This is a genomic window from Hyalangium gracile (assembly GCF_020103725.1).
In the GTDB taxonomy this organism is placed as follows: Bacteria; Myxococcota; Myxococcia; order Myxococcales; family Myxococcaceae; genus Hyalangium; species Hyalangium gracile.
Map to the genome: position 1 here is coordinate 57,672 of NZ_JAHXBG010000011.1, position 115,343 is coordinate 173,014.

At 69.6% G+C, this 115,343-nt stretch carries 87 protein-coding genes (2 of these 87 cut by a window edge); 43 read left to right on the forward strand and 44 right to left on the reverse strand.

What is annotated here, in order from left to right; genetic code table 11:
• Positions 1-383, reverse strand: the 5' portion of a protein-coding gene (locus tag KY572_RS22935) for an eCIS core domain-containing protein (RefSeq protein ID WP_224245074.1). It extends 1,891 nt beyond the left edge of the window; the window shows 383 of its 2,274 coding nt (coding positions 1-383); it begins with the start codon at positions 381-383; the stop codon falls past the left edge of the window.
• A gap of 331 nt (positions 384-714) precedes the next feature.
• Between KY572_RS22935 and KY572_RS22940 the strand changes: the two genes are divergently transcribed.
• Positions 715-2,730: an ATP-binding protein gene (locus KY572_RS22940; protein ID WP_224245075.1), complete on the forward strand. Its 2,016-nt coding sequence runs from the start codon at positions 715-717 to the stop codon at positions 2,728-2,730.
• Between the two features lie 21 nt (positions 2,731-2,751).
• Here KY572_RS22940 and KY572_RS22945 read toward each other — a convergent pair whose 3' ends face one another.
• The 19 genes from KY572_RS22945 to fusA form a co-directional block, all read right to left on the reverse strand.
• On the reverse strand, positions 2,752-4,623 hold the full coding sequence (locus tag KY572_RS22945; protein WP_224245076.1) for a hypothetical protein: 1,872 nt from the start codon (positions 4,621-4,623) through the stop codon (positions 2,752-2,754).
• Positions 4,624-4,635: 12 nt separating this feature from the next.
• On the reverse strand, positions 4,636-5,277 hold the full coding sequence (locus tag KY572_RS22950) for a phage tail protein (RefSeq protein WP_224245077.1): 642 nt from the start codon (positions 5,275-5,277) through the stop codon (positions 4,636-4,638).
• Positions 5,256-6,929: a LamG-like jellyroll fold domain-containing protein gene (locus tag KY572_RS22955; RefSeq protein ID WP_224245078.1), complete on the reverse strand. Its 1,674-nt coding sequence runs from the start codon at positions 6,927-6,929 to the stop codon at positions 5,256-5,258. The genes KY572_RS22950 and KY572_RS22955 overlap by 22 nt, the downstream gene beginning before the upstream one ends.
• Before the next feature lie 3 nt (positions 6,930-6,932).
• A complete protein-coding gene (locus KY572_RS22960) occupies positions 6,933-9,998 on the reverse strand; it encodes a putative baseplate assembly protein (protein ID WP_224245079.1) in 3,066 nt (1,021 codons plus the stop codon).
• 6 nt (positions 9,999-10,004) lie between these two features.
• Positions 10,005-10,391 carry a GPW/gp25 family protein gene (locus KY572_RS22965; protein WP_224245080.1) on the reverse strand — a complete coding sequence of 129 codons (387 nt, stop codon included), beginning with the start codon at positions 10,389-10,391 and terminating at the stop codon, positions 10,005-10,007.
• A 10-nt stretch (positions 10,392-10,401) separates the two neighbouring features.
• The gene (locus tag KY572_RS22970) at positions 10,402-10,740 is read right to left on the reverse strand and encodes a hypothetical protein (protein WP_224245081.1); all 339 of its coding nucleotides are present in this window, start codon (positions 10,738-10,740) and stop codon (positions 10,402-10,404) included.
• Positions 10,740-12,482: a VgrG-related protein gene (locus KY572_RS22975; protein WP_224245082.1), complete on the reverse strand. Its 1,743-nt coding sequence runs from the start codon at positions 12,480-12,482 to the stop codon at positions 10,740-10,742. Before KY572_RS22975 ends, KY572_RS22970 begins: the two co-directional genes overlap by 1 nt.
• Before the next feature lie 10 nt (positions 12,483-12,492).
• On the reverse strand, positions 12,493-13,269 hold the full coding sequence (locus KY572_RS22980) for a CIS tube protein (protein WP_224245083.1): 777 nt from the start codon (positions 13,267-13,269) through the stop codon (positions 12,493-12,495).
• Positions 13,266-14,543, reverse strand: coding sequence for a hypothetical protein (locus KY572_RS22985; protein WP_224245084.1), 1,278 nt, complete (start codon positions 14,541-14,543; stop codon positions 13,266-13,268). Before KY572_RS22985 ends, KY572_RS22980 begins: the two co-directional genes overlap by 4 nt.
• 27 nt (positions 14,544-14,570) lie before the next feature.
• Positions 14,571-15,104, reverse strand: coding sequence for a phage tail protein (locus tag KY572_RS22990; RefSeq protein WP_224245085.1), 534 nt, complete (start codon positions 15,102-15,104; stop codon positions 14,571-14,573).
• 16 nt (positions 15,105-15,120) lie between these two features.
• Positions 15,121-15,291, reverse strand: coding sequence for a DUF6760 family protein (locus KY572_RS22995; protein ID WP_224245086.1), 171 nt, complete (start codon positions 15,289-15,291; stop codon positions 15,121-15,123).
• A complete protein-coding gene (locus KY572_RS23000) occupies positions 15,288-15,656 on the reverse strand; it encodes a phage tail assembly protein (RefSeq protein ID WP_224245087.1) in 369 nt (122 codons plus the stop codon). Before KY572_RS23000 ends, KY572_RS22995 begins: the two co-directional genes overlap by 4 nt.
• A gap of 7 nt (positions 15,657-15,663) precedes the next feature.
• Positions 15,664-16,104 (reverse strand): phage tail protein, encoded by a 441-nt coding sequence (locus KY572_RS23005; RefSeq protein ID WP_224245088.1) that lies wholly within the window; start codon positions 16,102-16,104, stop codon positions 15,664-15,666.
• A gap of 31 nt (positions 16,105-16,135) precedes the next feature.
• Positions 16,136-17,302, reverse strand: a complete 1,167-nt coding sequence (locus tag KY572_RS23010; RefSeq protein ID WP_224245089.1) for a phage tail sheath family protein — start codon at positions 17,300-17,302, stop codon at positions 16,136-16,138.
• A gap of 42 nt (positions 17,303-17,344) precedes the next feature.
• Entirely contained in the window at positions 17,345-18,484 is a 1,140-nt protein-coding gene (locus KY572_RS23015) for a phage tail sheath family protein (RefSeq protein WP_224245090.1), read from the reverse strand.
• Positions 18,485-18,524: 40 nt separating this feature from the next.
• Positions 18,525-19,409, reverse strand: coding sequence for a carboxypeptidase regulatory-like domain-containing protein (locus KY572_RS23020; protein ID WP_224245091.1), 885 nt, complete (start codon positions 19,407-19,409; stop codon positions 18,525-18,527).
• Positions 19,406-19,990 (reverse strand): DUF4255 domain-containing protein, encoded by a 585-nt coding sequence (locus KY572_RS23025; RefSeq protein WP_224245298.1) that lies wholly within the window; start codon positions 19,988-19,990, stop codon positions 19,406-19,408. Before KY572_RS23025 ends, KY572_RS23020 begins: the two co-directional genes overlap by 4 nt.
• A gap of 186 nt (positions 19,991-20,176) precedes the next feature.
• Entirely contained in the window at positions 20,177-21,127 is a 951-nt protein-coding gene (locus KY572_RS23030) for a sigma-70 family RNA polymerase sigma factor (RefSeq protein WP_224245092.1), read from the reverse strand.
• Between the two features lie 88 nt (positions 21,128-21,215).
• Complete coding sequence (gene fusA / locus KY572_RS23035) at positions 21,216-23,324, reverse strand: elongation factor G (RefSeq protein WP_224245093.1); 2,109 nt, start codon at positions 23,322-23,324, stop codon at positions 21,216-21,218.
• 524 nt (positions 23,325-23,848) lie between these two features.
• On the opposite strand from fusA, the gene KY572_RS23040 reads away from it, so the two are divergent.
• The gene (locus KY572_RS23040; RefSeq protein WP_224245094.1) at positions 23,849-24,181 is read left to right on the forward strand and encodes a hypothetical protein; all 333 of its coding nucleotides are present in this window, start codon (positions 23,849-23,851) and stop codon (positions 24,179-24,181) included.
• Positions 24,182-24,279: 98 nt separating this feature from the next.
• Positions 24,280-25,419, forward strand: coding sequence for a type IV pilus twitching motility protein PilT (locus KY572_RS23045; RefSeq protein ID WP_224245095.1), 1,140 nt, complete (start codon positions 24,280-24,282; stop codon positions 25,417-25,419).
• 1 nt (position 25,420) lies between these two features.
• On the opposite strand, the gene KY572_RS23050 is transcribed toward KY572_RS23045, so the two are convergent.
• Positions 25,421-26,299, reverse strand: a complete 879-nt coding sequence (locus KY572_RS23050) for a LysR substrate-binding domain-containing protein (RefSeq protein WP_224245096.1) — start codon at positions 26,297-26,299, stop codon at positions 25,421-25,423.
• Between the two features lie 99 nt (positions 26,300-26,398).
• On the opposite strand from KY572_RS23050, the gene KY572_RS23055 reads away from it, so the two are divergent.
• The 7 genes from KY572_RS23055 (at position 26,399) to KY572_RS23085 (ending at position 36,957) form a co-directional block, all read left to right on the forward strand.
• Complete coding sequence (locus KY572_RS23055) at positions 26,399-28,036, forward strand: acetolactate synthase large subunit (RefSeq protein WP_224245097.1); 1,638 nt, start codon at positions 26,399-26,401, stop codon at positions 28,034-28,036.
• Between the two features lie 33 nt (positions 28,037-28,069).
• Positions 28,070-29,509, forward strand: coding sequence for an aldehyde dehydrogenase family protein (locus KY572_RS23060; protein WP_224245098.1), 1,440 nt, complete (start codon positions 28,070-28,072; stop codon positions 29,507-29,509).
• Positions 29,510-29,782: 273 nt separating this feature from the next.
• Positions 29,783-29,980, forward strand: a complete 198-nt coding sequence (locus KY572_RS23065) for a hypothetical protein (RefSeq protein WP_224245099.1) — start codon at positions 29,783-29,785, stop codon at positions 29,978-29,980.
• Between the two features lie 180 nt (positions 29,981-30,160).
• The gene (locus KY572_RS23070; RefSeq protein WP_224245100.1) at positions 30,161-32,965 is read left to right on the forward strand and encodes a DEAD/DEAH box helicase; all 2,805 of its coding nucleotides are present in this window, start codon (positions 30,161-30,163) and stop codon (positions 32,963-32,965) included.
• 59 nt (positions 32,966-33,024) lie between these two features.
• Positions 33,025-34,509, forward strand: coding sequence for a tetratricopeptide repeat protein (locus tag KY572_RS23075; protein ID WP_224245101.1), 1,485 nt, complete (start codon positions 33,025-33,027; stop codon positions 34,507-34,509).
• 85 nt (positions 34,510-34,594) lie between these two features.
• Positions 34,595-35,938 carry an LbetaH domain-containing protein gene (locus tag KY572_RS23080; protein ID WP_224245102.1) on the forward strand — a complete coding sequence of 448 codons (1,344 nt, stop codon included), beginning with the start codon at positions 34,595-34,597 and terminating at the stop codon, positions 35,936-35,938.
• 50 nt (positions 35,939-35,988) lie between these two features.
• The gene (locus tag KY572_RS23085) at positions 35,989-36,957 is read left to right on the forward strand and encodes a quinone oxidoreductase family protein (protein WP_224245103.1); all 969 of its coding nucleotides are present in this window, start codon (positions 35,989-35,991) and stop codon (positions 36,955-36,957) included.
• Between the two features lie 8 nt (positions 36,958-36,965).
• On the opposite strand, the gene KY572_RS23090 is transcribed toward KY572_RS23085, so the two are convergent.
• Both KY572_RS23090 and KY572_RS23095 read right to left on the reverse strand, forming a co-directional pair.
• Entirely contained in the window at positions 36,966-38,804 is a 1,839-nt protein-coding gene (locus KY572_RS23090; protein ID WP_224245104.1) for a hypothetical protein, read from the reverse strand.
• Between the two features lie 108 nt (positions 38,805-38,912).
• Positions 38,913-40,898 carry an alkaline phosphatase PhoX gene (locus KY572_RS23095; protein ID WP_263451918.1) on the reverse strand — a complete coding sequence of 662 codons (1,986 nt, stop codon included), beginning with the start codon at positions 40,896-40,898 and terminating at the stop codon, positions 38,913-38,915.
• Positions 40,899-41,151: 253 nt separating this feature from the next.
• Between KY572_RS23095 and KY572_RS23105 the strand changes: the two genes are divergently transcribed.
• The gene (locus tag KY572_RS23105; protein ID WP_224245105.1) at positions 41,152-41,874 is read left to right on the forward strand and encodes a YebC/PmpR family DNA-binding transcriptional regulator; all 723 of its coding nucleotides are present in this window, start codon (positions 41,152-41,154) and stop codon (positions 41,872-41,874) included.
• A 60-nt stretch (positions 41,875-41,934) separates the two neighbouring features.
• On the opposite strand, the gene KY572_RS23110 is transcribed toward KY572_RS23105, so the two are convergent.
• Genes KY572_RS23110 through KY572_RS23125 form a run of 4 tightly spaced genes read right to left on the reverse strand, consistent with a single transcriptional unit; the run spans position 41,935 to position 47,295 of the window.
• The gene (locus KY572_RS23110; protein ID WP_224245106.1) at positions 41,935-42,291 is read right to left on the reverse strand and encodes a hypothetical protein; all 357 of its coding nucleotides are present in this window, start codon (positions 42,289-42,291) and stop codon (positions 41,935-41,937) included.
• Positions 42,292-42,330: 39 nt separating this feature from the next.
• Positions 42,331-44,382, reverse strand: coding sequence for a hypothetical protein (locus tag KY572_RS23115; RefSeq protein WP_224245107.1), 2,052 nt, complete (start codon positions 44,380-44,382; stop codon positions 42,331-42,333).
• Positions 44,383-44,404: 22 nt separating this feature from the next.
• On the reverse strand, positions 44,405-45,283 hold the full coding sequence (locus KY572_RS23120; RefSeq protein WP_224245108.1) for a hypothetical protein: 879 nt from the start codon (positions 45,281-45,283) through the stop codon (positions 44,405-44,407).
• Between the two features lie 14 nt (positions 45,284-45,297).
• Positions 45,298-47,295, reverse strand: a complete 1,998-nt coding sequence (locus KY572_RS23125; RefSeq protein WP_224245109.1) for a serine/threonine-protein kinase — start codon at positions 47,293-47,295, stop codon at positions 45,298-45,300.
• 803 nt (positions 47,296-48,098) lie between these two features.
• Between KY572_RS23125 and KY572_RS23130 the strand changes: the two genes are divergently transcribed.
• From KY572_RS23130 to KY572_RS23150, 5 genes are all read left to right on the forward strand, one after another.
• A complete protein-coding gene (locus tag KY572_RS23130; protein WP_224245110.1) occupies positions 48,099-48,347 on the forward strand; it encodes a hypothetical protein in 249 nt (82 codons plus the stop codon).
• Positions 48,348-48,544: 197 nt separating this feature from the next.
• Positions 48,545-49,597, forward strand: coding sequence for a type III polyketide synthase (locus tag KY572_RS23135; protein ID WP_224245111.1), 1,053 nt, complete (start codon positions 48,545-48,547; stop codon positions 49,595-49,597).
• Between the two features lie 15 nt (positions 49,598-49,612).
• Positions 49,613-51,415 (forward strand): AMP-binding protein, encoded by a 1,803-nt coding sequence (locus KY572_RS23140; RefSeq protein ID WP_224245112.1) that lies wholly within the window; start codon positions 49,613-49,615, stop codon positions 51,413-51,415.
• A gap of 8 nt (positions 51,416-51,423) precedes the next feature.
• Positions 51,424-52,989 (forward strand): bifunctional 3-(3-hydroxy-phenyl)propionate/3-hydroxycinnamic acid hydroxylase, encoded by a 1,566-nt coding sequence (locus KY572_RS23145; protein ID WP_224245113.1) that lies wholly within the window; start codon positions 51,424-51,426, stop codon positions 52,987-52,989.
• Positions 52,990-53,041: 52 nt separating this feature from the next.
• The gene (locus KY572_RS23150; RefSeq protein WP_224245114.1) at positions 53,042-54,127 is read left to right on the forward strand and encodes an acyl-CoA dehydrogenase family protein; all 1,086 of its coding nucleotides are present in this window, start codon (positions 53,042-53,044) and stop codon (positions 54,125-54,127) included.
• 4 nt (positions 54,128-54,131) lie between these two features.
• On the opposite strand, the gene KY572_RS23155 is transcribed toward KY572_RS23150, so the two are convergent.
• From KY572_RS23155 to KY572_RS23165, 3 genes are all read right to left on the reverse strand, one after another.
• Entirely contained in the window at positions 54,132-55,487 is a 1,356-nt protein-coding gene (locus tag KY572_RS23155; RefSeq protein WP_224245115.1) for a sensor histidine kinase, read from the reverse strand.
• An 80-nt stretch (positions 55,488-55,567) separates the two neighbouring features.
• Positions 55,568-55,861 (reverse strand): hypothetical protein, encoded by a 294-nt coding sequence (locus KY572_RS23160; RefSeq protein WP_224245116.1) that lies wholly within the window; start codon positions 55,859-55,861, stop codon positions 55,568-55,570.
• 269 nt (positions 55,862-56,130) lie between these two features.
• Positions 56,131-56,424, reverse strand: coding sequence for a hypothetical protein (locus KY572_RS23165; RefSeq protein ID WP_224245117.1), 294 nt, complete (start codon positions 56,422-56,424; stop codon positions 56,131-56,133).
• 344 nt (positions 56,425-56,768) lie between these two features.
• On the opposite strand from KY572_RS23165, the gene KY572_RS23170 reads away from it, so the two are divergent.
• Positions 56,769-57,569 (forward strand): hypothetical protein, encoded by an 801-nt coding sequence (locus KY572_RS23170; protein ID WP_224245118.1) that lies wholly within the window; start codon positions 56,769-56,771, stop codon positions 57,567-57,569.
• 117 nt (positions 57,570-57,686) lie between these two features.
• Positions 57,687-58,829 (forward strand): PKD domain-containing protein, encoded by a 1,143-nt coding sequence (locus tag KY572_RS23175; RefSeq protein ID WP_224245119.1) that lies wholly within the window; start codon positions 57,687-57,689, stop codon positions 58,827-58,829.
• A 13-nt stretch (positions 58,830-58,842) separates the two neighbouring features.
• Here the strand turns inward: KY572_RS23175 and KY572_RS23180 are convergent, their stop codons facing one another.
• A complete protein-coding gene (locus KY572_RS23180) occupies positions 58,843-60,777 on the reverse strand; it encodes a CocE/NonD family hydrolase (RefSeq protein ID WP_224245120.1) in 1,935 nt (644 codons plus the stop codon).
• A gap of 201 nt (positions 60,778-60,978) precedes the next feature.
• On the opposite strand from KY572_RS23180, the gene KY572_RS23185 reads away from it, so the two are divergent.
• From KY572_RS23185 to KY572_RS23195, 3 genes are all read left to right on the forward strand, one after another.
• Entirely contained in the window at positions 60,979-63,204 is a 2,226-nt protein-coding gene (locus tag KY572_RS23185) for an MltF family protein (RefSeq protein ID WP_317987888.1), read from the forward strand.
• Positions 63,205-64,062, forward strand: a complete 858-nt coding sequence (locus tag KY572_RS23190; protein WP_224245121.1) for a hypothetical protein — start codon at positions 63,205-63,207, stop codon at positions 64,060-64,062.
• 102 nt (positions 64,063-64,164) lie between these two features.
• Complete coding sequence (locus tag KY572_RS23195) at positions 64,165-64,533, forward strand: VOC family protein (RefSeq protein WP_317987889.1); 369 nt, start codon at positions 64,165-64,167, stop codon at positions 64,531-64,533.
• A 30-nt stretch (positions 64,534-64,563) separates the two neighbouring features.
• Here the strand turns inward: KY572_RS23195 and KY572_RS23200 are convergent, their stop codons facing one another.
• The 3 genes from KY572_RS23200 to KY572_RS23210 form a co-directional block, all read right to left on the reverse strand.
• Entirely contained in the window at positions 64,564-66,582 is a 2,019-nt protein-coding gene (locus KY572_RS23200; RefSeq protein WP_224245123.1) for an ATP-binding protein, read from the reverse strand.
• A gap of 319 nt (positions 66,583-66,901) precedes the next feature.
• Positions 66,902-70,492 carry an endopeptidase gene (locus KY572_RS23205; protein WP_224245124.1) on the reverse strand — a complete coding sequence of 1,197 codons (3,591 nt, stop codon included), beginning with the start codon at positions 70,490-70,492 and terminating at the stop codon, positions 66,902-66,904.
• 184 nt (positions 70,493-70,676) lie between these two features.
• Positions 70,677-72,179, reverse strand: coding sequence for an ArnT family glycosyltransferase (locus tag KY572_RS23210; protein ID WP_224245125.1), 1,503 nt, complete (start codon positions 72,177-72,179; stop codon positions 70,677-70,679).
• Between the two features lie 54 nt (positions 72,180-72,233).
• On the opposite strand from KY572_RS23210, the gene KY572_RS23215 reads away from it, so the two are divergent.
• Positions 72,234-73,742 carry an FAD-binding oxidoreductase gene (locus KY572_RS23215; protein WP_224245126.1) on the forward strand — a complete coding sequence of 503 codons (1,509 nt, stop codon included), beginning with the start codon at positions 72,234-72,236 and terminating at the stop codon, positions 73,740-73,742.
• Positions 73,743-73,766: 24 nt separating this feature from the next.
• Here the strand turns inward: KY572_RS23215 and KY572_RS23220 are convergent, their stop codons facing one another.
• Positions 73,767-76,283: a choice-of-anchor A family protein gene (locus tag KY572_RS23220; protein WP_224245127.1), complete on the reverse strand. Its 2,517-nt coding sequence runs from the start codon at positions 76,281-76,283 to the stop codon at positions 73,767-73,769.
• Positions 76,284-76,539: 256 nt separating this feature from the next.
• On the opposite strand from KY572_RS23220, the gene KY572_RS23225 reads away from it, so the two are divergent.
• From KY572_RS23225 to deoD, 3 genes are all read left to right on the forward strand, one after another.
• Positions 76,540-76,941 carry an MGMT family protein gene (locus tag KY572_RS23225; RefSeq protein ID WP_224245128.1) on the forward strand — a complete coding sequence of 134 codons (402 nt, stop codon included), beginning with the start codon at positions 76,540-76,542 and terminating at the stop codon, positions 76,939-76,941.
• A 47-nt stretch (positions 76,942-76,988) separates the two neighbouring features.
• Positions 76,989-78,143, forward strand: coding sequence for an LOG family protein (locus tag KY572_RS23230; protein ID WP_224245129.1), 1,155 nt, complete (start codon positions 76,989-76,991; stop codon positions 78,141-78,143).
• 148 nt (positions 78,144-78,291) lie between these two features.
• Positions 78,292-79,017, forward strand: a complete 726-nt coding sequence (gene deoD / locus KY572_RS23235; RefSeq protein ID WP_224245130.1) for a purine-nucleoside phosphorylase — start codon at positions 78,292-78,294, stop codon at positions 79,015-79,017.
• A gap of 6 nt (positions 79,018-79,023) precedes the next feature.
• Here deoD and KY572_RS23240 read toward each other — a convergent pair whose 3' ends face one another.
• Together KY572_RS23240 and KY572_RS23245 are read right to left on the reverse strand one after the other, a co-directional pair.
• Complete coding sequence (locus KY572_RS23240; protein WP_224245131.1) at positions 79,024-80,304, reverse strand: DNA polymerase beta superfamily protein; 1,281 nt, start codon at positions 80,302-80,304, stop codon at positions 79,024-79,026.
• Entirely contained in the window at positions 80,301-81,905 is a 1,605-nt protein-coding gene (locus KY572_RS23245) for a right-handed parallel beta-helix repeat-containing protein (protein WP_224245132.1), read from the reverse strand. Before KY572_RS23245 ends, KY572_RS23240 begins: the two co-directional genes overlap by 4 nt.
• 151 nt (positions 81,906-82,056) lie before the next feature.
• On the opposite strand from KY572_RS23245, the gene KY572_RS23250 reads away from it, so the two are divergent.
• Positions 82,057-84,495 (forward strand): RCC1 domain-containing protein, encoded by a 2,439-nt coding sequence (locus KY572_RS23250; protein WP_224245133.1) that lies wholly within the window; start codon positions 82,057-82,059, stop codon positions 84,493-84,495.
• A gap of 204 nt (positions 84,496-84,699) precedes the next feature.
• Here the strand turns inward: KY572_RS23250 and KY572_RS23255 are convergent, their stop codons facing one another.
• A complete protein-coding gene (locus tag KY572_RS23255) occupies positions 84,700-87,324 on the reverse strand; it encodes a PKD domain-containing protein (RefSeq protein ID WP_407659988.1) in 2,625 nt (874 codons plus the stop codon).
• A gap of 23 nt (positions 87,325-87,347) precedes the next feature.
• Here KY572_RS23255 and KY572_RS23260 point away from each other — a divergent pair, with 23 nt between their 5' ends.
• From KY572_RS23260 to KY572_RS23270, 3 genes are all read left to right on the forward strand, one after another.
• Positions 87,348-87,533: a hypothetical protein gene (locus KY572_RS23260; RefSeq protein WP_224245135.1), complete on the forward strand. Its 186-nt coding sequence runs from the start codon at positions 87,348-87,350 to the stop codon at positions 87,531-87,533.
• Positions 87,534-87,601: 68 nt separating this feature from the next.
• The gene (locus KY572_RS23265; protein ID WP_224245136.1) at positions 87,602-88,474 is read left to right on the forward strand and encodes a creatininase family protein; all 873 of its coding nucleotides are present in this window, start codon (positions 87,602-87,604) and stop codon (positions 88,472-88,474) included.
• A gap of 79 nt (positions 88,475-88,553) precedes the next feature.
• On the forward strand, positions 88,554-89,474 hold the full coding sequence (locus KY572_RS23270) for a ribose-phosphate diphosphokinase (RefSeq protein ID WP_224245137.1): 921 nt from the start codon (positions 88,554-88,556) through the stop codon (positions 89,472-89,474).
• A 9-nt stretch (positions 89,475-89,483) separates the two neighbouring features.
• Here KY572_RS23270 and KY572_RS23275 read toward each other — a convergent pair whose 3' ends face one another.
• Entirely contained in the window at positions 89,484-90,053 is a 570-nt protein-coding gene (locus KY572_RS23275; protein WP_224245138.1) for a hypothetical protein, read from the reverse strand.
• 455 nt (positions 90,054-90,508) lie between these two features.
• On the opposite strand from KY572_RS23275, the gene KY572_RS23280 reads away from it, so the two are divergent.
• Both KY572_RS23280 and eutB read left to right on the forward strand, forming a co-directional pair.
• A complete protein-coding gene (locus tag KY572_RS23280) occupies positions 90,509-91,597 on the forward strand; it encodes a serine/threonine protein kinase (RefSeq protein WP_224245139.1) in 1,089 nt (362 codons plus the stop codon).
• A gap of 118 nt (positions 91,598-91,715) precedes the next feature.
• Complete coding sequence (eutB, locus tag KY572_RS23285) at positions 91,716-94,031, forward strand: ethanolamine ammonia-lyase subunit EutB (protein ID WP_224245140.1); 2,316 nt, start codon at positions 91,716-91,718, stop codon at positions 94,029-94,031.
• A 15-nt stretch (positions 94,032-94,046) separates the two neighbouring features.
• Here the strand turns inward: eutB and KY572_RS23290 are convergent, their stop codons facing one another.
• Positions 94,047-94,745 (reverse strand): hypothetical protein, encoded by a 699-nt coding sequence (locus KY572_RS23290; protein ID WP_224245141.1) that lies wholly within the window; start codon positions 94,743-94,745, stop codon positions 94,047-94,049.
• Positions 94,746-94,959: 214 nt separating this feature from the next.
• Between KY572_RS23290 and KY572_RS23295 the strand changes: the two genes are divergently transcribed.
• Positions 94,960-95,532: a YqgE/AlgH family protein gene (locus KY572_RS23295; protein ID WP_224245142.1), complete on the forward strand. Its 573-nt coding sequence runs from the start codon at positions 94,960-94,962 to the stop codon at positions 95,530-95,532.
• An 86-nt stretch (positions 95,533-95,618) separates the two neighbouring features.
• On the opposite strand, the gene KY572_RS23300 is transcribed toward KY572_RS23295, so the two are convergent.
• A complete protein-coding gene (locus tag KY572_RS23300; RefSeq protein ID WP_224245143.1) occupies positions 95,619-96,878 on the reverse strand; it encodes an Ig-like domain-containing protein in 1,260 nt (419 codons plus the stop codon).
• A 132-nt stretch (positions 96,879-97,010) separates the two neighbouring features.
• On the opposite strand from KY572_RS23300, the gene KY572_RS23305 reads away from it, so the two are divergent.
• A complete protein-coding gene (locus tag KY572_RS23305) occupies positions 97,011-97,268 on the forward strand; it encodes a hypothetical protein (protein WP_224245144.1) in 258 nt (85 codons plus the stop codon).
• A gap of 367 nt (positions 97,269-97,635) precedes the next feature.
• Here the strand turns inward: KY572_RS23305 and KY572_RS23310 are convergent, their stop codons facing one another.
• From KY572_RS23310 to KY572_RS23320, 3 genes are all read right to left on the reverse strand, one after another.
• Entirely contained in the window at positions 97,636-98,628 is a 993-nt protein-coding gene (locus tag KY572_RS23310; RefSeq protein ID WP_224245145.1) for an NAD-dependent epimerase/dehydratase family protein, read from the reverse strand.
• Entirely contained in the window at positions 98,625-99,476 is an 852-nt protein-coding gene (locus KY572_RS23315) for a lysophospholipid acyltransferase family protein (RefSeq protein ID WP_224245146.1), read from the reverse strand. The genes KY572_RS23310 and KY572_RS23315 overlap by 4 nt, the downstream gene beginning before the upstream one ends.
• A 130-nt stretch (positions 99,477-99,606) precedes the next feature.
• The gene (locus tag KY572_RS23320; protein WP_224245147.1) at positions 99,607-99,852 is read right to left on the reverse strand and encodes a hypothetical protein; all 246 of its coding nucleotides are present in this window, start codon (positions 99,850-99,852) and stop codon (positions 99,607-99,609) included.
• A gap of 161 nt (positions 99,853-100,013) precedes the next feature.
• Between KY572_RS23320 and pssA the strand changes: the two genes are divergently transcribed.
• The 10 genes from pssA to purD all read left to right on the forward strand — a co-directional run.
• Complete coding sequence (pssA, locus tag KY572_RS23325) at positions 100,014-100,661, forward strand: CDP-diacylglycerol--serine O-phosphatidyltransferase (RefSeq protein ID WP_224245148.1); 648 nt, start codon at positions 100,014-100,016, stop codon at positions 100,659-100,661.
• 205 nt (positions 100,662-100,866) lie between these two features.
• Complete coding sequence (locus KY572_RS23330) at positions 100,867-103,809, forward strand: choice-of-anchor D domain-containing protein (RefSeq protein ID WP_224245149.1); 2,943 nt, start codon at positions 100,867-100,869, stop codon at positions 103,807-103,809.
• 166 nt (positions 103,810-103,975) lie between these two features.
• Entirely contained in the window at positions 103,976-104,329 is a 354-nt protein-coding gene (locus KY572_RS23335; protein ID WP_224245150.1) for a hypothetical protein, read from the forward strand.
• A 134-nt stretch (positions 104,330-104,463) separates the two neighbouring features.
• Positions 104,464-106,719 carry a protein kinase domain-containing protein gene (locus tag KY572_RS23340; protein ID WP_224245151.1) on the forward strand — a complete coding sequence of 752 codons (2,256 nt, stop codon included), beginning with the start codon at positions 104,464-104,466 and terminating at the stop codon, positions 106,717-106,719.
• A 19-nt stretch (positions 106,720-106,738) separates the two neighbouring features.
• Positions 106,739-108,613, forward strand: a complete 1,875-nt coding sequence (locus KY572_RS23345; protein WP_224245152.1) for a serine/threonine protein kinase — start codon at positions 106,739-106,741, stop codon at positions 108,611-108,613.
• 181 nt (positions 108,614-108,794) lie between these two features.
• Positions 108,795-109,319, forward strand: a complete 525-nt coding sequence (locus KY572_RS23350) for a MerR family transcriptional regulator (RefSeq protein WP_224245153.1) — start codon at positions 108,795-108,797, stop codon at positions 109,317-109,319.
• Between the two features lie 51 nt (positions 109,320-109,370).
• The gene (locus KY572_RS23355) at positions 109,371-109,862 is read left to right on the forward strand and encodes a sigma factor-like helix-turn-helix DNA-binding protein (protein ID WP_224245154.1); all 492 of its coding nucleotides are present in this window, start codon (positions 109,371-109,373) and stop codon (positions 109,860-109,862) included.
• A gap of 97 nt (positions 109,863-109,959) precedes the next feature.
• Entirely contained in the window at positions 109,960-111,501 is a 1,542-nt protein-coding gene (gene purH / locus KY572_RS23360) for a bifunctional phosphoribosylaminoimidazolecarboxamide formyltransferase/IMP cyclohydrolase (RefSeq protein ID WP_224245155.1), read from the forward strand.
• Between the two features lie 3 nt (positions 111,502-111,504).
• Positions 111,505-114,252, forward strand: coding sequence for a tetratricopeptide repeat protein (locus tag KY572_RS23365; protein ID WP_224245156.1), 2,748 nt, complete (start codon positions 111,505-111,507; stop codon positions 114,250-114,252).
• Between the two features lies 1 nt (position 114,253).
• Positions 114,254-115,343, forward strand: partial view of a phosphoribosylamine--glycine ligase gene (gene purD, locus KY572_RS23370; protein ID WP_224245157.1) — the 5' portion only. 170 nt of this gene lie beyond the right edge of the window; only the first 1,090 of its 1,260 coding nucleotides appear in the window; the start codon lies at positions 114,254-114,256; the stop codon falls past the right edge of the window.

Below are 115,343 nucleotides of genomic sequence, written 5' to 3' on the forward strand. Positions count from 1 at the left end.
GAGCGCTGTACGGCCATGCCTTGCACCGGTGCGCCGGAGACGGGACCCTGGCCGGCGAACGGGTCCAGCAGGGACTCCACGGAGAGCCCCGCCACCACGCGTTCGGCCACCGCATCGGCATGGCGCTCGTAGGCATCTCCCTCCGCTCCGACTCCGCCCGCGAGCCGCACCCCCGCGCGCTGCTGCACCACATGGGCCGCCTCGTGCGCGGCGGTATGGAGGCTGGGCCTGCCCGCGAAGACCACGTGGTTGCCCTGCGTGTAGGCCTGGGCGTTCATCTCCACGGCGCTCTCCGCGGCTGTTCCTCCCACGTGTGCTCGAACGGAGCGGAGATCATGCCGGCCGAACGCCTTCTGGAGCTGCTCGGCGTAGGGAAGCGCCATCGAGGGCGTCTGCACGCCCCGCCTGGCGGACTGATGGATGAGCGAAGCAGGGACGTCTGCTTCCGCTTCCGCCTCGGAACGAGAGGGAGGCCGAGACACAGGAATGTGTTCCAGCCGATGACCGAACCGGCTCGCGCGTTCGAGCCCCACCAGCGGGGGCGCCACCCCTTCGTGCCGTGCTCCCTCCTCCCGCGAGGAGCCCTCGGAGGGCTTGCGCTGCAAGGCCTGCTGTCCTGACTGCTGCCGGGCATGCACGGTCGGGCTCCTCCGGGACGGGCGGGGGGCGCATCGAGAGAGCCATTCTACCGTCGCGGCGTGGTATGGACGATGTGTGAGCTGGGAGCAGCACAACCGGGCCTTTCTCTCCGCCTGCCTCCAGCGGGTGCGGCTCCTGTTGGAGCGCCATGCGGACTCGCCCGAGGGCGCGAGCCCACCGGCGAAGGAAGACGCGGAGGGCTGGCCCGAGTGGTCGGAAGAGGCAGAGCGTCCTCCCGCGCTGCGCACACTGTGTGAGGCCTTCAGGCTCTCTCCCTTCGAGCGGGACGTGCTCCTGCTGTGCGCCGGACTGGAGCTGGACGCACGCTTCCCCGCGCTCTTCGCTCGAGCCCAGGGGGACGCCCAGCGTCCGTATCCCACCTTCTCCCTGGCGCTCGCCGCCTTGCCGGGCTCCCACTGGGACGCGCTCGCCCCTCAGGCTCCGCTGCGGCGCTGGGGGCTCGTGGGCGTAGGGGCTGGCGCCGCGCTCGCCCTGGCACCCCTGAAGGCGGACGAGCGCATCTGGCAGTTCCTCCTCGGCATCGACGGGCTGGACGAGCGGCTGGCCCGGCTCCTCCATGCTCCTCCGGAGGCGGGCCCGCTGGTGCCTTCGCACGAGGAGCTCGCCCGACAGGTGGCTGCCACCTGCATCAGCGCGTCGCGTGACGCACGGCTGCCGGTCCTCCAGCTCTGTGGCCGCAGCCGGCATGATCAGGCCGCCATCGCCGCGCGTGCCTCCGAGCTGCTCGATCTGGAGCTCCACGTCCTGCCGGCGGAGAACCTCCCGAGCGAGCCAGAGGAGCTGGAGCGGCTGGCCCGGCTCTGGAGCCGCGAGGCGCTCCTGGACCGTCGGGCGCTGCTGCTGGACTGCCACGATCTCGAGACGGGGGAGGGGACACGCTCCCTCACGATCCCGCGGCTGGCTGGCTCCATCCAGGGGCTGCTCTTCCTGGCCAGCCCGGAGCGGAGGCCCACTGGCGCTCGGCTCTCCGTGCTCCAGGACGTCCCCCTGCCGCGCCCCGATGAGCAGCGCGCCCTGTGGGCCGACGCCCTGGGCCGGCGCCTCGATGCGAAGACCGCCCGGGCGCTCGAGCCCCAGGCCGCCATCGACGCGCTGGTGAACCAGTTCGATCTGGATCAGGCCGCCATCACCTCGGCCACCACCCAGGGGCTGGGCCACCTCATGCTGCGGCAGAAGCCCAAGCCCGAGCAGCTCGCCGAGGCGCTCTGGACGAGCGCCCTGGGCCAGTCCCGCCACCGGCTGGAGGCGCTGGCGCAGCGCCTGGAGGTCCGCGCGGACTGGGAGGACCTGATGCTGCCCGACTCCCTGCGCCAGCAGCTCCGCGAGGTGGAGCTGCACCTGCGCCACCGGGGGCTCGTCCACCACACCTGGGGCTTCTCGCCAGCGGGCTGGCGCGGCACCGGCACCAGCGTGCTTTTCTCCGGCCCCAGCGGCACCGGCAAGACGCTGGCCGCCGAGGTGCTGGCGAAGCGGCTGCGGCTGGAGCTCTACCGCATCGATCTGAGCGGGGTGGTGAGCAAGTACATCGGCGAGACGGAAAAGAACCTGCGCCGGGTGTTCGACGCGGCCGAGTCCGGCGGCGCCGTGCTGCTCTTCGACGAGGCGGACGCGCTCTTCGGCAAGCGCAGCGAGGTGAAGGACAGCCACGATCGCTACGCCAACCTCGAGGTGAGCTACCTGCTGCAGCGCATGGAGTCCTTCCACGGGCTGGCCATCCTCACCACCAACCGCCGCTCCGCCCTGGATCAGGCCTTCCTGCGCCGCTTGCGCTTCATCGTGGACTTCCCCATGCCCGGCCCGCGTCAGCGCCGGGCGCTCTGGCAGCGCGCCTTCCCACCGGGAACGCCCACCGAGGGGCTGGATCCATCGCGCCTGGCCCTGCTCGAGGTCTCCGGGGCCGTCATCCGCGGCATCGCCCTGCACGCCGCCTTCCTGGCGGCCCAGGAGGCTCGGGAGGGCAACAAGAAGCCCGCCGTCCGGCCCCGCCACGTGCTGGCCGCGGCCCGCCGCGAGCTGGAGAAGCTGCAGCTGCCCTTTCCCAACCTGCCGGAGCTGGAGGGCTGGGAGTGAGCACGCCCGCTCGCGGGGCTCCTACGTGCCGATGGCGATGAAGTGGAAGTAGCGGTTGTCCGGCTTGCCGTCCCCGTCGCCTGTCTTGACGCGGAACTTCTCCTTCGTGTTGAAGACGACCACCACGTTGTCCCTCGTGTCTCCACCCTGGTTGTTGCTGCCGGTGTACTGCTGGGTCGCAATGATGGTGGGCACGCCGCCGAAGGCATGGGTGAAGTTGACGTCGTAGAGGCCGGTGCCCGCCTTGGAGACCGTGAAGCCCGTTCCGACGTTGATCGCACCATCGCCGTGGACGGAGCCGCGGATCATCCGGACTCGCTCCGGGAACCCGGACACGAAGGCATCGCCCTGGTTGCGGGAGTCGATCTTGACGGCGCCATCGCTCTGCCAGGAGAGCGCGATGCGCTCCCCCCCATTCAGAGTGCCGAGCGCGCCTCCGAGATTGCCGAAGAGCACCGGCCCGTCGGGCTTCTGATTGGCGAAAGTCCCGGCACTGCCGTACCAGGCGAGGCCGTGGTTCTTGTCGGCCGGGCCGCGCAGGTAGAGCGGCTTGTCGTTGAGGGCCACGAGGCTGAAGAAGGAGGTGTGGTTCGTGGGCCGTAGCTGCAGCTCGGCGCCCGCGATCTTGATGATGGAGTCCACACTCATCGTGAGCATCTCGTTGCCGGCGAAGTTCATCACCTTCAGCGGCCCCACGTTGGACGCCGTGGCCTGGATCTCGACCTGCGCGACGGGGGCCCGGGCGATGCCAATGCCGATGCGGCCCTGCTCGTTCCAGAAGAGCGCGGCGCGCTCCCCCCCGCTCGTCGTGCCGAGGGCTCCTCCGGTCCAGCCAAAGAGGAACGGGCCATCCACCCCGCGATCCTGGAGCAGCTTGTTTCCTCCATACCAGCCGAGGCCTTGGTTGGTATCGCTGTCGCGCAGGTAGAGGAGCTTGTTGGACAGGCGGACGGGGCCCTTGAAGGTGGTACCTCCCTCGGCGAACACGCTCAGCTTCCGATCGTCAGACGTCTTGCCCGCGCCGACGATCTCCAGCGAGTCCGTCCACTGCTGGTAGGTGATCTTGCCGGCATCGACCTGCTTGTCGGTGCCCACGCCCAGCTCCAGGGTGGCTGCCCTGCCCCCCACGGCCACCCGTCCCACCCGATCCGCCGCGCCGACCGTGAGGATGCCGTCGTTGCCCAGCAGGAGCAGATCCTTGCCGGTGGCGTCCGACACCCGCAGCGGTGGGCGGTCGGCCACGCCCTTGATCTCGAGCTGCGCTCGGGCCGCGTTCGTCGTGCCGATCGTCAGCGGCTCGGAGAGCGCCAGGGCTCCGTCCAGCATCGCCCGCGCGCCGTCGCTGCTCGAGCGCAGCGAGAACGCCTTGCCGGAAGGGCCCCCGAGCCGCACGCCCGAGAACCGGCGCTTGTCCAGCTTCACGTTCGTCACCCTGCCGTCCGCCGCCACCGTCAGCTCGGCCAGCAGGATGCGGCCGTCGTCCGCCGTGCCTCCCGGGGCCTCGTGGAACACGAGCGCTGTCTCGGTGAAGCGGGTGTAGCCGCGGACGCCCTGGTCGCCCACCACCTCGTTGGTGGCCACCTCCTGGTAGCGGAGCAACAGCCACCGGGTGCCCTGGTGCTCGCTGGTCAGCGTCCGGGCCTGGGCCGTGTCCAGCAGCAGGTGCCGGCCCTGATCGTCGATGGCCGTCCCGGGCGCCACGGTGACCACGGCGCCGCTGCTCGTCACCTCCAGCCCCCAGGCGATGCCCGACACGTGGAGCAGCCGGTCATGCCGGCGCTGCCGGTCGATGTGGTACTTCTGCTCGTCGATGAAGTCCTGCTCGGACAGGTACTGGTTGTTGAAGTAGCGCGGCCGCTGGGTGACGTAGTCTGGCTGGTTGTAGTCCGCCATGGTGCAGCTCCTCTAGAGCTTGACGTTCAGGGTGCCCGAGCCGAGCACCGTGTTCTTCCCCACCGTCAGGCGGTTCGGGCCTTCGGTGACGATCTGCATCTGTGGATACCGGATCGCGAGCCCATAGAAGGTGTGCGCCGGCTTCTCCTGCTCGATGATGGCCTGGGCGATGCGGAACCTGCGCGCCAGCAGCGTCGCGTCGCGCTCGGCCACCGAGAACGACACCCGGAAGTAGTAGGGGGTGTTGTCGTCCTCGTGGATCTCGATGTCCGTCTCCGAGCCCAGGTAGATGCGCAGCATCTCCTTGAGCCCCGCGGGGGTGCCGCGCAGCCGGTACAGCGCGGGGATGCGGCGGATGAACCGGCGGCGCGTCTCCTCGTCCCAGTCGTCCCGCAGGCTGGTGGCGACCCAGCCCGCCAGCCAGGGCAGGAACTCCGCGGGGGCGCGCTCGTCCTCGCGCTCTCCGTCCCCTCCGGGCTGGAAGTAGGTGTGGATGCGATCCAGGATCTGCTCGACGGCTTGCGGCTCCTGGGCCAGGTCCAACCCGCCCAGGATGCGCTCGAAGGCGAGCAGGAAGCGCCCCAGGAACGGCTCGGCCTGGAAGACCGCGGGCAGGTGCTGGAGGTAGCGGCTCACGGGTTCGTTCGAAGCCATTGGCCCCCCACGAAGTCGAAGGTCTTGAAGGTCAGCGTCCCCAGCGCGGGCAGCTCGTGCGAGAACAGGCGGAGGGAGCCATCGGCCAGGCGCCGTGTGGTGTCGTTCGTGACGCCGAGCACCACGCCGTGAGCTGTCCCGCCTCCCTCCACGGACTCGCCGTCGGTGCCCACGAAGTCGACGCCGGGCACGCCGCTCAGCACCTCATACACCTCGGAGAGGTAGATGCTGCGTCCGAAGGGCCAGCCCTTGCCGTCCCTGCCACCCGTCAGGGGGTGCAGGTAGCGCTGCAGGGCAAAGGACGCATCCTGGATGACGGTCTGGGGCAGGGCGTCCGAGCGCAGGTAGAGCTCCGCGCTGAGGTTCACCTGCACGGAGGCCGGCGCCAGGACGTGGTGCTTCGTGGTGAGAAGGCGGCGCTCATCGAGGAAGGCGTGGAGCGCGTTCAGCAGGGCGCTCGGGGCCGCGAGCGGCAGGGTGGCATCACGCCACGAGGTGCCCTGGCCCTGGCCGTCCTGTCCCCCGGACTTGAGGTTGCGCACGACGTTGCCGGGAGGGCCGTCGTCGCAGGGGAAGCAGGCGACGAGGGCGTCATCGTCTCCGCGCGGCAGGCGCTTGAGATCGTCGGCGAGCTGCCCCACCGTCCGCGCCATGCGCCACAGGCACACGTCGCTGATGAAGCCGCTGAAGGAGTACACCTTGCCATCCCGAGCGTCGGTGCTGGGGCCGCCGAGCCGCAGGGGCAGAGGCGCCGCGCTCAGGGGGATGGCGCCCTGCAGGGCCGCCTCGCCGACCACCCGCCCGCTGAGGTGGAGGCGGAAGGTGGCGCCGTCCTCCATGTGGGTGCGGGTGATGGAGATGTGGGTCCAGGTTCCCTCCTGGATCAGGCCCGGCTGCGAGGACAGCTGCCGGACTCCGGCCAGGGAGAAGGACAGGCTCCCATCCGGCTCCAGCACCAGCGCGCTCCCCTCCAGGCCGCCCCGGGAGAACAGCATCTGGCGCCCCTTGCCCAGGTCCAGCGGGTGGATCCACGCGGAGAAGGTGGTGTCCTCCGAGAACTCATCCCCGTAGAGGCCGAGCGCGACGAAGGCCGTCTCTCCGCCAAACGTGAGCAGGAAGGCGGGCTCGGGAGGCGCGGGCACCAGGCCGGCTCGTCCCCAGGCCCAGCGCGCGGGCCAGGGCGCATCCGGCACCACCACCAGGCTCATGTGGCCGAGGGCCGTGTCCGAGGCGGACTTCAGCAGGTTGCGCTCCGCCACGCAGTGCGCCCGGCGGACGCGGACTCCGGCCCCCTTCCAGTCCTCGAGGACCAGGTGCTCGAAGTCCTCGCACGTGACGGCGCGGTAGCGCTCCCGCAGCTCCCGCACGGTGTCGCGCATGGCCGTCTCCAGCGCGTCCGCCCCCGTGTTCACCGGGCGCTCCCAGCCGGGCCCGTTGAGCAGCTCCAGGAAGGTCCAGTAGCTGCGCTCGGGCACCTGATCCAGTCGGTACACCGTCATCTCCGTCAGCCAGGCGAACATCTCCAGGAGCGAGATGCCCGGGTCGGAGGGGTTGTGGTCCGTCCACCCAGGGGACAGCATGGGGATGAGGGCGCGGGCCTCCTCCACCAGCTGGGCATAGGTGAGATCATCGAGCTGCGGCAGCTTGAGCACCGGTCAGTCCTCCCGGTTCTTCAGGGTTACGGAGATGTTCTCGGCCCGCGAGTAGATGAGCACGGCCTGTGGGAGCGTCCCCTGGGGCGCGTTCACGGACACGGAGAGTGAGTCGATCCGATCCACGCCCTCCTGCTTCATGAGCAGCGCGTACAGATCCGAGCGGTGCGGCCAGCGGCCGAAGTCCCAGCCCTCGCCGGAGTCGCCTCCGTGGAGCGGGTGGAGATAGCGCGCGAGCGCCTGCTGGATCTGCTCGCGGACGGCCTCCGAGGCCTCGAGCGACTCGGGGATCACGGAGACGGTCACGTGGACCTCGGCCCAGGCCGGGCCGCACACCTCGAGCCGGGCCGCTGGCGGGCACCGGTCGCGCACGTAGGTCTCCACTCGATCCAGCAGCTCCCGGCTCGGGACGGGCTGGGGGTCGGCGCTGGAGGGGATGATCACCACCAGCACCTGCCCCTCGCGCTCCACCATGTTCCTGTCGGGAGCGATCTGATCGGCGGGCTGGAACGAGGGGGTGATGACCTGGACGCGCGCCACGTCGGGCGAGGCCTCCCGGGCCAGATCCGCGAAGTCATCCACCGTCACGGCTAGGCCCCGGTGGCGCAGGGTGCGGGAGCTGCGCTCCTTGAGGCGCTCCAGCTCCTCCAGGTCCGCGCCGCCCGAGGCGGCGTCCGGGTTGATGGCCCCGTCCACGTACGGCACCGTGCTCTTCATCTGGGTGAGGGCCCTGGCCGGCACGTTGCCGCGTGCCCCGCCTCCGGAGCGGTACCAGGCCAGGCGGATGCCGTCGCGCCCCACGGGGGGAATCCGCCCCTGCCGGCCGTTGCCGAAGCGCACCTCCCCGGTCTGGTGATCGATGACGTAGTGGCGATCCCTGGGCTGCGAGGCTCGCAGATCGGGCACGGCATGCCAGCGCACCCACACCTCGTGAGTCTCGCCCCGCTCGTCCAGCGTCGTGGTGACGGCGTCAGGGCCCTCGAGCGCCTCGAGCTCCGCCTGCTCCTGGGGCTCCGGCAGGGAGGGCTCGCGTACCTCTAGGCGGGGGCCGGGAAGCACGGGCGTCCGCGTGGCGGTGAACACCTGATCCGGCTCGCCGTTGCTCGAGCCCAGCACCTCGCGCGTGGCCGTGGTGGCATGGCTGGCCCAGACGGTGTTGGTCAGCACGCGACGCAGGCGCACGCGCTCGCGGAGGCCTCCCTTCAGCCAGCGGACGCGCAGCCAGCAGCGCACCTGGCCGAACTCTCGGCTGGCCGTGAAGTCCGCCGGGCCGATGAAGCGCAGCTGCCCGCTGCGACTGAGCGCCTGCGTCTCGTCCTCGGCTCGGAGCGCGGCCCAGCCGTTCGCACCCCGGTACTCCCACTCGAGCTGGAGCGGCTCCTCGGCCTCGGGCGGCTCCACTCCCTGGGTGAGCGCGGGCGCGAGCACCTCCTCCGGGCGAGGCAGCGCCACCTCCAGGTGGAGCAGCGTCGGGCGGTTCGCGAAGGCCTGGTCGAAACCCAGATAGAGCGACGGCCCCGGATCCGCGCTGAGGACGAAGGGCGTGACGGGGGAGCCCATCGTCACGAGCCGGGCCGTGCAGTCCTCGTAGGTGCCGTCGTTCAGCAGGAAGCACGCCTCGAGGGCGCGGCTCACCGTGGATGTGTAGCTGAGCTTCAGCGATTGGATCGAGGGCGGCTGGTAGGTGGCGGGCAACACCTTCGGCACCTGGCCGTCGGTGTAGACGACCTTCTGGTCCTCTCCGTAGTGGCCCCCCACGAGCCGCACGCGCAGCCAGCGGTTGCGTCGGCCGCCCACCTCCGTCTCGCCGAGCTGCTGGGGCAGGTTGAACTCGATCTCCTTGCCCACGTTCGTGCCGGTCGGCTGCACCGTGAAGGCCTGGCTGCGATCCACGAAGCTGGCTCCGGCGTCCGTGCTGCCGCTCTTGGTGGACTCGCCGAGCTTCTGCCAGGTGCTGCCGTTCCAGAGCTCCCAGACGAGCTTAAGCGTGTCGGGGGGCGTCGGGTTCATCGGCAGCAGGGAGGGCGTCAGCGTCAGGGAGACGGTGACCTTGCGCCCGGGCTGGGAGAACACGTCGCTGCTGGCCACGGCGAACGTGTCGTTGAAGCGGGGCCGCTCGCCCAGCGGATAGAAGTCCTTGCTGATGTCCAGCGGGGCGGTGTTGAAGAGCGCCACGTCCGGTGCCACGCCGTCGCGCTTCAGCTCGACGCTCGCGGAGACGGACGTGAGGATGGGCAGGGCCGCGGGTGTGTCTCCGCTCAGCGGTATCCGAGTCAGCTGGCCTCGGACCCAGCGGGCGGAGCGACCGTTGATCTCCCGGACGGCCGGGGCCGCCGGGAGGTTCAGCTGCCACGAGGCGCCATTCTTCTGGGGGGTGAGCGCCTGCCACGTCGCCCCATCCCAGAAGGACCAGACCATGTCCACCGTGGGCGCCGTCTGCCACTGCAGCGTCAGCCACCGCCGCTGGACGCCGAGCCTCGTGAAGAGGGAGTCGCAGGCCAGGAACAGGGAGTGCTCCACGGCGTCGTGGGCGACGAACGCCTGGAACTCCGTGGCGGTGCCGCCGGGGAGGGGCGTGCGGTCGCTGGCGCGATCGATCAGGAAGGCGGCGGGGGGAGTCGCCGAGTCCCACTCGCGCCGCCGCTCGCGGACGATGAGCGAAGTCAGCCTGGCCCGCGTCAGGACGAGCGCACGCTCCGTCGCGAAGACGATCTCCTCGCCACCGTCGGGCGCCGACGTCGCCGCCACCTGGGTGCCCGCCGGCACGCTGGCCTCGGCCTTGGCGCCCTCCGCCAGCTGGAAGGACAGCGCGGCCCGGGCGGGGCGGGGCGGCAGCCGCTGCGCGCCCAGCAGATCCAGGAACGCCAGGTGGTGCTTCTCGGGCACCTGGTTGAGGCGACCGATCACGTGGCTCATCATCCGCGCGAAGATGCGGATCAGCGCCGAGCCGGGGTCCTGCCCGTTGGGAGCGGGGCGCCAGCCCGAGTAGGTGCCAGCGAGCTCCTCGAGCTGGGCGACGAGGTCGCCGTAGGTTCGCGAGTCGAGCTTGGGCGGGGTGAGGGGGGCCATCGCGCGTCAGCTCACGTAGAAGGGGTAGACGAAGTTGAAGCGGCTGTTGGTGCTGCGCACCGCGTAGGTGATGGTGATGAGGAGCCGGCCGGGCTCTTCCTCGTCGGGCTGCACGTCCACGCCGAGCAGATCGATGCGGGGCTCCCACAGGGTCAGCGCCTGGGTCACCTCGCTGGCCACCCGGCCCATCGTCCCCGCGCCGATGTTCTCGAAGACGAGCGCGTGGATGCCGCAGCCGAAGTCCGGGCGCATCACCCGCTCGCCGGGCGCGGTGGAGAGGATGAGCCAGAGCGACTGGCGGATCTTCGCCTCCTCCTGGCTCGTCGCGACCTGTCCCGAGGCGTCGAGGCCTACCGGGAAGCTCCAGCCTGATCCAAGGAAGTCTCCAGCCATGGGCATCCTCCTATTGGGCCTTCACGCGCTGCTGCGTGGGCGCGATCTGGAGCGGGGTTCCGGTGGGGGTGCACGTCGCCTGACTGTTCTCCAGGAGCACCGCCTGTCCCATCACCTTGACCCGCTGGGTGGCGGTGGGGGGCGTGAACATGCCCGTCACGCAGGGGAAGGGCGTGGGCGAGGGCGCTGTCGGGAGCTGGTTGGTGCAGCCAGCGACGGAGTAGGGCGCGGCCGCGGCCACCACCGCCATGCCCTGCACCTTGACGCGCGGCAGCGGCGAGGTGGGCTGGGCGGTGCCACCATGGACGCACTTCACCTGCGCGCTCTGCACGAGCAGATAGCCGGGCATCACACCACCTCCAGGGCGCCATCGTTGACGGTGACCTTCGAGCCCTTGATCGACACCTCACCGGCCGGGCTCTCGAGCGCCACGGACTGTCGGGCCTTGATCGAGAGGTTGGCGCAGTCCACGGCCAGATCCCCCTGGCTCTTCAAGGTCATGTTCCCCTGGCTCTGCACGGAGATCTCCCCCTGGGCCTGGATGGTGAGGTCCTTGTCCACCTGGATGCTCATGGAGTTGTTCTTCGAGTCGATGAGGATGAGGTTCTTGCCCGTCTTGTCGCTGAGGATGACCTTCTCCTCGCCCTGGGTGTCGTCCAGGGTGAAGGTGTGGCCGCTGCGGGACTTGAGGACGCGCAGGTTGTTCTTGCCGTCGTCGTTGGGGGCTGGCGGCTTGTTCTGGCCGTTCCAGACCGAGCCGACGACGTAGGGAGCGGTGACGTCGCCGTGCTCGAACATGACGAGCACCTCGTCCTCCACCTCGGGGGGCAGGTAGAAGCCCCGCTCGCCGCCGGCCATGGGCGTGGCCACCCGGGCCCAGCCGCTCTCGAACTTCTCGTCCAGCCACGGGAGCGCGAGCTTGACGCGTCCCAGGCCGTCCGGATCCTGGGTGTTCGTCACCCGGCCGGTGACGACGCCATGGATGCGGCTGGAGCTCCCGGGGGACGCGGCCAGCTCCTCCGTCGTCTCCGGATCCTCGGTGCCTCGCGTACCGCCCTGCACGCTGAAGTTCGTGCGGTAGCCTCCCTTGCGCGAGAACGCGTGCGTGGCCGAGGTGACCTGGTAGAGGCCGCTGAAGCGCTTGCCCACGCCCTCGATGCGGACGACCTCGCCGGCCTGCACGCCAGGAGTGCCGAAGCAGCTCCCCGAGCCGGTGACGGCGCTGGAGAAGAGGCGCTCCAGCTCCGCCTGGGCGAAGGCGTCCGCCTCGGACTTCTGGCTCACGGCCTGGTGGGTGATGACGCGCACCTGACTGCCGTACAGCTTGTCGCTGCTCAGCGTCCCCACGCTCTTCCCCAGGCTGTTGGCCTTGGCCATCCCCACCACCTCCTTGGCCTGGGTCACGTCCATGCCGCGCACCTCCACCGAGCTGACGAGGGAGGCCGCGGAGATGCGGGGGGTGAACTCGAGCAGCCCCGAGTCCAGCGCGAGCGTCAGGGTGGAGGAGGCCGAGCTCTCCCGGTGCCGGAAGTGGAGCTTCTTGCCGTTGATGGACAGCTCGCAGCCGCTCTCGCGGGCCAGCAGGTGGAGGAAGGCCAGATCCGACTGGTTGTTCTGCACCACCATCGGCCGCTTGAAGGTGACGCCCTTCACCTCGGCCTTGAGCCCGTTCTCCTGGGCGATCAGCTTGGCGATGTCCGCGTGGGACTTGTCCTGGAAGGTCCGGGTCTTCTGTCCTCGCGCCATGGCGTGGCGGGCATCCAGCCCCGTCACCACCAGGCTCGGCGGCTGCCCGGCGGAGGCCGTCAGCTCCAGGTCGGTGATCTCTCCGAAGAGCAGCGAGGTGAGCGCGCCGGAGTAGCCCATCTTGATCTCCACCTTGTTGCCCACGGCGAAGAGATCGTCGTCCACCCAGGTGTGCTCGAGCCGATCCATGTCCCAGGTGAGCAGGCGCAGCGTGAAGCGGCCGGACTTGCCCAGGGTCTGCTCGACGGTGACCTCGAGCAGATCCTCGTCGGCCTCCGAGGGCAGGAGGGCGTTGTTGATGGTCACCTGCAGCGCGGGAATCGAGGACGGGTCTAGCAGGGGCATGGGTCGCCTCTCACTTGCGCAGCGGGGGGATGGTGAGGACGCGGCCGGGCTCCAGCCGGCGGGGATCCTCGATGCCGTTGGCGCGGGCGATGGCGCGCCACTGCGAGGTGTCGCTGTACTCCTCGTGGGCGATGCTGCTCAGGGTGTCTCCGCGGCGCACGATGCGCTTCTTGGCCACGTCCGCCGAGTGCAGCTCGCGCGCCCGCATCTCCTGGGCGGTGGGGACGTGCTGGAAGGTGCAGGACAGGGTGGCCCGTACCGGCGTCCCATCCGCCATGAAGTGGGTGAAGGTCTGGTTCAGGTGGGTGAGCACGCCCCGCAGCAGCAGGTACTGGCCCCACATGAGCTTGCAGAAGGGCGGCCGGTGCAGCTCGCGGTTCACCCGCGCCAGCTCCACCACCTGGTCCGTGTACTTGACGACGTCCGTTGCGCTGGGGGCCCGGGGCAGCCCCACGGGGACCAGCGCCGAGGTCAGTGCCTTGCCGAGGCCACCCAGGGCTCCGCTCGAGGGCGCTCCCTCGTAGGTGTCGAAGAAGAGATCGAGGCTCAGCGTCGCCGGCTCGCTGGTCTCGAACTCGAAGACGTGCCGCAGGCCGGCCTGCGCGAGGATGGGGGAGACCTTCCACGCGACGTTCTGCTCGTAGCGCAGCTCGCTGGGGTTGAAGAGGGCGTGGATCTCCCCCGCGTAGACGTCGGACTGCCGCGTCTCGTGGAGGATCTTCAGCTTCTGCAGGGAGCCACTGCTGAGCAGGGACGCGGCGGGAGACGAGAGGCGTTGGATGGTCATCGCGGCAGTCCTCTCCGGATCCGATCCTCCGCGAGCTGACGCATCAGCTTGCGCTGGACCTTGTCGACCAGATCATCGATGTCGATCTCCCTCCGAGTGGCGCCCTGGCTCGCTCCCTGCTCGTCACCCACGCCGCGCGCCACGGGACGCCGCGTCACGGTGGGCGATGGAGAAGGGCCCTGGAGCTGCGCTCCCGGGACGATGGGAGCAGGGCTGATGCCAGGCGACGCGCTCGGAGGTCGTGGCATGAAAGTGGGCCCCGGTGCCGAGGGGAGCGTGTGGCCTGGGCTGGCCGGAGAGCCGCCCGCGGGACTTGCCGCGTGCACCAGCGGAGCCCCCGTGCCTGTCCAGCCCGCTCCACCGCCCCCCGCCGGCTGAGGTGGCACTCGGGGCATCTGGCGCGCGGGCTCGGAGCGAGCCGCCTCGGGCCGTGCCTCCTGCGTGTGTGGGAGCGCCGGCTCGGCCCTGGGCGCGGAGGCGTGCGTTCCACCCGTCGAAGGAGACGGAGCCCCGGTGGGGGCCGCGTGCACTCTCGGGGCAGGCGAGGGACTCGGGCTCTGGAGGGGCTGGACGGTCGGAAGCGGTGCTCCTCTTCGCATGGGCTCCGGGCGGCTCGGCGTGGGGCCATCGTCCACGGGCCGCACCACGGGCCGCGAGCTGGAGGCGGAGGGGCTCGAGAGCTGGACGGACGGTGGGGGCTCGCGCTGCTGGCGCATCTCCGGCACGGCAGGGGACGCTGCTGCTGGGATGGGGGAGGGGGCGGGTGGACGAGCCGTCGGGGCTCGGGGCGCTTCTGGCGCGGGAGGAGGCGCTGTGCCGAGCTGCTGCACGAGGGGCGTGGACACCGAGGCCCGAGGCGCCTGCGGCCTCGCATCACCTTCGGCACGCGCGCCGCCCTCCGCAGGTGCCTGGGCTCGCCTGGCCTGGACGAGTGGCAGGGCCTGGGCGGGGTTGGGACGTGAGGCCCGCGGTGGGGCCTCGTGAGGTTGCGACTCTTCAGCCGACGCCGAGCCTGTCTCCTCCGCGGGCGCGGCCCACACGGCGTGCACCACGGGCACCTGGCCCTGCCGGAAACCCTCGCGGATGCCATGGCGCTGCGCCAGATAGCCCAGCAGCGGCAGGCGGCCTCCCATGGCCTCCACTCCCGCCACGATGCGCCGCGACAGCCACAGCGGCACGAGCCCCGGCTGATCCCGACGGCTCAGCAGCCGGCGGAGCAGCTTCGGGTCCAGCACCTGTTGCCAGGGGCTCTTGGGCGCGGGAGGCGGTTGCATGGGGAGTGGCTCGGCCATCGCTCCGGCTCACTTCAGGAGGTTGTAGGCGCCGTGCCCCGCGGACAGGAGCGCGCTCAGCAGGGGCCGCGAGATGCCACGGTGGATCAGCTCGACCCGCTCGATGGCCACCTGTGAGTCCTCGGCCGCGTTGAAGGCCGGCCCGGACCACTTCACCGGCAGGGCGTCCCGGAAGTCCCACCACATGACGGGGATCCGCTGCGCGTCCAGCAGCATGAGGGTGCCGCTCTTGCGCTGGATGACGCCGCGGCTCGTCTGGTCGTACCACCGCCACAGCGTGTCGATGGACGTCAGCCCGTGGGTGAGGACCAGGTTGGGGTACGACGTCCGCTTCAGCACCTTGTGCGTGTAGCCGTTGACGCCTCCCTCGGCTCGCTCCTCCACCTCGATGCTGCTCTCCAGCCCCTCCACCTGGCTGAAGCCTCCCGTCAGCAGTCCATCCAGCTCCACCAGGAAGTTGCAGCCCAGGTATGGGTCCAGCCGCTTGCCCATCGCGCCGGTGGTCAGCGCGAAGGCGGCATTCATGCCGACGGGAATCCTCATGCCGTGCTCCTCAGCTCTACCGGCCGCGCCCGGCCAGCTCGTTGATCCGCTCGTTCATGCGAGACACCTGCGCGACCCAGCGCTGGCGCTCGCGGTGGTCCAGCGCCATCACCTGTTCGTAGGGCCAGCCCAGGTAGTGGGACAGGTACGCTACCTCCTCGAACAACCTCTCCGAGGGGTAGCTCACGATTCCCCCACGGGGCTTGCCTCCACCTCGAACTCCCCCTGACAGTGCGGGCATGCCACCCGCAGCCGGGCGTGGCCGCTCTCGTTGATGCGCCGGTAGAAGTCCTGCAGGTAGAGCAGGTCCCCCGAGAGCAGGTTCTCGATCGTCTTCGGGTTGATGAACTCCAGGCTCCCCAGTCGGGTGATCACCCGGGCCAGCAGGATGATGACCAGGTAGCCGGGGTTGGACTGGACGCGCGGATCCTTGAGCGGGGCGATCTCGTCCAGCGCCGTGGACAGGCGCATGGTGCCCTCTCGGTGGACGGTGCCCGTCTCATCCCGGAAGCCGAACGGCAAGGTGAAGGGAAACTCGGTCGTGGCGGTCATGAGGCCTCTACCACTTCTGCACTTCAATGCCCTCGTGGGTCAGCTCGAGTGTCTCGATGGCGAACTCGTCCGCGACCGCGTCCAGGCCGGGGCCGGACCACTTGCTGGGCCAGGCGTTGCGCACGTTCCAGCGGATCATCTCCGCGCCCGTGTCGTCCCTCAGGATGATGGAGATGGTGCGGCGCACCGGCGTGCCCTTCATCACCCCCTCGCGCCAGTCCCACAGCGCCCGGTCATCGGTGACGCCGCGCTTGAGGGTGATGGTGGAGAACGAGAGCAGGCCGGGGATCTGTCGGTGGGCGAGCGTCGGATCCGTGCCCTCGCGGTACTTGCCGACGCCGGTGCTGCTGTCCAGGCCCGCGCACTCCTTGAAGCCCATGCGGGTGATGCCGTCGAGCTCCACGGCGAAGTTGTAGCTGCCAAAGGGATCCTTGCGCTCCATTGCCATGCGTGTGCTCCTTGAAGAGAGGTGAGGGCGGTCAGCCCGGCGTCACCACCGCCGTGCCGGTCGCGTCGTGGATGAGGTGGACGACGATGAACTCGCGGGGCGTGGCCGGCGCCAGCCCGATCTCGACGACGAGCCGCCCCTGGTCCCGGACCTCGGGCGGGTTGTTCTCGGCGTCGCACTTCACGTAGAAGGCCTCCTCCGGCGTGGCGCCCTGCAGGGCCCCCGAGCGGAAGAGCTCCTCGAGGTGCCCGCTCAGCTCGCGCCGCACCCGCACCCACAGCTGCAGATCGTTGGACTCGAACGCGGCCCACGACAGGGCGTGCACCAGCCAGCGGCGCAGGGTGAGGAACAGCCGCCGCACGTTGATGTAGCGCCAGTCCTTCTCCGCGCTCAGGGTGCGCGCGCCGAAGGCCCGGAGGCCCCGGCCGGGCAGGGCGCGCAGGCCGTTGATGCCCTGCGTGTTGAGCTCGCCGGGGCGGACCAGGGAGCGCTCCACGTCGAGCGCGCCCTCGATCAGCTCGTTGGCCGGTGCCTTGAAGACGCCAGCGCGCCGGTCGGTCCGCGCGTACGTGCCGGCCAGGTGGCCGCAGGGGGGGACGAAGGCCTGGCCCGGCCCGTCGCTCCGGGCCACCTGGATCCAGGGGTAGTACAGGGCGCCCATGCCGTGGAGCTCCGGCTCGCCCCCGAGCCAGGAGAGGATGGCGGCCTTGTGGGAGAGCAGCGGATCTCCCGTGAGCGACTCGCCCTCGTACACGCGCGCCGGCGAGTCGAGGAGGGCGAAGCAGTCCCCGCGCTCGCCGCAGAACCGCAGCAGCTGGGCCTGGGCGGCGGCGAGCTCGGCCGGGGTGGCCGCGGGGGGCAGCAGGCCTGGGCCGCAGAGCAGGTCCACCTCCTCCACGTCCTTCAGCGAGGCGAGTCCCTGCTCCAGCGTCCTGCCTTCTCCCAGCGGCACCACCCAGCACTGCTCGCCGCCGTTCTCGAAGAAGCCTCGTACCGCGCAGGCGAGGAAGAGCGGAGGCGTGCCGGTGCCCCACTTCACCTCGAGCTGGCCCGGGCGGATGAGGACCATCGGCTCGGGCAGCGGGGCGTCCGCCGTGTAGGCCAGGAAGGCGGGCACACCGGTGCGCAGGAGCTCGGGCGGAAGTCGCTCCTCGACCGGGCCGATGTGCACTCCGGGTGTTGAGTCTTGCATCGACATGCCTCGCACCTGCCGACGTGGGGATGACCGGGCGTCCGCGTGCTAGCTCGTCGGCCCCGACCACTGGCCGATGCGGAAGATGACGAACTCGGCGGGCTTGGTGATGGCGACGCCGATCTCGGTGATGACGCGGCCCACGTCCCGCTCCGCGGGCGGGTTGTTCTCGGCGTCGCACTTCACGTAGAAGGCCTCCTCCGGCGTGGCGCCGAACAGCGCCCCGGTGCTCCACACCTGGTTGAGGAAGGCCGTCGTGTTGCGGGTGATGCGCGCCCAGAGATCGTGGTTGTTGGGCTCGAAGACGGCCCACTGCAGGCCGACATCGATCGAGTCCCGCAGGTAGCAGAAGAGGCGGCGGACGTTGATGTAGCGGAAGTCCGCCTCGGTGCTGCCGGCACGGGTGCGCGCGCCCCACACCTTGATGGTGCCGTCCAGGTTCCGGATGCAGTTGATGCCCTCCGGGTTCAGGCCGTCCTGCAGGCTGGTGCTGATGGCCCACCGCAGGCCCACCGCGCCGCGCACCGCCTCGTTGGCGGGCGCCTTGTGGACTCCGCGCGAGCCGTCCACGCGGGCGTAGATGCCGGCGATGTGGCCGGAGGGGGGCATGTACGCGAGCCCCTTGGAGGCCGGATCGAAGACCTGGATCCACGGGTAGTAGCAGGCGGCGTAGCTCGACTTGCCGGGGAGGGTGTCTCCCTTCGTCGGCAGCTCGGACGGGGGCACGTCCAGGGGCCCGTCGAACAAGGCGATCCGGTCGTTCATCCTCGCGGCGTGAGAGATGAGCTTGTCCAGGGTGGCCTTGTCGGTGATGCCAGGCGCGGCCACCATGGAGATCTCTCCAATGGCCTCGAAGAGCAGGAGCGCCGCGTCCACGTCCGCCGTGGTCGCGGCGTGGGCCACGTAGCAGCGGGTGCCGCCGTTGTTGAAGAACCCGTAGACGGCGTGCGCCAGCTGGTTGTGCTCCACCACGTCGGAGAAGTCGCCGAACCGGGTCTTGAACTCCGTGAAGTTGGTGCAGAGCACCGCGCCGGTGGGAGTGACGAGGTTCGTCCCGTCCGGATTCTTCAGGGTGGCATCGTTGTAGACGCCGATGAAGCCGGCGGTACTGGTGCCGGCGCCTTCGATGGGCATCGCGCCCGAAGGCACCTGCTCCACGTAGACTCCTGGCGACTTGTAGTCGGGCATGCGTGCTCCTCCGTGTGCTCCTCAGGTTCTCGTTCCGCGCTCAGGGGGTGGTCCCCCCGCTGGGCAGCGGACGCTCCAGCAGGACATCCAGTCTCTTCACTCCACCTTGCTCCAGGCCGGCCGAGAGCTGCGCCGGCGAGAATCCTCGGGCGGACACCTGGAGCGTGCGTGTCCCCGTCTCGATGCCATGCAGCAGGAAGCGGCCCTCCGCGTCCGTGAGGGCGCTCTCCCCGCTGCCCATCACGCGCACCCGCGCCATGGCCACGGGGGCCGAGCCGTCCGCCTCATCCGCTCCGCTGATCACTCCCTCGATGGCCGTGGGCGGCAGGGCGAGGGTGGCGAGCGGGAAGGGACTGCGCTGCGAGGAGGCCTCAAGCTGCAGCGACACCGTGCCATAGCGGGTGCCGGAGCCGGGCAGTCGCGCGGCCAGCGTGTACGAGCCATCGGGCAGGTCCACGAAGCGGAAGGTGCCGTCGGCGGAGGAGCGCGTGAGCTCTGGCCGCTGGGCGCTGGAGGTGCGCTGGGAGGCCGCCAGCCACGAGCGCCATGCCTCGGGCCCGTCCGTGAGGACAATCTCGGCGCCCGCCACGGCCTTGCGTGTCCGAGCATCGATCACGCGCCCGGCGATGCTCAGGCGGTGGGTGCGTGTGGCGACTCGCACGAAGCCCGCCGTCCCGGTCCGCGCCTGCTGGGGCAGCGCTCCCGCCGAAGTGGGGGCGCTCTCATTGGCGGGAGCGCTCACGCTGGTCGCTACGCTCTTTCGAGTGCCCGGAGAGGCCGGCTCGGGGCTCGGCTCGGCCGGTGGGGCGGCCAGCGTGGCCTGAGCGCTCTTCGACGACTTCTTGGTGGTGCTCTTCGTGGACTTCTCGGTGGTGCTCTTCGTGGATCCGCTCGATGACGAGGACTTCTTGGTCTTGGTCGTCATGAGGACTGGACCTGTCTGACGACGTTGCCCAGCTCCTCGGGGGAACGGACGTCGACGCTGAGGGTCAGTACGTAATGGAGCGCGGCGCGGGGCTTGCCTTTCAGCGCGTGCCACATCTCGAAGCCGTGCTGGCGACCCGGGGGCTGCAGGGTCAAGGCGCGCACGGGTGGCTCCTGGTCCTTCAGGCTCCCCTGGAGGACCTCCGTGGGCAGGCGGCGGTAGCGCAGCAGCACCTGGAGGACGGCGCCCAGCAGCCGGTGCTCGTACAGCTCGGGGTTCTGCACCCCATCTCGCGCGCACACGGTGACCAGGTAGTGGCAGTCCACCCGGGCTGGCGCGTAGCGCTTGATGACGGAGCCGTCGTCCTGTCGCTCCAGCTGCGGCTCGAAGCTGCGCAGCTCCCGGTTCTCGGCCAGCTCGAAGAGGAACAGGTTGACCGCTGGCAGCAGCAGCGACTGCGGTGGGAATGACTCGTCCGGCGTCAGGAAGCTCACGGAGACGGGGTACTCACCGCTGACGAACTCCTCGGGGAGCTCTCGCTTGAGCAAAGTCTCGAGCGTCCTGTCCAGGTCGTGAAGAATGGCCGCACCCCGTTGTCCCCGACTGGGCCCTGCTTGCTGCCACGACGAATGCTTGAGCGCTCATGGTCCGTGCGACCGAGCGCTGTTGTCAATGTGACAGTTTGGCGGTCGAGTAGGAGGGACTCATCAGGTCGCCTCTCCGCGCAGCGAAGAGGTGACGTCGCGAGACAGGCGCGAGACCGAGCCCTAGGGGGCGAACTCCGCGGGAAGTCCGAAGCGCGGAAAGAGCGTCTGGGTGTCGAGGAAGGAGTTCACGGCGGTGATGCGGTCGTCCGACAGCTCGAGCACGATCAGCGCCCACGGCTGGTGGCTTCCCCCCGGTCCACCAGGCCGGTACTGCCCGAACGCGGGGGTGCCGCAGGCCGAGGTCGGCACCAGCCGGGACCCCCGGCAGCCCGAGCCCTTCCCCGACATCCATGCGCGGATCGACTCGTGACCGCGGAGCCACAGCGAGAAGGGTGGCATCGAGAGGGTCGCGTCCTGGTGGAGCAGCTGGGTGAGCGCGTCCAAGTCGTACCGCTCGAAGGCATGGACGTAGCGGTTGAGCAGCGTGGACTGGGTGTCGGACAGCGGCGCGCGGGGCTGGCTGAGATCGTGCGTGGCGAGCGTCGCGCGGGCCCGCTGAAGCGCGCTGTTGACGGCGGCCACCGACGTGTCGAGGCTGTCCGCGACCTCGGCGGCGGACCAGCCGAGGACCTCGGTCAGGATCAGCACCGCGCGCTGCCGGGGAGGCAGGTGCTGGAGGGCCGCCACGAACGCGAGGCGGATGCTCTGGCGCAGGATCAGCAGCTCGGACGGATCGGAGTCCGAGGGCAGGGCGTGCGCGTCGGGGATGGGCTCGATCCAGTGCGAGTGCGGCAGCTGGGTGAGCGGGTCATCGACCGAGCCGACAGGCCCCATCTCCATGGGACGTGCTCGGCGCGAGCGCTCGCTCAGCATGTCGAGGCACACCCGGGTGGCGATGCGATAGAGCCAGGTGCGCATGGACGCCCGCTCCTCGAAGCGGTCCATGCTCCTCCACGCACGCACCATCGTCTCCTGGACGGCGTCGTCAGCCTCGGCGGCCGAGCCCAGCATGCGGTAGCAGTGGCCGGTCAGCGCGGTGCGGTGTTCCTCGAGGTTGTAGTCGGTGGCCATCGCAGCCCCATGTATCAACTCCCCTACCCATTGCGAAGGGTAGGGGCGAGGGCCCCGGGACACGGCTGGCTCCCGGGGCCCTGTTCTTCTACTGCTGTGCCGCCACCACCACTGACTCCTGCATCGCGTCAGGCACCGGCTCGTAGGTGGCCAGCCGCAGGGTGGCCATGGCGCGGCCCTGCGTGCGGCCTCGCAGGCTGGTCACGTAGCCGAAGAGGTGGGCCATGGGCACCTGCGCGGAGACGTTCCGCACCGCTCCATGTCCCTCCATTCCCCGCACACGCCCCCGCCGGGAGGACAGATCCCCGAGCACGTCCCCGAGGAACTCCTCCGGCGTGGTGACCTCCACGTCCATCACGGGCTCCAGCAACCGCACGCCCGCGCGCCGCGCCGCCTCCTGGAAGGCCAGGGAGCCGGCCATGGTGAACGCCTGGGGAGAGGAGTCCCGCACGTGCGTGCTCCCATCCACCAGTCGCACCTCCACGTCCACCACCGGGTAGCCCGCCAGCACGCCCCGCTGCATGGCGCCCGCCACGCCCTTCTCGATGGCGGGGATGAACTCCTTCGGGATGACGCCGCTGTGCGTGTCATCCACGAAGACGAGCCCCGAGCCTCGCGGCCCGGGCCCCACCTCCATCACCACGTGGGCGTACTGCCCCGGCCCCCCGGTCTGTCGCACGTGGCGGTACTCCTGGCGGACCTTCTGGCGCAGCGTCTCGCGGTAGGCCACCTTGGGCTGGCCCACGCGCGCCTCCACGCCGTACTCGGTCCTCAGGCGATCCACCACGATCTCCAGGTGCAGCTCTCCCATGCCGGACAGCAGCTGCTGCCCGGTCTCCGGGTCCACCTCCACGCGCAGCGAGGGGTCCTCCGCCGCCAGCCGCGTCAGTCCGTCCTCCATCTTCTGCTGCTCTCCTCGAGAGCGCGCCTCGACGGCCAGCTGGATGACCGGCTCGGGGAAGTGCAGCGACTCCAGCACCACGGGCGCCTCCAGCGAGCACAGGGTGTCGCCGGTGCGCACGCCGCGCAGGTTCAGCGCCGCGCAGATGTCGCCGGCGTGCACCTCGTCCACCTCCTCGCGCTTGTTGGCATGCATGAACATCAGTCGCCCCACGCGCTCGCGGCGCTGTTGGCGGGTGTTGAGCAGGGCCATGCCCGTGCGCAACGTGCCCGAGTACACACGCAGGAAGACGACGCTCCCCACGTTCTTGTCGTGCATCAGCTTGAAGACGAGCGCGCACACGGCTTCCTCATCGTTCGCCGGACGGGTGACGAGCACCTGGGTGTCCGGAGTCACGCCCTCCACCGCCGGCAGGTCCGACGGCGCGGGCAGGTAGTTGACCACTGCGTCCAACAGCATCTGCACACCCTTCTTCTTGAAGGCCGCCCCGCAGAGCACCGGCACCAGCTTGCGCTGGAGGGTGCCCGAGCGGAGCGCGTGCTCCAGCTCCTCCTCCGTGATGTCCGCCACCTGTCCGTCCACGTACTTTTGCAGCACGGTGCCATCCACCTCCGCGCACGCCTCGATGAGGCGCTGGCGCAGGGCCTCCGCCTCCGCCCGCAGCGGCTCGGGGATCTCCCGCGCCTGGGAGGGCTCTCCCGACGCCTCGTCGAAGAAGAAGGCCCTCATGCGCGGCAGGTCCACGACGCCGCTGAACTCCGTGCCGGCCCCGATGGGCAGCTGCACCGGCACCGGGTTCGCATCCAGCCGCTCGCGGATGGACCGCACGCTCATGGCGAAGTCCGCGCCCACCTTGTCCATCTTGTTGAGGAAGGCGATGCGCGGCACGCCGTGCCGGTTGGCCTGGTGCCACACCGTCTCGGACTGAGGCTCCACGCCCTGGCTGGCGTCGAACACCGCCACCGCCCCATCCAGCACGCGCAGGGAGCGCTCCACCTCGATGGTGAAGTCCACGTGTCCCGGCGTGTCCAGGATGTTGATGCGGTGCGGGGTGCCCGCGAAGGGCCCGCGCATCGGCTTCCAGAAGGCGGTGGTGGCCGCCGAGGTGATGGTGATGCCGCGCTGCTTCTCCTGCACCATCCAGTCCATCTCGGTGGAGCCCGCGTGCACCTCGCCCATGGCGTGGATGCGACCGGTGAAGAAGAGGATGCGCTCGGTGAGCGTGGTCTTGCCCGCGTCGATGTGGGCCATGATGCCGATGTTGCGGTAGCGGTCGATGCGTGTCGTGCGAGACATAAAGACTTCCCATTCCCGTCGGGTGAGCCCACCCGCGGGTCGAAAGACAGACACTGGTTGATGAGGAATGAAGCCGCGGCGGCTCGCGGGGACACACGCATGCCCGGGAGCGACCCCTGGGGATGCTCAGGTCAGCGCGAGGACACACGAAGGCCGGGGATGATCAGGGCGGAACCAGGCCCGCTCGGCGCACGGGAACCAGCCAACCCGCGCGCCAGGGACCTCGGTCCGCCTGATCAAATGTCGAGCAGCACCTTGTTGCGGGAGCCCAGACGCACGTCCGCCATCGGCGCGAGCACGCGCACGGAAGGCACACCGAGAATGGTGGAGACGGGCCTCATGACCCGGGCAATCTACGACAAGGGCTTGCTTTGTCAACCCCATGTCTGTGATTGCCGCGAATGTGTCACGAAGGGCGCGGGCCCGGCTGCGCGGCTCCCCGCGCGTCACAAACCGGTCCTCCGGCCTCCACCCGCAGGCACCGCGAGGCGTCGAGCTCCTCGCCCCTGACCGAGGAGGGCCTCATGAAGCGCCTGAAGCCGCTCGTTGCCTGCTGCCTGCTGGGACTCGTGAGCCTCGCTGGCTGCGGCGGGAAGGACACCGAGCAGGGCACCGGGCCTCAGCAATCCCCGTCGCCCCAGACCGAGCAGGCGGTGGGGCCTGGGGGGCTTCCCGGGACGGCGCCCTCAACCCGTCAGCAGCCCATCTGCCGCAACCTGAAGGAGGGAGACCCCGGGTACCCGGGCTGGACCTACTGCTGTGACAACGAGGACATGACCCGGAGCTACTGGACGGGGGCCAACGCCAACCGGAGTGGCACCTGGGACGGGAGCTGCTCCTCCTGGGGTATCCGGTAGCACGTCGCGGGGGTGGCGGGCGGGGGGCCTTCTCCGGGTGTTCGGGCACCCAGGCCAGGCGTCTGGCCCGCGAGGGACACCGGGTGAACCCCCGAGGCATGCCCAGAACCTTCTGGAACGGGGGGCGGGGTGCTAGGGTCCTGACCTCTCGTGAGGTCAGGGTCCTGGACAAAGCAACACTCGACAAGCTGCTGACGGTGGGCGTGCAGAACGGCGCCTCGGACATCCACTTCCGCCCCGGCGATCCGCCCATCTACCGCGTCAACGGCGTCCTGCGCCCGTTGCGCATGGAGAAGCTGGCGCCGGAGCACACGCGTGAGGTGGCGCTCCACCTCATGCACGATCCGGTGGCTCGGAGCCAGATCGAGTCCATCCAGGAGCACGACACCTCGTACGGCCTGGCCGGGGTGGCCCGCTTCCGCGTGAACATCTACCGGCAGCGCGGCACGCTGGCGATCATCCTCCGCATCATCCCGGCCAACGTGCCCACCATCGAAGGGCTGGGCCTGCCGGAGGTCCTCAAGACGATTGCCAGCCAGGACCGCGGCCTGGTGCTGGTGACGGGGGCCACGGGCTCGGGCAAGAGCTCCACGCTGGCGGCGATGATCGACCACATCAACCGCAACGAGAGCCTGCACATCCTCACCATCGAGGACCCGATCGAGTTCATCTACAAGAACGTCAAGTCCTCCATCTCCCAGCGGGAGATCGGTCCGGACACGAGCAGCTTCGCCATGGCGCTGCGCGCGGCGCTCCGGCAGGACCCGGACGTCATCCTCGTGGGCGAGATGCGCGACACGGAGACGATCGACATCGCGCTCAAGGCCTCGGAGACGGGCCACCTGGTGCTCTCCACCGTGCACACGACGGACGCCTCGCGCACCATCAACCGCCTCGTCTCGGTGTTCAACGCCGAGGAGCAGACGATGGTGCGGATGCGTCTGGCCGACAGCCTCAAGGCCACCATCTCCCAGCGCCTGCTGCCCCGCGGCGACAACAAGGGGCGCGCGGTGGCGCTGGAGATCATGGTCCAGACGAAGACCATCCAGGAGTACATCCGCGAGGACCGCGCCAACGAGCTGAAGGACGTCATCGAGAAGGGCCGCGACACCTACGGCATGCAGTCCTTCGATCAGCACCTGAGCCAGCTGTACAAGTCGGGCGTCATCACCCTGGAGACGGCTCAGGGCGCGGCCACCAACCCGGCGGACTTCGCGCGCGCGCTCGAGTTCGAGTGACTCAGGTCTCCTGGGCCCGTGCTCGCACTTCCGCCGCGAACAGCTCCGCGGCGGGCGTGCGTGGCGCGCCCTTGCGCCACAGCAGCGCCGCGAGCTCCGACCGGGGAGCAGGGGAGAGCCGCTTCACCACGAGCCGCTCGGCGTCGGCCAGCCGCGGCTCGGGCAGCATCGTGACGGCGAGCCCCGCGCGCACGATGGCCAGCACGGTGCCGACCGCGTTCGACTCGAGCGCGATGCGGGGTGCCAGCCTCATCGCGGAGAACCAGGCATCCACGCGCGCTCGCACCCGTAGGCCGCGCGAGAGCAGCGCGAACGGCTCGTCCGTGAGCTGTCGCGTCCCCACGGACTCCGCTCCCGCCAGGGGGTGACCCCGCGCGACGACGAGGGCCAGCCTGCTGTCGAAGACGGGCTCCGCGTCCAGGTCCGGCAGGCGTGCCGGTGCGTACGCCAGCCCCACGTCCAGCTTGCCGTCCGTCAGCCGCCGCTCCACCCGGCGCACGATCGCCTCCTCGGCGCTCAGCGCCAGGCCCGGGTGCCTGCGCAGCACGGCGGCGAGCGCTGGCACCACGACGCCGCGCATGCTGGGGGGATAGCCCACCCGCAGCGCTCCCGAGGTGAGCCCGCGCAGCGCGCCCACCGCCACCCGTCCCGCATCCACGTCCTCCAGCGCGCGCGAGGCGTACGTGCGGAACAGCTCTCCCGCCTGCGTCAGGCGCACGCCGCCGCGGGCGCGCTCGAAGAGCGGCGCTCCGAGCTCCTCCTCGAGCTGGCGGATCTGCTGCGACAGCGTGGGCTGCGAGACGTGGAGGCGCCGCGCGGCGCGGCCGAAGTGCAGCGCGTCGGCGACGGCGGAGAAGTAGCGGAGGTGGCGCAGTTCCATCCCGCCATCATAGGCAATGCCTATCGAGTCGATGGGAACAAACGAATGTACGAATCGATGCCCGCGCGTACATCTTGTCCCATCCCCGAGGAGGGACTCATGAAGGCAGCGGACCTGTTCGTCAAAGCGCTCGAGGCAGAGGGTGTGCGTTGCGTCTTCGGACTTCCAGGCGAGGAGAACCTGGACCTGCTCGAGTCGATGCGGGCCGCGGGCATGCGCCTCGTCGTCACCCGCCACGAGCAGGCCGCGGGCTTCATGGCCGCCACGTGGGGGCGGCTCACCGGACGCGCGGGCGTGTGCCTCTCGACGCTGGGGCCGGGCGCCACCAACCTCGTCACGGCCGCGGCGTACGCGCAGCTCGGCGGCATGCCCATGGTGATGCTCACCGGGCAGAAGCCCATCAAGGCCAGCAAGCAGGGCCACTTCCAGATCGTCGACGTCGTGGGGATGATGCGGCCGCTCACCAAGTCCACCCGCACGCTCGTCTCCGCGGAGCATGTGCCCTCGGCGGTGCGCGAGGCCTTCCGCCGCGCCGAGGAGGAGCGCCCCGGCGCCACGCACCTGGAGCTGCCCGAGGACGTGGCGCGGGAGTCCACCGAAGCGCCCCCCATCTCGCCAGGCCCCGCGCGTCGACCCGTGGCGGACGAGGCGTCCATCGCCCAGGCTGTCGAGGCCATCGCCTCCGCCCGGCGCCCGCTGCTCATGATTGGCGCGGGCGCCAACCGCAAGCTCACCTCGGAGATGCTCCGCGTCCTCGTGGACCGGGTGGGGATTCCCTTCTTCAGCACCCAGATGGGCAAGGGGGTGGTGGATGAGACGCACCCACTCTGGATGGGCACCGCCGCGCTCTCCGACGGGGACTTCGTCCACCGCGCCATCGAGGCCTCGGACTGCATCGTCAACGTGGGCCATGACGTCATCGAGAAGCCGCCCTTCGTCATGCGGGATGGCCGCCGCACGGTGGTCCACCTGAACTTCTCGTCGGCCGAGGTGGATCCCGTGTACTTCCCCCAGGTGCAGGTGATCGGCGACATCGCCAACGCCGTGTGGCGCATCTCGGAGGGAGTCGCTCCCCGGGCGCACTGGGACTTCGCGCCCTTCGAGCGGGCGCGCGCGGGGCTGGACGCGCAGCTGGCCCGAGGCATCGACGATGACCGCTTCCCCCTCTATCCCGCTCGGCTCGTCGCCGAGGTGCGGCGCGCCATGCCGGACGATGGCGTCGTGTGCCTGGACAACGGCATGTACAAGCTCTGGTTCGCTCGCTACTACCGCTGCCGGAGGCCCAACACGCTGCTGCTCGACAATGCGCTCGCGACCATGGGGGCGGGGCTGCCTTCCGCCATCGCTGCCAAGCTGGTCCACCCGCGACGCAAGGTGCTCGCCGTCTGTGGAGATGGAGGCTTCATGATGAACTCGCAGGAGCTGGAGACGGCGGTGCGCCTGCGGCTGGACCTGACGGTCGTCGTGGTGCGTGACGACGGCTACGGGATGATTCGCTGGAAGCAGGGGGCCATGGGGCTGCCGGACTTCGGGATGCAGCTGGGCAACCCGGACTTCGTCCGCTACGCGGAGGCTTACGGCGCGCACGGGCACCGTCCGACGAGCGCCACCGAGTTCGGCGCCACGCTCGCCCGCTGCCTGGAGTCGGGCGGCGTGCACGTCATCGACCTGCCCATCGACTATTCGGACAACACTCGCGCGCTGGGCGCGGGTGACGAGCAAGGCATCGCGCACTGAGCTGTGAGGACCCGAGAGGAAGTGAGGGACACCATGCTGGCTGAACGCTACCCCTATTACCTGGCCAACCGCCCGCGACAGCCCAACGCGGAGCTGGCCGTGACCGACAAGTACTCGGGCGAGATCGTGACGCACGTGGCGCTCGCGGATGCCCGGGCGGTGGAGGAGGCCATCGCCGCCGCGGTGCGCGCGACCGGTCCGATGCGCCGCCTGGCGCCGTACGCCCGGCAGGAGGTGCTCGAGCACTGCGTGCGCCGCTTTCGTGAGCGGGCCGAGGAGTTCGCGCTCGTCCTCTGCATCGAGGCGGGCAAGCCGCTCCGCGACGCGCGCGGTGAAGTCTCGCGGCTGATCGAGACGTTCAAGGCGGCGGCCGAGGAGGCCGTGCGGGGCGGGGGAGAGGTGCTGAACCTGGAGGTGTCGAAGCGCTCGGCGGGCTACCGCGGCTTCACCCAGCGGGTGCCCGTGGGCCCGTGCTCGTTCATCACCCCGTTCAACTTCCCGCTCAACCTGGTGGCGCACAAGGTGGCGCCCGCCATCGCCGCCGGCTGCCCGTTCGTGCTCAAGCCGTCGGACCGCACCCCCGTGAGCGCCATGCTCATGGCCGAGGTGCTCGCCGAGACGGACCTGCCCGAGGGAGCCTTCTCGGTCCTCCCGACGCGGCTCGAGGACGTGGGGCCGTTCATCGAGGATGACCGGCTCAAGCTGCTCTCGTTCACCGGCTCGGAGAAGGTGGGGTGGGAGCTCAAGGCGCGCGCCGGCCGCAAGAAGGTGGTCCTGGAGCTGGGCGGCAACGCGGCCTGCGTCGTGGACCGGGACCAGGCCGATCGCCTGGACTTCATCGCGGACCGCGTGGCCCTGGGTGCCTTCTTCCAGGCCGGGCAGAGCTGCATCTCGGTCCAGCGCGTCCTCGCGCATGAGCAGGTGTATGACTCGCTGCGTGACCGGCTCGTCGCCCGAGCGCGCGCGCTGCGCACGGGCAATCCCCGGGATGAGGCCACCACGCTGGGGCCCATGATCGACGAGCCCGCCGCGCGGCGGCTGGAGGGCTGGATCCAGCGCGCGGTGGGGCGGGGCGCGCGTGTCCTGTGTGGAGGAGGACGGCGCGGCTCGCTGCTCGAGGCCACGGTGCTGGAGGGCGTGCCCGCCGACGAGCCGCTGAGCGCGGAGGAGGCGTTCGGTCCGGTCGTCCTGCTGCAGCGCTTCGGAGCGTTCGACGAGGCACTCCGCGCCGTGAATGACGGGCGCTACGGGCTGCAGGCCGGCGTCTTCACCCACGATCTGTCACGGGCGATGCAGGCGTGGGACGAGCTGGAGGTGGGAGGCGTCGTCGTGGGAGACGTGCCGAGCTTCCGCGTCGACACGATGCCCTACGGCGGCGTGAAGGGCTCGGGGCTGGGACGGGAGGGCGTGAAGTACGCCATCGAGGACATGACCGAGCTGCGGCTGCTCGTCCTGCGTCCTTCGTCCAGCTGAGTGTTCACCGCTCCAGCACCGGGAGGGGCCTGACTGTCCTTCAGCGCAACGTCAGGTCCCGGGAGCGTGGCGGGCCTTCGGGCCTGTGGCCATTGGGTAGCGCTCCACTCGTTGCTCGAGGACACCTCTGAAACCGCACGATGGAGGTGGGGCCCGACGGGTGGCTCTACATCTCCGTTGGCAGCAGCTGCAACGCCTGCGACGAGACGAACAAGGAGCACGCCACGCTGCTGCGGGCGAAGCTGGATGGCTCGGATCGGGAGATCTTCGCTCGTGGCCAGGCCCACAGCGCGCCTCCGCTTCGACGGCGGGCAGCCGAGGGACTTCGAGGACTTCATGACGGGTTTCCTGCTGGAGAACGGCAAGGCCCAGTTCGGCAGGCCCGCCGGCCTGGCTCAGCTGCCGGATGGCTCGCTGCTGATGGGAGATGACTCCAATGGGGTCATCTACCGCGTGACCTACGGTGGGTGAGCCCGCTCCGCACCGGTCCGACTCCTTCCAAGGGCGGACACATGGAGAGGGCCCGCGGGGCGTGCATGGCGGGCTCGGAGGGCGTAAAGGGTCGAGGAGGCGACGTCTCCGCGGGCCTCTGGCGCTCGCGGTGGCAGTCGTGCTTTCGCTTTACCCCATCCTCATGCGTGATTGCCTGGCGTGCGTACCCCGACCGATCGCTACCTTCCTCCCGACCATGACGCCTTCGTCGCCTCCGAGCCGAAGACGGGGCGCATCATCGTCATCGCTCCCACGCGGGCCGCGTGCGAGACCATCGAGCTCGCCATCGGGCTCCACATCGAGACCTACCTGGAGAAGCACCACGGGCCACGGGTGCGCGAGCTGGCCCGCTCGGGCAAGGGCTTCGGCATCGTGGCGGGGACCGGGACCGGCAAGACGCTCGCCATCCGGCTCATCGCCGAGGAGATCGTCGGCACGCCCAGCGGAACCCCGCTCCGCATCGGGGTGGTGAACCGCGAGCGCGAGGCGACTCCCGAGCTGCCCTCCTGGAACGTCATCATCGTGACGACCGGCATCGCGCGGCGCTGGTTCCAGAACGGCGACATCCTCCCGCACGACACGCTCATCATCGACGAGATCCATCAGACGTCGGCGGAGCTCGAGCTCTGCCTCGCGCTCGGCAAGCGCGTGGGCTGCCGCTACATCTGGCTCTCGGCCACGGTCGATCCGACGCTCTACGCGCGGTACCTGAACAGCGCCGACGTGCTCGAGGTTCAGGCCTTCGATCCGAAGAAGGTGGCCACGGTGGTGGTCGAGCCCAAGCCACCCCTCGCGTTCCTGGATGAGCCGTTCCTCCGCGCCGTGACGCGTGAGGAGCGCGGCGTGGGCATCTTCCTCCCCACGCGCGCGGCGGTCGAGGAGGTGGCCTCGTACGTGGGCACCCGCTGGCCGCACATCCACTCGGCCTACTACCACGGCGGAGAGCCCATCCGTGCCATCCGCCCCTTCCTCGAGGGGAACGAGCCCAAGCCCTACCTCCTGGCCATGACCGCCGCCGGGCAGAGCGCGCTCAACGTGCAGGGGCTCGACACGGTCGTCATCGACGACACGCGCTTCGCCAACGTCGTCGAGCGCGGCCGCAACGTGCTCACACGCCAGCACCTCGGCAACAACGAGCTGCTCCAGATGGCCGGGCGCGTGCACGGGCGCGTGGAGGGTGGGCGCGTCTTCATCCTCAGCGACCGAGCGATCGACTTCTTCAAGCTCCGCCCCACGGAGCCCGAGTTCCAGCTCGCGGGTGACTCGGAGCGGGTGGCGCTCACCGCGGCCGCGCTCGGGGTTCGCGCCGACGAGCTGGACCTCCCCGTGCCCCTCGATCGCATCGCTTACCGCCGCGCGTTCCAGCGACTGCAGGCGCGCAACATCGTCGACGCGCAGGGGAAGCTCTCTCAGTACGGGCGCGCGGTGGAGGCGCTCCCGGTGGAGCGCACGTGGGCGGAGCTGATCGTCAACGCCGACGATGGTCTGCTCCCGTACCTCGCCGTGTGCAGCGCCATCGAGTCGCTCCACCGCATGACGCGCGAGGAGCGCAACCTGGATGACGTGCTGGTGCCCGGCAGCGACCACCTCACCGCCTACAACCTCTACGCCGATGCGTACCGGGCGGCGGGCTACGTGGGCGAGGTGTACGGGCTGCCGCGCCATCTGTTCCAGACGGAGAAGATCGAGCGCTGGGCCGAGCGCCGGGGCGTCCTGGTGAAGGCCATCGAGGACGCGGCGCTGGCGATGGCGAGCGTCTACCGAAGCGTGGGCGTCAGCCTGCCCTCACGCATGCCGTTCGCGGGGGACCGGGTGCTCCGCCGCTTCGCCGACCTGCTCGCGCGCTTCATGCCCTTCGATCTCGTCATCGACGAGCAGACGTCCTGGGGGGAGGAGGCGCGCGTCTCGAAGACGAGCGTGTGTGGGAGCTTCGGCGCGGTCGCCGGGACGCTCCGCTACTTCGCCGACCGCTACGGCTCCACGCATGCGGCCATCGAGGGGACCCAGGTCCCGCTCGAGTTGCTGCGCCGGTACGCGCGCCGCACCGGCGCGGGGCTGGCCTACGACTCGTTCCACCGATCCCTCGTGTTCGAGCGGCGCCTGGAGCACTCCGGCTTCGAGCTGGATCATGAGGTCGAGGTGCTCCGCGCGTGGGGGCCGGAGCTGGCCGAAGCCGCGCGGCGAGCGCTCGCCGAGGCACTGGCCCGAGGGGAGGCGCGGCACGCGGCGGTGCGCCGCAACCAGCAGGGCATCGACGAGATACGCGAGGTGTGGCGTCGCTCGGGCGGACGCACGGCGAAGCTGGGGGAGCAGGAGCTGACGGCCCTCTACGAGGCCCAGCTCGAGGGTGTCACCACGATGGACGAGTTCCAGGAGCGCCCGCTGGGGCTCGACCTGGACGCGCTCGTGCCTCGCCAGGTACGCCGGGAGCTCCTGGCCTTGCCCAGCGCGGTGCTCATCCGCGATCAAGAGGTGGAGCTGGGCTACGAGGTGGAGCAGGACGAGACGGGAAAGCCGTTCGGTGTCGTGCGCCTCCACCTGCCGGAGAAGATGGCCCGCAGCCTCGTGGAAGAGGAGCTCCCCGTCCTCGACCGGCCGATGCGCTTCGGTGTCAATCGGGGCCGGCGTGGCGCCGTGCGCGGCGACACGCTGCTCGAGCTGCAGGAGGTGCTCGACATGCCGTGGATGCCCGAGGAGCTCGAGGCCGCGCGAGAGGGCCGCAGGAGCGAGAGCGGGCGCCCGGCGATGCAGCACGGGCGCTACCCTCGCAAGGAGGGGACTCCGTCCCGTCGGGCTGGGGGACATGGGACCCGGACGCCCCGAGGCGGTGGTGACCGGCGAGGCGGAAGCCACGGCGGCAGGGGAGGGCGCGACGGCTCGGGTGGCGGACGGGGGCGAGGCGGCACGGGCGGGCGCGGTGGACGGACAGGAGGAGGCAAGGGCGGAAGGCGCCCGAGGCGCTGAGGAGCAACGCGCCTCACGCCTTCCGCGGAGCAGGGCCGCGGCCGTGGCATGCTCTCGCCATGGGCTTCTTCGATCGCCTCTTCGGCCGTGCTGCTCCCCCCGCTCCCAGTTCTCCCGACGCACTGCGAGAGCGCCTGTTCGACGCCGTCCAGTCGGGAGATGGAGCGGCGCTTGCCAGGCTCTGCACGGAGCATGAGGCGGCGATCCTCGAGCACTTCCCGTCCTGGCAGAACGTCCCTGAGGAGATCCGCCGCGATCGAACCCGGCTCCAGCGCTACGGACAGGGCCTCGTCAGCATCGCGCGGTACTTCGCGGAGACGCGGAGCCGTCCCGAGCTGCTCCAGCGCTTGATGGGCCCTCCTGCCGAGAATCCCATCATGCGCTGGGAGAAGGTCCTGGCTCGCTCCGAGGAGCTCATGGGCGGACTGGACTTCGAGGGAGCGCTGGCCTTGCTGACTCCGGAGGAAGAGCGGATCCGCGGCATCTCGGGCGGAAGCGCCGAGTCCATTCGGGCGATGACTCTCGGCCAGATGGCCACCTGTCACTTCCAGAGTGGCCGCCCCGAGGTCGCGATCCCGCTCTATCGACAGGCCCTCGAGCTCTGCCGGAAGGCCCAGGATGAGGAGGGCATCGCCGCCTATCTGGGCAGCCTCTTCGAGGTGCTGCGCTACCTGGGGAGTGGAGCCGAAGCCGCGGCGGTCGCGGCCGAGTACTCCCAGGTGCTGGAGCGCTCCGGGCAGGCCGCGCAGGCACGCCGCTTCCGGAAGATCTCGGACATCGTCCGGGCCGGCGAGCCGCTCAACCGGGTCGTGGCCGAGTTCCAGGGCACGCCCTTCGAGCTCGACGAGCTCCCGGCTCTCATCGACGGGCCGGTTCGGTTCATCTTCTGCCGCAACCGCCTGGGCCTCGCCCGCGCCATGTCCCTGGTCGAGCGAGGCCGCGAGCTCGGGTCGCAGAACCGCTTCGAGGAGGCGCTCCCGCTGTTTCGCGAGGCGAGCCAGATCGATCCCCACGCCCCCGAGCCCCTCTATGACGAGGCCGTCACGCTGCTCTCCCTCGAGCGCGCGGGCGAGGCCATGGCCCGATATGACCAGGTCGAAGCGCTCGCTCCGGGATGGTTCCACTGTCGCGCCGAGCGCTGGCTGGCCTCCGGGATCGCTGCCGGGCGCATTCCCCAGTCGGCCTTCAGTCTCCTTCGCATGCTCGAGAACCCGGGCGTCGACGTCCATCAGAGGGTTCAGCTCGCCACCCAGGGGATCAGTGAAGCTCCCCGGGTGCCCGCCTTCCACCTCCAGCTGACGCGGGATCTCGCGAGGCTCGGCCGGGAAACAGAGGCCCGACAGGTGCTCGCCGAGGGACTGGAAGTGGCCGAGGAGCCCGACATCCGCTCACGGTTGCTGGTGGAGTCCGCGCGCCAGGAGGCGCCCTCTCCCGTGCGCGACCGGAAGCTTCACGAGGCCATGGCGCCCGGCGGCAATCTGGTCGCGGCGGCCACGGCGGTGGTGATGCTGCGCGTGGGGCAAGGCCAGGGGTTGCTGCACTGAGCCTCGGGTCGAGAGCCCTCCAGGCGGCACGGGCCACGGCGAGGGCCTTGAATCCCCGCTCCGGAAGTGCGCGAATCCATGCCCTATGAGCCGCGAACCTGACTCCAGGGAGAAGTCGCTCGAGGAGCGCCTCGCACGCGTGCACGACGTGCTCGCGCGCGCGGACGAGGCTGAACCCGCCAAGGGGCAGGCGCTCGCGGAGGCTCCCAAGCCCTCATGGGCGCTCGCGATCGGCTCGGGTGCGCTCGCCACGATACTCATCATGATCGCGGTCGTGGGCGGCCAGTGGGTGCTCCTGGCTCCGGCCATCATCTTCGCCATTGCAGCCTTCCGCTCCGTCGCCGGCGCCAGCAAGAGCCCCATGAGCCAGGAGTCCTCCGCCTCCAAGCCAGGCCTGACGGCTCAGGAAGACACGCGGAGTCCCCGCATCGGCATGGGCGCCACCGTCGCGTCCGACGTGATCCTCGAGCCGGGCGCTGTCATCGAGATGGGCGCGACGGTCGGCTCGGGGGCGACGATCCGCTCGGGCGCCGTCATACGCATGGGCGCCACCGTGATGTCGAACGCCGTCATCGAGCCCCGCGCCATCGTGTCCTGGGGCGCGACGGTTCATGCGGGGGCGGTCATCGGTAACGATGCCGTCGTCGGCGCGGGGGCTGACGTCATGGCCGGCGCTCATGTGCCGCCGCATACCTCGATGCTTCCAGGCTCCACCTATCACTCGCCCGCGGGGCGGGGTGAGGCTCTCCCGGCGGCCGCCGCGAAGCCGCAGGCCGCCGCGAAGCCACGGACCGAGACACCCGTCGATCCCCGTCAGGCCCGCATCGATGCCATCTGCGATCGCCTGGAGACCGAGCTGCGCGATGCTCCCGAGAGCGTGCGCTCGTTCCTCGGCACCAACTCCGGCACGATCGCGACGCTGCGGCGCACCTGCCATGATCTCCTGCGGCGCGAGCGCGCCCTGCGCGACGAGGCGTCCAGTGAGGCGCTCTCCCGGCTCGACTCCGAGAAGGCGGTCCTGGAGTCGCGCATCGCCAGCACCAAGGACGAGCCCGTGCGCCGCTCGCTTCGGGGCGCCGTGGCGGCCATCGAGGAGCAGAAGCGCCAGCGTGAGCTCCTCCGGCGCAACGCGGACCGGCTCGACGCGGAGTTCACGCGGTTCTCCTGGACGCTCGAGGGGATGGTCGCCCAGATGGTGCGTCTGCGCAGCGCGGCCCCTCAGCCGGGGGCCGTCGCGGATCCGGAGCTCGAGAAGAGCCTCCACCAGCTGCACCGGGAGATCGACGCGATCGCCGACGCACTGGAGCATGTCTCCTCGGGAGCGGAAGAGCCCGCCTCCTCGCCGATGCCTGCCATCGATGAGTCCGTGGCCGGCCCGTCCGATGAGGAGAGGGAGCGCGCCGGCCGTCCTCGCCAGCGTGACCGTTGAAGGAGAAGTCCAGGCGAAGCCGCACCGCCTCGGCTATATGAAGCCGGGCCATGAGAGCGGTTCGTTACCACCAGACGGGTGGGCCAGAAGTGCTGCGTCTCGAGGAGGCGCCGGAGCCTGTGCCCGGACCGGGCGAGGTCCAGCTCCGCGTTCACGCGGCAGGGGTGAACTTCGCGGACACGGAGCGGCGTCGTGGGCTCTATGACGCCCAGGTGCCGCTGCCTCGGATCCTCGGGAGCGAGGCCGCGGGGGTCGTCTCGGCGGTGGGGCCCGGTGTGGACCCGGCCCTCGTGGGACGACGGGCCGTCACACTGACGACGGGCAGCTATGCCGAGCTGGTGAAGGCTCCGGCGAGCAGCCTGGTGGCGCTGCCCGACAACGTGTCCTTCGAGACCGCGGCCGCGGTGCCGGTGCAGGGGCTGACGGCGTACCACCTGCTCCGCACGGTCGGCCAGGTCCGCGAAGGACAGTCCGTGCTCGTCCATGCCGCGGCTGGAGGCGTGGGCGTGCTGGCGGTGCAGCTCGCGAAGGCCGCCGGGGCGCGCGTCCTCGGCACGGTGTCGAGCGAGACCAAGGCCCAGCTCGTCCAGGAGCTGGGCGCGGATGACGTCATCCGCTACGACCATGAGGACGTGGTGGCGGAGGTCCACCGGCGCACGGGAGGGCAGGGCGTGGACCTGGTGCTGGATGCCGTGGGCGCGAGCACGTGGGCAGGGAGCCTGCAGGTGCTGGCGCCTTTCGGTCATCTGGTGAGCTACGGCTCGGCGAGTGGTTCACCGCCACCCGTCGATGTGGAGGCCCTCTTCGCGAAGTCCCTGAAGGTCAGCGCGTACTGGCTGCACACGCCGCATCCGCCCGGCGCGCACCATCAGGCCCTGGAGTCGCTTGTTCGCGACGTCTCGGAGGGAAGGCTCCGCATCCTCATCGGGCTGAAGCTCCCGCTGGCCGAAGCCGCCGAGGCGCACCGTCGCCTGGAAGGCCGGGAGACGGTGGGCAAGGTGGTGCTGACGGTGCGGTGAGCCGGCGATCAGCGCGAGCCCGCAAGGCGCCCGCTCTGGGGGGCTCGGGGCGGCTTGCCCGGGCTCGCCGTCCTGGCGCCAGCCATGGGCAGCCCCGGGTAGCGGGTGACCGTTCCCTCTCGCGGCCCGGGGAGCGGATCTCCCACGCCGGTCTCCAGCGCGGGCTCTCCCGGAGGAATCTCGCGGTGGACCTGGGCGGCGGGCTCCAGGATGGCGTCGCGTCCACGCACGTAGCTCTGCTCGCGCACGATCAGCCGGTACGCCTTGTCCAGCTGGAGGGCTCGCGCGGGGCTCGGCAGGAGCAGGGTGGAGATGTCGGTGCGCAGTGCCTCGGTGGCCTCGGGACGGAGCGCGCCGTCCGCGGTGAAGAAGCGCTCGAGCACCTCGGTGTTCGCGCGGAGCTCGTCACCGGCGCCATTGTGCTCCAGGTAGTAGGCGTATTCGCCACGGCCGTCCGCGCGCACGGGCTCCCGCTGCCCCTCGAGTCCGCGCTGGGACGCGTGGAACCACCCGGCCCGGAACTCGGAGGCGGGCAGCTTGCGGCCGAAGGAGAAGACGCTGTCATCCGTCGCGCCCACGCCCGAGTGGCAGCCGATGCAGAACGCATGCTCCTCGCGGGTCTGCGGCCGGAGCTGGCCCTGGGCGTCCTCGATGAAGCCCTGGAGGCGCCAGCCCACGCCGTTGCCCAGCCCCTGCTCGGACGGGCCTCCGATGCCGCGCGTCTTGTCCGGGGACTGCTCCGCCTCGAAGGCCTCGCGCCCGGCGGCCTGCATGAGCGTGCCGTAGCTGACCCAGCCCTTCTTCACCATGTAGCGCAGCTCCTTCAGCCGCGCCGCCATGCGGGGCTTGCCGTCCACCACGTCCAGGTAGCGCACGGTGTGCGCGAACTCCGTCCCCTCCGGGAAGAGGCCTGCCGCCAGGTGGAGCGAGCCCTCCTGCTGCATCAGGCGCGCGCGGCCTACCCAGCTCATGGTGCGCTGGGGCGGCGCCCACGTGAACTTCACCTGCCGCGCCGTCCCCATCCGTCCATCCCCGTCGAGATCGACGCCCAGGCGCGCCTCCGGCGTCGGGGAGATGGCAACGTCCCTGCGTGCCACCAGCGACTCGAGGATGGCGAGGTTGAGGGCGTAGAGGTCGAGGTCCGCCTTGCCGCTCTCGTCCTGCCGGAACGCCTCCGGGAGGCGGATCAGCACATCCCCGAAGGAGCCGTTGGTGGGCCAGAACGTCCCAGGGAAGGGGTAGTACGCGAACGTCCGCCAGCCCGTGAGGCTCCCGTCGGGCAGGTGGTCGAAGCCGCGCTCATCGAAGGAGAAGGCGACGTCCGGCGTCCACCCGCCCCAGCGGCCGTCATGATCGAGATCCCACTCCGCCGGAACCTTCTGGAGCGTCCGAGCCAGGAGCGGCGTGCCATCCGGAGCCAGGTAGTTGCCCTGGCGGACGTAGGCGAGGATCTCCTCGTCCGAGGTGGCCGCGATGGCCGCGCGCCGGTCCACGAAGAGGTTGGTCCACGGGTTGCGCCGCGCCAGCGCGGGGAAGGCGAAGTCGAGCTGCACGGCGGCATCGTCGATGTAATTGGGCGGAATGGAGCCCTGGTGGCACACGAAGCACGGGTTGTGCGTGCGCCCCTTCTCGTCCTTCGTCTTCGTGTAGCACTGCGGCGGGATGTACGGCGTGCGGTGCGAGAGTTCCTCGGTCCGTAGCTCGTTCCTCCGCTCCAGGTGCGCAAGCCCCGCGTCCTGGGGAGAAGCTCCGGGGGCTCCCGCGTCCGCGACCTTGGACTCCGAGCCACGGCACGCGCAGGCGAACAGGAAGATCAGCAGTGGCAGCAGGGCAGGGCGCGGCGACATCAGCGGGAGTGGCTCCGGCGGGTGCCGCGGAGGCAGCCTCCGCGGCATCGTGGTCTCGACAGGAAGAGCGCCCGGACCGCCTCGGGGAGACGGTCCGGGCCCAGGTGATTACTTCAGCGGCGGGAACGGTCCGAAGACGCCCACCCAGCTGTCGCGGCCGGTCGCCTCGGGATCGTTGACGTGGCTGGCGTCCGTCTCTCCGTACGGGTGCTGCACGACGCCCAGCAGGTAGCCGTGGCCAGCCAGGTCCGGGTACCAATAGGGCGAGGTGGTCTCGGCGCCGTAGGGCGTGGTCATGATGCGCGTCAGCTTCCCGGTCAGGATGTTGTACGACCAGATGGCATCGTTCTGGTGACCGCTGGTGTCCTCGCCGATGACCAGCGTGTGGTAGCCGGGCAGGAACGTCACGTTGTCCGGGCTGGCGATGCCGCTCACGCTGCAGGTGTTGCCCGCGTACGGGCTGTTCGCCGCGTAGGTGGTCGGCTGGCCCATGATCACCGGGTACCAGTTGAGGGGCGCGTACTGCGTCACCACGTTGCCAGAGGCGTCCGTCCAGGGACCGGCGTTCAGCGCGAACACTCCGCCGCACAGGTTGGGCGCGACGCTGATGTGGTCATCGCCGCCCGGCTGGCTGGTCATGCCCTTGGAGATCTCCGTCAGCGCGATGTAGACCGTGCGCGCGTCGGGATCGTACGTGAGGCCCTCTTCCTTGTTCAGCTCGGTGGTGGCGCCGAGCAGGGCCGCGTAGCGCCGCGTCTCCAGACGCGAGGCCGCCAGCTCCATGCCGGGCTTGAGCTTGAGGCACTCGATCTTCTCCGAGTTCGCGCCGCGGACCGCCTTGAAGCCCGCCGTCTGGCAGCTCCCATCGGTGTAGGGGGGCTCCGCCTCGAAGATGTCGGCGAAGGTGATGCGCGGAGCATTGCCCGGCGGGTGGATCAGCGCGCGGACCTGGTCGTTCGTCGCGTGGCCCAGGCTGATCCACTCGATGTCGGCGGTGAACGTCGCCGAGCCCGGGGGCGTCGTCTGGTAGACGCGCATCGCGTACAGCGTGCCGGCGCTCAGGTCCCTGGGCGCGTCGGTGATGAACATGTAGAGGCCCACGTTCGCGCCGTCATCGGTGAGCAGCACCGTCCGGTTGTCCGGCATGACGTAGGGGACCTCGAGCGAGCCACGCCCCGCCGCGTAGTGCTTCTTCAGCGAGGCATTGCCGTTCGCGTCCAGGGTGATCTCCACCGGGTAGCCGGCGAAGTAGGGCGAGTACGCCGACAGGAAGTCCTGGAAGTTGCCGTCGGGGACGCCGTCCGAGTTGGCGTCGGTGAGGTCCACGTTGAAGTACTGGGCGGCCAGCTTGAACTCGGGGAACGTGGGAGAGGTGGCCTTGGCCTTGAGGTCCGCCCAGCTCGTGCGCTCCTGGACGAAGCGGGCGTCCGGCGGGAACTCCTCGGAGGCCAAGTGCGTGCCCCACGGGGACTTCGTGCCGGCGCAGGAGTACCAGAAGCCGTCGATGGGCGAGGTGTCGAGCGCCTTCGTCGCCGTCGCCGACAGCGCGCCGTTCGCATCCTTGGAGATGCTCGTCACGTACATGCCCGCCGGGATCGACTCGGTCGAGTTGTACATGAAGATCTTCCCACCCGCCTCCAGGAACGAGGTGTTGTCGTGGGTGTTGGTGACGACGATCTCGCCCGCCTCGTCGCGCAGCGGCTTGCCGGACGCGGACAGGAGCACCCCCAGGCAGGTGGAGGGGCTGTTGACCAGATCGCACTTGCGCTCGGGGCGCGAGGGATCCTGGCGACTCCGCAGGAGCGTCGTGAAGCTGATGGGGACGTCGACGCCGTTCACCTTGGCGGAGGTGGAGGCGCGTACCGTGTTCTTCTCCGCGTTGGTGCGGGGGAAGCCTACTTCCGCGAACTCGATCGATCTCGGCTTGCCTGGCTCGCCCGTGGGGCCCGCCGGGCCAGCGGGACCAGGGGTACCCGGCTCACCGGCCTCGCCATCCTTGCCCGTGGGGCCCTGATCGCCAGTACATGAAGTGAGAGCAAGGGTGCCGGCCAGCAGCACGGCCGAGGCCGAGCGACCCGTTCGAAACTTGGTCATGTGGTGTTTTCCTCTTCCAGGGGAGGGAGCCGGGAGGATACCCGGTAGCGCTGACTTTCTGGATCCCTCGTGGCGCTTCCTGGGCGTTCTCGTCACGTGTTCGTGAAGGAGTCCACGAGGGGCGGATTTCACCTGGGTGACGCGCCATGACAAGGCCGGGCTTTCAGGCCGGAGGAGCCAGCACGCGGAGCGGGCAATCGGCCACACGAGATGGCTTCCATTCCCCCGCCTCCCTGCTACAACGGGCCCCGCTATGGGACGCATCTTCGAGACACGCAAGGCGACGATGTTCGCCCGCTGGAACAAGATGGCCAAGGTGTTCACGCGCATCAGCAAGGACATTGCGATCGCGGTGAAGGCATCCGGGCCCAACCCCGACACGAACTCGGCGCTGCGCCGCGCCATCCAGAACGCGCGCGCGGCCAACATGCCGAAGGACAAGGTCGAGAGCGCCATCAAGCGCGCCAGCGGCCACGAGGCCGAGAACTACGACGTCGTCCTCTACGAGGGCTACGGGCCGCACGGCATCGCCGTGCTGGTGGAGACCGCCACCAACAACGTGGTGCGCACCGTGGCCAACGTGCGCATGCACTTCAACAAGTATGGCGGCAGCCTGGGCACCACGGGCAGCGTGGCCTTCCAGTTCAAGCGCATGGGCGTCTTCCGCTTGAACCCCGAGGGTGTGGACGCGGAGGCGCTGGAGCTGGACCTCATCGACCACGGGCTCGAGGAGATGGGCGAGAGCACCGGCGAGAAGGGCGAGAAGCAGCTCGTCATCCGCTGCGCCTTCAACGACTTCGGGCAGCTGCAGTCGGCCATCGAGGCCCGCGGCCTCACGGTCCTGTCCGCGGACTCGGAGTACGTGGCGCAGAACCTCATCGAGCTGCCAGAGGAGCAGGCCAACGAGGTGCTCAAGCTGGTCGACTCGCTCGAGCAGGACGAAGACGTGCAGCGTGTCTTCTACAACCTGGGCTGACCGCGCCGCGCACGACGGCGCCCCCCACGGGACACGGGAAGGGGGCGCCGGAGCGCCGGGCTAGTAGCAGCCCGGCGGGGGATAGATGGCGTTCAGGCAGGTGCCGCCGCCGCCGCCGCCGCCACCGCCGCCGCCACCACCGCACGTGTACCCGTTCCGCTGCTGGTAGGCACCTCGCTGCACGCCGTACTTGGTGACGGTGCCGTCGCAGTTGCAGTCCTCACGCCCCTGCTCGACGGCGTAGGTGTTGTTGGTGTACCAGGTGCGCGTCCACGTGCTGGAGCCCGTGCAGGCCCAGAGGAGCGCCTGCTCCTGGGAGTCGAGGGTCTCCTGAGCGGTCTCTTCCTCGGGGACTCCACCGCAGGCGGTGATGAGCAGGGCGGCGACGCACATCCTTGCTGCGCGCTTCATGAGCATGGACTCTTCCTCCAGGTGAAATGAGCGGGACTGCACGTCCTACCTATCACGAGTCGCGAGCCTGCGCCCGAGCAGCCCCAGGAGCATCAGGCCCAGCAGCAGCGGCACACCCGCTCCGCCTCCCGAGGCACAGCCCCAGCCGAGCGGAGAGCCAGGCTCCGTCGGGTCCGGTTCGCCGTCCCCATCCGGGCCCGCGTCGCCCGTGCCGCCGCCACCGTCGCCGGTGCCGCCGTCCGCCTCGGTGCCTCCATCACCGTCGCCCGTGCCGCCGTCCGCCTCGGTGCCGCCGTCACCTTCCTGGCTACCTCCGTCGGGCTCGCCGGTGCCGCCATCCGGGAGCGTGATCATCACCCCATTCGAGCGCTCCACCGTGGTGATGCCATAGATGTTCCGGGCCCGGACGGTGGCGTAGTACCGGGTGCCCACGTTCAGGGTCAGCCCCGGCTGGGTCCTGGCGCTAGCGGTTCCGACCGAGGTGAAGGGCAGCAGCAGCTCCGGGGCCTCGAAGGTGCCGAGCGCCCACTCGTACTGGATGACCTGCGCCCCGTCCGAGAACGGGGTCCAGTTCGCGGAGAGGGTGGTGGTGGAGGTCTGCTCCTGGAGCTCCATGGAGGGATCGAGGCCATCACTCACCACGCCCGCCACGGGCGGAGTGATGTCCGCGAGATCCAGGGCCGCGAGGTACCCATCCGTGGGAGTGCTGGGGGTCGAGTCGTAGGCGGGATCCCTCGCCATGGGAAACCCGCCGTCCGAGGAGGTTTGCATGGCCACCAGGAGCTGGCTCTGTGGCACGAACACCATCCCCGTGGAGATGTCCGCGCCATTGCCACCGAAGTAGGAGATCCAGCCTTCGCCTCCCGCGGCGGGCAGCGCGGCCACGAAGCCCTCTCGCAAGCCCGTCCCGGACTCGATCGAGGTGTCGACCGAGACGGAGTTGTTCGCCAGAAGGTTGTCCGAGGCCGTCGTTCCGACGATGTAGGTGGTGCTGCTGGTGTCGAAGGCGATGTCCACCGCCTCATCGTCGGCCCCGCCTCCGACCACGCGGTTTTCGAGCAGTGCGCCGTCGAGGGTCAGCCAGGTGACGAGGGCGTTCCTGCCCCCGGGGACTGGCGGTGGGCTGAGGCCGGTGGAGTTCGTGTGGCCCGCGATGACGATCCTTCGAGGTGACAGCGGCATCACCTTGATGGCCTTGCCCTCGTCGAGGTTCGCGCCTCCGACGTAGGTCACCCACTCCAGACCACCGAGGTCCGTGTCGAACCGAGCCACGAACGCATCGCTGGCGCCGCCGCGATACGGGCGCAGGGGAGGGGGCGTGGTGGAGATCGGATTGGAGCTGGTCGTCCCCACCACGAGCAGCTTGCCGGCCTCCTCCGTGAGGCCGAAGAGCTGATCCTTCCCCGAGCCGCCGATGAGCTTGGGGCCCCAGGAGAACACGTCGGGGTTGGCGGTGTTCAGCTTGATGACGAAGCCATCTCCCGTCGCGGCCGAGGGGCCACCGAGGAAGTTGGTGGAGTCCGTGTGCCCCACGACATAGAGGGCAGTGCCCACGAGGGCGACTCCGGTGACGACGTCGTTGCGGTCTCCCCCCAGGTACATGAACCACTCGCAGGTTCCGTCGTACTTCACCTTGGCGATGAAGCCGTCTTCCATGCCCCGGTGCGGCGTCCTGTACGTCGAGGTGCATCCCGTGACGGTCGTCGACAGGGTGGAGCCCACGATGTAGGCCTCACCCTGGCTGCTGACCGCGACGGCCGTGGCCGTGTCGGTGCCGCCGCCTCCGTACACCTGCTTGAACACCCCCCGGCCATCGCTGTCGAAGCGGGCGAGGAAGAAGTTCTGGCTCGACAGCGAGCCCGGCGTGGCATTCGGCTCGAGGCTGGCCGAGCGGGTGTTGCCGACGACCACGGTCTCTCCACCACTCAACTGCGCCATGGCCGAGATGAGATCGGCGTCCGTGCCGCCGAAGTAGGTGGCCCAGCGCACGCTGGCGGCCTTGGGCTGAGCGTCCGCGGCCAGCGGCAGGGTGGTGGCCCCAAGCAACACGAGCGCGGCGGCCGTCAGTGCGGCCCCGCGCGACAGGTGAAAGGACACGGTTGTGATCCCCCTCGAACGGTTACAACAGATCGAACCCCACGCCCGCCGAGCTCGTCAGGACGAAGGAGCGGTACTGGTTCGAGTCCTCGACCTTGAGATACTCCGCCCCCACGTCCAGCAGGAGGGTGATGCGGCTGGCCGGAGCCAGGCGCAGGCCGGCCACCGCGCCGCCACCATAGGCGCTCGCGCCCGGCACCGCCGTGCCTCGCAGCGCCAGGCGCGGCTGCACCGTGCCAGCGCCCAGCAGCAGGCCCACCTCCGCCCCGAAGCCAGGGTTGTCACCCATCAGCACGCGGGCGTTCAGATCCATCGCGCCGAGCCCCACCGTCAGGGCGCCACCCACGCCGGCTCCCTTGCCCAGCGGATCCACGAAGCCGAAGAGCTCCGGCCGCAGCTGCACCGGCTTCGCCTCCTCGTCCTCGGTGGGAGTGTCCTCGGGCGGGTTCTTGCGCGCCTCCTCCTGCTCGCGCGCCAGTCGCTCGGCCTCCAGGCGCTGGCGCTCGGCCTCCTGACGCTGGCGCTCTTCCTCCAGGCGCTTGTTCTCCACCGCCTGGCGCTGCTCCTCCACGCCCTTGCGCGCCTTCTCGGCCAGCGCCACGAAGTCGGGAGGGAAGAGGATGGGGTCCACCTGGAGCGCGGGTGCCGTCAGCGCCAGCTCCTCGAGCTGGATGCGAGCGGCCTCCTCCGCGCCGGAGGCATGCAGCGCCGCCGCGAGGTACAGCCGCGCCTTGACGCGGTCCTCCTTGGAGAGCCTGGAAGAGCGCAGCTCCTCCTCGAGGGCCTTGCGCGCCCGCGCATAGTCTCCGCGCTCGTACAGCGCGACACCGCGCAGCTCGGCGTGCGCTGGCGGCGCCGCGAACAGCACCCAGCCTACGGACAGCAGAACGATCACTCGCATGGAGACTCGACGGCTCAGGGACCAGTCACGGGCTGGAACTTCACGTTGTGCTCCAACGTCGCGCCCGACTTGATGTCGATGGTGGCTTGATAGGGCTGCAGGCTCGGGTTGGAGACGAGCAGCAGCGTGTGCCGGCCCGGGGGCAGCTCGAGGTCATTGGTGGGAGGCACCCGACCGCGCTCCTTCCCATCCACGTAGATCATCGCCCAGCCGCGGATGTTGATGTGCAGGATGCCCGGCTTCCCGCTCTCCGTCGCCTTGCCGCTGGTGGGACGTGAGTTGGAGTTGCGGCCCGTCTGGGACATGCCCAGGCGATCCGGGGTCTTCTTCTGCGGAGGCTCGACCACGGGCTCGGTCGGCTGAGCGATGCGGAGCGTGCCCGCGTCCTCGGGAGGCTGCGCCGGCGGCTCGCTTGTGGGCGGCACCACCGCCAGCGACGGAGGCGGCTTCACCTCCTCGGCGGCGGGAGGGGGCTTGATGGGCTCGGGCCTGCTCGGATCAGGCGTCAGCTCGGTGACGGGGACGGGGACGGGAGTCTCCTCGCGGCCCATGCTCCAGAGGCCCAGGCCAGCGAGCGCCAGCAGCACCACCGCGCCCACGGCGAGCCGCGGCAGGCGGTTTGCGCGAATGGTGGGGACGCGCTCGGTGCTCGCAGGAGACTGGCGCGTCGGACGGACGGAGAGCTCCTCATCGGCCTCGAGCGACAGCACCGTGTCGCTGCGGGGCGGCGCCGCCGGAGCCGTGAGCGTCTCGGGCGAGGCCCGCGAGCTCCGCGGCGCGGGCGCACCCTGCGACAGCGCCAGGCGCTCGCTGGTGCTCAGGCTCGGCATCTCGTCGGTGGGCTTCTCACCCTTCGGGGCCGGCTCCAGGCGCGTGGCGCCCTCGGCCAGCTGCTTGCTGATGGCCTTCAGCTCCCGGCGCACCGCGTCCGCGGAGGCGGGCCGCTCCGAAGGCGTCTTCGCCAGCAGCCGCAGCACCAGCTTGTCCAGCGCCGGGTGCAGGTCCACATAGGTGGAAGGCGCGGGTGGACGCGACTGCACGTGCTGGATGGCGATGGCCATGCCCGACGGGCCCTCGAAGGGCAGGCGCCGCGTGAGCATCTCGAAGGCGATCACGCCCACCGCGTACAGGTCCGTGTGCGGCCCCACCGCCTGACCGGTGGCCTGCTCCGGCGCCATGTACTCGGGCGTGCCGACGATCATGCTGGCGCGCGTCTGCGGAGTGGTGCCGTGGGGCACCTCGCTGCGCTTGGCCAGGCCGAAGTCCAGCACCTTCACGCACTCGGCCCCGCTGGAGTCACGCACCACGAAGATGTTGCCCGGCTTGAGGTCGCGGTGGATGACGCCCGTGGCGTGCGCGGCGGCGAGCGCCCCCAGCAGCTCGTCCATGAGCGCGATGACCTCGAGCTCCAGCATGGGGGCGCGCTGAGCGATGATCTCGTCGAGCGGCGAGCCCTCCAGGTACTCCATCACCAGGTACTGGCCCACGTGCGGGATGGTGCCGAACCCGAACACGTCGATGATGCCGCGGTGGCGGATGGCGCTGGCCGCGCGGGCCTCGGCGATCAGATCGCGCGCGCCGCCGCCCTCGGAGAACTCCGGGCGCAGGATCTTGATGGCCACCTTGCGGCCGATGATGGGGTGCTCGCCCTCGTAGACGATGCCCATGCCGCCCGCGCCGATGCGGCGCTTGACGACGAAGTCTCCGAGCGTCTTGCCCACCAGCACGTCGCGCGACACCGTGGCTTCCCACGAGCCCTCGTCCACGGACTCCATCTCCTCGACGGGAGCGGGCGTCAGCTGCGGCCTGGGCGCGGCGGCCTTGGCGTTGGCGCGAGGAGCCATCGACTCGCGACGCACGGTGGCCTCCTCCCCGAAGGGGTTCTCCGCCACGCCGCGCGCACCGTCTCGGGGACAGACCGCGGTCCCGGGGGGCAGCATGGCTCCGCACTGAGAGCACTTCATCAGGCCGCGCATCGAGTGATTCATCGCTTTCGGCACCGAGACGGACATGGAGGCCCCCAGCCGTTTGGGCTCAGGTCCCACTGGAATCCGACCCTTCCAGCGGAGCGAAATCTTCCGACGAATATCGCACAGCGTGATCAAGACGAACAGCAGCCCCTCACGATCTTTCCGGCGTGCGAAGTCTCCGCCCGCCATGCATGCTCGCCTGCTGGTGTCAACGGTTTAGAGCGGACGTGGGAACTAAGTGATGGGTGGTGAACAGAACCCTCCGTGCGGCTCGCTCTCCCCGGACGGGATCCCGGCGTGAAAAGCCGGTCGCGACCCCACTGTTTGCTGCCCCCAGGACCCACGTAACGGTCCGGGTCCTTGTCAATTTGAACCCGGAAGTTCTCAGTTCTTGAGAACTCTTCGCTTGCGACGGACATGGGGGCTCCAGTCATGGGCGGCGCCCGATTCCTGATCCCGCGACGCGGTGTGCCAGCGGCATGTCGTGGATGACCCGAGACGTTGGATCGGGGGCCTTTGGGAGAGCTACCGAGACTGCGGCCGCTCACATCCCTTTACCCCCGGAATTCCATCAGCGATTTCGTCTTTGTTTACTATTTTTACTAACAGTCCATGTCCATCCGGGTATGCTGATTTGTCAGCATATAGGCCCGAATGTGGGCTCAAGTGGCCCTTCCATGGATTGCGGAGAAGGTCGCATACTCAATGGAAACAGGCCAAACTCTTCTTCAAGCCGTTCCATTTCTTTCGAAGTTTAAAAAATCCAGAATGGGAGGGAGTCGATCATGAATCAGGGTAGCCGTGAGCAAGAGGTGTTCCAAAGGATCCAGGAGCACCTGAAAGCGGTGGATCCCCAACTGGATCTCAGTGCGATTGCCCCTGGCGCCTCGCTGAGTCAGCAGCTGGGCCTGGACTCGCTGCGGCTGGCTACCCTGTTTGATCGCATCCGCCAGGACAACGCTGGCATCAACCTGCTCCCCTGGTTCATGAACGCGGCGCGTCAAGGTGGTGACTCGCTGGAGAGCCTGGTCACCTTCATGGTGAAGGCAGGCGAGCAGCAGCAACAGCAGCAGTCGCAGCAGCGGGCACCCTGAGTCCGAGAGACTGTACTGCCCGTCTCTGAAGCCCGCGGGTTCGTCTCTCCATGGCCTCGGCTCGGCCCAGCCGGGGGGACTGCTCCTTCGCACGAACTACTTCCGCCCGATTCCCGCTCGCGAGGAGCGTGACAGTCCGTCCTCGCCGTCGTCTCGGAGTCCTTTCGCTCCCCATCCGGTATCCAGAGAGGTCCCCCATGCCCAGCCAGAAGCTGCCCACCGTGCTGAAGATCGAGTCAGCGGCTCCCCCCCAGGTCTACTCCCAGGAGGAGCTGTTCAACACCTTCTTCAAGCAGCTGTACGAGAGCATTCCCCAGGCCGAGGAGCTGTTCCGGTCCACGCGCGTCAAGCAGCGGCACCTGTGCTGGGGGCCGCAGGAGGCGTTCGCCAACGGCTCGCCGCCCACCAGCGAGCGCATGCGGCGCTGGGAGCGCACGGTGCACGAGCTGGGGCTGCAGTCGCTGCCACCGCTGCTGCAGAGCGTGGATCGCGAGCGCGTGGGCAGCTTCGTGATGGCCAGCTGCACGGGCTACGCGGGGCCCACGCCGGAGATGATGCTGGCGCGCGCGATGGGGCTGCGCAAGGACCTGCGCCGCACGATGATCGGACACATGGGCTGCTACGCGGCCTTCAACACGCTGAAGGTGGCGGTGGACGCGCTGGCGGCGCGCCCCGATGAGCTGGTGCTGGTGAACTGCACGGAGCTGTGCGGGCTCCACGTGCGGCCGGAGGTGACCAAGGAGCAGGTCGTGGTCCACTCGCTCTTCGGTGACGCGAGCGCCTCGCTGCTGCTCTCCAACGAGGAGCCCGGGGCGGGCCCGCAGATCATCCGGACGCACACGGAGACGCACTACGAGACGCACGAGGCGATGACGTGGACGGTGCTGGATGACGGCTTCCGGATGACGCTGTCGTCGTACGTGCCCTTCATCCTCTCGGAGGCGGTGATCCCGTTCCTGGAGCGGCTGCTGGGGCCCTCGGGGCTGCGGGTGGAGGACGTGAAGCACTGGGGCATCCACCCGGGCGGGCCGAAGATCGTCGACTTCGTCGCCAGGCGGCTCGCGCTCTCCGAGCAGCAGCAGCGCGCGTCGTGGGAGGTGCTGGCGAACTACGGCAACTGCTCCTCGTCGACGATCCTGCTCATCCTCAAGAACATCCTCGAGGTGGACCGCCCCAAGCCCGGCGAGTACGGAGTGTTCATGGCCTTCGGGCCGGGGCTCACCATGGAGTCGATGCTGATCCGCTTCTGAGCGCGGGGACTGCCCATGACGATCTCCAGCCCTCACCTGATCTCCGGCCCCACGCTCAACTTCGGTCCTGGCATGGGCGTCCACCCCGCGCGACGGCACTTCACGCCGAGCCACACCTTCACTCCGCTCACGCGCTACACCAGCGTGGCGGACATCCTGATGGAGCGCGCGCGGAGGGATCCGAACCGGGAGACGTTCTTCCTGGTGGACATCGAGGACAAGCTGACCTCGGTGACCAACGCGGGCATGCTGGCGCTGGCGCAGCAGGCCGCCTCGGCGCTGTCCCGGCGGGGAGTGAAGCGCGGGGATCGCGTCTTCATCTGCTTCGACACGGGCCCCGCGCAGCTGTGCGCCTTCTTCGGCTGCAGCCTGCTGGGCGCGGTGCCGGTGATGGCGGAGCCGCCGCTGGGGTTCGCGCGCATGCTGAGCTGGCAGGAGCGGGCGCGCAAGCTGACGGCGGACGCGGAGGTGAAGGCCTTCATCGTGGAGGAGGGCCTGCGCGAGCTGGCCGAGCCGGTGGCCGCCGAGCGAGGCGGGCTGCCCATCATGGGGCCCACGGAGCTGATGGAGCCCGGCGAGCCGGTGGACGTGCCCGCGCTGAGGCCGGACGAGCTGGCGTTCATCCAGTTCTCCTCGGGCACCACGTCGGATGCCAAGGGCGTGATGGTGACGCACGGGGCGCTGATGACGAACGCGACGCGCATCGCCGAGGCGACGCGCACGCAGCCCCACCACCTGAACATGGCGTGGCTGCCGCTCTACCACGACATGGGACTGGTGGGGACGCTCATCACCCCGATGATCCGGGATCTGCAGGTGGCGCTGATGCCGCCGCTGAGCTTCGTGATGAAGCCGCAGCGCTGGCTGTGGGCGATCCACTACTTCAAGGCGGCGCTGAGCCAGGCGCCGAACTTCGCCTACCTCCTGTGCGTCAACAAGATCCCCGACGAGGAGCTGCGGGGGCTGAACCTGAGCTTCTGGCGCCTGGCCTTCTCGGGGGCCGAGTTCATCGACCACAGGACGCTGGAGAAGTTCCAGCAGCGCTTCGCGCAGTACGGGTTCCGAGCCACCACGCACTTCCCGGTGTACGGGATGGCGGAGTCCGTGCTGGCCGCCACGTTCCCGGATCCGGACGCCGAGCCGTACCTGGACGTCATCTCGCGCGAGCGTCTGTACGAGGACGGCGAGGCCGTCCCGGTAGCGCCGGAGGATCCGAACGCGATGGTGCTGGTGGGCGTCGGCCGGCCGTTCCCCGGGCACGAGCTGCGGATCGTCGACGCGGACGGAGCGCCGCTTCCGGAGCGCCGTCAGGGGCAGGTGCTGCTCAAGGGGCCGTCGCTGGCCGCGGGCTACGTGAACCAGCCGAAGCTGACCGCCGAGTCGTTCCGGGACGGCTGGCTGTGGACGGGAGACCTGGGCTACGTGGCGGACGGAGAGCTCTTCATCTCCGGGCGCATGAAGGAGCTCATCATCAAGGGAGGCCGCAACTACCACCCGTTCGCCTTCGAGACCGCGGCGGCGCAGGTGAAGGGCTGCCGCGCCGGCAGCGTGGTGGCGTTCGGGGCGCCGGATCCGACTGCTGGCACCGAGCACGTCGTCATCGTCTTCGAGACGAACGTGGAGGATGCGGCCGAGGTCTCCGCGCTCTGCAAGCAGGTGGAGAAGGCAGTCTACGACGCGACGGGGCTGCGGCCGGATCGGGTGCTGCCGGCTCCGCCCAGGACGCTGCCGAAGACGAGCAGCGGCAAGCTGCAGCGCGGTCGGGTCCGGGACATGGTGCTGGCCGGCAACCTGCCTTCGGTGCCACCCAAGGAGTGACTTCCCAGATGGTACCGGTGGCGATCGTGGGGGCGGGCCCGGTGGGCCTCACCCTGGCCAATCTCCTGGGGCTCCGGGGCATCCAGACCGTGGTCCTCGAGCGCAACGCGGGGACGGTGGAGGAGGCCCGGGCCGTCAGCCTGGACGACGAGGCGCTGCGCATCCTCGCCGCCACGGGCCTGCTGGACACGCTCTCGGCGGACATGATCCTGGGGGCGAGGGCCACCTACTACGACAGTGACGGCGGCATCCTGTTCGAGGTCGAGCCGACCCAGCCCGCCTTCGGCTATCCGCTCATCTCCTTGTTCCTGCAGCCCAGGCTCGAGGCGGGGCTCGCCGAGGGCACCAGGCGCTTCGAGCACGTGCAGGTGAGGTTCCGCCACTCGGTGGATCGCCTCACCCCCGAGGCCGACGGCGTCGTGCTCGAGGGCTACGACGCGGACCATCGCCGCTTCTCGCTGAAGGCGAGCTACGTGGTCGGCTGTGATGGGGGGCGCAGCACGGTGCGCTCGGAGACGGGCATCCAGATGGTGGGCTCCACGTACAAGGAGCGCTGGCTGGTGCTGGATGCCGCCGGGTACACGTACGGCGAGCCTCGGGTCCGGTTCTTCTGCGATCCCGCGCGCCCGACCGTCTCCGTGCCGATACCTCACGGGTGCCACCGCTGGGAGTTCCTGCTCCAGCCCCACGAGACGGATGAGGAGATGCTGGCGCCGGAGAAGCTCGACGCGCTGCTGCGCCGACACATCGATCCGCGCTCCATCCAGATCCTGCGCAAGGTCGTCTACACGTTCCACGCGCGGCGGGCGGGGCGCTTCCGCAAGGGCCGGATCCTCCTCGCGGGGGACGCGGCCCACCTCATGCCTCCGTTTGGCGGGCAGGGCATGTGCTCGGGCCTGCGGGATGCGCACAACCTGAGCTGGAAGCTGGACGCGGTGCTCCAGGGGCGTGCGTCGGACAAGCTGCTGGACACCTATGAGGCGGAGCGCTCCCGGCACGTGCGCGAGATGACGCTGGGGTCGACGCTCCTGGGGCAGATCGTGATGGCGCGCAACCGGGCGGGAGTGAGCCTGCGCGACGCCTTCTTCAAGATGCTCTCGCTCAGCCCGGAGACCCGGCTCTTCGTGCGTGAGGCGCGCTTCAAGCCCCCGCCGCAGATCCAGGCGGGCCTGCTCTGGCGCCACCTGGAGCGAGGGCCCTGGACCGGGGTGATGCTCCCCCAGCCACGGGTGCGGACCGCGAGCGGGGAGGTGCTGCTGCTCGATCAGGTGCTGGGACCGGACTTCACGCTCCTGGGGCTGAACGCGGATCCGTCCTTCGCCCTGCCTGCCCAGCTCCTGGCGCGCTGGACGCGGCTCGCGCTGCGTCAGCTCAGCGTCGTGCGGCCCTCCAGCCGGAGCCAGCTCCGGGCCAACGAGGTGGTCGACGTGGATGGCGTGTTCTCCTCGGCGACGGGCGAGAAGGCCTCCGGCTTCTGCCTGCTGCGCCCGGACCGGTACGTCGCCGCGCACTTCCACGCGGACCAGGCTCCGCTCGTATCGGAGTTCCTCGAGCGCTCCTTCCAGTCCGCCTGAGCTTCTGTTTCGCGCTGCCTGGCGGGCCGCTAGGATGAGCCGGGGTGCGCGGATGACGGATGCAGACCTTCTGAAGGAAGCGGAGCGGCTCCAGGTGTTGTTGGCGGAGCACGCCGCGAAGCACGATCGAGACACCACCTTCTCCGAGGAGGGGAGGGAGGCCATCGTCCGGTCGCCGTTGAACACGGCGCTGCTGGATGGCGCCTCCTGGCTCACCTTCGGGCGGATTGTCGCCGCCCTGTCGCGGGGAGATGCCTCCTTCGGCACGGCGTGGCTGATGCACCAGGGCGCGGCGGCCGCCCTGCGGGCCCTGCCAGAGCCCGCGCTGGTCTCCTCCTTCGAGGCCGAGTTCCGCAAGGGCGCCTGGTTCGGCAACGCCCTGGGCGAGCCCACCAGCGGCAACCAGTTCCTGTCGCCCCAGCAGCAGGCCCGCCGCGTGGAGGGAGGCTGGCGCCTCAGCGGGGCCAAGCGCTTCGTCTCGGGAGGCGAGCACGCGAGGTACCTGCTCACCAATGCCCTCTGTGACGGGGTGCCCGGCTTCTTCCTCATCGACAAGGATGAGTCCATCCGCGTGGAGGAGATCTGGGATCCCATGGGCATGCGCGCCACGCGCAGCCAGCTGATGCACTTCCAGGACACGCTCCTGCCGGAGTCCCGCCGGCTGCGGTTGGATCCCTCCGCGCCCAACGCCATCGCCGTGGGCCTGCCGTGGATCTCCGTGGGCATCGCCGAGGCGTCCCTGGACTTCGCCATCCGCTACGCCAAGGAGCGCCGGCTGCCCCCGGAGAACCGGCCCATCGCCGAGCTCCAGTGGGTCCAGTTCTCGGTGGCGGACATGAGCACCCGCCTGGAGGCCGCGCGCTCGCTGGCCATGCGCTCGGCCACCGCCACCGATCAGCGCGCGCCGGATGCCCCCGTTCTGCAGATGCAGGCCAAGTCCGTCGCCAACGAGGCGGCCGTGGCCATCAGCACCGCGGCGCTGGAGATCGCCGGAGGCTCGGGCTACCTGCGCAGCCGCCCCATCGAGCGCTACGTCCGGGACGCCATGAGCGGGCCGCTGATGGCCTGGTCCTCCGCCGTCGTCCGCGACTTCGTCGGCAAGTCGCTCCTCGGGCTGCTGGGACCGCCTCCGGGCTGAGCCCTCAGGCGCGCGTGACGGGCAGGCGGATGGTGAAGGTGGTGCCCTGGCCGGGCGCGCTCTCGACCTCGATGCGGCCCTGGTGCCGGGCGATGATGCTCTGGCTGACGGACAGGCCCAGCCCGGTGCCCTGGCCTCGGGGCTTGGTGGTGAAGAAGGGGGTGAAGAGCCGGGAGAGCGTCTCCGGCGCCATGCCCTTGCCCGTGTCCGCGATGCGCACCACCACCTCGTTGCCCTCGTGCCGGGTGCGGACGCGAATCTCGCCCGTCGTCTCGATGGCCTGGGCCGCGTTGATGAGCAGGTTGGTGAAGACCTGGGAGAGCTGCGTCGGGTGGCAGCGGATCATCGGCAGCGGACCGAGATCCCGCTCCACCGTGCACTTGTACTTGAGCTCGTTCCACACCATGCGCAGCGTGGACTCCAGCTCCGTGTTCACGTCCGCCAGCTGTGCCTCGCCCGAGTCATCCCGAGCGAACATCCTCAGGCTCTGGACGATCTCCTTGATGCGCCGCGCGCCCTCCATGGACTCCTGGAGCAGGGCGGGCATGTCATCGACGATCGAGGCCGCGTCCTCCTTCTTCCACAGCGCCTCGATCCGGGCGAGCACGGCCTCCCGGGCCGCCAGAGGCATGGAGCCCTGGGCGACGAGCAGCTCCTGCTGCAGGTGCAGCAGCGGCGTGAGGGCCGAGACGTACTGACAGAGCGTGCTCAGGTTGCTCAGCACATAGCTCATGGGGTTGCTGACCTCGTGCGCGACGCCGGCGGCCATCTGTCCGATGGAGGCCAGCTTCTCGGCCTGGATGAGCTGCATCTGCCGCTCCTCCAGCTCCCGGGTCGTCTGGAGCAGCTTCTCGGTGCGGCTCTGCACCAGCTCCTCCAGGTGCGCGCGGTGGCGCCGCAGCTCCTCATCCTGCTGGCGCAGCCGCTCCTCTGCCCGCTTGCGCTCGGTGATGTTGCGCACGATGCACACGGCCTCTTCCGGCCCGCTGCGGATGATGCGCGTCTCGTAGTGCTGGAGCCTGCCCCCTACCTCCAGCTCGTACTCGAAGACCTCCAGCGTGCCCTCGAGGATGGCCCGCCGCAGGCCCGCGAGCATCCGCTCGATGAGGGCCGCAGGGATGGGCATCTGGCGGATGTTGGTGCCGAGCAGGGCGGCCGGAGGGACCAGCAGCTCCTCGGGGCTGTTGACGATGAAGTCGAGGTAGGTGCCATCCAGGCTCTGCCGGAAGATGAGATCCGGCAAGGCGTGGAGCAGGGCATTCAGGCGCTCCTCGCTGCGCCGCGAGGCACGCGCGGCCTCCGTGTCGGCCTCGGCCCCCTCGAGGGAGCCCCGCTCCGCGGTGGTGGGCAGGTTCGACATCCAGAGGGCCTCGGACTTTCCGCTTCAGGAGCGCCACTCCCGCCGCAAGGGGGCGGGCCTGGGCGAGAACCCCCGGCGTCTCAGGACTGCAGTTCGAGCGACAGCGACTGGCCTGCCTCGAACTGGGGGGCCTGGCGCAGCCGCTCCAGCACCTGCTCGTGGCAGCGCAAGGTGACCATTGGAAGGGATCCCGGCTCGCTCACCCACTTGACCGCGTCCATCAGCCGGTGGGACTGCAAATAGTTCAGCACCCGCTCACGAAACTGCAGGCTCTCGTTGCGCCCCGCCTCGTAGAGAGCTCGACGATCACGCTGGGGCAAAGGGCGGTACGGCTTCTGCTCTTCCCGCGGCATGACGATCGCCTCAATCCACATTCCCTGCACCCTCCGGTTTGCGCATCCGAAAGTAGCAAGGGCCGTCGTGGATGCATCCCGCTCGCGTTGCATTCACCCGCCGAATGGTTGCGTGCGAACGCCACGAGGGGCCAAATCCCGAGGGGATGGGAGTTCAGGAAAAACCTGCAAGCCTCCGACGAAGGCTCGTAAGTCCTTGGGCCGACTGGGGTTTCAGGGGGTAGACCGAAAACGCGATTCCGGTCGTTCAAGATGGAAGAGCGAAGCCCGCGGACGCCACCGCGGGCGGCTCAGGACTGCAGCTCGAGGGAGAGAGACTTGCCTGCCTCGAACTCAGGGGCCTTGCGAAGCCGCTCCAGAACGCGCTCCTGACAGCGCAGCGTGACCATGGGAAGCGAACCCGGCTCGCTCACCCACTTGACCGCGTTCATGAGCTGATTGGCCTGCAGGAAGTTGAGCACCGTGGCTCGGAACTCCAGGCTCTCGTCGCGGCCGGCGTTGTACAGGGCGCGGCGGTCAAGCCGACGCGAGGGGCGGTAGGGCCTGGACTCCTCACGGGGCATGACGATTGCCTCGATCCACATGGTGCGGCCTCCGCGTGAGTGACAAGAAAACGGGCTACAGCAGATCATCGTGAGCCCTGTTCAGTAGTTGCGTCCAGATGCAAAACGACATGACGCGAAGAATCCTGAAACTTTTGCGTAGTAGGGCCTAAGGCCGCGCCAGATCAGGGGATTTTCCGCGTCCGCGCCTGGGTTGGCGGGCTGCGTCGAGGCCTCGAAGACGCGGGGTTGTCGCGACTCGGGGGGATTCCTTTTCTTTGAGAAGAGAATTTCCGAAGCGGTGGACCTGGCGTGGCGTGCGGGCAACGGCCAACCTGTGGCGTCCCACAATCCGCTATGGTGGCGCGCCGTCCTGGAGGATCCGAATGCGCCGCTTCACCCAGACCGCGGCCCTGTCGTTGGGGCTGCTGCTCGCGATGTCGTCCGTGGCCCGCGCCGATGGGCTCGGCACCATTCCCTATGGGGACAACTGCTGGGGCTCGGGCACGGACGCGGACCGGGACGGGCTCAACGACGACTGCGAGTACCAGCTGGCGTACTGGTTCATGCCGCAGCTGTGGTTCGACAGCGGCGAGAGCGGCTTCAACCGGCGGCCGTACTACTCGGTGAAGAGCGTGAGCTTCTCCACGCGCACGGTGCGGATCTTCTACCTGGACACCTTCTTTGACGACACCGGCGTGACGACGGGGCACGACGGCGATCCCGAGTTCCAGCTCTTCGAGCTCCACTACTCGGGCGGCCGCTGGTACCTGGACTGGGCCTACCTGTCCGCGCACCGCAAGAGCAGCTGTGACTCGTCGGCGTGGTACTCGCACGATCAGCTCGAGTACAGCACCGCGAGCGACGCGCGGAACGGGCCTCGCGGGTGGCCCACGCTCTACGTCGCCGAGGACAAGCACGCGACGTACAACAACCTGAGCACCTGTGACAGCGGCTGCTTCCTCCAGGACTACTGCAGCCGCACCACGTCCCAGTTCCTGGATACCTCGGCGAAGCTCGTGTCCCGGAACGTGGGCTCGACGACCGTGCAGCTCATCAACTCGATCGTCCTCAACGGGAAGACCGAGCGCCTGCTCGATGATGCGCCGTTCAAGGGCTGGGATGATCAGTGGTACCGGCCCAACTCCGAGGGCTATGGCCGTCACCTGATCGAATTCGGGTTCTAGCGGTCCGTGGCCAGCGCGCGTGGGCGCTCGTGGGCGCGAGGGGGATTGCTGGTCGCCGCCGGGCTGGTCGCGTTCGCGATCGCCTTGTGGCCAAAGGGGGAGGGGGGCTCGCCGCCCGTGCCTCCGGTGAGCGTGCGGAGTGAGGCCCCCGAGGCGGTTCAGCCTCCTCCAGTGCCGGCGCCCGTCGCTCGGCCGCCGCCGGACTCCGTGGCCACCTCCGAGCGGTCCTCCTGGGAGGTGCTCGCGGCGGCGCTTCATGAAGAGATGGTGCCGCTGGCCTCCAGCGTCGTGGTCGAGGCCATCGAGCGGGATCGCCCCTGGGTCTGCCAGGGCGAGCCAACGGCCTTGTCCGCGCGCCTCGGAGGAGTGCCGGAGCCAGGTGCGGTCTATCGGTGGGTCTGGCTCACCGGCCCTGGCAGCGCGGAGCTTCACCCCGGGCCGACGGTCCAATGGAAGGCTCCGGAGACGCCCGGCACATACGCGGTTCGCTTCCAGGTCTGCCGCGATCTCGGAGGGCGCCGCGTGGGAGTGCTGGCCGAGCGCCTCGTCGAGATCGACGTGCGCCCGTGCGGCGCGGGAGAGCGTCAGTCGCAAGAGCCTCTGCGCCTCACCGTCACCCAGCGCCGGCAAGGCACCTTCCTGCTGCAGGCGCTCTCCCAGACGGGGGCCCGGATCGACTCGTACCGGTGGGACTTCGGCGACGGCACCACCGGGACGACGACCGAGCCTCGGGTCGAGCACTCCTTTCCCCTCCAGCACCTGGGGCCCCACGACACCCGGAGCTTCACGGTGAGGGTCGAGGCCTTCGTCTCTCAGGGGCCTCCGCTCACGGCGATGGCGTTCGTGCTCACCCGCGGCTCGCCTCCGAACGACGAGCCTTCTCCGGTCGAGCTGGAGGTCTCCCGCTGGAGCGCCCAGCCCGACGGAGGCTGGCGCAGCGACGTGGTGGTTCGAGAGCTCTCGCCCGACATCACCTGGGACCGGGTCGAGCGCGTCACCCGGTACTGGGATGGAGGCGTGGAGGTCGCCACGCGGAAGTGGAGCGAGGGGCTCCACGTGGAGGAGCGGCTCGAGCAGGGCGGGTTTCGGGGCTACACCGTGGTGAGCCCCGCCGAGTCAGCTCCTGGCATCAAGCAGATCCTCGACTTCCTGTACGGCTACGACTCCGCGGGCCAGGAGGTGGTCATCTCCTGGAGCCCCTACAAGAGCGACGCGCCTCCGGTTCCTCCGGAGGCCTCGGAGCCGCTGCCTGCGAAGTAGCCGCCAGGGCCGGTCAGTCGTCGGCGGAGGGCAGGCGGTTGACCTTGATGAAGCTCGGGTTCACCGGCGAGTGGTAGACGCGGTGGGTGGCCTTCACGAAGTCGCTCTCCTTGGCCTCGAAGATGTTCGGGACGAAGGTCTGCGGGTTCCGGTCGATGAAGGGGAACCAGGAGGACTGCACCTGGATCATCACCCTGTGCCCGCGCTGGAAGGTGTGGAACACGTCGTTGATGACGAAGCGGACCTGGGTGGGCTCGCCGGGCTTGAACGGCTTGGGCTGGGAGTAGCTCTCGCGGAAGCGGCCACGGAACGGCTCGCCGCGCACGAGGGTCTGCTGCGCGCCCCGGTTCTGCTTGCCAGCCTCGGCATCGGCCTTGGTCCAGCCCGGCATCTTGCCCGGGTTGACGTCGATGAGCTTGACCACCCAGTCCGCATCGGTGCCGGTGGTGGAGACCCAGAGGTTGGCCTCCAGCGGCCCCGCCAGCGTCAGATCCTGCTCGAGCGGCTCGGTCTGGTACACGAGGACGTCCGGCCTGCGTGAGGCGAAGCGCTGGTCCTCCGTCATGTAGTTCTTGGGCCACACCGGCGTGATCTCCGCCGTCATGGGCACGGGCCGGGCCGGATCGCTGATGAACTCATCGAAGAGCGCGCCTCCCGAGCTGCTCGGCGGCGTGAAGGTGAGGCCCTCCTTGGGCTGGAAGTAGAGGCGCGCCTCGCGGACCTCCTTGGGCGGCCAGGCGTCGAAGCGGCGCCAGCGGTTGGTGCCGGTCTCGAAGACCATGGCCTCGGGCAGATCGGGCTTCTGGCCCCCCTTGAGGTGGTGCTTGAAGAAGGCGAGCGACACCTCCAGATAGGTGTTGCTCGTGCTGAAGCCGAAGTCCGCGTCCCCGAGCGAGATGCCCTCCGTGCGCTGCCAGCCCCCGTGAGACCAGGGGCCCATCATCAGCATGTTCGAGATGCCGGGGTTCTGCTTCTCGATGGTGCTGTAGGTCCGCAGCGGCCCATAGAGATCCTCGGTGTCGAACCAGCCACCCACCGTGAGCACGGCCGCCTTGATGTTGCGCAGGTGCGGCAGGATGTTCCTCGCCTTCCAGTAGTCGTCGTAGTTGGGGTGGGCGGTGAGCTCGTTCCAGAAGGCGATCTCGCCCTTGAAGTGGCGCGCGTTGACGTTGCTCAGCGGGCCCAGCTCCAGGAAGAACTGGTAGCCGTCCGGCGTGCCGTGCTCGAAGCGCTCCCAGTCCTCGCTGGAAGTGGGTTTGGGGCGGGCCTTGCCGAATGACGAGAAGAAGTTGAACGCCAGCACCAGGTTGAAGGCTCCATGCCGGTGCATGTCATCCCAGAACCAGTCCGCGATGGGCGCCTGCGGTGACACCGCCTTGAGCGCCGGGTGCGAGTCGATGGCGCCCGCCGAGCTGTAGTACCCCGGGTAGGAGATGCCATACAGCCCCACGCGGCCGTTGTTGCCGGGCACGTTCTTCACCAGCCACTCGATGGTGTCGTACGCGTCGGTGGTCTCGTCGATGTCCTTGGGCCCCCGCTTCGTCGTCAGGGTCGGGCGCACGTTCACGAACTCGCCCTCCGACATGTGCTCGCCGCGCACGTCCTGGAAGGCGAAGATGAAGCCCTCCTTCTCATAGGCGGCGCTCGGGCCCAGCCCGCCCTTGTACCGGTACGCTCCATACGGGGCGACCGTGTAGGGCGTGCGCTGCAGCAGGATGGGGAAGCGCTTCGTCGCCGTCGCGTCGTTCGGAACGTAGACGGAGGTGAACAGGCGCACGCCATCCCTCATGGGGATGCGGTACTCGAACTTGGTGTAGTGCGAGCGGATGAACTCGGCGCGCTCGGCCGCCGGGTCCGGCTTCGGGGGCTGGGCGGGAGCCTGGGCCCAGACCGGGCCCGTGAGGACCAGCAGCGAGAGGACTGCCAGACAGCGGGACATCAGGCGCATGTCGTCTCCATGATTCAGCATGAGGTCAGGGGATACCTCGGGCCGAGGGCTCACGGAACAGGCAATCCCGCGACTGAGTCCCGTGAAGGGGCCCCCCCTGCACAGCAGGACCCGAATTCCGGTAAAGGAGAGGACGCGGATGTCCGCCTCCGTGAGGTGCGCTCCTGAGAGGCACCGCCCGCGCAACAGGGGGTCTTCCTGGTGTCTTCGTCCGGCTTCAATCTGTCCCGCTCGCGGTGGCTGCTCGTCGCGGTGCTGGCGCTGTCCATGGCCTGTGAGCGCAGCCAGCCTCCCGCGCCGCCGCCTCCTCCTCCCGTGGTCGCGAAGGCCAGCACCCCGGCTCCGGAGCCCGAGGATCCCATCTTCCCAGAGGCCCCGCCGCCTCCTCCGCCCGCTCCGCCCGCCCCGCCGCCCGAGCCCCCGAAGGCCACGGGCGATCTGGCCGCCATCCGTGGCGGTGGAACGCTCCGCGTGCTCGTGGAGGGCACGGACGAGGACTTCCTGCCGCGCCAGGGCATGCCCAAGGCGCAGGACCGGGCCCTGCTGGAGCGCTTCGCCGAGAAGCAGGGGCTCGCCGTGGAGTTCATCCAGGCGCCGGCCTTCGACCAGCTCATCCCCATGCTGCGCGAGGGCCGGGGGGATCTCATCGCCGCCGACCTGACGGTGACGCCCGCCCGCGCCAAGGAGATCGCCTTCACCCGCCCGCTCCGGGTGGTGAGCGAGTTCGTCGTCGGCAAGCGCGGCGCGGCGGAGCTGCCTCGGAAGCCGGAGCAGCTCGCGGGCCGCACCGTCCATGTGCGCGAGAGCAACTCCTTCGTCGACTCGCTCCGGGAGCTGGCCCAGGGCAAGGCTTCCGGGCTCGTCATCGCGCCGGTGCCCGAGTCCACCGAGACCGAGGAGATCGTCTATCAGGTGTCTCGTGGCGAGCTTCCTCTCACGGTGGCCGACAGCCACCTGCTCACCGCCATCGAGGCCTACAACCCGGACGTGGAGCGGCTCTTCCCCATCGCCGAGGGCCGGCAGATCGCCTGGGCCGTCCGCCAGGAGAACCCCGGGCTGAAGCTCGCCCTGGACTCCTTCATCACCGAGCACGTCCTCACCGAGTACGCCTCCGAGCGCTTCACGGGCGATCTCGCGGCCATCCGCAAGCGCGGCGTGCTGCGCGTCCTCACCCGGAACAACCCCATCACCTACTTCCTGCACCGGGGCGAGCAGTACGGCTTCGACTTCGAGCTGGCCCGGGCCGCCGCCGAGGAGATGGGCGTGCGGCTGGAGATCGTCGTGCCCCCCTCGCGCGATCTGCTCATCCCCTGGCTCAACGAGGGCAGGGGAGACGTCATCGCCGCCTCGCTCACCGTCACGCCCGAGCGCTCGGCGGAGGTGGCCTTCTCGCGCCCCTACCTCTTCGTGGAGGAGGTGCTCGTGCAGCGCGCCAGCGGACCCAAGCTGGCTTCGCTCGCCGAGCTGAAGGGCCAGAAGATCCACGTCCGCGCCTCCTCCAGCTACCACTCCACGCTGCTCGCGCTCCAGAAGACCCATGGGCCCTTCGAGATCGTCCAGGAGCCGGAGGACCTCGAGACGGAGGCGCTGCTCGACCGGGTGGCCGAGGGCGAGATCCCCTTCACCGTCGCCGACAGCCACCTGCTCACCGCCGAGCAGTCCTACCGGGACGGGCTCGAGGCCGCGTTCCCGCTCCCCGTGGAGGGCGCTCCCGCGAGCAAGGAGGGCTCCCGGGGCATCGCCTTCGCCGTGCGCAAGGACGCGACGAAGCTGCGCGGCTTCCTGGATGGCTTCGTGAAGAAGATGTACCGCGGCACCCTCTACAACATGTGGCGCAAGCGCTACTTCGAGAACTCGCGCCGCGTCACCGAGGCCAAGGTGGAGCGCGTGGAGGTGTCCGGCACCCTGTCGCCGTATGACTCGATCTTCCAGTCGTACTCGTCCCGCTACGGCATGGACTGGCGGCTGATGGCCGCGCAGGCGTACCAGGAGAGCCGCTTCAACCCCAAGCTCAAGAGCTGGGTCGGCGCCATCGGCCTGTTCCAGGTGATGCCCGCCACCGGCCGCCAGCTCGGGTTCCGCAAGCTGGAGGACCCCGATGAGGGGACGCACGCGGGCGTCATGTACATGCAGCAGCTCGTGAACCGCTTCGAGCCCGGCATCCCCTTCAAGCACCGGCTGCGCTTCGCGCTGGCCTCCTACAACGCCGGCTACGGCCATGTGCAGGACGCGCGGCGCATCGCCAGGGAGAAGGGGTGGAACCCGGACAAGTGGTTCGGGCACGTGGAGAAGGCCATGCTCCTGCTCGAGCGGCCCCAGTACTACCGCCGCGCCCGCTACGGCTACTGCCGTGGCTCCGAGCCGGTGAAGTACGTCTCGGAGATCCAGAACCGCTACGTCAGCTACGTCGATCTGATCCCTCACTGAATGACCGAGCCCCTCACCTCGAAAGGCCCCACCGCGCGGGACCAGGAGCGCCACGCGGCGGAGGCCCCACCGCCTCAGCGGACGCTGCTCCAGCCCGGAGCGGAGGTGCTGGCGATGCTCGTGCGTCGGGGTTTCCAGCCCTCCCTGGCCACCCTGGATCTCCCTTTCCCTCCCGACGTGGACGGCGCCCTCGCCGAGCGCCTGGCGGAGCGGCTCAGCCACTACGCCTTCCGGCTCTTCCTTCGCGGCGCCATCCTCCGGCGTGGGAGCTTCCTCCCCGAGGAGGCCTCGAAGTACGTGGAGGCCGCTCGAGCCACCGAGATGGTCGAGGAGCTGGTGGAGCTGGGGCTCGCCGTGCGTGAGGAAGGCGGGCGCTACCGGCTGCTGCACCCGGTCCGCACCTTCGGAGGCACGCTGGAGTGGTACGTGGCTCGCGAGCTGCGGGGACGCCTGGGCTTCGACGTGGCGGTGGGCGTGAAGTTCCACGCTCCCGAGGTGGGCGGAGACCTCGACGTGGTGGCCGCCGCCGAGGGCCGGCTCCTCTATCTGGAGATGAAGTCCTCGCCCCCCAAGCACCTGGCGCCGGACGAGGTGGCCGCGTTCTTCCGACGCGTCCGGGCGCTGCGGCCCCACCTGGCGATCTTCGTCATGGACACGGCCCTGCGCCTCTCCGACAAGGTCCTGCCCCTGCTCCAGGCCGAGCTGAGCGCTCCCGCTCCAGAGCCCCGCCGCGTGCTGCGCGAGGTGTGGGCCCTGACTCCGTACCTTTATGTAGTGAACGCGAAGCAGGACCTGATGACCAACGTAGGCATCGCCATCGCCGAAGGATGGCGTGCGCTCTCTCCTCCTCCTCCCTAGGTTTCCGCCCTGGAGTAGGGTGCGCCGTCCGGTCAGTCGGGGCCGGCACAGGGGGAGTCAGCCATGGAATTCCACAGGGGTCGTCTGTTCGATCACGTTCACTTGAAGGTCCGCGATATCGAGGCGAGCAAGCGCTTCTACCGGGCCGTCTTCGAAGCGCTGGGCATTCCCTTCGGTGGAGAGCGCCCGGGCGCGTTCTGGGCCGATGAGTTCTACGTCAGCGCGGAGGAGCCGGTGACCCAGAAGATGCACCTGGCCTTCCAGGCCAAGGACCGGGAGACGGTGCACCGCTTCCACGCCGCCGCGCTCGCGGGAGGAGGGCGCGACAACGGCGGACCGGGCGAGCGCCACTACCACCCGGGCTACTACGCCGCCTTCGCGCTCGACCCGGATGGCAACAACATCGAGGCCGTCTTCCACGGGCCCTCGCGGCGCTCGGCGGAGTCCATCGTCGTGACTCCCGGGGGCTGAGCCCCGCGCACGAAGTCCCTCGGGCTCCGCTCAGGCGCGGGGCCCGGGGTTGGGCGGCGCCTGGGCGATCAGCGTGCGGATGTGCTCGGGATCGAAGGGCTTGTCGATGCGCGGGAAGGGCACCGTCTGAAGGAAGGTGCGCGCGCGCTCCGTGAAGCTGCCGCCCGTCATGAAGACGAACCGGTCCAGGCAGTCCTTCTGGCGGGACGCCAACGCCTCGTACACGTCCATGCCCGTGAGGTCCGCCATCATCAGATCGCAGAAGATGCGATCGAAGGCGTCGTCCTTCTCCAGCAGCGCCAGCGCCTCCCGCCCGCTCTGCACCACCACCACCTCGTGCGAGCGGCCGATGATGCGCTTGAACACCGCGGCGATGCCCGGCTCGTCGTCGATGACCAGCACCCGCTTGGGACGGGACGCTCGCGCCGCCGACATGGGCGTCAGCAGCGGCGCCGGCTGCGTGCTCGTCGGCAGCACCACCCGGAACGTGCTCCCCACGCCCGGCCGGCTCGTGGCGCTCATCTCCCCCTTCATGCTCTGCACCAGCCCCAGGCAGATGGACAGCCCCAGCCCCATGCCGTCGCCCACGTTCCGCGTGGTGAAGAAGGGCTGGAAGGCGCGCTCCAGCACCTCCGGCGTCATGCCGCGGCCCGTGTCGCTCACCTCCACCACCACCCGCCCGTTCTCCATCCGCGTGGTGATGGTGATGCGGTGGCGCGCCACGTCCCCCTCGGGGATGGCCTGCGCGGCGTTCATCAGCAGGTTGAGGAACACCTGCCCCAGCTTGGCCTCGTTGCCCAGCACCGTCGGCACCGGGTTGTAGCGCCGGTCCACCTGCGCCCGGTGGCGGATGTGCGGCATGGCCATGGAGATGCTGAACTCCAGCGCCTCGCGCACGTCCACAGGCCCCAGCAGCGACTCGTCCGCCCGCGCGAAGCGCTTCAGGTCCGTGAGGATGGCCCGGATGCGCTCGGCCCCCGCGCGCGCGTCCTTCAGCGCCTCGAGCGGCTCCTGGAGCACCTCCGTGTCCGGCAGTGGCTCCGACAGCCCTCCCAGGTACTCCATGGCGAAGTGCAGGTTGCCGATCACGAAGGACAGCGGGTTGTTGATCTCGTGCCCCACGCCCGCCGCGAACTGCCCGGCCACCGCCAGCTTCTCCGACTGCACGAGCTTCTCCTGCGCCGCGAGCAGCTCCTTCGCGCGGTGCTGCGCCAGCGCCTCCGCCTCCAGGCGCAGCGAGTATTCCCGGGCCAGCAGCGCGTCGCGCTCGGCCTCCAGCTTCTTCTGCTCGCCGATCTCCCGGAAGAAGGCGGACATGCCCTGCCCCGAGGGATAGGCGTGCACCTCGAACCAGCGGTTCGGCGGCAGCTGGACCTCGAAGTGCGCGGGGACCCGCTCCGCCATGATGCGGCGGAAGGCCTGATCCCGCGGCGGCGCCGTCAGCAGCGGGAGCATCTGCCACAGGCTGCGACCCAGCATCTGCTCGCGCGACGTGCCGGAGATCTCCTCGGTGCGCTCGTTGACGTAGGTGAAGTTCCAGTTCGCGTCCACCGAGAAGAAGGCACCCGGGTTTCCCTCCAGGATCTCCACCATGCGGTTGCGCGTCTGCTGCAGCGCCTCCTCGGTCCGCCGCGAGGAGCTGATGTCCCGAAAGCGCGCGATGAGGAAGCCCCGGAGCTTCATCGCCGTACAGTGGAGCCAGCCCTCGCCCCGGCTGTCCGCACGGGCCGCGGACAGCTCCGCCGTGACGGACTGGCCCGACGCCTCCGCCGCGCAGAGCACCGCCAGCCAGCCCACCGCGTCACGCTCCGGCAGGAGCTTGCGGAGCCGCTGTCCGCTCAGCCCCCCCGGGGTGGGGCCCAGGATGGACTCGGCGGCCGGGTTGGAGTGGATGCACTCGAAGTCCGTGATCGTCCCCTCGGGGTCGCGCAGGGGCGACAGGAACAGGCTGCCCTCGGGAGAGACGCGCTCGGCCTCCATGAGCGCGCGCAACAGCGTGGTGTCCTCGATGGTGTCCGACGCGAGCTGTGGTTTGGTTGAGGCGGACATCACGGTTCTCCAGCCGAGAGGATACGGTCCCCGGACGGTCGGGTGGACCCCTTGGCCTGAACACTGCTCCCCATTGGAGGAGCCTACTCCACCCACGGCACGCTGGGATGCTCGAAACCCAGACATCCAGGCAGGAGAGCGAGGGAAATCATTAGAAGAGATGTGAGTATTTCTCCGAGTGAAGTAGGAGGGCTCCAGGGACGCTGGGGCCTCAAAGCAGAGAGGGCCCCCAGGTCTTCCCCGGGAGCCCTCTCTTGGACTGGCGTCACCGCACCCGGCCACGCTGACCGGTCAGGTCAGCGCGGGAGGCGGATGTTCCTCAGCGGTCCGCCCGGCGGCCCTGCGTCGCCCGGGTCGGCGTGGACTTCGTGGGCGTGGACTTCGCCAGCGGCGCGGAGACCGTGAAGACCAGGTCGTCGCGGTCGTTGTAGCTGCCCGAGACGCAGGTGCCCGCCGAGCCACCATACCGGAAGCCGGCGCGGAGGGCCTGCTGGCCGGTGGCCGAGGCGTTCAGCGTGAAGGTGTGGCTGAAGGTGTAGAAGCCGCGCGTGGAGGGGCAGGCCAGCGACGTGGCCAGCGCCGTCCAGGTGGGCGAGGCCGCCGTGGGGTTCGTCGCGTAGTACAGGTCCAGCCTGTCCGTGGAGTCATAGCACCACACCCTCACGTCCACCTTCACCTGCTTGCCCGGGGCGAGGGTGCCCTCGTCCGTGCTCTTCAGGCTGATCTGCTCGAGGCTCTCGTCCGTCTGGTAGGTGCCGGAGTTGCCATCGGCGCAGGTGCTGCCCAGGGTGTTGGGCCGGTTGGTCTCGTTGCCGCTGGTCATCGTGCCACGGCCCTTGATGGCGGTGGTGCCGGTGTCACAGCCGCACGCGGCGGTGCAGCTCGGGACCTTGAGCGTGGCGTTGTAGGTGGCCACCTGCGGCGTGCAGAGGTTCGCCGTGGTGAAGCTGGAGGCGCCGCTGTAGGTGCCCGCGCCGCAGGTGTCCTTGGCGCGCGCCCGCCAGTAGTAGGTGGTGTTGGCGTTCAGCGCCGGGGAGACGGCCCAGGTGCTGGCCGCCGCCGCCGTGTTGGCCGCCACCACGTTGGTGAAGGCCGAGTCGGTGGCCACCTGCACCTCGTAGGCGGAGGCGCCGGTGACGTCCGTCCAGTCCAGGGTCGCCGTGGCCGAGACGCCGGTGGCGCCGTTGGCGGGGGCGGACAGGGTGGGCGCCGCGAGCACCGTGCAGCCGCGCGTGGTGAAGCTGCGGGCCGAGGACCAGGCGCTGGCGCCGCCGCAGCTGTTGGCCGCGCGCACACGCCAGTAGAAGGTGGAGTTGGCGGCCAGGGCCGGCGCCGCCGTCCAGGTGCTGGCCGTCAGCCCGGAGGCCGAGGCCACCACGCTGGCGAAGGCCGAGTCGCTGGCCACCTGCACGTCGTAGGTGGCGCCCGACACGTCCGCCCAGTCGAGCACCGCGGCGAAGTCCACGCCGGTGGCGCCGCTGGCCGGGCTGGCCAGGGCCGGAGCGGAGGGCGCGGTGCAGGACGGCGTCGCGCAGACGCAGGTGCTGGCCTCGCCGTAGCAGGCGGCGTTCGAGGCGGCGCCGACGATCGAGTAGCAGTACTGCCGGCCGTTGGCGACCTCGCTGTCGGTGTAGGTGGTGCCCGTCACCGTGGCGACCTTGGCCTTGCCGAAGTTGCAGCCGGCGAAGCCCTCGGTCTTCATCACCCAGTACTGCGAGGCGCCGCTGGTGGTCGTCCAGCTCAGGGACACCTGGCCGTCACCCGGGGTGGCCGTGGCGGAGGGCGCCGCGGTGGGGCCGCCCGCGCAGCCGCTGTTCACCGGCGCCGGGGTGTTGCAGGCGATGTTGTGGCGGTTGAAGGCCGCGTAGATGGCGGACATGTGCGGCGTGCCGTCGTTCAGGTTGCCGTTGTCGTCGTCCGCCGCCAGCCAGGACATGTAGCCGTTGGTGGCGCCGCAGCCGTTGGAGGTGCCCGCGGTGCAGTCGCACGAGTGCCACGTGCCCACGTTGCCGCTGCCCTGGTAGAAGATCTTGTTGGCGACGATGAAGGCGGTGTTCGAGTCGTAGTTGAACGGCGCCGCGCGCAAGTCCCGCGCGACGAGATCCCAGGCGGCCTGGCGCGCCGGAGCGGCGGCGCAGTGCACCTGGCGGCCGCAGGGGCCCGTGCTGGAGCTGCACCGCGGGCAGACGTGGTTCTGCGGGGTGTCCGGGGTGTTGTCCGAGTGCTTCGCCCAGTCGGCGTCACGCACGCCGGAGCACTGCGTGGCGCAGTGGGCCGCGCCCGTCTGCGCCTCGTTCACGTTGTAGCCCGAGCCGTCCGGCGTCTGGCCGCAGCCCTTGTCGGAGGTGTGGAAGAAGCCGTAGCCCACGCACGAGGTCTGCAGGCGGTAGATGGCCGCGATGTCCGCGTAGCCCTCGCTGGAGTTGCTCAGCGTGCCGTTGGAGTCGAAGTCGTCCATGCCGTGGCCCCACTCGTGGTCGAACACGGCGCCGATCTCGCCCGTGTTCCGGCAGCCGCCGCCGCTCTTGTAGAAGTTGACGGTGGAGCCGTTCCAGAAGGCGTTGCACGTGCTGGAGAGGTTGACGTTGGAGGTCAGCACGCCCTGGAGCCAGGTGTTGTTGGGCAGCCAGCCGCGGGCCTGCTCCTTGAGCTTGTTGAGCTCATAGAAGGAGGAGCGCGCCGCCGCGGTGTTGCCCGCGCCGCCACCGCCCGTGGTGCAGTCGTGGTTGCCGTTGACGCCGCCCAGGTTCATGTTGCCCGTGGCGGAGCTGAAGCTCACGGAGCCGCACGAGTCGGCGATCTTCACGTACTTGCCGGACAGCGTCGTGGTGGCCGTGCCGGAGGTGTAGCTGTAGACGCCGGCGCCGTCCGTGTAGTTGTTCGGCGAGGCCAGGCCCGTGTTGGCCCAGGGCATCGGCGAGTTCGGCTGCATCGTGCCGCACGTCTCGTTCGAGGCGCACACCTCGATGTTGGTGGACGGGTAGACGCCGCCGGTGATGCTGGCGTCCAGGTAGTGGTTGTCGTCCTCGATGGCGAGCACCTCGTTGGTCTGCGCATCCACCGTCACCTTCCAGCGCTCGTTCTCCCCGGGGCGCTGGAAGCCGTAGGTCCACACCAGGGCGTGGGTGTAGCCCTGGCCGAAGCTGCCTACGAACGTCTGGCCCTTGGACACGTCCGCGCGGGCCAGGGGGGCGATCTCGAGCGTGGGCTGCTTCCACAGCTCGCCCGGCGTCTCGAACAGGCCCAGGTAGTCACCGGCGCTGCCCATCGCCTGCTGCGCCGACATCACCGGCCTGGTGGACAGCTTCGGGTGGGCCCAGGCCTCGGTGCCCAGGAGGATGAGGTTGCCGTGGCTGATGACGGCCGCCACGCGCGCCTCGCGCACCGGCACCCCGTTCACCTGCTGCGGGATGTGGACGTGCCACAGGTGCTCCGTCACCGCCGTCACGCGCGGCTCGCCCAGGTGCAGCGGGTCCACGCCGATGGCCGGCGCGTTGTCCGCGATGAACTTGACGATGAGGTCGGCCACCACCGCCTCGTCCACCTGCGCCACGGCGCGGCCGAGCTGCTGGCGCACGCTCTGCAGCGTCACCTTGTTGCCCACGCCGTCTCCCGGGATGAGCGGAATCACGCCCTGGATGGCGGTGGCGGCGCCCGTGCGCGGATCCACGTACACGTGGAAGTCCCGGCCGTTGCGCGCGAAGAAGTCGTTCCACGCACTGGCGCTCACCGCGGACATCCTCGTCTGCATGTCCTGGAGCGGCTCGTTGGTGATGGGCAGGTAGAGCTCCGGCTTGAAGAAAGCCTTGCTCGACAGCGTGCTCGGAGTGGGCTGCGGGGGAACGATCGCCTGGCTCGACACCGACAACAGCAGTGCGAGACAGGCAAGCAACTTCGCGACATGGCGCATACGGCGCTCCTGATGGGGGATACGAGACAGGGACCGGAGGTGACTTCCCCAAGACCAGGCGGCGCAGGACGAAGGCTGGAAGAGAATTGCCGCCAAAAGCCTGATTCGGGGGCAGCCTCTCTAAACTAGAAACCTATGCCAGACAAGGACTAGCAGTGCGCGCCGCAATCACTTGCAGTTGAGCTCAAGTTTTCGGCCAGATCTGTACCCAGTCATCCTGGATGAGCTTGCCGCCCGTCCTCTCCGTGGTGCCGCTGGCCGAGAAGGAGCGGGGCTCGCGCAGCGCCAGCACTCCGGCCTCGAGCCAGAGGAGGAGCAGGGCGGCGGCGGCGAGCGCGGGCAGCTTGCCGGCGAGGCCGGGGCGGCGGGAGGCCAGCACCTTCGCGGGCAGGAGCAGCAGCGGGAGCAGGGCCGGGAAGATGGCCAGCAGCCCTCGCGCGTAGCCGAAGAAGGCCAGGGTGATGAGCAGGCGGTGCAGCACCACGAGGGTGAAGAGGCTGAAGGCGCGGTGGGGCGCGCGTAGCGAGAGCGCCGCCCCGAGCAGCAGCAGCAGCGTGAGCGGCCACTTGAGCCAGGTGCTCTCGGGCACGAAGACGTCCACGGGAGGCCGGGCGCCGCGCAGCCCCGAGGGGAAGTCGGAGGCCCCGAGCCCCAGGCTCAGCCCGTCCAGCCAGCGGTCCAGCTTGCGCAGGAGCAGGGGGGCCGCGTCGCCGGGGTGCTCGGCCATCCAGCGCAGGCCCTCCGCGTAGCCGTGGAGCAGCAGGCGGCGCTGGGCCGGGTTGGCCACGTCGAGGTTGCCGCTCACGCCGAGCTGGTTGATGACGTCCGGCGTGAAGCCGCCCGTGGCCTGGGCGTTGTTCGCCATGGCGAAGTTGATGGGCCCGTACACGGTGACCAGGGTCAGCTCCGGGAGCGGCTCGAGGTCCGGGTTGCGCGCGTTGAGCTCCTGGAGCACCCGCGCGTTGCGCACGCTCCACGGGGCCAGCACCGCCAGGCAGACGGCCCCCGCCACCGCCCAGCGGACGAGCTGGGGCTTCCAGGGCACCTGCCGCTCCCGGTCGAAGGCGACGTAGGCCAGGAGGAAGGGCCAGAGGTAGAGGTGCTCGGCCCGCGTCAGCGAGCCCAGGCCCATGATGGCGCCCAGGAGCACGGCGGCTCCCCACGTGAGGCCTCGGGTGGACTGGAGCACGAGCCAGCACGTGGCGGAGAGGAAGAGCGCGTACAGCACCTCGTTGCTGTACGTGGTGGAGAGCAGCAGCCAGCCGAAGCTCGCCGAGAAGAGCCCCGCGGCGAGCAGGCTCCAGCCCGTGCCCAGCACCCGGCGCCACCACCAGAAGGAGAACGCCACCGTGGCCGAGTTCAGCACCGCGAGGCTCAGCTTGTAGGGGAAGGCGCTGCCGCGCGGCTCTCCCAGGAGCTGGTAGAGCAGCCCGAGGAACGCGGGGAACAGGGGCGGGTGGTACGGGAGCGAGGCCTGGGCTGGCCTGTCCCTCACCCAGTCCAGGGCGTACCCATGGAAGAAGCGGGTGTCTCCATAGAAGAAGATGGAGAACGGCCAGTCCCGGTCCGGCGCGCCCAGCAGGTACAGCAGCCGGAGCAGCAGGCAGAGCAGGAACGTCCCGAAGACGCCCAGGGCGACCGGGTGCCGCGTGCAAAGCTGTCGCGCGCTGAGGAGGAGCCGGCGCATGGACCGGTATCCACCTTATATGGAAGCGCGGGTTCGGTGCAGGATAGGCCCACCATGCCCCATCCCTCCGAGCCCTTCTTCAGCGCTGCCCGGGAGCAACTCGGTCCCGATGTCGTGGACACGACGCCCGAGACGCTGGCGCGCTATGCCGTGAACCTGCTGCCCGTGGGCGCCCTGCCTCCGGCTGGAGTCGTCTACCCAGGCTCGACCGAGGACGTGCAGGCCATCGTCCGGATGGCCAACCAGCACGGCATCCACCTGTGGCCCACGAGCACGGGAGAGAATCGCGGGCTGGGGCTCAAGTCTCCGGTGAAGCCAGGGCAGGTGGTGGTGGACCTGGGGCGGCGCATGAAGCGCATCGTCGAGATCGACGAGACGCTCGCCTATGCCGTGGTGGAGCCCGGCGTCACCTACGCGCAGCTCCATGAAGAGCTGGGCCGGCGCGGGCACAAGCTGATGATGGACACCACCTCCGGTCCGCCCGATGGGGGCATCCTGGGGAACACGCTCGACAAGGGCGCCGGCTACACGCCGTACTTCGACCACTTCGGCATGAGCTGTGGCTTCGAGGTGGTGCTGCCCACGGGGGAGGTGGTGCGCACCTCCGATGGGGCCCTGCCGGGCTCGAAGACGCAGTACCTGTCCAAGTATGGCTACGGCCCGTTCCTCGACGGCCTCTTCATCCAGTCCAACCTGGGCATCGTCACGCGGCTGGGTGTGTGGCTGATGCCCCGGCCTCCCGTGCTGCGCTCCTTCTTCTTCACCTTCCCGGAGGACGAGGACCTGAGCGAGATCATCGAGCTGGTCCGCCCGCTCAAGCTCAACAACGTGGTGCCCACGCTCATCAAGGTGACGAGCGACGTGTACGCGTTCGGGACGGAGGAGACGTACCCCTTCGACAAGACCGGCGGCCGGACGCCGCTACCTCCAGAGGTGCGCAGGGAGCTGCGGGAGAAGCACGGGCTCGGCGCGTGGCTGGTCTCCGGCGCCTTCTACGGGGCCTCGGAGGAGGCCGTGCAGCCGCTGCTCGAGCGGGTGAAGGCCCACTTCCTGCGCTCCGGCAAGGCGCGCTACATCGCGCACGCCGAGGCGGAGAAGAGCCGCATCCTGAAGATCCACATCGACACGTTCAGCGGGCAGCCCACCAAGGACGAGCTGGGGCTGCTCCAGTGGCGGCCTGGAAGCGGGGCCACCTGGTTCCTGCCCGCCACGCCCATGGTGGGGAAGGTCGCCAACGAGCAGCAGGCGTTGTCCCGCCGCATCCTCGCCGAGCATGGCTTCGAGTTCGTCACCGAGTACGTGTGTGGACCGCGCCTGGCCCGGGCGCTGCACATCCTCCTCTACAACCGGCAGGACGCCGAGGAGCGCCAGCGCGCCGGGCGCTGCTTCCGAGCCCTGCTGAAGGCCTATGCCGAGGCCGGCTTCACGGTGGCCCGGGCGCCGCTCGACATGCAGCAGGAGGCGATGGCCCAGCTCCAGGGCGTGCCCGAGGTGCTCTCGCGCATCAAGCGGGCCCTGGATCCGGAGGGCATCCTGGCCCCTGGCAAGTACGGCGTCTCCTGAATCGCGGGCGGTGGCCCGGGGGCCTTACTGGCAGGAGGCGCGGTCGTTCAGCACGTTGAGGTGGCCCTCCGCCGTGCCCGTCATCGACACGGCGTAGATGCCTCCATCCCAGTTCCCGTTGTTGAAGGTGACATCGGCATGGGGGGCCAGCAGCGTGCCCCAGATGCCGATGCTGCTGGCATGGAAGGTCGTCGCCTCCGGGAGGTTGTAGAGGATGCCGTGGGCATCGATGCCTCCGCTCATCGTGATGCCCATGTTCGAGAGCGTGGCGGTGGTGCCTCGGATGTTGATGATCGCCAGCGAGCCGGCTGGCGCGCGGATGTCCAGCTGGTTGAGGCCGTTCAAGGCGCTGCCCTGCACCTCGAAGACGTTCACCTTGGGGTTCGTGCCGCTCAGCGAGAGCAGGTGGTAGCCCCCGGACGAGCGCGTCGCCGTGCCCGTGGGAGTCAGGGCCGCGAGCTGGGCGGACAGGCTGCGCAACTGGGTGAAGCGGGCGGCGAAGTCGATGGGCGCGCCGCGCGACAGGGTGCCCCGGTGGAAGGTGACGCCCCCGCCCGTGCTGTAGGCGCCTCCATAGAAGGCCTCACCCCAGACGCTGCCGCTGGTGAGGTTCAGGTTGCCTCCCGCCACCAGGAGCCGGGAGACGTTGTTGTTCGGCAGGTCCTCGCCCACCGAGAAGCTCATCATGTGGATGTTGCCGCCTGCCGCGACCTTGCCCCGCACGTCCATGCCTCCGGTGTAGTTGCGCAGCACGAAGAGGGTGTAGTCGCTCAGCCGGATCTCGGTGCCCACGATCGAGACCCTGCGAGAGGCCGTGGCCACGCGGCCCCCTCGGTCCGCCACCCGGTACGAGAGCGTGTACTGACCCGGGACGGAGGTGTTCACGTTGCCGGAGGTGACGATCCGCGAGGTGATGTCGCCTTCGCACTGATCGTGGGCCGTGGCGCCCGGCTCGACGAAGGGCGCTCCGCACACCAGGGACAGGGAGGGGGAACCCTGGAGGGTCAAGGCAGGGGGGAGCGTGTCGGCCACCGTGACCGTGACGACGGCTGGAGCGGAGCGGTTGCCGGCCGCATCCGTCGCGACATAGCTCAGCGTGTAACCGGGAGCAGGGCGTGGCTCTCCCAGGTTCACCGAGCCGCTCACGGTGATGCTGCTCTGGGGCAGGGGGCCGTCGCAGGGATCGCTCGCGGTGGCCCCTGGCGGGGTGAAGGTGGCTCCCGCGGTGCACTCCCGTGACAGGTTCGGCGGCCCGCTGACGGTGAGCGTCGGCGGCACCTTGTCCAGCACCTCCACCACGCCCGAGCAGCTCGCGGCGTGGTTCGCCCGATCCGTGCACGTCAGCGTCACCGTCGTCGTGCCGATGTCATAGGGGCCCTCCGGGCTCTGCGTGCAGCCCACCAGGTCGCCATCCGGATCGCTGGAGCCTTCGTTGATGTCCGCGGGCAAGCCACAGGTGAGCGTCGCGGTGACCGTCACGTTCCGGCAGAGGGCCACCGGCGGGTGGGAGCCGCTCGGCAACTGGGGGCGCTTGCAGAACGAGGTGCACGTCCCGATGGTGGCGTTGGCGTCGCCGGTGCGGCCGTTCTTGATGCCCTCGTCGCACTCTTCGCCGTGGACGGTGTCCACCACGCCGTCTCCGCACCAGTTGTTCCGGCATGACCACGAGCACGTCTCCCTGGCCGGCTGTCCGGAGACCGCGGGCGCCCCGTTGAGCAGATCGCCCAGGTCGCACTCCTCGCCCGTCATCGGATCGGGCGTGCCGCAGCCGGCACTCTGCGCCGCGGCGCCTCGCACCACCAGGTAGGGCGTGCCCACCTCGGGCCGCGCCTCGCCCTCGCTGTAGTCCAGGTAGGTGCGCTGGCCCGGGATGGGGGCTCCCGTCGAGCTCTTCGCGAGCGCCGCGAACGCGAAGGTGTGCTCCGGGTAGGTGGTGAACACCGAGCGCGCCGCGCACCCATCACCCGAGAGCATGTCGTCCGTCAGGCCGTCCGAGAGCAGGGAGGGAGACATCTGGAACAGGTGCCCGCTGTCGGCGCAGCCTTGCACGCCCGTCACCCGGAAGGTGCCGAAGGGCTCCAGGAGCGGCACCGCCGTGTCGGGCGGGGCGCTCTGATAGGCGCAGCCCAGGGCGATGTACATCGCGGTCAGGTACTGAGGAGAGTCGAGCACGAAGTGGATCGCGCGCTCGACCAGCTCCTCGGTGCCGTTGGAGGTCGGGTCCGTCGCCAGGAGCGCGACGTTGCCGTCGACGATGGCTCCCCAGGCCGAGCGGCTGTCGATGGCGGCCTGGAACGCGTCCGTGCCGCTCTGACACGCCGCATCGCCGATGACGAGGGCTCGGTAGGTCATGAACTGCTCGGCCGACATGGCCCGCCACTGCGACGGGGTGACGACGTGGACCTCCGAGCCATAGAAGCGGCCCGCCGCCACCGCCTCGCGGCTCCGAAGGCCGCCGCTGACGCTGCTGGCGAGGATCAGCACCTTGTTGGTGCTCCGGCTGAAGGGCTCGATGTCCCGCTCTCCACAGGACAGAGCCATGACGGCAACCACGAGCGCCCATGCGCGCCCCATGGAACTGAGTCCCATGCTGAGCCCCTTCGCTGCGGCGGACCCCGACAGTCCGCTCCGGGGGGGATGATACGCGAGATTCACCGCGCCGGAGCGTCCGTCCGAGGCCCGACCGCCGGGGCAGGGGGTGCGGCCGGATAGTACACAACCCATCCGGTAGTGTGGTATCTGCACAACCCGTTACCACCCATCCGGAGGAGCACTCCTCCGCGCGACAGGAGCAGTCATGCCCCCCACTGACGAGCGGGACTACTACGAGCGCATCTACAAGGTCGTGAACCAGATTCCCCGAGGCAAGGTGGCCACCTACGGGGACGTCGCCGCCATCGTGGGAGATGGGTGCGACGGCCGAATCGTCGGCCACGCGCTGGGAGCGCTGGGGCCGCGCTCGGTCCAGGTGGCCTGGCAGCGCGTCCTCGGCCGCAATGGGAAGATCACCACCTCCGGCCTCCATCAGACAGACAAGCTGGCCGCCGAGGGCGTCGAGTTCGACGAGCGGGGCTACGTCCTCATGAACCGCTGCCACTGGGAGGGGCCCACCGAGGAGTGGGCCCTGGCCAACGGCTTCCAGATGCTGCCCAAGGGCGGCGCGACCGACGAGCCGGACAACCAGCTCAGCCTGTTCTGAGGCGGAAAACCGAGGGTCCCCGAGGCGACTCGTGGGATTCTCGGCGCATGACCGAGATCGAGACCATCGAGTCCTTCGAGCGGCACCTGCGCAGCGGGGCCTCTCTGCGCGGTGTGGTCCTCCAGGGGCTGGATCTGCGCGGCTACACCCGGGAGCTCGCCTCCGTCGTGCTGGCGGGCTCCGTCTTCCTGGGCTGTCAGCTCGAGCAGGAGTCCGTGCAGGCCGCGCTCGCGCAGGGCGCCATGGTCTTCCCGCCCTTCCTGGGGCTGCCCTACCTGCCGTATCGCAGCGGCCTCTACTCGACCGAGGAGCTCTACGCCGGGTTCGATCCGTCCCGGCCCGAGAGCTACGCCGACACCCTGGACGCGCGCATCTATGCCCACTGGAGCGCGCAGGGCCGGGCGCACCCGGTCTCGATCGTGGAGGCGCTGGCGCAGCGGCTGCACGACCACGCCATCACCGACGCGATGGAGGAGCTGTTGGCCGGCGGGGGGAAGCACCGCAAGGTGGTGGCCATCATGGGCGGCCACTCCATGCTCCGAGGCCAGCCGGACTACCGGGGCGTGGCGGTGCTCGCCCGGGAGCTGACGCGCCACGGCTTCTTCATGGCGAGCGGCGGCGGCCCCGGCGCCATGGAGGCCACCCATGTGGGGGCCTGGTTCGCTCGCCGCGGCGAGGCGGAGCTGGACGCGGCGCTGGCCATCCTCGCCCGGGCGCCGAGCTACAAGGATCGGGAGTGGCTCTCTCGGGCCTTCGAGGTGCGCGCCGCCTTCCCGCTGAGCGCGGAGGATCGCCCGGCCTGTGCCAGCCTGGGCATCCCCACCTTCCACTACGGCCACGAGCCGCCCAACGCCTTCGCCACCCACGTGGCCAAGTACTTCGCCAACAGCGTGCGCGAGGAGGGCCTGATCACCATCGCGAAGGCGGGCATCGTCTACTCCCCCGGGAGCGCGGGCACCATCCAGGAGATCTTCCAGGACGCCTGCCAGAACCACTACAACACCGTGGGCGTGGTCAGCCCCATGATCTTCCTGGGGCGCGAGTTCTGGACGCGCACCCGCCCCATCTACCCGCTGCTGGAGCAGCTCGCCCAGGGGCAGGAGTACGCGCGCTTCCTGCGCATCACCGACTCGCTGGAGGAGATCGTCCAGGCGTTGGAGGAGTACGACCGCTTCCACACCCTGAGCACGATTCCCCGCTGAGCGCCCGCGGGCTCGCGGGAGGGGTTGCAGGCTCCTGACGGTCATCCCTGATAGCGGCGCGTGCAGCTTTGGCCGTGGCCCGGCCGCGAGCTGCCGGAAGTTCCGCTGTGTGCCCATCTGGTGCCAGTGAGAGGTATGGTCCGCCGCCATGCCAACTCCTCACATTTCCGCCGCACCGGGAGACTTCGCCGAAGTGGTGTTGATGCCCGGAGATCCGCTCCGAGCTCGCTACATCGCCGAGCGCTTCCTGCAGGACGCCCGCCAGGTCACCGCGGTGCGCAACATGTACGGCTACACCGGCACCTTCCAGGGCCGGAGGCTCTCGGTGATGGGCCATGGGATGGGCATCCCCTCCCTGTCCATCTACGCCACCGAGCTCATCAAGGAGTACGGAGCCAAGGTGCTCATCCGCGTCGGCAGCTGCGGGGCCATCCGGAAGGACGTGCCCATGCGGAGCGTCATCGTCGCGACGGGGGCCGGCACGGACTCGAAGGTCAACCGCATGCGGCTCTTGGATCATGACTTCCCGGCCGTGGCGGACTTCACCCTGGCCCGGAGGGCCGTGGAGGCGGCCGAGCGGCGCGGCAAGGCGGTGCGCGTGGGCTCCGTCTTCTCCACGGACTTCTTCTACCACCCGCAGACCCAGCTCCTGGACGTGGTCGAGCGCATGGGGATGCTGGCCGTGGAGATGGAGGTGGCCGGGCTCTACGGCGTGGCCGCCGAGTTCGGGGCCCGGGCGCTCGCGCTGCTCACGGTGTCCGATCAGATCCGCCTGGGACAGAGCCTGACGCCGGAGGAGCGGCAGCTCACGTTCGATGAAATGATCGAGGTGGCGCTGGACGTCGTCGTCGCCGAGAGCGGCTCCGGCGCCTGAGCGCCCTCACTCGGGTTCGGACTGCGTGTCGCTCGAGGTGTACTCGGGCGCCGTGGGGGCCTCGCGTCCCCAGGGACCGGGCTCCTTGAGCACCCAGCGCCGGGCGAGCTCATCGCCCGCTCGGCGCAGCAGCCGGTCGGCCCGGGCGTAGTCCGGGTGTTCGGGCAGGGGGCTCTTGTCGCGGGCCGCCTCGAGCTCTGGGGCAAGCGCCTCGGCATCCCGGAGCACCTCGTCCAGAGCGACCCGGCCATTCTTGATGTCGAGCAGCCGCTCGCGCAGCGCGCCCGTGGCCTCGAAGACGGGGGCACCGTCGCGCAGCCAGCCCGTGGCCAGGGCAATGAGCCGGAGCAGGTTGTAGGCGTTTTTGGGCCGCAGCTCCCGAGAGTCGGGCGGGCGCCGGCCACCGCCGCGGGCGTAGCGGGTGAGCGCCGCGAAGTCGTTGGCCTCGATGAGCCCCTGGTCCGACAGCGAGCGGTAGAGCTGCTTGATGTACGTCTTGGCCGCGAGGATGCCATCCTCGACGGTGGGGGCCTGGCGCGGCGAGTGCTTCGCCAGCCGGCGGGCCACCTCGTCCAGGTCCGGAGCGGGTTCCTCGCAGAGCCAGTCGAGGACGAGATCGCGGTGCTCGGCCAGGCGCTGCGAACTGGACAGCTTGTGGAGCTGGCTCAGGGCGTAGCGGCCGAAGCTGCCGAAGATGTTGCGGGACACGAAGGCTTCGCGCTCGGCGAGCATCCACTCGCCGAGGACGTCCTGGGCTCTGACGGATGGGACGAAGAGCAGCTCCAGCGTGTTGGGATCGGCGCGGAGCGCCTGATCGATGGCCTTGCGGTACTCCCAGTAGGTGGTGCTGCCATCGGCGCTGACGAGATCCCGTGGCACCTCACCCAGCCCCCACGTCCACGACAGAGGCAGGGCGAAGACACCACGCGCGTCCGTGTCCGAGCCCTCGTGGGCGAGCCCCCAGGCTCGCGAGCCCACGGTGGCCTCGAGCACCACGCAGGGCTGGAGCGCCTCCCAGGCGGCGGCGCGGCGCAGGGCGAACTGCACCTGACCGGGCTTGCGCGGCACCAGCTCCTCGCGCGCGTACCAGAGCTCGCCCACGCCGACGATCTGCACGTCGAAGCCGCCGTCGCGGGCGCGGACGACCCGACCCACCATGCCCTGGGGGACGCGGCGCTCTCCGGCCAGGCGAGCGACACGGGTGATGATCTCCGTGCCATGGGGCAGGGGAACGGAGAGGGGGTCGACGCTCTCGAGACCTTTGATTCGGGGAGTGCCGTGGCTCATGCGCGTGCCGCCCTCCGTGCGAGGACGCCCAGGAGCCCGAGGAGGATCAGCGCGAACGACGCACTGTCCGTGGTGCCACAGCCGCACCCTCCCGAGTCCTCCATGTCATCCGGGAGCCCGGTGCCACCATCCGGATTCCCGGTACCACCATCCGAGCCGCTCGGCCCCGTGCCGGAGTCCGGAGTCTGCCCTCCGCCATCGGGCAGGTCCGTTCCTCCATCCTGGCCACCGCCGCTGGTGCCGAAGCCGAGCGCGCCGATGTCCAGGGTGCTGCCCGTGGGACGGGGCTCGCTGGACTGGTGCTTCACGTACTGGCGAGACAGCGGGTGGGCGCTCGTCTCGGCCGGGGGCGCGACGGCCTTGCCACGCAGCGGCGAGGAGGTGAGAAGGTGGAAGTCCTGGCCCGCGAGGCTCACGAAACCCGGGTCGCTCCCCGTGATGTTGCCGCCCGTGTCCACGACCGAGCCCGTGACTGTCGAGAAGGAGGACACATAGCTCGGCTTGTACCAGTTGCCGCCGTGGCGCAGGGTGCCGGCGCCGCCGAACAGCTCGAGGTTGTTGCCGCTCGCGGTGAGGAAGACGACGTTGCCGGTGACATGGGCCGTCTGGGGCTCACTGGACAGACGCACCAGCGTGGTGCGGTCCGTGCGAGTGGAGACGATGGTGTTGTTCCAGAGGTAGAGCGTGCCGCGGTAGGTCGACTCGTTGCCGTTGTCGCCGCCGAAGTGGACGATCTGCCGGTTGCCCGCGCCATCTGGCTCGACGAGCACGTTGCCGTAGACGAACGTGCGCAGGTAGGACGGATCGGCGCGGAGCGTGGCGCTGGTGGACTCCACGAGATCGATCTGCCGGTTGCCGCCCTCGATCCAGTTGTACCGGACGACGGTGCCGGCGGAGCGATCCTTGAGGTTGTTGCCCAGGCAGTTGGCGCACGGCGGGCCGAAGTGGTTGTACTGGTACACGATGCCGAGGGCCTCGGTGTACGTGTTGTGCTCGAGGATGCTGCCCGAGTTGCCGTTGCCGTGGATGGAGTTGCCCTCGATGAGCACGTCCGTTGTGCTGTTCGCGATGAACAGCCCGTTGCCGTTGTCCTCGAGGACGCAGTTGCGGATGACGATGTGCTCGCCCTTCTCGATGAAGATGCCGGCGGCGTTGGCGTTGTAGGTGGAGGTGCCGCTGCGGCCGGTGAATGAGCCCCGGGCCCGGCGCAGGTGCAGCCCTTCGATGACGATGTAGGCGGGGAGGGTGTCCGCCGGAGTGTTGGAGCCACCGATCTTGATGATGCCGCGCTCCTCGTTCCAGTAGTTGAGCTGGGAGCGGGTGGTGGCGCCTTCCCCGTGGATGATGGGCCGCTGGCCCTGTGCATCCGGCACGCCACGGACCGTGATGGGTGCTGCCTGGGTTCCCCTGCGGCCGATCACCCACTTCTCGGCGTAGGGCGTGGGCCGCGCGTGGATGAAGACGGTATCCCCTGGGCTCAGCGACTCCCAGGGGACATCACCGATATTGGCGTAGGTCTGACTGGGGCCGACCCGATACTCCGCCGCGGATGCGACCAGTGGCAGTGCAAGCAGGGTGAGGACAGCGGAGAGAGCACGCATGGATCAACCTCCTGGTCGTCAGGCTAGTCGCTGGCGGCTCCTGCTGGAAACCCCGATTGCACGTGAGCAGCTTCGTGCGCCTGAGGGAGATCGGCCGGGTTCCTGGTCTCGTTGAGTGCGTGAGGCGCGCCGGGGTAAGAGTGTGCGCATCATGTCCTCATTCAAGGCTCTCGTTGGCTTCGTGCTCCTCCTCGTCACGGGTTGCATCTCGCTTCCAGGCATCGAGCCGGCGGTGGCTCCCACGATCATCGAGAGCACACAGTCCGCGACCACCGTGATGGCCTCAGCCCCTGTCACCTTTCACGTGACGGTGCAGGACTCGACGGCAAGCGTGCTTCGCTTCGAGTGGACAGCCAGTACGGGGACTCTCGGGACGCCAACGAGCACGGATGCCACGAGCGAGGTGACATGGACCGCGCCGCTCTGTGTACCCGCTGGGACGCTGGCCACCATCACCGTGAGCGTCACGAACGGCGCGGAGCTTTCTGCCTCCAAGACCTTCGACATCTCCGCCAACCCTTGCCCTGAGCCTGCCGTCTCGGCAGGCGGCACTCACTCGTTGGCCCTGAGAGCCGACGGTACCGTTTGGAGTTGGGGCAGTGATGGGACGGGAGTGAACCACCTCGAGCCCGTGCAGGTGGCGGGACTGAACAGCGTCATCGCTGTCTCGGCAGGGACGAACTTCTCCCTGGCTTTGCGAAGTAACGGCACCGTTTGGGCCTGGGGGCGCAATGCATATGGTCAACTCGGCGATGGGTCGACGACCGACCGTCTTACTCCTGCGCAGGTATCTGGGTTGAGCAACATCACTGCCATGGCCGCAGGTGGGAGCCATGCTCTGGCCCTCCGAGGTGATGGCTCCGTCTGGGCCTGGGGGAGAAACTTCTACGGACAACTAGGTGATGGGAAGACGGAAGACCAGTCCACTCCCGTACAAGTAGCGGGACTGAGCAACATCACCGACATCTCTGCCGGGTTCTCTCATTCCCTTGCGCTCAAGAGTGATGGTTCCGTGTGGGCGTGGGGCGACAACGGGCAGGGCCAGCTCGGTGATGGGACAAGGTCCCATCGCTCCACTCCAGTACAAGTATCAGGGTTGAATAGCAGCACCGCCATTGATGGAGGTTCTAGCTATTCGGTGGCACTACGCAGCGACGGTACGGTCTGGGCATGGGGGGGCAATATATTCGGTACTTTAGGCGATGGGACGACTACCCAACGTCTTACTCCTGTGCAGGTATCGGGGCTGAGTAACATGACCGCTGTGGCAGCGGGTGACAGTCACTCGTTGTCCCTGCGCAGTGACGGCACGGTTTGGTCGTGGGGGAATAATATCGACGGCGCGCTTGGGATCGTCGCACCTGCCGTGCTCCTTACCCCTGGGCAGGTTGTCGGGCTCGACAGGATCACTGCCATTGAAGCGGGTGGCACCCACTCTCTGGCGGTTCAAAGCGATGGGAAACTACTGGCCTGGGGTTCCAACAGCGAAGGGCAACTGGGTGATGGCGTACCCTCACAGCGTTCCACTCCTTCGCAAGTGCTTGGAGTGACCACACCACTCTCAGTTTGCGGCGGTGGTGCGCATTCCATGGCCATGTTGGCCGACCGAACTCTCAAGGTTTGGGGAGCCAACCGCAACGGCCAGCTCGGCAATGGGATGACCATCGAAAGCCTGACGCCGCTTCAAGAGCCAACACTTCTTAATGTCGCGGCGGTTGCTTTGGGCAGCGATCACTCCCTGGTTCTGCAGGGCGATGGCTCCGTCTGGGCATGGGGCTCGAACAGAGGTGGACCGTTGGGCAACGGGACAACAATCGACAGCCTGGCGCCGCAGAGAGTGATGCAGGTCGACAATGTCATTGGGGTCGCCGCAGGCGGAGAGCTATCGCTTGCGTTGCGGCGCGACGGCACGGTTTGGGCTTGGGGCAGTTTCTATCTCAGCGACGCGTCTGCCGAATTCCTTCCCCCCATGCAGGTAGAAGGGTTGAGTGACATTACGACGATCGAGGCTGGCAGCAATCACGCGGTGGCCGTCAAGAACGACGGCACTGTCTGGGCCTGGGGGAACAACAATGATGGAGTACTTGGCGATGGGACGACCACGGACAGTCTTATCCCTGTGAGGGTATCTGGGCTGACCAGCGTAGCCTCCATTGCCGCAGGAGGTGGCCATTCATTGGCTTTGCGTAGCGACGGCACTGTCTGGTCATGGGGTTTGAATTTCAACGGTCAGTTGGGCAACGGGACCGTTGTTGGTCGCCGCGTTCCCGTACAGATCTCTGGGTTGAGTAGCATCATCGCCATCGCTGCAGGGCTGGCCCACTCGTTGGCTCTTCAGAGCGACGGCACAGTCTGGGCCTGGGGGTCCAATGCTTTGGGCCAGATCGGTGATGGGACAACCATCGACCGCATCGTCCCTGTGAAAGTCGCTGCATTGAACGGCGTCACCTCGATTGCTGCTGGGGAACTGCATTCCATGGCCGTTCGCAGTGACGGCACTGCCTGGGCCTGGGGTTCAAGCTCCTATGGGCAGCTCGGTGATGGGACGACCTCGCGCCGCCTGGTACCCGTGCTGCCTCGGCTGCCTTGAGGTCCTCCCGGGGGCCGTTTCGACGAAGCATGAAGGGCCCACAGACTGCGTGTCGCAGAGGATGGTGCTCACCCTCTGGAAAGTGTGCGTCGGTGCTCTGCTTGTGGGTGGGACGGGTTTCTGAGAGTCGTCAGATCTGCTGGACCGTGCGGCACTGGGCGGACCGCCGATGTTGGTCAGCGGTCCGCCCTCAGTCCTTGGAGGTTAGTTGTTTGGGGCCCCCCCAAGGATCCACGAGCGCACGCGGACCACCAAGCCCGGGTTATTGGTGAAGTAGTTCAAGTCGTTTGAGGGCATCCGAGTACCACAACCGGTGCCCTCCATCTTGCGGATGAGCGCCGAGCCATCCGGATTACCAGGTGCTACACGCGGGATTTGTGGGCTGCAGGCGCCAGCAAGCACATTGACCAGGTTCGAGTAACTGGTGCCTGAGCCGAGGCTAAGTCCTCCGCTCCCGCCATGGCAGCCCGTGCACTTGAAGTTCCAGATGCTCTGCACAGAGGTGGCGTAGAGGGGCACCGTGACGGGCACGGTGATGTTTCGGGTGATGGGAGGGCTCTGGCCGTCAGTGACGCTCACGGAGAGGGTGAAGGAGGTTTGCGTGCCGATCACGGGAGAGAACCACTGAGCGGCCGCGGAAGTCTGGCTGCCCACGAAAGTGCCCAGCGTGGCCGGGGCCGTCTGGCTCCACGAATAGGTGAGGGGGTCGCCATCCGGATCACTCGCTGTGATGGAGAACGCTCCCGTGTCACCCGCCGCCAGCGTCGTCGGCCCGGCGATGTTGGCATTCACGTTGGGCGGCTGGTTCACCTTGTTGACGGTGACGTCGACGTCCCTCCGCACAATACCTCCCTGTCCATCCGACACGGTGACGCGCAGCCTGAAGACGCCGTTGGCGGTCACATTCGGGGCCGTCCAGGTAGGGTTGGTCGAGGAGGTGCTGCTGAAGGTGCCCAGGGGAGAAGATGGGGTCAGCTGGGCCCAGGAGTAGGTGATGTTGTCTCCATCCGGGTCGGTCGCGCTCACCGACAAGTTGGTGGCCGTCTGCTCGTTGATGGTGGAGGGGGAGGCCGAGGGCCCCGTCACCGTGGGCGGGGTGTTGACGAAGGCCAGCACCCTCAGCGCGACCGACTTGGTGGCGGCGCCGCCCCTGCCATCGGACACCGAGACGAAGAGCTGGAAGCTCGTGTCGGTCGCGACCTTGGGAGCAGTCCAGGTCGGGTTGGCCACGGAGGTGCTGCTGAAGGTGCCAACGGGCGTCGCGGGCAGCTGTGACCAGGTATAGGTGAGCGGGTCGCCATCCGGATCCGTCGCGGTGACCGCGAGGCTGGTGGGCTGCAGGGAGCCCACGGGCGAGGGCGTCGCCGTGGGGTTCGTCAGCGTCGGCGGGTTGTTGTTGGCCACGGGCGGAGTCACATCCACGTTCACCGTGCCCTGCGCGGTGCCACCCCTGCCGTCCGACACGGTTACCCGCAGCGTGAAGCGCTGGGCCGCCGTCACCGCGGGAGCAGTCCAGGTCGGGTTGGCCACGGAGGCGCTGTTGAAGGTGCCCGCGGGAGTCGTGGGCGACTGTGTCCAGGTATAGACGAGCGTGTCGCCGTCCGGGTCGGTCGCGACGGCCGAGAGGTTGGTGGGCTGCTGGGAGGTCACGGAAGAGGGATTCGCCGTGGTGCTCGTCAGCGTCGGCGACCGGTTCGCGGAAGTTTGTGGAGCCACATCCACGTTCACCGTGCCCTGCGCGGAGCCACCCTTGCCGTCCGACACGGTCACCGTCAGCGTGAAGCGCTGGGCCGCCGTCACCGTGGGAGCGGTCCAGGTCGGCCTGGCCACCGAGGTGCTGCTGAAGGTCCCGGCGGGAGTCGCGGGCGACTGTGCCCAGGTATAGGTGAGCGTGTCGCCGTCCGGGTCGGTCGCGGTGACCGCGAGGCTGGTGGTCTGCTGGGAGGTCACGGAAGAGGGCGTCGCCGTGGTGCTCGTCACCGTCGGAGCGCGGTTGTTGGCTACGGGCGGAGCCACATCCACGTTCACCGTGCCTTGCACGGAGCCACCCCTGCCGTCCGACACGGTCACCTGCAGCGTGAAGCGCTGGGCAGCCGTCACCAACGGAGCGGTCCAGACGGGGTTGGAAATGGAGGCGTTGTTGAAGCTCCCCGCCGGAGAAGCGGGCGTCTGGGTCCAGGCGTAGGTGAGCGCGTCACCGTTCGCGTCCGTCGCGGTGACCGAGAGCTGGACAGGCGCCGCGCCCACCACGGACGTGGGGGCCGCCGTAGGTTGGCCAGCGCCGAGCACGGGGGCCTGATTGCCGGACGGCGCCGGGCGGACCATCACCGCCACCGCGCCCTGCCTCGTGCCGTCCTTCCCATCCGAGACCGTGACGCTGAGCTGGAAGCTGGTGGCCGTCGTCACCTCCGGGGCCGTCCAGGTCGGGTTGGGGCTGGAGGGGTTGTTGAAGGTGCCCGCCGGAGAAGCGGGCGTCTGGGTCCAGGCGTAGGTGAGCGTGTCCCCGTCTGGATCCGTGGCCGTCACGTTCAGGACCACCGCCGCTCCGGAGTTCACCTCCGTCGCCTGCGCGGTCGGGGCCGAGAGGGTAGGGGGAGTGTTGGTGGGCTCGGGGTCATCGCCGCCCCCGCAGGCGGCACCCCACAAACCGATGAACAGCAAGGAAAGCAGAAGCCGCGGCAGTCGACGGTGCATGTGTCCCCCAGCAAATGATGGGCGCGCTACCGTAACCCAACGCCACTCGTTTCGAGGAGTCGGACGATCAGCCGGGCCCAGGTCCGGGTGGACCCGGAGAGCCGCGGAACATTGGCGTGCGGCTGTTGCCGCCATTCACCGAGCACCGTGACGGAACGATGACGGAAGCATGGGCACTCGCCGGCCAACGCCTCTTCGCTGGGGCCTACCTTGAGCATGCGAGGCTGTTCTTCCAGGCGGACCCGGCCGCCCGCTACGAGCGGCTCGTCTTCGCCCTGAGTGGGGCGAGGGCGGCCGGCGTGGAGACGCTGGGCATGTTGTCCCGAGCCCCCAAGCCCCGCTGAGCCTGAAAGACGCACTTGCCTCGCCCCCCGGGCCTTCGCTCAAGCTTCCTCCCGAAAGCGAGGACTCCGTGACGAAGCTCCCAGGCAGGCCCCTGCTGTTCCTCTGTGCCCCGCTCCTCGTGTGCGTGCTGGTCGCCACGGCCCAGGCGGGCGGTCGCCAGGCCAAGCCCCGAGGCGTGCTCCTGGAGCAGCTCGCGTGGCCCCAGGCCGAGCAGGTCCTCACCCCCGAGACCGTCGTCGTCATCCCGCTGGGCGCGCAGGCCAAGGAGCACGGACCGCACCTGCCGCTGGCCAACGACTGGAACATCGCCGAGTACATGAAGCAGCGCGTGCTCCAGAGCGCGGACGTGGTGATCGCCCCGACGATCAACTACTCGTTCTACCCCTCGTTCGTGGAGTACCCCGGCTCCACCACGCTGCGGCTGGAGACGGCCCGGGACATGATCGTCGACATCTGCCGTGGGCTGTCCCGCTTCGGCCCCCGTCGCTTCTACGTGCTGAACACCGGCATTTCCACGGTGCGGGCGCTCCGGCCCGCGGCGGAGCTGCTCGCCGCCGACGGAATCCTCCTGCACTTCACCGACCTGGTCCGCGCCACCGGAGAGGTGGAGAAGGAGGTGGCGAAGCAGGAGGGCGGCACGCACGCCGACGAGATCGAGACCTCCATGATGCTCTACATCGCCCCCAAGACGGTGGACATGTCCAAGGCCGTGAAGGACTACCACCCAGGCAAGGGCCCGCTGAGCCGGACTCCCACGGATGCGGGCATCTACTCGGTGAGCGGCGTCTTCGGGGATGCGACGCTGGCCACCCGCGCCAAGGGCCAGCGCGTGGTGGAGGCGATGGTGAGCGCGGTCCTCTCGGACATCGAGGTGCTGCGCGGGACGACCCTCGGAGCCGCGACCACCCCGGATGCGGGAGGGCCGAAGGGCGCTCCCTGAGCCGAGCGCTCGAGAAGGTGATCGGAGCGCGCGGGAGGGGCAGAATCCAGGGCAGACCGTCCTGTACCGGGAGCCCTCCATGCGCGTCGTCCTGTTGTCCGGCTCGTCCCACCCCGCCCTGGCGGCCTCCGTCGCCAAGGTGCTCAGCCTGGAGCTGGGACGCTGCCTCGTCGACCGGTTCCCGGACGGGGAACTCCACGTCGAGGTCGCCGAGGAGCTGAGGGGCTGTGATGTCTACGTGATCCAGCCGCTGGGGCCTCCCGTGGACTCGCACCTGATGGAGCTGCTCCTCATGGTGGATGCCTGCCGCCGCCGAGGGGCCGGCCGGGTGACGGCCGTCGTGCCCTACCTCGCCTATGCCCGCCACGATCGTCGCGAGACGGGACGCGAGCCGCTGGCAGCTCGGGTGGTGGCGGACCTCATCCGGGTCGCGGGCGTGGACCGCCTCGTGGCGGTGGATCTGCACAGCCCGGCTGTCGAGGGCTGCTTCAACATCCCCGTGGAGCACCTGAGCGCCATGCCGCTGCTGGCCGACCACCTGCTCCGCACCGCCGCGCCCGGCTCCGTCGTCGTCTCCCCGGACCTGGGCGCGGTGAAGCGCGCGGAGCGGTACGCGGCCCAGCTCAAGCTCCCGGTGGCCGTGGTGCACAAGCACCGCACGAGCGGTTCCAAGGTGGAGGCGCGCAGCATCACCGGGGACGTGAAGGGCTGCTCGCCCATCCTCGTGGACGACATGATCTCCACCGCCGGCACCATCGAGGCGGCGGTGAACGTGCTGCTGGAGGCCGGCTGCACGACCGAAGTGACCGTGGTGGCGACCCACGCGCTGCTGGTGGGGAGCGCGCTGGAGCGGCTCCGGAAGATCCCGCTGCGCCGGCTGATCACCACCGACAGCGTCCCCCGGCCCGAGCGGCTCCCGTTCCCGGTGGAGGTGGTGTCGATTGCCCCCCTCCTGGCCCGCTCCATCGAATTGCTGCGCCTGGGCTCCTCCGGGGGCTGAGGCGAGCCCTCAGGGCGTTGCCTGCGCGGAGGCGGAGGCGTCCTTGCCCTCCAGCTTCGTGACGGCGGCGGGATCCAGCGCGCGCATCAGCGCCAGCTCCATGTCCACATCCCGCGCCGGGGCGTAGATGGCCCGCTGGGACTGCAGGGCGGTCTCGTTCTGCGCCAGGCGATCCCAGGTCGCCATCGTGGAGTTCGCGCCCGGGATGGGAGGGTTCGACGTATCCAGGGCCTGGTCGTTCGGATCCGCCTTGAGGCCCCGAGAGACACGCAGGACACAGCCCCCCGAAGGGTGCGGCTCGCCCTGCACCAGGTAGCTGACGAGCGTGCGGTTCGCCCCTCGGGTCCCGTTCTCCCGCCACTCCGTGCGCAGCACGTATTGCCCGGGGGCCGTCCGCCACGTGTAGCCCTGCTCGGTCATGAAGGCTCCCACCCCAGGCCAGAGCTGCTCCAGCGGCTGGGAGTACACGTGCTGGGCCGCAGCCTCCCGGAGTACGGGAGAGGAGCCCGCGCAGGCGGTGAGGCCCAGGGCGACCAGGAGGAAGAGGGCACTGCGGCTCGAGTTGCTGGGGGAGGTCATCTTCAGGACTCCAAGGCAGGAGAGGGAGGCTCGTTCGCACAGAGACTCACCCAGAACGCTCGAGTGTCCGCTCCATACCGGTGTTCACAGCGAACAGAACCTCGCTCCAGCCCCAGCACCGTTTTGCATTTTCGCTCAATACGAGCCGAAACAGGATTGTCTGGTTTCAGGTTTGAAATTCTTGCGTTTCATTTCTGAAAAACCAGACACATCGCGAACCGGTTTTTCACCAACGAAATGTTCATCTGAGAAGACTGTACTTTCGGGAATTGAGTCCCTGTCTGAGAGCGTGTAACCCGTTGAGGACACAGGGAACGGGATCCGCTATCATCAGCCCGGCTACCCTGTCAGAGCAGCTCAAGTGGGGCTGACCTGGTGGGTCTGCTACGATACACGCAATCGATGACCTGGAGTCTTCGACCATGGACATGGCGACGCATTCGATACGTCCAGAGATGTTGACTCCGGGGATGCAGATCGATCACTGGCGCATTCTCGAGCGCCTGGGCCCGCGAGGACAGGGCGCGCTCTACCGCGTCGAGGATGTCCGGCAAGCGACTCCGCCGCTGGTGCTGTGGCTCTCGTCCCGCAGGAGCCATGGGCATTGTGGAGACAGGTCGGCGCGGCTGCAGGCTTCTCAGCCTCACCTGTCGCGGCTGCATGGCCTGGGGCGCTGGCCCTCTCGAGAGGACGGTTTCTCCTTCTGCGTCCGCGAGGACGTGCGCGGCCAGTCCCTGGCTCGCTGGGTGGAGACGGTCAACCCCACGTTCCTCCAGGTGGCCGCCGTGCTGAACCGGCTGGCCGCGACGCTCGACGAGGTGCACGCGCGCGACACCTGGCAGCGCGAGCTCCACCCGGACAACGTCCAGATGCGCGAGGGAGATCAGGAGCCGGTGCTGATGGACCTGCGGACCGGCGGCAACGAGTGCCTGGACACGCTCCTCGAGACGCCCGTGTCGCCCGAGGTCCAGGTGTTCCGCAGCCCCGAGTCGCTGCGCTTCCTGCGCTCGAACCTGGGGCGCCCGCACGCCCGCCATGCCTACCGGATCACCGACGATCTCTATTCGCTGGGGGCGCTGGCGTACTGGCTGGTGACGGGACACGCGCCGTTCTGCGCGAGCCTTCCGAGCGAGCAGCTCCACACCGAGCTTGAGCTGCGCGCGCCGCTGCCTCCCTGGGAGGTGAACGAGCGCGTGCCCAAGCCCCTGGGGGCTATCATCCTGCGGCTCATGAGCAAGCTGCCCGAGGCCCGGGCCCACAGCGGCGAGTCCCTGTGCGCGGAGCTGATGGTGGCCGTGTCCGCAGGCGCCCGCTCCATGTGGGCCCGGCGGGTGTTCGACTGGGAGCACGACGGAGCAGGGGCCGAGGACTCTTCGCGGCGCGTCCGGCGCCCGGCTCCGCCCCAGCCTGCCCCGCTGCCGGGGCCCAGGCTGCCGAGGGTGGTGTACTTCCGCTCGCCCTCCGACCGGCGGGCCGCTGAAGCCCAGGTGGCACCCAGGCCCGACTCCTCCGCGTCCGTGAGTCCCTGGTCGCGGATGATGTGATTTCGTGAGTTTCTCGACTTGTTGGTGCTCCTAGGATCGCTCGCCGAGCGGGCGGGCATGGCGGTCGTGCGCCCCCCTCATTAACCTGCTGGGGTCCAGCGGTTGGGATGGGGTGCTTATGAGCCAGCTGCAGCCTGCGACGCCCGAGCAGTCCTCTCCATCACCTCTGGCCTCGAACGAGGCCGTCCCCGTCGCTCCGTCCGCTCCGAGGGGGCTGGAGCACGGCGTCTCCATCCGGGACGTCCAGCCCGAGGAGGACGTGTTCTCCTGGCTCCAGCGAGTCCACGGCGGCTTCGAGCTCCCGCGCTACCAGCAGGTGCTGGGAGCGGCCAACGCCTACAAGGAAGGGGACGAGGCCATCGGAGTGGCGGCGGCGGACGAGGCGTCCCGCGAGAACGCCCGGAAGCTGCTGGCGCGCACCCGCCTGGGAGCGCTCCACGCGCACCCACCCCTGGAGGATCGGCTCTTCGCGTTCATGCTCGAGGCCATCGACGCGGAGGCTCGCGCGGAGACGGCGGACTGGACGGTGGGGCAGCTGAAGGACTTCCTGCTCTCGGCGCGCGAGGAGGAGATCAAGCGCGTCTGCCGGGGCCTGAGCAGCGACGTCATCGCCTGTGTCGTCAAGCTGATGAGCGACGCGGAGCTCACCACGGTGGGTAGCAAGGTCTTCCACCCGCTACCGGGCAGCAAGCTGGGAGCGCGGGGGTACCTGGGCGCTCGCATCCAGCCGAACTCGCCCACGGATCACCCGGAGGACATCCGCTGGCAGGTGTTCAACGGCTGGTCCTTCGCGGTGGGGGACGTGGTGCTGGGCACCAACCCGGTGTCCTCGGCGCCCGAGTCCGTGGCCGCGGTGGAGGCGGCGCTGCACGACGTGCTGGTCACCTTCGGGCTGCAGGAGGTGATGCCCAACTGCGTGCTGTCTCACATCGACATCCAGGCGCGGGTGGAGGAGCTGCAGCCGGGCACCACGGGCATCTGGTTCCAGAGCATCGCGGGCACCGAGGCGGCCAACCGCACCTTCGACGTCACGCTGGAGAAGATGGTGGAGCACGCGGCCCGGCGCACCGGGAAGTTCGGGCTCTACTTCGAGACGGGGCAGGGCGCGGACGCGACGAACGGGCAGCACGGCGGCTGCGACATGGTGCTGCTGGAGTCGCGCAAGTACGGCTTCGCCCGGGCGCTCAAGCGGCGCGTGGCGCTGGCGCAGGTGGGGGCGGGGCGCGAGGCGGCGCCGTGGGTCCACGTCAACGACGTGGCCGGCTTCATCGGCCCGGAGGTGTTCCGCTCGCGGGAGCAGCTGGTGCGCTGCTGTCTCGAGGACATCGTCATGGGCAAGCTGCACGGGCTGATGATCGGCCTGGACATCTGCTCCACGCTGCACATGGACGTGACGCTGGATGATCTCGGCTGGTGCCAGGATCGGATCGCGCCCGCGTGTCCCGGCTATCTGATGGCGCTGCCGACGCGCAACGATCCGATGCTCAGCTACCTGACCACGGCGTTCCAGGATCACGTGCGTCTGCGCGAGAAGTTCGGCTACCGGGTGGATGACCGGATGTGGGCCTTCTTCCAGCAGCTCGGGGTGATTGACGCGCAGGGACGGCCCACGGAGCGCTTCGGGGATCCGCGCTGGGTGTACGTGGAGTACTGCCGGCGCAAGGCAGACACGCGCTCGGAGGCGGCGCTGCTGGCCGAGGCAACGGAGCGGATGGAGGCGATCCGAGCCCGGGGCGTGCCGCTCGCGGTGGGCCGCGGCGAGCACTCGTGGGAGCTGGAGCCGGGGCTGGATCTGCAGCTGCGCGGCCACTACGAGGACGCCAAGCGAGGCATCTGGACGGAGCTGTCACCCCGGTTCATCGAGACGATTCCCCAGGCGGTGCCGCTGCGGACCCAGGCGGTGGATCGGCGCGACTACATCCTCCACCCGGTCTCCGGCGAGCGGCTGGACGCCGAGTCGGTTCGGGGGGTGGAGGCGCTGCGGCAGCGCCGGGGCTCGCGCTGGGATGTGCAGATCGTCCTGTCGGACGGGCTGGACCCGCGCTCGCTCATGGACGAGGGCCACCTGGCACCGTTCCTGGAGATCCTGCGGCGCGAGCTGGAGGCGGCGAACTACCGCGTGGCGCCCGAGCACCTGGTGCTGAGGTACGGCCGCGTGCGTGCCGGCTATCAGGTGGGAGAGCTGCTGTTCGCGGACGCGGCGGACGGGCTGCAGCGGGCCCTGGTCCATGTGGTGGGCGAGCGGCCCGGCTCGGGCCATCACGCCTTCTCCGCGTACCTCACGGCGCCCGCGGGCCGCGTCTGGGCGGGCCAGGAGCGCCCGGTGGACCACGACATCACCCGCGTCATCGCGGGCATCTCGGACACGAGCGTGCGCCCCGAGGACGCGGCGCGCGAGGCCGTGCGCATCCTCGGGGAGCTGTGCCGGGGCTGAGGCGCGCCCCGGGCGCTACTTCGCCAGGGGCTTGCTGTTGGTGATGCTGATGCCGCCCTCGGTGGCGGTGGCGAACACCTCGCTGGAGGCGGGGATGGTCAGCTTGGTGCGCACCGCCTTGCTGCCGAGGACGAACTTCACCTCGACGTCGTGATCGCCCGGGGGCACATCCCTCACCACGACGAGCTGGGAGTTGGCGGCACCCTTGCGGAGCCCGTCGATGGAGACGCTGCACTGCTTGGGGCAGCGCACGGAGAGCACGGAGGGAGCCCCGCTGACCGGCTTGGCGACCGGCTCCTGGCCGAGCGGCACGCGCTCGGTGATCGTCAGGCGCTTGTTGCTGTCGATCTGCGCCGTCACCTTCATGCCGCCGGGGATGTCCGCGAAGCCGCTGTAGAGGGGACGGTTGAGGAAGCCACCGTTGGCCTCCACGCGGCGCTGTCCGGGCGCCACGTCCTTGAACTCCCAGCTGTTCGTCGCCTGGCGCACGCCGCCCTTGCCATCGAGCTTCACGGTGCAGTCGTCCGTGCAGCGCACGATGACGGTGGAGGTGGCGCCCGGCTTGCCCTCGGGAGCAGCGGCCTCCGTGGGCCTGGCGTCGGCCGGCTTGGCCGGGGCGGCCTTGGCGTCCGCGGGCCTGGCCGGGGCGGAAGGAGTGCCCTGGGCGAGGGCGGAACTGGCGACGAGGGTGAAGAGCACGGCAGCGAGGCGCATGGGGCAGAGGCCTTTCGAGAGACGTGAAACGGGGTCTGGCCTACCGTCACGCATGGTCCTCGTCAACCCGGCTGCGGGAGAGTGTCAGGGCTGCGCGAGCGCTCGGACCGCGCAGTGCACCCCTTGTACGACCTGGCGGAGGGCATCCTATTCCAGGTGGCTCGGAGGCGGACCATGCGGAGGGAGGCCTGGGCGCGGTGCTACGCTCCAGGGCGTGAGGCCGATCTCCCCGAGGCTCCAGCTCACGCTGCTGATGGTCGCCGCGCTGCTGTTGCTCGGCCTCTTTCCGAGGTGGCTCGAGCGGTTCCGCTCGCACGAGCGAGACCTCGTGTCGCCAGCGGCGGGACTGTTCCTCGTGGCGCGGCCGGGAGCTGGGGATCGCAACTTCGAGAAGACGGTGGTGCTGCTGGTCGAGGTGGGACCGGAGGGGACCTGGGGGCTGGTGCTCAATCGCTTGAAGACGCCGAGGGGCGAGTCGCTTCCCGCCGGAGTGGAGCGCTGGGGTGGCCCGGTGGGGCCCGAGCAGCGCACCATGCTGGTTCGAGCCCTCGAGGCTCCGGAGCGGGGGAGCCGGCTCCTCGAGGGGCTCTATTGGAGGGAGGGGGTGGAGCCTGGTGGGCTTCCGCCGGGGACCTTCCTGAGCTTCGCGGGCTCCGCGGTCTGGGGGCCCGGTCAGCTCGAGCACGAGCTGGAGCGCGGCGGTTGGGTGCTCGTGAAGGAGGACGCCGCGCGGGCCTTCGGTGAGCCCGGCTCACTATGGGCCGAGCTCATCGCGCCTCATGGATGAGGTCAGGCTGCGTCAGTTGAAGTAGGGCGCGACGGCGTGATCGATGCGGCTGGCGAGGTCGTCCGCCGCCAGCAACTCCGTGCTGCTCAGTCGTTGAGGGCACCCGCGAGGATCCAGGAGCGGATGCGGATGAGCTCGCCCGGATTCCGGTCGAAGTAGTCCGTGTCCTGCGCTGGCATCCTGCCGCCGCAGCTATTGCCGCTGATCTTCTGCACCAGGAGGGAGTCGTCGGGCTGGCCCGGCTGCACGCGCTTGAGCGAACTGCAGGCGCCGGTGCCATTCCGGTTGACGAGCGAGGCATAGGAGCTGCTCGCCTGCAGGTTGAGGGCGCCCGGCGATGAGCTGTCGGCGTGGCACGTGGTGCAGGTCGGGCTCCAGAGCGGCTGGATGTCCTGGGCGTAGGTGGGCACGCGCACCTGCACCTGCACCGAGCGCGTCACGGAGTCCGTGCCATCGGACACGGTCACCTGGAAGGAGAAGGCCTTGGTCGAGGCGATGTCAGGGGAGGACCACCGGGCCACCGACTCGGTCGGAGTCGTGAAGGTCCCCTGTCCAGCGGGGCTCGTGGTCCAGGAGTAGGTGAGGGGGTCTCCGTCCGGATCACTGGCGGGAACGAAGAGGGTGACGGTATCCCCGGCCACCACCGCCGTGGTGGGATCGGGGATGACGTCGCTCACGAGCGGCGCGCGGTTGAGGGAGGCGACGTTGGCCACGGCAACCGCCACGGTGGACTCGGCTGTTCCGCCCCGACCATCCGCGACGGAGACCTTCAGGGTGAAGGTCGTGTTGCGCGACACGATGGGCGCCGTCCACGAGCGAGAGAGGCCGGTCTCGCTGCCGAACGTGCCGGACGGAACGATGGGGAGCTGCGTCCAGGTGGACGTGAGCGAGTCACCGTCCGGGTCGCTGGCCGTGACGGACAGGAGGATGCTCGAGCCCTCATTGACGGAGGTGGGCGTGGCTGTCACCTGGCTGATGGTGGGCGCGCGATTGGGCGGAGGGATGGTGAGCGAGAGCGGCTCCGAGACGGTGACGTTGCCCGCGGCATCCGAGGCTCTCGCGGTGAGCGGATGGGCTCCTTGGGGCGCCGTGGAGGAGTCCCACTCGCACGAGAACGTCTCCCCGGAGTTCTTGGCTGTTGCGTCCGCGCAGACGCGGGTGTTGGAGAGGTAGAACTCCATCCGAGTCACCTGGCCCGAGTCATCCTCGGCGGTGGCTTGCAGCGTCCTGCGGCCCGTGACGGTCTCCCCCGCGGTCGCGCCGCCCGTGATCCGGACGCTGGTGGGGGCGGTGGTGTCCTTGCCATCCCCACAGCTCATCCCTGCCAGGCCCAGGAGCGCCAACATGGGAACCCAGGTTCTCGGAGACCTTCGGATCGACGGTGAAACGTGCATGCGCTCCCTCGCGCTCGTTGAAGACTGAAACCCGACCATAAGTTGGGTATAGTCGGAACTCCAAGTAAACCAGGAGGAGGCAACATGCGACGACTGATGTGCGTTGTGGCGCTCTCGATTGGGATGCTGACGGGCTGCGGTGGCACCGCGGAGATGGAGACTCCAGATAGCGTGGGCACCGTTGAGCAGGGGCTGGCCTGTCGCTACCCGGACATGTGGTGCCCGTCGGGGACGATCTGTGTCGACGGTGACCTCTGTCGGAAGCCGTGTCCCTCGAGCGGTGTCTGCGCCAGTGGCTCTGCGTGCCGCATCTCCGAGTACGGCACGCGGTTCTGCTTCTAGCGCGGTGGCTCGAGTGCCGGGGGAAGAGCACGGGTCCCCAGTCTGGGGCGCGCAGGTCGCGGGTCCCTCGTCTCGGTGCGGGTCCCCCCGTCGCTGACGGGTCCTCCCGCACCGGCCGTCCCGCTCTCCCTCGGCTCACGGCTCCGTCGGCTGAACGGATTCGCGCTGACCCCTCCTGGCGCGGTCGGTACGAACCGGTCCACTTGTCATACAGGTTGGGACGGACCTCCGGCGGCCGGGGCAAGCCCGCGAGTGATACCAGTCCGGTGGCGAACCAGAATCGACGCTGGCTCCTGTTGTCGGGCGTGCACGCTCCTGAGAACGTCGGTCTTTCTGCGGATGCCAGCGAGACTTCCAGCGCGCGCGCTCACTTCTCCACGGGCCAGTGGATGGGGTGCCGAGGCGTATAGCCCAGCGCCTCTCGTGCGCGCGTCCCATCGAGGATGGCCGCCAGGTGGAAGCGACCTCGATAGATCCGATACGAGAACTGCGAGCCGGCGAAGCGGCGCCGGAGGCGATACGCCGGAGCCAGCAGCGGGCCGGGAACGGGCAGGGAGGGTCGTCCCCACCTCCGGATGCATTCGGTCAGCGGCAGGGTGTCCGCTCCCGAGATGTTGAAGATGCCCTGTACGCCGCTGGCTCGGATGGCTCCCAGGAATGCCTGGGTCGCGTCCTCCAGCGAGAGCACGTTGAGCATCGGATCGAACCCGGCCGAGCGCAGGCAGACCGGCGCGGTCAGGTAGTCATGGAGCTGCGAGCCCGACCCAGGCGACAGCAACTCAGAGCAGCGCAGCACCGCCACCTCCACCGGGCTCATGCCCATGCGCATGCAGGCCAGGACGTCGGCCTCCACCCTGTCTCGTACCCACTGTGGCGCGTCCCCTGAGAAGTCGAGCGGGTGGTCCTCGGTGATGAGCGTGGGGAGGTTCTCCTGCACCCGGTACACCTCGACCGAGGAGCGGAACACCACCCGCCGCAGGGTAGGGTGGCGCTCGGAGAGCGTGAGGATCCATCTCAGCGCCTCCACGTTCTGCGCGTGGATGCGCGCTCCATGCTCGTAGGTCCGGTGCATGGCGATGTGGACCATCACGTCGACGCCCAGATCCCGCGCCGCACCGAAGAGCAACCGGTGCATCTGCCTCGGGCGCGTGAGATCCACCTGCTGATACGTGAGGCGCGGGTCCTCGGGCAGCTCCGCCTGCTCCCGGCTCTCCTGGGCGACGGCAAGCACGGCCTGGATGCTCGGGTCGGCGATCAGCTGTGTGCAGAGGCTCCGCCCAAGCGGTGTCGTCGCACCCAGCAGCAGCACTCCGCGAGGCGTTGGAGGCCGTGTCAGCTCTCCCGTCAGGCTCCCGCTCATCGAAAGAGCCCCTGCCGCTGGCGAAGGCCCCGCGCGATGAGCTCCTGGACGGCCTCGCGGACCCGGGAGGAGGCGCGCTTCACCACGTCGGGATCATCCGCATCCTCGGGCTCAAGCCCCTCGTGAAGCACGAGCGGTTCGCCATAGTGGATGTGATAGCGCACGGGCAGCGGGATGGGCGTGAGCGGGACGGGAATGTGAGGAACCCCGATCCACGAGCCCAGGGTCTCGAGGCGCCCCAGCAGCGGCATCTGCTCCTCCGCCCCGATGACGGCCACCGGCACCACTGGGACGCGATGGCGCAAGGCCAGCTCCGCGTGTCCCTCGCGCCACTCCTGCAACTGGTAGCGCTTCCAGATCGGCTTGGAGATGCCAGGAACGCCCTCGGGAAAGAGCATCACCAGCTCGCCCGACTCCAGCAGCACTCGCAGGTTGCCGGGCGTGCCTCCCACCACGCCGCAGCGCGCGAACAGCGTCCCCACGAAGGGCATCCCCGCCACGAAGTAGTCCGCGACGGCCCGAGCAATCCTCCCCCGGCGCAGGAGGACATCCGTCCAGATCATCGTCGCGTCGAAGGGCAGGGTACCCGAGTGGTTGGAGGCCAGGATGGCCGGGCCCCGCGCGGGGATGTTCTCCACCCCGTGGGCCGTCACTCGGAAGTAGTGCTCGTGGATCCGCCCGAGCAGCGCCAGCATCACGGCGACGTGCCGGGGCTCCAGGCCGAAGAGATCGTACCCATGCCCCGCATCCTGGATGGCGGCGAAGCGGAGCAGCTCCAACTCGGGAGTGAGCAGCCGCTGGAGCCACCGGTGGCTCCACTGTCTCGCCGTGCTCAGCAGTTCGCTCATGGGGTTCCTCCCCAGGGCTGTGCTGGGCCGGGGGAGCGGCTCCAGCACGACCGAGCGCAGGGCTTGCGGAGGCGGTAGTCCCCTGCGCAGGAATTGCGGAACGCCCTCATGGCGGAGTCCGGCGGTGCTCCTAGTGACGGCGGATGCTCTCGCGGAACGTCTTGAAGCGCTCCACCATCTCGTCCATGGCCTTGCTGGAGACCTCGGAGACCTCCTCCACCAGCTTCTCCGCGTCGCGCAGCCTCGGCTCCAGCTCCTTCCACTTGTCCTTGGCGTCCATTCCCGCCAGGTGGAGGTCCACGCGGATCTCGTCGCGCAGCGTCTTCAGCTTGCCCAGGTTCTCGTGCATCCAGTCGCGCATCTGCTTGCTGTCCATGACGTGTCTCCTTGGTTCAGGGTTCTGCCCATGAGCCAAAGCAAAGCGCGTGCCGTGTCGCCTCGCGTGCGGCCGTGCCAGAAAAGCGTGGTGCCGCCCTCCAATCCCGGGGATGGTTCGGTCGCAGCGCTGTCGCCCTCTGGGACGCCAGGAGAGTCCGAATGACGACCGAGCCCCGCGAGAAACCGCCTCGCCGCCACTTCTCGATGATCCGCACCTTCGTGCTGGCGGACTTCGTCACGCTGGGCAACGGCTTCTCGGGAGCAGGCACCATCCTCTCGGCGATGCAGTACCTGGCCACGGGGGAGCAGCGGTGGTTGTGGCTGGCCTTCGGGCTGATGCCGCTGGCGCTGATCCTCGACTTCGCGGATGGCCGGATCGCCCGCTGGCGCTTCAAGTCCTCGCCCCTGGGGGCGGACCTGGATTCACTGGCGGACGTCATCTCGTTCGGCATGGCTCCGGCGGCCCTGGCCTTCGCGGTGGGGATGCGGGGAGCCCTGGACGTGGCCGTGCTCCTCTACTTCGTGGCCTGTGGCATCAGCCGACTGGCCCGCTTCAACGTCACCTCCGCCGAGCTCAGCGACGGCACGGGCAAGGTGAAGTACTTCGAGGGTACGCCGATTCCCACGAGCCTGGCCCTGGTGGCGGTGCTGGCCGTGGCGACATGGCAGGGCCGGATCGGCGTGGGCGAGAAGCTCCTGGGCGGGGTGTGGGAGCTGGGGCCGCTGGAGCTGCATCCGCTGGTGCTGCTGTACCTGCTGAGCGGCAGCGCGATGATCAGCAAGACCCTGCGCATTCCGAAGATCTGAAGGGCGTCCACCCGCCGACATCCCACTGTGGGAAGTGGACAGTCCTGTGTCTTGCCGGGCTGCTCCGTGTTCCTTCCCAGGGTGGGCGCTTGCCCGCCCAGGCGTGGGTGCCTAGCTTCGCCACCTGATCCTCCAGGCTCTCACGGTGGGTGCCGAGAGTACCTGGTGGTGGGTACGGGCGAAGGTGTTGGGGAGGATGGGGACCATGAGTGGGCGCTGGGGCCTGTGGGCCCTCGTGGTGGGGCTGCTCGCTGGGTGCGCGGATCGGGAGAAGTCTTCCATGGCCGATGGCCGGCTGACGGCCACGCCAGCGGGAATCGACTTCCAACGTGTCGCCGTGTTCGACGGGCGCGAAGCGGCGGTGACGATCCGCAACGTGGGTCGCTCGCGCATCGAGGTCGACGATATCTGGGTCGAGGGGCCAGAAGGGCAGTACCTGGCCAGCTTCTCCCATGAAGGCCCTCACAGCCTGCTGCCAGGCAGTGAGTGTGGCCTCAAGGTGCGCTTCGCTCCGCTGGAGACGGGCGAGCTGCCGGCCACGCTTGTCATCCGCTCCGACGCCAAGCGCGAGCCCATCCTCCGTATTCCGCTCAAGGGCGCGGGCGTGGACGCCTGGGCCCGCGTGTCTCCCCACAAGCTGGACTTTGGCCGCATCGAGGCGGAGTCCTCGAAGACGCTCGGCGTCACCGTCGAGAACCCCACGGACATGCCCGTGGAGGTCGCCACCCGCCTGGTGGGCGCCGACAAGGACGAGTTCTCCATCGCCCCGGTGACGCTCGCCGCCTGGGAGAAGCGCGAGCTGCCGCTGACGTTCAGCCCCGTGAAGGTCGGGCGCAAGAGCGTGGCGCTCGCGGTGACGCCGTGCCGCGGCTGCGCGGACGTGCCCGTGCTCGTGTCGGCCGAGGCCCTGGACCGGGCCGTGGTCGCCGAGCCGCCCGAGCTCGACTTCGGCGGCGTGCCCATCGACAAGGACAAGCGCCTGATGGCGCGCATCCGCAACATCAGCACCGAGCCCATGACGGTGACGCAGCTGGACTTCGAGGGCAGGGATGCCTCCTTCAGCCATGCCGCCACCGGCTTTCCGCTCGTGCTCCAGCCCGGTGAGGTGCGCGAATGGGAGCTGCGCTACAGCCCCGGCCACATGGGCTTCGCGGACGACACCGCGCGCTTCCATGTGGTGAGCAAGCGCAACCCCATCACCCCGGTGGCCCTGCTCGGCCACGGCGGCGCGGCCGAGCTGTGCGTCTCGCCGGTGGAGCACAACTTCGGAGCGCAGCCGCTCGGCGCCAAGGCGTCCGTCATCGTCAACGTCAAGAACTGCGGCTCCGAGAATGGCGGTCCGCTCAAGCTCACCGGCCTGGACTTCCAGCCGGATCCCTCCGGCCCGGTGCAGTTCGGCACCGCGCCGATGCTCCTCCCGTACACGCTGAATCCCGGGCAGGAGGTCAACCTCAAGGTCTTCTACGAGCCCACGCGCGAGGGGGCCGCCAGCGGCGCCCTGGTGCTGTCGACGAACGCGTTCAACGCCGCCACGGTGCGGCTGGACTTCCAGGGCGTGGCCCAGCGCCACGAGCCCTGCCAGCTCGCCATCACTCCGATGGCCGTGAACTTCGGCACCGTGCCGCCGCGCCGCGGCGCCGTGCTGGGCGTCAAGCTGGAGAACCGCGGCAGCGATCTGTGCCCGGTGAAGAACATCAAGCTGCGTGACGACGGCGGCGGCGTCTTCCGCATGCCCGGTGGCGACCTGGACGGCGTCATCATGTACCCGGGCAACTGGTTCAGCTTCCAGGTGGCGTTCGACGCGCCTGCCTCGGGCGGGACGTTCCTCGGCTCGGTGCAGGTGGAGCAGGCGGACCCGGCCAACCCGCTGGTGCTCGTGCCGCTGCAGGCCCACTCGCAGAGCGCCTGCCTCGTGCCCACGCCGCGCTTCGTGGACTTCGGCGTCGGCCGCAAGGACTGCCCGCCGGCTCCGCGCCAGGTGAACTACCTCAACGCGTGTCCGGGGCCCATCACCGTCTCCGGCGTGCGCCTGGGCGCCGGCACCACGGACTCGGAGTTCTTCCTGAAGGACGCGCCCAACCCGCTGCCCATCACCCTGCAGCCGGGTGACGCCTTCACCGCCGAGGTGGAGTACTACGCCCAGGTGACCGGCATGAACCTGTCGCCGCTCTTCGTCGACTCGAGCGATCTGCCCGAGCCGCTGCTCGTGCCGCTGCTCGGCGAGTCCTCCAAGCGGGTGGACAAGAAGGACACCTTCATCCAGCAGGACGGCTCCAAGGTGGACGTCCTCTTCGTGGTGGACAACACCGCCTCCATGGTGGAGGAGCAGCCCCGCTTCATCAGCGCCCTGCCGTCCTTCGTGAGCACCGCGCTGGAGAAGAACGTGGACCTGCACGTGGCCGTGACGACCACCGGCATCGCCCCGGAGTCCAACAGCTGCCCCGGCGGCGCCATGGGCGGTGAGGCCGGACGCCTCTTCCCGGTGGACGGCAGTCGGCAGCGCATCCTCACGCACCAGACGCAGGATCTCGCCACGAAGCTCCAAGGCAACGCCCAGGTGGGCCTGTGCGCCTCGGTGGAGCAGGGCTTCGAGGCCGTGCGCCGCGCGCTCTCCGAGCCGCTGGTCGGCGGGGCGGATGATCCGCGCACCCCGCAGCCCAACGACGGCAACGCGGGCTTCCTGCGAGACGAAGCGGCCCTCGTGGTCGTCTTCGTGGGCGACGAGGATGACCACTCGCCCGACAGCGTGGAGACCTACGTCCGCTTCTTCCAGGGCAAGAAGGGCGAGTTCCAGCCGCAGCGCATGACGATCTACGCCATCGCGCCCACCCAGGCCTCCTGCTCCACGGCGGGTGGCTACGGCACGCGCTACGCCGAGGCCGCGTCCCGGACGGGCGGCGAGGTGGTCTCCGTGTGTGATCCGGACTACGCCCCGCTCCTCCGCAACGTGGCCAACAAGGCGTTCTCTCCCCAGGACCGCTTCCCGCTGAGCGAGCTGCCTGACCCGGGCTCGGTGACGGTGCGCGTCAACGGCGCGCCCGTTACCTCTGGCTGGACCTACGACGCGGGCTCCAACAGCGTCGTCTTCGCTCCCAGCCCGGCGCCTGGCGCCAAGGTGGAGATCGCCTACCGACGCGCTTGCCAGTAGACGCGAGCGACGGGCTCGCGCGGGCCGACTTTCAGGCTCCGGACAAGGAGATGTCGGCCCTGGGTGCTACAGGGCTGGTTCAACCTGTGCGGATGACCAGAAAATTGGAGGACCCCGCGTGCTGAGTACCCTGAGCCCGTCGCAGCCGCAGCCGAGGAGGCGCCTGGTGAGCACCCGTCAGCACAAGCATCCGTTGCCCGCCGCGCCCACGCCGTCGCGCGCCCCGGGCCCCGGCCTGCGCGTCATTCGCGGGGAAGGCCAGCGCCGCCCGGACGAGGCGCTCACCTCCCGGGACGCCGTGGCCCGCGTGCTCATGGAGGCCGGCGCGGACCTGCTGCTGCGCCGCATCTCCCCGGCTCGCGCCGAGGAGATCGAACGCCAGGTGGACCGCGCCCTGGAGCTCTTCGACCGGGTGGACGACAACCCCCTGGTCATGCCCGTCCTCCGCCGCCACCTGGATGCCCTGGAGGCCCTCATGCGCGAGACGCGCGAGCGCCGTCCCGCCCGCCGTGGGGGGTGAGCGCCTGCTCGCCCGCCTCCCCGACGCCCCCTCCCTGATTCCTGAATCGAAACCAGGGGTTTGACCCCCCCGCCAGTGCCGCTTACGCTCGGGATCTTTGCAAACCCGGGCCCACCCAGCGGGCGGGTCAGATCGTGTCGCTCGAGAACTACGGCAAGTACCAACTCCTCAAACGGCTCGCGATGGGCGGGATGGCGCAGATCTACCTTGCGCGCCGCAAGGCCCCCGAGGCCTCGGACGAGCTGGTAGTCATCAAGCGCATCCTTCCGCACCTGGCCGAGAACGTGGAGTTCATCCGGATGTTCCTGGATGAGGCCAAGATCGCGGCGCGGCTGGCGCACCCCAACATCGTCGCCATTCACGATCTGGGCGCCCAGGACGACAGCTTCTTCCTGGCCATGGAGTACATCCACGGCGAGGACGTGCGGCGCATGTGGAAGCGCGCCGCCAGCCAGGGGCTCGAGGTGCCGGTGCCGCTGGCGGTCCGGATCATCATCGAGGCGTGCGCCGGCCTGGACTACGCGCACAAGAAGACGGACCCCTCGGGCAAGCCGCTGGGCATCGTCCACCGGGACGTGTCGCCGCAGAACATCCTGGTGTCCTTCGAGGGCGTGGTGAAGGTGGTGGACTTCGGCATCGCCAAGGCGGCCGACCAGGCCACCGTCACGCGCTCGGGCGTGCTCAAGGGCAAGTACTCGTACATGAGCCCCGAGCAGGCCGCCGGCAAGCGGGTGGACTGCCGCAGCGACGTGTTCGCCCTGGGGGTGGTGCTCTACGAGCTGGTCACCAACACGCGCCTGTTCAAGCGCTCCAGCGACATGCAGACGCTGTCGGCGGTGGCCGAGTGTCACGTGATACCGCCGTCCCAGGCGAACCCGCGCGTCCCGGCGGACCTGGATCCCATCATCCTGAAGGCGCTCGCCCGCGAGCCGGATGCCCGCTACTCGGAGGCGCTCCAGCTCCAGCTGGCGCTCGAGCAGTGGCTGATCGCCCACCAGTTCTCGGCCAGCCCGGCGGAGCTGTCCACCTTCCTGAGCCAGGTGTACGCGGACCGGCTGGCTCGCGAGGCGCGCTCCGGCACCATCGTGGTGGAGGAGGATCCGCCCCTCACCGGACAGCGCACCGCCGTGGAGGGCCATCGCCGCTCGGGGGTGAACCCCAGCGTCGCGCCGAAGAAGGAGGCGGAGGTCACCCGCGCGGACCGCGGGGAGCTGATCGCCGCCGCGGCGGCCGAGACGGTGGAGGTGACGGATCCCTCGCCGCCGCGCGCCTCGCGCACCACCCGCAGCGTCGAGTCGCGCCGCGAGCAGGAGTCGGATCGGCAGCGCGTGGAGCGGCGTCCTCCGCCGCCCCGGCCGATCCCTCCAGAGCCTCCTCGCAGCCAGGGGTTCGAGGAGCTGCCGACCGAGGCGCTGGATGGGGCCTCGCTGGCGCGCCATGGGGTGCCGCCCCTGCAGGATGGCGCGTCCCTCGTGACGGGCACGACGCAGGCGCCGCGCCGCGGTCGCATCCGGCGCCGCTGGGCCATGGCGGGAGCCGCGGCCGTGTCGGCGCTGGTGGTGGCCCTGCTGATGTGGATCATCCTGAGTCCCTCGAGCTCCTCGGAGCCGGCCGTGGTCCGGCTGGAGACGGTGCCGCCGGGGGCCAGGGTCCTGTTCGAGGGCAAGCCGCTGCCGGGCGTCACCCCGCTGACGCTGCCCACCATGGCCGCGGGCACCTACAAGGTGGTGGTCTCCCGGGAGGGCTACCAGGAGCTGCATGCCGCGGTGGCCATTCCCTCCACGGGCAAGGTGACGCTCGAGGCGCTGAACCTCATCGCGCTGACGCCCAGGGAGCCGGCGCCGCCCGTCGTCACTCCCACGCCGCCGGTGAAGACACCGCCTGCTCCGCCCGCTCCCACCGTGGTGAAGCTCACCCTGGAGACGGAGCCGGCGCAGGCGACGATCTTCGTGAATGGCCAGGAGCGGGGCGCGGCCCCGCAGGTGGTGGAGGCGAAGGCCGAGGAGGAGTTGGAGGTGAAGGTGAGTGCTCCGGAGTACAAGGCCCTCTCGAGGAAGGTGAGGGTAGGGGCGGGCCCCGCGCAGGTGGAGCACCTGGTGCTCGAGCCGCTGCCGAAGGCCCCGTCGACGCCGCCCATCAAGCAGACGCGCGTGCCCGAGCCGCCCAAGCCCGCGCCCGAGCCGGTCAAGGCGATGGTGCGCTTCGCGGTGACGCCGTGGGCCGAGGTGACGTGCGGCGGGCGCAACCTGGGCACCACGCCCTTCGAGGCGGTGTCGCTGCCCGTGGGCGTGTACCAGTGCAAGTTCTACAACCCCGATCTGGGCCGGACGCTCACGCAGAAGATCGAAGTGAAGGCCACCGGGATGAACAAAGTCGTGGTGAAGTTCTAGCCATGCCCTGGATGCTCAAGTGACGCTCCCCGCAGGCACCCAGATCGGCAAATACGTCGTCCAGAAGAAGCTCGCCGAAGGCGGGATGGCGGAGATCTACCTGGCCACCTCGCAGGGCGCGGAGGGCTTCGAGAAGGAAGTGGTCATCAAGCGGATCCGCTCGTTTCTCGCCAGCGATCCGGGCTTCGTGGACATGTTCATCGCCGAGGCGCGGCTGGCCTCGCGGCTCAACCACGGCAACGTGGTGCAGATCTTCGACTTCGCCAAGCACGAGGACACCTACTACCTGGCGATGGAGTACGTGCGCGGCTGCACGCTCTGGGACCTGCGCAAGAAGTGCAAGGATCTGATGGAGCCCATGCCGCCGGTGCTGGTGGCGCACATCGGCGCGGAGGTGGCGCGCGGGCTCCACTACGCGCACCGGCTCAAGGTCAACGGCGAGCCGCTCTTCCTCGTCCACCGAGACGTCACCCCGCACAACGTCCTCATCTCGTTCGACGGGGCGGTGAAGCTCACCGACTTCGGCATCGCCAAGGCGGGCAACAAGCTCACCTCGCCGGGCATGCTCAAGGGCAAGTTCGCGTACATGTCGCCCGAGCAGTCGCGCGGCGAGAACGTGGACGCGCGCACGGACGTCTTCGCCCTGGGCATCGTCCTGTGGGAGATGCTCACCGGGGGCCGGCTGTTCGACGGGGACTCGGAGCTCGCCGTGCTGCGCGCGGTGCAGCAGAGCGTGATTGCCCACCCGTCCCGCCTCAACCCCGACGTCCCCGAGGAGCTGGGCGACGTGGTGATGAAGGCGCTCGAGCGCGAGCCCGACGCGCGTCACCAGACGGCGGGCGAGCTCGAGCGGGCGCTCGTCCAGTGCGTGCTCAACCACGCCCAGTCTCCGGATGACACGGACGTGTCCGCCTTCGTGCGCCGGGTCTACATCGGTGTCGTGCCGTCGGCGCTGGCCCTGCCGGCCATTGCCGAGCGCACCCAGGCCGGTGACGGGCAGCAGCCTTCGTCGGAGGCCGCTCCTCGCGAGCCCACGGCCGTGCTGCCGGGGCCGCAGGGACGCAGGAACTCGAAGCCGGTGATGCCCGCGGTCTCACCCGACGAGGACGTCAACGCCCCCACGCACCTGCTCCCCAACCGAGGGGAGTCCTCGGAGGGCCGGGACTCCTCCCGCGCGACCACGCCCGGCAGGTCCCTGGCATCCGTGCAGGGGAGGGGGCCCACGCCCTCCGCCGCACCTCAAGAGCAGCAGGCCGAGCCCGTGTACCCGGCCACCGTGTCGCTGCCCGTCCCTGCCGCGCCCGCGCCGGCCGCGCCCGCGCCTGCCTCCTCGGACCGCTCCAAGCGGGTGGGGGTGGTGATGGGAGCGGTGGGGCTGGCCCTGCTGGCCGTGGTCGGCGTCATCAAGCTGGTGCCCTCCCGGGGACAGGGGACGGAGCCTGGCGCCGGCGCCTCCCAGAACCCCGGTATCGCCGGCATGGGCGATCCGGGCACTCCTCCTGTCGTCGCCACTCCGCCGTCTCCGGCCGTCATGGATGCGGGGGCGGTCGCCGAAGCGCCGCAGGGCAGCTCTGATGGCGGGACAGCGGGGGACGCTGGCGCACTGGCCGTGGCTCCTCCGGTGGGTACTCCTCCGGGACCGAGCGGCAAGGTCGAGGCGCCGCCGGTCGCCGCGCAGGCCGTCGCGATGGGCACCCTGGTCGTCCGGGCCGTGCCCTACGCCACCGTCGTGCTCAACGGGAAGTCCTACGGCGAGGTCCAGGGCCAGAAGGCCTTCCCGCTGACTCCGGGCGACTACCAGCTCGTCTTCCGTCACCCCCAGGGCTCCAAGTCGTACGCCATCACCATCGAGCCCAACGGCACGGTGAGGCGTGAGTTCCGCGCCTCCCGCTGAGCGCGCGGCCCTGAGCTTCTCCTTCATCCACCGCTGAGCCCCCGCCGGCCCGGAGCCCCTCCGCGCCTCGGCGCCGGGGCTCTCGTTCGTTGCTGAACATTTCCGTTCGCACGCTTTTCCGGCTTGACACGTGCCGCCAGATTCTGGCACTCAATATCCTCTCTTCAATACACTCCATTGAATGGAAGCAATGGCACTGCTGGCGCCCGAAGAGATTGAACGGATCGAGCGCGACTACGCGGGCGGTCTACCGGCGCGAGCCATCCTCGAGATCTTCCGTCCGCGCGGCGTGCAGCTGTCGGAGGCGACGTTTCGCAAGTACGTCCAGGCCGGCCTGCTGCCGCGCAGCCGCCGCGTGGGACGCAAGGGCAAGCACCAGGGGAGCCTGGGCCTCTATCCGGTGGAGTCGGTGCGGCGCATCAACGCCATCAAGAAGATGATGGCGGAGGGACACACGCTCGAGGACATCAAGCGCTCGTTCCTCTTCCACCGCAACCACATCGATCAGCTCGAGCGGGACCTGGCCTCGGTGCTCGACGGCTTCCAGTCCCAGCTCGGGGACCGACCGTTCGGTGGTGAGCACCGGCGCACGCTCGAGGAGCAGCTGGCCACCCTGCGCCGTCGAGCACAGGACCTGGTTCGAGACGTGGCACGTCTGGGCAGTGCCGTTACCGCGCGCGCAGACGAAACGCCTGATTCGCAATAGGATGCTACAGGCCTGGGCAACCTGCTAGATTCGGAAACATCCGGAGGGGACATGTCGGAAGTGAAGCAGCTTCAGGGCGAGGAGGAGGGCGGCGAGGAGGGGCAGCCAGCGGAGCGGCGCCGCTCGAAGACGATGTCGCGCAAGGAGATGGCGCGCGACCTTCGGCGTCGGCGTCTGGCGGGGCAGGTGGATCCCGAGGAGGGCGAGCTCCTCAAGACGATTGATTCGCAGCGGCCGCGCACCCGGGCCGACTGCGTGAACGGGGCACGGCCGTGCTTGTTCGTCTCGTGCAAGCACAACCTCTACCTGGATGTGAACCCGGAGACGGGCTCCATCAAGCTCAACTTCCCGGACAAGGAAATCTGGGAGCTGGAGCACACCTGCGCCCTGGACGTGGCCGAGAAGGGCGGCATCACGCTCGAGGAGGTGGGGGAGATCATGAACCTCACCCGCGAGCGCATCCGCCAGGTGGAGACGCGCGGGCTGATGAAGCTGCGCGAGGCCACCGAGGCCGAGCCGCCCGCCTCCGCGCGTAAGCCCTGACCTCCGTCTGGTGGGATGCGCCGCCTCGCGCGGCGCGTTGACACCCCGGGAGGTGGTTGCTAACACCGCGCCTCCCTCTCATTCCGAGGCGCACTCCGTGCTGGCTCTCCTCAGCGTTTCCGACAAACGCGGGCTGGTTCCTTTCGCGCAGGGCCTCGTCCGCCGCGGCTTCCGGATCCTCTCCACCGGAGGGACCCTGTCGGCGCTCCAGGGCGCGGGCGTCCCCGCCACCAAGGTCTCCGAACACACCCAGAGTCCGGAGATCCTCGGCGGCCGCGTGAAGACGCTCCACCCCCGCATCCACGGCGGCCTGCTCGGCCGGCTGGAGCTCGAGGGGGACCGGGCGGAGATGGCCGCCCACGGCATCGAGCCCATCTCCCTGGTCGCGGTGAACCTGTACCCCTTCCGGCAGACGGTCGCCTCCGGGGCAGGCGAGGCCGACGTCATCGAGCAGATCGACATCGGCGGGCCCGCCATGGTGCGCGCGGCGGCGAAGAACTCGCGCCATGTCACCGTGGTGGTGGACCCCGACGACTACGAGGCGGTGCTGGCGGAATTGGAGAAGGGCGGGGTGGGCGACGAGACGCGGCGCCGGCTGATGCGCAAGGCGTTCGCGCACACGGCGGCCTATGACGCGGCCATCGCCGGGTGGCTCGCCGGCCAGGCCCAGGAGCCCTTCCCGGACGAGCTGTCCCTGTCCTTCCGCAAGGCCCAGGGCCTGCGCTACGGGGAGAACCCCCACCAGCGTGGCGCCTTCTACCGGGAGCACACCGCTCCGGCCGAGCCCACCGTCGCCTTCGCCAGGGTCCTCCAGGGCAAGGAGCTGTCCTACAACAACATCCTGGACCTGGACGCGGCGCTCGGCGTCGTCCTCGAGTTCCCCGAGCAGCCCTGCGCCGTCATCATCAAGCACAACACCCCGTGCGGCGTGGCCGTGGATGCAGCGCTGGTGAAGGCCTACCGCACCGCGCGTGCGGCTGACGAGATCTCCGCCTTCGGAGGCATTGTCGCCCTCAACCGCGAGGTGGACGAGGCGTGCGCCCAGGCGCTGGCGGAGACGTTCCTCGAGGCCGTCATCGCGCCCTCCTACTCGGCCGCCGCGATGCAGGTGCTGGCTGCCAAGAAGAATCTGCGGCTGCTGGAAGCTGGAGCCGGGTTGGCCTCGCCCCAGGCGCGGCCTCGCGTGCAGATGGACGCGCGGAGCGTGTCGGGCGGCCTGCTGCTGATGGATCGGGACGCCGTCGAGCCTCCGCTCGAGTGGAAGGTCGTCACCAAGCGCCACCCCACGGCAGAGGAGGAGAAGGCCCTCCGTTTTGCCTGGAAGGTGTGCAAGCATGTGAAGAGCAACGCCATCGTGTTTGCCGGGCCGGACCGGCTGCTCGCCGCGGGAGGCGGGCAGACGAGCCGTGTGGACTCGGTGAAGATCGCGGCCGGGCGCGGTGGGCCTGCCCTGAAGGGCAGCGCCGTGGCCTCGGACGCCTTCTTTCCCTTCCGAGACGGGCTGGACGAGGCGGCCAAGGCTGGGGCGACGTGCGTCATCCAGCCTGGCGGCTCGGTTCGCGACGCGGAGGTCATCGCCGCCGCCGATGAACATGGACTGGCGATGGTACAGACGGGAGTGCGACACTTCCGTCACTGAGCCATGCGGATCGTCTGCCAGAAATGTGCGGCTGCCTATGCGATTGATGACCGGCTGATATCGCCGAAGGGGGTTCGTGCGCAGTGCCCCCGGTGTCGGCACCTTCAGCTCGTCAAGCGGGATGGCGCGGCCGGCGCGCCTGATGCCTCCGCGCCTGCCCCCCAGGCCGCGCAGCCCGCCTCCACACCTCGCCCCGCGCCCTCCCCGAACCCCGCCGCGGGCAACTCCGCGGTGGCGACGGAGCCCTACCACGGCCTGGGTGTCGCGCCCGGCGCGGACCAGCGTGCGCCGGATCCGCTGTTCGACGGTATCGGAGCGTCTCCGCCCGCGCAGGCCGCCCCGGCCGAGCGTCCCGCCGCCAAGGCCGCGGGAGGTAACAGCGGGGATCCGTTGCTCGACTTCCTCGGGCCGCCGCCGGAAGCGCCTCCGCCTCCCGTTTCGCAGGCTCCGCGCCGTCCCGCTGCCCCCGCGCCGGGTGCCGCGGCCGCCGCTGGCGCCCCGGTCCAGGCTCCGGTCGCGTGCCGCGAGTGCAACAAGCCGCTCACGGATCCTTTCGATCAGGCGATCGGGACGTGCGAGGAGTGCCGGCAGAAGCAGGATGGCGCGCTGCCGCCGCTCACCGCCGTCACCCAGAGCAGCCCGCCCGAGGGGGCCTCGTCCATCGAGCTGCCCCCGCTCGAGTCCATCGACGTCTCGGGCGTGTCCTCCCAGGCTCCGGCGCTGGCGCTCGAGCCGCGCAGCGGGGTCCGCTCTTCTCCGCCGCGGCCCTACGTGCCGCAGCCCATGCAGCCCATGAAGATGCGCTCCTCGGGCTCGGGGGGCGTGGTCAAGGCGCTCGTGGCGCTGCTGCTGCTCGGCGCCGGTGGCGGCGCCGGGTACTACTTCCTGGTGATGAAGCCCCAGGTCGCGGGCCCCGTGCAGCCGGTGACGCCGCCGGCACCGCCGCCCATCCCCTCGGCGATCCAGGTCGTGCTGTCCCGCTGGGAGCTGCGGTACCTGGATCTCAACGGCAGCAGCATCGAGCGGCTGGAGGAGGGCTCCAAGCTCCTCGCCAAGGATCAGCGCTCCGCCTACGCGGAGGCCGAGGAGTTCTTCCAGCAGGCGCTGCTGCTCGATCCCCGCAACGACGCGGCCATCGCCGGCTACGTCCAGGCGGTGGCGCTCGGGCGCGGCTCCAGCATCGACAAGGCCACCTTCGACGAGGCGCTCTCGCTCATCGAGGCCGCCGAGGAGCGCTCCGGTCGCTCGGCGCCGATCCTGCTGGCCCACGCCAACCTCCTGCTGTGCCGCTCGGGCAACGCGCAGGCCGTCGAGCAGGCCCGGCAGCTCGCGGAGGAGGCGCTGGGCAAGGGGACCGATCTGGAGAAGGCCGAGGCGCACCTGGTGCTCGGCCGGGCCTACCTCCAGACGTCCATGGGACTGGCCACCCAGCACTTCGACGATGCGCTCGTGCTGTCGCCCAACCTCCAGCGCGTGCAGTACCACCGGGCGCTCGCCAACGAGTCGGCGGGTGCCTACTCGCTGGCGCTCGAGGCGCTGAAGAAGCGCCTGGAGAAGGATCCGGAGCACTGGGACAGCGTGGCCACCATGGGCCGCATCTACCTGGAGGTCGGCGAGGTAGAGCAGGCGCGCAAGCTCTACGAGGCGCGCGCCAAGGCCCAGCCGAACGACTCGCGCGTGCTCCTGGCGCTGGCCATCCTGCGCTACCAGGTGGACGGGAACGCGGCGGGCGCCATCAAGGATCTGCGCGCGCTGCTCAAGAGCCGGCAGAAGTACTCGGAGCGCGAGGTCGCCGAGGTGCTCGTCCACCTCGCCGCCGCCGAGCGCATGGCCGGCAACGCGGAGGCGGGCATGAAGGCCGCCGAGGAGGCACTGGGGCTCGCCAAGGATCTGCCGTCGGCGCACCTGCAGCTGTTCCTCGCGGCGCTCGGGCGCGGGGATGCGGCCAAGGCGGCTCCGCACCTGCCCGGCATCCACGGGAAGATCGAGGACTCGGCCCTGGAGAAGGTGCTCGAGGGGCGGCTGCGGCTGGCCGAGAAGAAGCCCGCCGAGGCGCTGGAGCTCTTCCAGGAGGCCACTCGGCTCGACTCGCGCCGCGGCGATGCGCTGCTGCTGGCGGGGATCGCCGCCGCGCAGGCGGGCCGACGGGACGATGCGTTCCGCATGTTCTTCCAGGCCCTGCAGTCGGATCCCGCGCGGCCCTCTCCCCGTCCGGTGACGACGGCGTACTTCCTGCGTCCGGGCGAGACGCTGTCGGGCATGGAGGGGTCCATCCTCTCCCTGTCCAGCAGCAGGGACGACGTGGCGGCTCCGCTCTACGAGGGCCTGCTGCTCTTCCACCTCGGAGAGCGTGCGGGCGCGGAGCGGCTCTTCAAGGACGTGCTCGAGCTGGATCCCAACAACGCGGGCGCGGCGGCCTACCTGGCGCTGCTGGCGCTGCAGCGCGGGGATGCGAGCAAGGCGCGCACCTTCTCCGCCCGGGCCGTGGCGACGGGGCGGCAGATGCCCATCGCGCACCTGGCCAACGGCATGGCGCTCGCGGAGAGCAAGCAGGTGGAGCCGGCCAAGCGCTCCCTGCGCGATGCGCTCACGCTGGCGCCCACGCTGCTGTCGGCGGAGGTGAGGCTGGCGGAGCTGGAGCTGGCCTCGAACCGGCAGGGCGCGCGGGAGCGGCTGGTGAAGGTGGCGGGGTTGGATCCCTCGTACCTTCCGGCCAAGCGGTTGCTCTTCATGACGGATCAGCGGGGGTGATGTGCGGGTTCTTCTCCTCGGTTCCGGGGGCCGCGAGCACGCGCTCGCATGGAAGCTGGCGCGGAGCCCGAGGCTGTCGGCGCTGCTGTGTGGCCCCGGCAACCCGGGCACGGCGAGGGTGGGGCGCAACGTCGCGCTGAAGGCCGACGCGCCGGACGCCGTGGCGGCGCTGGCTCGCCAGGAGAAGGTGGACCTGGTGGTGGTGGGCCCCGAGGCTCCGCTGGTGGCGGGCGTGGCGGACGCGCTCGCGGCGGCGGGGATCCCCTGCTTCGGTCCGGTGGCGGCGGCCGCGCGGCTGGAGGGCTCCAAGGCCTTCGCCAAGGAGATCATGGCCGAGGCGGGTGTGCCCACCGCGGACTTCCAGGTCTTCACGGATGTGGCGGCGGCCGAGGCCTACGCCGTGGCGCGCGGGAAGATCGTCGTCAAGGCGGACGGCCTGGCGGCCGGCAAGGGCGTCATCGTCGCGCCGGACGCGGAGGCGGCTCGGGCGGCGGTGCGCTCGGTGGGCGCCATGGGCGCGGCGGGCCAGCAGATGGTGCTGGAGGAGCTGCTGGAGGGCGAGGAGGTCTCCGTCATCGCCCTGTGCGACGGCGAGCGGTACGCGCTGCTGCCGGCCGCGCAGGACCACAAGCGGGTGGGCGAGGGTGACACGGGCCCGAACACCGGCGGCATGGGCGCGTACTGCCCGGCGCCGTTCCTCTCGCCCGAGGCGCTGGCGCAGGTGGGCGAGCGCGTCATCGCCCCGGTGCTCGCGGTGATGCGCCGGCGGGGAGCGCCCTTCAAGGGCGCCCTGTACGCGGGGCTGATGCTGACGCGCAGCGGACCGAAGGTGCTCGAGTTCAACGCGCGGCTGGGCGATCCGGAGACGCAGGTGCTGATGCTCCAACTCGGGGAGGATCTGCTGCCGCTGCTGGAGGCGTGCGCGCACGGCCGGCTGGAGCAGCGGGTGCTGGCGCAGGAGCCGGGAGCGTCGGTGGGCGTGGTGCTGGCGGCGGCGGGCTATCCGGACACGCCGCGGCGCGGGCAGCGTATCGAGGGCGTGGACGCCGTGCCCGAGGGCGCCACGGTCTTCATGGCGGGCGTGGAGGAGA

What these genes read in the sequence shown, in the direction of transcription:
- KY572_RS22945 (WP_224245076.1), bottom strand. Translation starts at nt 4,623, where the DNA reads ATGGCGGACTACAACCAGCCAGACTACGTCACCCAGCGGCCGCGCTAC.
- KY572_RS22950 (WP_224245077.1), bottom strand. Translation starts at nt 5,277, where the DNA reads ATGGCTTCGAACGAACCCGTGAGCCGCTACCTCCAGCACCTGCCCGCG.
- KY572_RS22960 (WP_224245079.1), bottom strand. Translation starts at nt 9,998, where the DNA reads ATGGCCCCCCTCACCCCGCCCAAGCTCGACTCGCGAACCTACGGCGAC.
- KY572_RS22965 (WP_224245080.1), bottom strand. Translation starts at nt 10,391, where the DNA reads ATGGCTGGAGACTTCCTTGGATCAGGCTGGAGCTTCCCGGTAGGCCTC.
- KY572_RS22970 (WP_224245081.1), bottom strand. Translation starts at nt 10,740, where the DNA reads ATGCCCGGCTATCTGCTCGTGCAGAGCGCGCAGGTGAAGTGCGTCCAT.
- KY572_RS22975 (WP_224245082.1), bottom strand. Translation starts at nt 12,482, where the DNA reads ATGCCCCTGCTAGACCCGTCCTCGATTCCCGCGCTGCAGGTGACCATC.
- KY572_RS22980 (WP_224245083.1), bottom strand. Translation starts at nt 13,269, where the DNA reads ATGACCATCCAACGCCTCTCGTCTCCCGCCGCGTCCCTGCTCAGCAGT.
- KY572_RS22985 (WP_224245084.1), bottom strand. Translation starts at nt 14,543, where the DNA reads ATGCAACCGCCTCCCGCGCCCAAGAGCCCCTGGCAACAGGTGCTGGAC.
- KY572_RS22990 (WP_224245085.1), bottom strand. Translation starts at nt 15,104, where the DNA reads ATGAGGATTCCCGTCGGCATGAATGCCGCCTTCGCGCTGACCACCGGC.
- KY572_RS23000 (WP_224245087.1), bottom strand. Translation starts at nt 15,656, where the DNA reads ATGACCGCCACGACCGAGTTTCCCTTCACCTTGCCGTTCGGCTTCCGG.
- KY572_RS23005 (WP_224245088.1), bottom strand. Translation starts at nt 16,104, where the DNA reads ATGGCAATGGAGCGCAAGGATCCCTTTGGCAGCTACAACTTCGCCGTG.
- KY572_RS23010 (WP_224245089.1), bottom strand. Translation starts at nt 17,302, where the DNA reads ATGTCGATGCAAGACTCAACACCCGGAGTGCACATCGGCCCGGTCGAG.
- KY572_RS23015 (WP_224245090.1), bottom strand. Translation starts at nt 18,484, where the DNA reads ATGCCCGACTACAAGTCGCCAGGAGTCTACGTGGAGCAGGTGCCTTCG.
- KY572_RS23020 (WP_224245091.1), bottom strand. Translation starts at nt 19,409, where the DNA reads ATGACGACCAAGACCAAGAAGTCCTCGTCATCGAGCGGATCCACGAAG.
- KY572_RS23030 (WP_224245092.1), bottom strand. Translation starts at nt 21,127, where the DNA reads ATGGCCACCGACTACAACCTCGAGGAACACCGCACCGCGCTGACCGGC.
- fusA (WP_224245093.1), bottom strand. Translation starts at nt 23,324, where the DNA reads ATGTCTCGCACGACACGCATCGACCGCTACCGCAACATCGGCATCATG.
- KY572_RS23040 (WP_224245094.1), top strand. Translation starts at nt 23,849, where the DNA reads ATGAAGCGCCTGAAGCCGCTCGTTGCCTGCTGCCTGCTGGGACTCGTG.
- KY572_RS23045 (WP_224245095.1), top strand. Translation starts at nt 24,280, where the DNA reads ATGCCCAGAACCTTCTGGAACGGGGGGCGGGGTGCTAGGGTCCTGACC.
- KY572_RS23050 (WP_224245096.1), bottom strand. Translation starts at nt 26,299, where the DNA reads ATGGAACTGCGCCACCTCCGCTACTTCTCCGCCGTCGCCGACGCGCTG.
- KY572_RS23055 (WP_224245097.1), top strand. Translation starts at nt 26,399, where the DNA reads ATGAAGGCAGCGGACCTGTTCGTCAAAGCGCTCGAGGCAGAGGGTGTG.
- KY572_RS23060 (WP_224245098.1), top strand. Translation starts at nt 28,070, where the DNA reads ATGCTGGCTGAACGCTACCCCTATTACCTGGCCAACCGCCCGCGACAG.
- KY572_RS23075 (WP_224245101.1), top strand. Translation starts at nt 33,025, where the DNA reads ATGGGCTTCTTCGATCGCCTCTTCGGCCGTGCTGCTCCCCCCGCTCCC.
- KY572_RS23080 (WP_224245102.1), top strand. Translation starts at nt 34,595, where the DNA reads ATGAGCCGCGAACCTGACTCCAGGGAGAAGTCGCTCGAGGAGCGCCTC.
- KY572_RS23085 (WP_224245103.1), top strand. Translation starts at nt 35,989, where the DNA reads ATGAGAGCGGTTCGTTACCACCAGACGGGTGGGCCAGAAGTGCTGCGT.
- KY572_RS23090 (WP_224245104.1), bottom strand. Translation starts at nt 38,804, where the DNA reads ATGTCGCCGCGCCCTGCCCTGCTGCCACTGCTGATCTTCCTGTTCGCC.
- KY572_RS23095 (WP_263451918.1), bottom strand. Translation starts at nt 40,898, where the DNA reads ATGACCAAGTTTCGAACGGGTCGCTCGGCCTCGGCCGTGCTGCTGGCC.
- KY572_RS23105 (WP_224245105.1), top strand. Translation starts at nt 41,152, where the DNA reads ATGGGACGCATCTTCGAGACACGCAAGGCGACGATGTTCGCCCGCTGG.
- KY572_RS23110 (WP_224245106.1), bottom strand. Translation starts at nt 42,291, where the DNA reads ATGCTCATGAAGCGCGCAGCAAGGATGTGCGTCGCCGCCCTGCTCATC.
- KY572_RS23120 (WP_224245108.1), bottom strand. Translation starts at nt 45,283, where the DNA reads ATGCGAGTGATCGTTCTGCTGTCCGTAGGCTGGGTGCTGTTCGCGGCG.
- KY572_RS23125 (WP_224245109.1), bottom strand. Translation starts at nt 47,295, where the DNA reads ATGTCCGTCTCGGTGCCGAAAGCGATGAATCACTCGATGCGCGGCCTG.
- KY572_RS23135 (WP_224245111.1), top strand. Translation starts at nt 48,545, where the DNA reads ATGCCCAGCCAGAAGCTGCCCACCGTGCTGAAGATCGAGTCAGCGGCT.
- KY572_RS23140 (WP_224245112.1), top strand. Translation starts at nt 49,613, where the DNA reads ATGACGATCTCCAGCCCTCACCTGATCTCCGGCCCCACGCTCAACTTC.
- KY572_RS23145 (WP_224245113.1), top strand. Translation starts at nt 51,424, where the DNA reads ATGGTACCGGTGGCGATCGTGGGGGCGGGCCCGGTGGGCCTCACCCTG.
- KY572_RS23150 (WP_224245114.1), top strand. Translation starts at nt 53,042, where the DNA reads ATGACGGATGCAGACCTTCTGAAGGAAGCGGAGCGGCTCCAGGTGTTG.
- KY572_RS23155 (WP_224245115.1), bottom strand. Translation starts at nt 55,487, where the DNA reads ATGTCGAACCTGCCCACCACCGCGGAGCGGGGCTCCCTCGAGGGGGCC.
- KY572_RS23160 (WP_224245116.1), bottom strand. Translation starts at nt 55,861, where the DNA reads ATGTGGATTGAGGCGATCGTCATGCCGCGGGAAGAGCAGAAGCCGTAC.
- KY572_RS23165 (WP_224245117.1), bottom strand. Translation starts at nt 56,424, where the DNA reads ATGTGGATCGAGGCAATCGTCATGCCCCGTGAGGAGTCCAGGCCCTAC.
- KY572_RS23170 (WP_224245118.1), top strand. Translation starts at nt 56,769, where the DNA reads ATGCGCCGCTTCACCCAGACCGCGGCCCTGTCGTTGGGGCTGCTGCTC.
- KY572_RS23180 (WP_224245120.1), bottom strand. Translation starts at nt 60,777, where the DNA reads ATGCGCCTGATGTCCCGCTGTCTGGCAGTCCTCTCGCTGCTGGTCCTC.
- KY572_RS23190 (WP_224245121.1), top strand. Translation starts at nt 63,205, where the DNA reads ATGACCGAGCCCCTCACCTCGAAAGGCCCCACCGCGCGGGACCAGGAG.
- KY572_RS23200 (WP_224245123.1), bottom strand. Translation starts at nt 66,582, where the DNA reads ATGTCCGCCTCAACCAAACCACAGCTCGCGTCGGACACCATCGAGGAC.
- KY572_RS23205 (WP_224245124.1), bottom strand. Translation starts at nt 70,492, where the DNA reads ATGCGCCATGTCGCGAAGTTGCTTGCCTGTCTCGCACTGCTGTTGTCG.
- KY572_RS23210 (WP_224245125.1), bottom strand. Translation starts at nt 72,179, where the DNA reads ATGCGCCGGCTCCTCCTCAGCGCGCGACAGCTTTGCACGCGGCACCCG.
- KY572_RS23215 (WP_224245126.1), top strand. Translation starts at nt 72,234, where the DNA reads ATGCCCCATCCCTCCGAGCCCTTCTTCAGCGCTGCCCGGGAGCAACTC.
- KY572_RS23220 (WP_224245127.1), bottom strand. Translation starts at nt 76,283, where the DNA reads ATGGCTCTGTCCTGTGGAGAGCGGGACATCGAGCCCTTCAGCCGGAGC.
- KY572_RS23225 (WP_224245128.1), top strand. Translation starts at nt 76,540, where the DNA reads ATGCCCCCCACTGACGAGCGGGACTACTACGAGCGCATCTACAAGGTC.
- KY572_RS23230 (WP_224245129.1), top strand. Translation starts at nt 76,989, where the DNA reads ATGACCGAGATCGAGACCATCGAGTCCTTCGAGCGGCACCTGCGCAGC.
- deoD (WP_224245130.1), top strand. Translation starts at nt 78,292, where the DNA reads ATGCCAACTCCTCACATTTCCGCCGCACCGGGAGACTTCGCCGAAGTG.
- KY572_RS23240 (WP_224245131.1), bottom strand. Translation starts at nt 80,304, where the DNA reads ATGAGCCACGGCACTCCCCGAATCAAAGGTCTCGAGAGCGTCGACCCC.
- KY572_RS23245 (WP_224245132.1), bottom strand. Translation starts at nt 81,905, where the DNA reads ATGCGTGCTCTCTCCGCTGTCCTCACCCTGCTTGCACTGCCACTGGTC.
- KY572_RS23250 (WP_224245133.1), top strand. Translation starts at nt 82,057, where the DNA reads ATGTCCTCATTCAAGGCTCTCGTTGGCTTCGTGCTCCTCCTCGTCACG.
- KY572_RS23255 (WP_407659988.1), bottom strand. Translation starts at nt 87,324, where the DNA reads ATGGCGGCAACAGCCGCACGCCAATGTTCCGCGGCTCTCCGGGTCCAC.
- KY572_RS23260 (WP_224245135.1), top strand. Translation starts at nt 87,348, where the DNA reads ATGACGGAAGCATGGGCACTCGCCGGCCAACGCCTCTTCGCTGGGGCC.
- KY572_RS23270 (WP_224245137.1), top strand. Translation starts at nt 88,554, where the DNA reads ATGCGCGTCGTCCTGTTGTCCGGCTCGTCCCACCCCGCCCTGGCGGCC.
- KY572_RS23275 (WP_224245138.1), bottom strand. Translation starts at nt 90,053, where the DNA reads ATGACCTCCCCCAGCAACTCGAGCCGCAGTGCCCTCTTCCTCCTGGTC.
- KY572_RS23280 (WP_224245139.1), top strand. Translation starts at nt 90,509, where the DNA reads ATGTTGACTCCGGGGATGCAGATCGATCACTGGCGCATTCTCGAGCGC.
- eutB (WP_224245140.1), top strand. Translation starts at nt 91,716, where the DNA reads ATGAGCCAGCTGCAGCCTGCGACGCCCGAGCAGTCCTCTCCATCACCT.
- KY572_RS23290 (WP_224245141.1), bottom strand. Translation starts at nt 94,745, where the DNA reads ATGCGCCTCGCTGCCGTGCTCTTCACCCTCGTCGCCAGTTCCGCCCTC.
- KY572_RS23300 (WP_224245143.1), bottom strand. Translation starts at nt 96,878, where the DNA reads ATGTTGGCGCTCCTGGGCCTGGCAGGGATGAGCTGTGGGGATGGCAAG.
- KY572_RS23305 (WP_224245144.1), top strand. Translation starts at nt 97,011, where the DNA reads ATGCGACGACTGATGTGCGTTGTGGCGCTCTCGATTGGGATGCTGACG.
- KY572_RS23310 (WP_224245145.1), bottom strand. Translation starts at nt 98,628, where the DNA reads ATGAGCGGGAGCCTGACGGGAGAGCTGACACGGCCTCCAACGCCTCGC.
- KY572_RS23315 (WP_224245146.1), bottom strand. Translation starts at nt 99,476, where the DNA reads ATGAGCGAACTGCTGAGCACGGCGAGACAGTGGAGCCACCGGTGGCTC.
- KY572_RS23320 (WP_224245147.1), bottom strand. Translation starts at nt 99,852, where the DNA reads ATGGACAGCAAGCAGATGCGCGACTGGATGCACGAGAACCTGGGCAAG.
- pssA (WP_224245148.1), top strand. Translation starts at nt 100,014, where the DNA reads ATGACGACCGAGCCCCGCGAGAAACCGCCTCGCCGCCACTTCTCGATG.
- KY572_RS23330 (WP_224245149.1), top strand. Translation starts at nt 100,867, where the DNA reads ATGAGTGGGCGCTGGGGCCTGTGGGCCCTCGTGGTGGGGCTGCTCGCT.
- KY572_RS23350 (WP_224245153.1), top strand. Translation starts at nt 108,795, where the DNA reads ATGGAAGCAATGGCACTGCTGGCGCCCGAAGAGATTGAACGGATCGAG.
- KY572_RS23355 (WP_224245154.1), top strand. Translation starts at nt 109,371, where the DNA reads ATGTCGGAAGTGAAGCAGCTTCAGGGCGAGGAGGAGGGCGGCGAGGAG.
- KY572_RS23365 (WP_224245156.1), top strand. Translation starts at nt 111,505, where the DNA reads ATGCGGATCGTCTGCCAGAAATGTGCGGCTGCCTATGCGATTGATGAC.